The sequence below is a fragment of the Delftia sp. PE138 genome, assembly GCF_018320755.1.
Classification (GTDB): Bacteria; Pseudomonadota; Gammaproteobacteria; order Burkholderiales; family Burkholderiaceae_C; genus Comamonas; species Comamonas tsuruhatensis.
Map to the genome: position 1 here is coordinate 1,350,389 of NZ_JABEPN010000001.1, position 111,346 is coordinate 1,461,734.

Genomic DNA, 111,346 nt, shown 5'->3' on the forward strand with positions numbered 1-111,346 from the left:
GCCAGGCCGTCGAGGGTCAGTTGGGTGTTGGTCTTGTTGACGCCCAGGGGAGCGACGAAGTCGCTGTAGTCCACTGCCGGCAGGGCCTCATCCACGGCGGGGACGAAGGAGCCCGTGAACTCGAACTTCCACTTGGGAATGGCCTTGGCATCGGTGCTGAACTCCACCTCGCCGCGTGCGCCATGCATCTTGTAGAGGGTGCCGTCCACGTTGCCGTAGATGGTCACGCTCTGGATGCCGTCGGTCACGGGAGAGAAGACTGTCTTCACGCCAGTCTCGGTGCTGGCGCTGGCGGCACACGCACGCAACAGGTCGGTCACGCCGGGACGCTCGCCCGCTGCGGCCACACCCGCGAATTCCACGGAGAACGCCACCTTCTGGTATTCGGTGACCAGGGTGCTGCCGCTGGAGCCGAAGAAGGGACGGATGTTGTTGCGCTCGACCACGTCGCCCTCGATGGGGGTGAGGGTCACGTCGCTGACCAGCATGGCATTGGCCGCCAGCGGTACGACGGCCGTGCCGACAACGGTTTCAACCAGGGCCAGGAGGGCCATCTTGCGCATAATCTTTGCTGCCATTTGGAAAATCCTTTGAAGAGATGAGGAAAGGTTTCGCGGCCTTGGGCGCCGTTCTCCAGCGCCGCGGACCACAGGGGTTGCGGGAAAGTTGCGAGGTGTCCGGTCTAGGCCCGGTTCGGTGGTGTGCAGGTCACAGGTAGCTCCAGGTTCTGAGTTGCAGGACAACGGAGTGGCAACGCACTCCCGCGAAATCCACCGGCTCGGCACGCATGACCTGCACGCCATCGGTGCTGTCGTCGCTGCCTGCCAGGGGACCGGGCTGGCACACGCCACCCAGGGTCGGATCGGCTCGCACCAGGGCGCGGAACTGCTCGACCAGGTCGTCCAGCAGCAACTCGCTGGCCTGGGCGTCGGCGATGGCCAGGTAGCCATGCAGCGTCCATTGGTGCACGCTTACCGTGCGGGCCGTGCTGCTGCCGTGCTCGACCGTGCTGCTTCTGCGCAGCCACCAGCCGCGGACATGGGCCGTGCCTGCTGCAGGCGGCGTATACGTGAACAGGGCGGCCAGCTCGGCATCGCTGGCGGCATGGCGTTCGCGGTCCTGTACAACGCCGATCTGCGGCACCGAGGCCAGGACGGACACGATGGCGTTGCGATGCTGGGCCAGTGCATTCATGGGCGCAGCACCGGAAAGGCCGCTGCCACGCTCGCCGCAGCCTCGGCCACGATGGGCCGCAGATGAGCGGCAAAGAGCAGGAACAGTTGTGCGATGGCGTACATGGGTCACTCCGTTGGGGGACGCAGAAAAAGATGCGTCGTTGCGATGGAGTGACTGTGCCGAGGTAGGCAAAAATGAATAAGGCCTGCATATGCAGGCCCGGTTTCAGCGTCCACAGGCGCGCGCCTTCTCAGGCGCAGCGGACCTGGATGCCAGGCACATGTGCCTTGGCCCGGCACATCCCAACGGCCAGGCAAGCGCAAACGTCCTGCCGCTCGGGTAGGCACGGACGCACGAAAGAGGAGGACGAGAAAGGCCGAGAGAAGACGGAAACGCCCAGGTCGCCTCAGGCCTGCGGCAAAGTCTCTGGAGCGGTGCCGAGCGGCACGGCCCGGGGGCTAGAGTTCTCCGCCGTGCCAGAGAACCCGGCCGCAGATGCGCAGCCGGTTGGCCGCTTCGCCTTCCAGAACCTGGGGCGGATAAGCGGGGTTGTAGCTGACGATGCGCACACCGCCCGTGCTGAAGTCGCGCTCCAGCAGCTTGACGTAGTTCTCACCCTCCAGCTCGATCACATAGACACCATCCTGGGTCAGCGTATCGACCGAGGTGTTGACCAGCAGGATGTCGCCGTCGTTGATGCGGTCCGCCATGGATCTTCCACGGGCACGCACGATCTTGGCGTTGTGTCTGCCCAGCCCCTTGGACTGCAGCCAGGACGAACGGAAGGCGAAGCGGCCTATCACCTCGTCAGGGCCGTTGACGGCCCCATGCCCTGCGCTGACGTGCGCATCGAGCATCTCGATCTGCGTGAACTCGTCTTCGGCCGCCCCACCATGCCGAGCGACAGGCTTCGCCGCGCCCGTGCCGTTGAAATACTCCAGCGGCCGGCCCGCTCGCTGCGAGGCCCGCAGCAGTTGCCGTGCTGGCACTTCCCCGCGCTTGCGCCATGTCCGCACCGTTTCAGGCTGAACCTCCATGCCGGCCATCCAGTCGGGTCCCAAGGCTTCAGCCATGCGCGCCAGTACCTCATCAACGTTGGATGTAAGCGCATCAGTCACAGGTTTTGCAGGCATGGCGAATCTTGACAGTGGTTCGTTATGGACCAAGAATATGGTTCAAATTGAACCGTTTCCTTTTGAACCAAGAGCGTACAGCCAAAATGCATTCCGAACACCATCCGGCACCTGTCTTCCAGGGCTTTCGGCCTGCTGCCCTGCCCCCCACCATCGGCATACCCACGCCCGCAGCAGCTGCCATTGACCCGCGCCATGGCACTTGCAGTGATCTGCTCCCACCCCTGCTGCAGGACTTCGAGCGCCTGATCGGACTGCAGCCCACGATGGCCTTGGTGCAGCGCTGGGGTGGGCTGCGCATCTACGTTCCCACGCCGGACAAGGTCACACCCGAGCATCCCTATGCGGCCACCATAGGCGTGAAAGCCTTGCTCCAGCTCGCCCGTGAGTATGGAGGCCTGCCCCACTTCCAGCTGCCCAGGGCAGCGCGCGCACTGCAGGCACTACGCAACCAGCGTATCGCCGCAGACTACGCCACGGACAAGACGGCCCGGCAACTGGCTGCCGAGCATGGGATTACGGAAGGCCAGGTGGGGCGCATCGTTGCGGCGCTGGGCGTGACAGCACCGGCCAGGCGACGGCGCAATCTTGCCGGCTGAGCACTGCCACCGCGAAGAAGCAAGGCCCTGGTCGCAAAAAAGCCACCGGCGCAAGCGGGTGGCTTTGCTGCAAAGCGGACCCTGGGGTCCGCTGGGCCATGTTCAGACCATCAAGGCCAGGCTGGCTTCCAGATGCTCGGTCGGCAGGCGGCGGAAACCCGAGCGCGCGTAGCGCTGCAGGCGGCCCAGCGCGAACGACGTCAGCACGCTGGCGGCGACCTGGGCATCGACCGTCGGGGCGGAGGAGCCCAGCGCACCGGCGGCGGGGCGCAGGCACTGGCGCAGCGTGGATTCGATGCGGTCGAAGAACTGGTTCATGCGGGCCTGCAGGCGCTCGTGCTCGAAGACGATGGCATCGCCCACCATGACGCGCACCATGCCGGGGTTGCGCTCGCCGAACTGCAGCACCAGCGAGATCACGCGGCTGGCCTGGCGCATGCCATCCACTGCGGGCCGCTCTTCCTCCGGCACATCCCGCCCGACGATCTGCTGCACCAGCGTGAAAACGGATTGCTCGATGAACTCGATCAGGCCTTCGAACATCTGTGCCTTGCTGGCGAAGTGGCGGTACAGGGCCGCCTCGCTGACGCCCAGGTGAGCGGCCAGCGCTGCCGTGGTGATGCGTTCTGCGCCGGGCTTTTCCAGCATGGCCGCAAGCGCCTGCAGGATCTGCTCGCGCCGCTCCCCGGGTTTGGGGCGTTTGCGCGCAGGCGTGGGGGCGGAAGCGGAGGCGGCTTCGTCGGAAACGACATCAGCGCCAGGAGCGGATAAAGGCGACAGGACTTCAGACTCGGACATAAGCAGATCAACTATTTGTAAGTAATTCTCTCACAGCCCTCGGCGGCAACTCCGCACAAAGCTGTCCCCATGAGCGCAACCGTCAGGATCGCGTCCCTGTTGGCTGCGCTGCTACTGTTTCCGAGAGCACGGCCGGCATTTGCAATGGAAGCTCCAAGCGTACCAGCAGGCCCTTGCCCTGCGCGCCGGCGCCAAAGGCCAGAGTGCCCTGGTGCAACAGGGCGATTTCATCGGCAATCGCCAATCCCAGCCCCGTTCCATCGCCGGACGCACCCTGGGCGCGGTAAAAGCGCTGCGTGATCTGCGAGCGCTCGGCCTCGGGCACGCCGGGGCCATCGTCCTCGATCTCCAGGAAGGCCCACCCTGGCGGCTCATCCGCGGACTGCCCCGCGCCATGGTACATGCCGCAGCGCAGCGTGACGCTGCCGCCGGGCGGCGTGTACTTGATGGCGTTGTCCACGAGATTGGACACCAGTTCGCGCAGCAGCCAGCTGTGGCCCCAGACACTGGCCGGAGCAACGTCAAGGCCGAAGTCCAGCCCCTTGGCGCTGGCCTGGTCGAAGAACATTTCCAGCATGCTTTCGCACAGGTCCTTGAGGTCCACCTGCTGCAGCGGCTGGACTTCGGCATTGCGGGCGTCGGCACGTGACAGCGCCAGCAGCTGGCGTGCCAGCTGCGAGGTGCGCCGCGTGGCGTCGCGCAATTGCTCGATCTGCGTCACGCTGAGCACCACCTGGGCCTCGGTGCCCTTGCGCCTCGCCTCGGCCTGGGCAGCCTGCGCGCTCAGCGCCCAGGCCTCGACCTGGGCCTGCAAGGCCGCCAGAGGCGTGCGCAATTGATGGGCGGCATCGGCCACAAAGCGCCGCTGGCCTTCGGCCTGGGCGTTGACCAGTGCAAACAATCGGTTGAGCGAGCGCACCAGCGGGCGGACCTCGGCGGGCGAGCTGTGCTCAGAGATGGGACTGAGGTCGCGCGGCGAGCGCCGCTCCACAGCCTGGGTCAGGGTCAGCAGCGGCCGGAAGGCCCGGCTGACCGACCAGTAGATGGCAATGCCAGCGCCCGCGATCAGCAGCACGCTGGGCAGCAGCACATGCAGCAGCAACTGGCGCACCCATTGCTGGCGTACGTCGCCACCGTCGGCCAGCACGAGCACCATTTCACCGGCGCCATAGGTTTCGGCGCGCATGACGGCCACGCGGTAGGTCAGGCCGTCATGCTCCTGGCTGTGGAACTCGGCCAGCGGCGTGGAAGGCACATCGAAGCGGATCCAGGTGTCGCCGGCAACGACATGGCCCTGCAGGTCGCCCACGGCATATCCGACGTCGTTGCCGCGCTGGCGCAAGACTTCCTCGATGGCGGGCGTCAGCGCGACCAGCGGCGGCGTTCCCTCGGCAATCGACGGTGCCAGCACGGAGTCGGCCAGCGCGGGCAGCAGGCGCAAAAGGCGCTGGTCATGCTGGGTGGAGGCCTCGTCTGCCGAGCGGTAGCCGAACCAGCCGCCCATCAGCGCCAGCAGCGTCAGCGGCACCACCAGCAGCACCAGCAGGCGAAGTCGCAGATTGGCTGTCATGGGCGGTCAGCGCCTGGGGCCATGCGCCATGTCCGCATCAGGCAACGGTATGCGAGAGTTCCAGCCGATAGCCGAAGCCCCGGATGGAGCGTAGGGCCACGCCGTGCGGCTCCAGCTTGCTGCGCAGGCGAGAGACATAGACCTCGACCGCATTGGGCGTGATCTCTCGGTCCCAGCCCGTGAGCGCCTGCAGCAGCTTGTCCTTGCTGGCCGGCTTGGGCGCGTGGATCAGCAGGTATTCCAGCACGGTCCATTCGCGCGGGCCCAGGTCGATGGGCAGCAGCTTTCCCTCGCTCTCATCGTCTTGTGCAGGCTGGCGCGCGCCGGCGCGGCGGCCTGCCGTGTCCAGCTCGATGGGACCGAAGCTGAGGACGGCCGATGTGGCTGCCTGTGACCGACGCAGCAGCGCGCGCAGCCGGGCCAGCAGTTCAGGAAGCTCAAAGGGCTTGACCATGTAGTCGTCGGCGCCCTGGTCCAGGCCCTGCACGCGGTCCTGCAGCGCGTCGCGCGCCGTCAGAATCAGCACGGGCATGGCCGAGCTCTCCACCGCGCTGCTGCGCAGGCGGCGCGTGAGCTCCAGCCCGTCGATACCGGGCAGGCCGATGTCGATCACGGCCAGGTCGAAGGCTTCCTGGGCCAGCACCTCCAGGGCGCGCTCGGCACTGCCGACCCAGTCCACGGCATACCCCGCATCGGACAGCCCCAGCTTGATGCCGCTGGCCACCATCACATCGTCTTCCACAAGAAGCAAACGCATATCAAACCTAAAAACAAAAGCCGCCCAAAGGCGGCTTGCAGCAGACCGGCCCAGGCCGTCAGACCACGCCCGGGCCATGCGCGATGGTAACGCGAACCGCAAAGTCCGCGCCATCGGGCCTCAATGGCTGCGGATCATGGTGCCGTAGGCCTGGTCGGTCAGGATTTCCAGCAGCATGGCATGCGGCACGCGGCCATCGATGATGTGCACGGCGTTGACGCCGGCCTTGGCGGCATCCAGGGCGCCGCTGATCTTGGGCAGCATGCCGCCCGAGATGGTGCCGTCTGCGAACAGGGCGTCGATCTCGCGCGCCGTGAGGTCGGTCAGCAGGCTGCCGGCCTTGTCCAGCACGCCGGGGGTGTTGGTCAGCAGCACCAGCTTTTCGGCCTGCAGCACGGTGGCCAGCTTGCTGGCGACCACGTCGGCGTTGATGTTGTAGCTCTCGTTTTCCTCGCCAAAGCCGATGGGGCTGATCACGGGGATGAAGGCGTCATCCTGCAGCGCACGCACCACGCTGGGGTCGATGGAGACGATGTCGCCCACCTGGCCCACGTCGTACTCGATGTTCGGATCCTTGTTGTCGACCATCTTGAGCTTGCGTGCGCGGATCAGGCCGCCATCGCGCCCTGTCAGGCCCACGGCCTTGCCACCGGCCTGGTGGATCAGGCCCACGATGTCCTGCTGCACCTCGCCGGCCAGCACCCATTCCACGACTTCCATGGTCTCCGCATCGGTCACGCGCATGCCCTGGATGAACTCGCCCTTCTTGCCCAGGCGGTTCAGGGCCGTCTCGATCTGCGGCCCGCCGCCATGCACCACCACCGGATTCATGCCCACCAACTTCAGCAGCACCACGTCTTCCGCGAAGTCGGCCTGCAGGGCCGGATCGGTCATGGCGTTGCCGCCATACTTGATGACCATGGTCTTGCCGTGGAACTTGCGGATGTAGGGCAGGGCCTGGGCGAGGATTTCGGCCTTGTCGCGGGGGGCAATCGAGAGGATATCGTTCATGGTGCTAGCCCTGGGGCGTGGAAGTAGTCAACAACAAGGCGGGCATTGTGCCGCAACTGCGCCGCAGTGTTGCATGCCCGGATGACGGAACGCCCATGGCGCCCGGTCATCATCCATTGTTCTGCATCCAGCCCGGCAGCTTGAAGCGCACGATGGCCAGATAGGCCACCACGTAGCTGACCACGAACAGCAGGCAGAAACCCACCAGGACCGGTGTATTGCTCCAGAACAGCAGCGCAGGCACCACGGTCAGCAGCGTGAAGGCCCACAGATAGGGGGAGGTCCGGTTATTGCGGCGAAGCATGCGCCGGGCCAGATCATCGTCGAACACACCGCGCACCATGCGCCGATAGATAAGCTGGTGGAAATGCAGCGCATCCGCCATGCCCGGCGACATGCCGCGCATCAGCTTGCGGTAAATGGAAAACACCGTCTCCCAGACCGGATAGATCAGCAGCAGCATGGGAAACCATGGAGAGACTGCGGAATTGCGCTGCACCAGGGCGATGCTGGCCAGGGCAATCGCCAGGCCCCAGACATAGGCTCCGCCATCGCCGGCAAACATCATGCCGCGCGGGTAGTTCCAGACCAGGAAGCCGCAGGTGGCGGCGGCCAGCGTCACCAGCATGGCGGCCAGCGTGCGGTCGCCCACCTGCAAGGCCACATGGGCCAGCGCCAGGCAGATGATGGTGGCCACCATGCCCGCCAGCCCGTTGTAGCCGTCGATGATATTGAAGGCATGGGGTAGGCCCGTCAGCGCCAGCACCGCAAGGCCCATGCCCAGCCAGGGCATGGCAGGACCCAGCGCCTGTTCCAGCCAGGGCCAGCCGAGCCGGGGCACGGTGAGGCCGCACAGCAAAACAGCCAGCACGGCGCTCAGCAGGGTCAGCACCAGCCGGTAGCGCACGCTCAGGCGCTGCGAGACATCCTCGATGACGCCGCCGACCACGGCCGGCAGCATGGCGGCCAGGCATACGACGACCCACAGCTGCATGCGCAGCGACGAAGGATCTCCGCGCATGCTCAGCCAGGTGCCGACTCCCCAGGAGACAGCCAGCCCGAGGTACATGGGCACGCCCCCCAGCCGGGGCACCTCGCCCATGTGGAAACGCTGAGGCTTGTCGTATCCGTAGGAGGACGTTGCGGACCGCCGGGCCCAGCGCAGCAGCAGCGCACAGCCGATGAAGGAGACCATGAAGGCCAGTACCGACATCCAGATCACGATGGTTCTCCACGCAGGCTGCGCAGCGAGGGCGCTGCCTGCGGCAGGGCCCTGGCCTTGCGGTAGGCCGGCCGGCTCCACAGCCGCAGCAAACTGGCCACGTGCCATGCGCCGTGGCGCAGGCTGCGCCGACTCGCCCTCTGGCCCGCATGGACCACAGGCAAACCGCCGCGCCTGAGTTCTCCGCCCAGCACCCGCAGGCGAAGGCACAGATCCACATCCTCACAATACATATAGAAACCTTCGTCAAACCCACGCAGCCGCAGCCAACTGTCCCGGCCCAGCACCAGGCAGGCCGCATTCACCCATTCCACATGCCGCTCCACGCGCCCGCGCAGCTTGCGCCGCAGCAAATTCCACAGCGATGGCAGCTCCCGTTCGAAATCCTGCAGCGCGCCGTCTTCACCGATCTGGGGGGGATAGGCCAGGGCCAGTCCCGGACGGGCCACCAGCGCCAGAAGGTCTTGCAACGGCTCCTCCTGCTCGCTCCAGAACACATCGGGATTGATCACGCAGACAAACGGCTCCCGTGCGCTCGCCAGCGCCCGGTTGTGGTTGCAGCCGAACCCCAGAGGCTGCGCATTGCGCCGGATCTCCAGAGCAAAGGGCCAGCCGGCCACGGGCGCCTGGGGCTCCGCCTCGGGAATGTTGAGCGTCAACACCACACGGGACACCGGAGCAAGGCGCGCCGAAGCCAGGCACTCAAGCAGCCTCTGGATATGAGCGCCATGTCCGTGGCTCACCACCGACACGACCAACGATGAACCCATCAATGCCGCCCTTCAGATCTTCAAATTCCCGCACGGGAATCACGCGCCGCAGAAACGGCGGCACAGAGTATTCCGCCGACGGCCTTCGTCAAGCGTCAGCGGCCATGCCGTAATGCAAAAAAATGCAACAGCCGCGCAATATGTCATTACCCGGCCATGCCATGCAGTCACTGCAGTGGCCGGCATTATGATGCGCGACAATCTGCCGCCCGGACTTCCGGGATTTTTTGCGCCCTGACGTGGGCGCAGCTTGCTGCCCGCTGCGGACTGGCCAAGGCCGTCTGGCGTGAATGAATATGGCCGCGGCACCTGCTCCCAGCGGAGAGATTGCCCGGCACCCCTTTTCCTATGACCACACCCATTCCCGATCCCCACGTCTACCTGCGCACTGTCGATCTGAACGAGCGCACGTCGCTGTCCGTGCTGGCCGGCCATGTCCGGGCCCAGGCGCACATACTGGATCTGGGTTGCGGCAGCGGTGCACTTGGAGCCTTTCTCGCCGAGCACAAGCAATGCGTCTGCGATGGCGTCACCCTGAGCCAGGAAGAAGCCCGCCATGCAGCGCCCTTCTACCGCCATGTCCATGTGGCCGACCTGGAGGATTGCGATCTGGACCAGCTCTTCGGCGATGCGCGCTATGACTACATCGTCTGCGCCGACGTGCTGGAGCACCTTCGCCAGCCCGAGCGCATCCTGGCTGCATGCCGCAAGCGGCTGACGCCCGAAGGCCGTCTGCTGATCTCCGTGCCCAATGCAGGCTACAGCGGCCTGGTGGCAGAACTGCTGCATGGCGAATTCCGCTACCGCGAAGAAGGCCTGCTGGACCGCACCCACCTGCGTTTTTTCACGCGGCGCTCGCTGTCGCGCTTTCTGGCCGAGCAAGGCTGGCAGGTGGACGACATCGACACCATCGAACGGGCGCTACCCGAATCCGAATTCCGCGTCGCCTACGACAGCCTGCCCCCTGCCGTTGCCCGCCACCTGCTGGCCACACCCGATGCACTGGCCTACCAGTTCATCGCCAGTGCCGCCCCGGTGGCCCAGGCACAGGCCATCGAGCCGCCGGTGAACTATCCACAGGCACATGCCCTATTCACGGCACAGCTCTACATGGCACGCGCTGGCCGCTATGACGAAGAAAGCAAGCTCTCCACCACGGGCATCATTGGCCAGGCACGCCAGACACTTCGCTTTGCGCTGCCCGACCACAACACTTCACTGAGCCATCTGCGTCTGGACCTGGCCGACCGGCCGGGCTTCATACACCTGCACCGGCTGGCCTTGCTCGATGCGCAAGGCGCCGTCGTCTGGCAATGGCTGCCCGAGGATTCGGACGCCGCCCTGCTGGGGCAACGCCCGCATCATCAGCTCGTGTGGAATGGACTTCATCCGGCAGGCGCCTTCTCGCTGATGCTGCTTCTGACCGGCGATGACCCCTGGTTCGAACTGCCCATTCCCGCAGAAACCCTGGCTGCACTGCGTGGCGCCTCGCTGGAGATCGAGATGGGATGGCCCATGTCGGCCGACTATCTGGCGCTGGCGGGCGCCGTGCAGCCGCTTGAACGGCAGATCGCGCAGGAGCGCAGCCGGGCCAATGATCTGCAGGATCAACTGCACACCCAGCAACTGGTGCATGAACAGCAACATGCGGAAACCCTTAGCCGGCTCGCCAATGAGCTTCAAGGACTGAATGTTGAGATTCAGCACAAGAGTGACTCCATCAAGGGCCTTTCGCATCGAAATGCTCTGCTAGAAGAGAGCCACGCGGCACAAAGCAAGGAACGCGCCATCTGGCAGCAGGAGGCCACCCGCGTGCAGCGGGACTTCGCGCGCCTGGAGCAGCACCTGCGCGATATAGAGAACTCCACCGTCTTCCGGGCCACGCGCCCTCTCGTCCACGCCAAGATGCGCATTGACCGCCTGCTGGGCAGCACGCCCGTGCCTGCCCCTGTCCTCCACACACCCGTGCCCCAGCCGATGCCGCAGCAGCCCGTCGATGTGATCGTGCCCGTGTACCGCGGCCTGAACGACACGCGCAACTGCATCGAATCCGTTCTGGCCAGCCCCTGCCGCACGCACTGGCAACTCGTGGTCATCAACGATGCCAGCCCGGAGCCCGAAGTCACGGCCTGGCTGCGCGAGAAGGCTGCGCAGGAGCCCCGCATCACTTTGCTGGAGAACGAGGAGAACCTCGGCTTCGTCGGCACCGTCAACCGCGGCATGGCGCTGAACACCGCCCATGACGTGCTGCTGCTCAACAGCGACACCGTGGTTGCCAATGACTGGCTGGACCGCATCCGCCAGGCTGCCTACGGCGATGCACGCATCGCCTCCGTCACGCCGTTTTCCAACAACGCCACCATCTGCAGCTACCCGCGCTTTTGCGAGGGCAACGACCTGCCGCCCGGCATGGACACGGCCGCCATCGACGCACTGTGCGCGCGCACCAACCCCGGCCAGGTGGTGGACGTGCCGACCGGCGTGGGCTTTTGCATGTACATCCGCCGCGACAGCCTGAACGCCGTCGGCCTGTTCGACACCGAGCACTTCGGCAAGGGCTATGGCGAGGAAAACGACTTCTGCCAGCGTGCCGCAGCCGCTGGCTGGCGCAACCTGCATCTGCTGGACACCTTCGTGCTGCACACAGGCGGCGTGAGCTTCGGAGAAAGCAAGAGCCCGCGTGAACGTGCCGCCATGGAAACCCTGCGCAGGCTGCATCCGCGCTACGAAGCCGATGTCATGGCCTTCGTCCAGGCCGACCCTGCGCGCACGGCACGCCTGGCGCTGGATGTGGCACGCCTGCAGGCGGAGGCAGCGCAGCAGCCCGTGGTGCTGGCCGTGCTCCACGATCGGGCGGGCGGCACCGTGCGCCATGTCTGCGAACTGGCGCAGTTCCTGCAAGGCAAGGCACTGTTCCTCATGTTGTCCCCAGCCGCAGGTGGAGTCGTGGTCCTGCGCCGTGCCGAAGAGAAGGAAGCCTTCGAGCTCGCCTTCCGCATCAACGACCAGATGGAGGAGCTGGTGCAGGCCCTGCGCCAACTGGGCGTAGTGCACGTGCACTACCAGCATCTACTGGGCCACAGCGAAGCCATCCTGGACCTGCCCGCACGCCTGGGAACGGCCCATGACTTCACGGCCCATGATTTCTACACCTACTGCAAGAATATCTCGCTGACCGGCATCGACAACCGCTACATCGTGCCGCCCCGCGCGGGCGAATGCGGCTGCTGCGAACCAACGGACACAGCCCCCTATGCCGGCACCGTGGCCCAGTGGCGCCACCGCAATGCGCTGCTGCTGAACAACGCGCGCCATGTGCTGGCCCCCAGCCAGGACACAGCCAGCCGGATCGCCGGCTTCGTGCCCGGGGCACGCGTCCAGGCCGTTGCCCACACCGACATGCCGGCACAGTTGCCGACCCCAACGGCACGCACATTGGCCGCCACGGCCCCACTCAAGATCGTCGTGCTGGGAGCCATGAGTGCCATCAAGGGGGCCGACGTGCTTGAAGCCGTGGCTATCGAAGCCGCCAAACGCGGAGCTCCTGTGGAATTCCATCTGCTCGGCTATGGCTACCGCAGCCTGCAGACCCAGCCACGCGCACGCCTGACGGTGCATGGTGGCTACAAGGAAGAGGAATTGCCTGCGCTGCTGGAGTGGCTGCAGCCCGACCTGGCCTGGTTCCCCGCCCAATGGCCGGAGACCTACAGCTACACGCTCAGCGCCTGCCTGGCCGCCGGACTGCCCATCGTCGCGCCCGACATAGGGGCCTTCCCCGAAAGGCTGGCAGGCCGCGACTGGTCCTGGGTCATGCCCTGGGACTCCAGCACCGCCCAATGGCTGGACTTCTTCGTCAAGGTGCGCCAGGAGCAATTCATCCCCCAGCAGGCCCCGGATGTTCAACCCGCCGGCGGCACTACCCAGGCGCTGCCTGGGCAGGATTTCTATTCCCGCAGCTACCTGCAAGGCCTGCAGCCCCCGGAACAAGCCCTGCTCCAGCCTCTTCCCCCTGCCTTTCTGTCCACCCACCACGTGCAGCACAAGGCACATGTGGCAAGTTCCCTGGCGCTTACGACCCTCATGAGGCTGCGTTCAATGCCCCTCTTGCGCGGCTTGGCAAGGCGCATCCCCGCGCATTGGCAACGGCGCGTTAAAAACTGGCTGCAGGCCTGAGCCTGACCGGGACAAGCGACAACCAAGTGGGGCTTGCCCTGGGCTACGACCCAATCCACCGATCCAGCCCTGGACCTTGCCAGTTGCCGTGAGGCAAGGTCCAAATCGCGCACAGGTTGACAACGCTGCTCCGGCCATGTATCCCATTCGCCAGTCACTCTACATAACCGTTCATCAGATAGCAGCATTGCTGAGTGCCATGGTGCTCTGCTGCTTTTCATGGCCGGCGGCTGCGGCCGATGCTTTGCTCCACGATCAGGGGGTACTGGAAGAGGTCCATTTCGACGCAGCCAAACAGCAATTGATCGCCAAAGGCTGGAGCGGGTCAGCGCGCAGCCAGGCCTTTCCCACCCAGGCCTCGATCTTCCTGGACGAGCGTCTGGTCTACCAAGGCCGGCTCAACGCACTGTCCTATCCCAGACCAGACGTCGTGGCGGCCACAGGCAACCCGGGCTGGGCCAACTCAGGATTCCACATCCGCGCCCCACTCGACCTGGACATGGCTTCCGGCACCTACGCCGTGCGCATGAAAATCATGACCACGGATGGACAGCACTTTGATCTGTCGGTTCTGGACAAGGCCCGGCAGATCACGCTGCACCAGCCCGCCCGTGCCAGCTCGCCATGCAGAGCCGGCGCACTTGTGGCCTTCGCGCTGCCGGCACTGGTCCTGCTGCTGTCCCTGTCTGGCTGGCAATCCAGGCTACGCATTGACGCAAGGGCCTTTGGCGCAACGACCGCAGCGGCCTTCATCATTCTGGTAGCAGGCGGTTGGACCGGCTCCTCCGTCTCCCTGCTATTTCAGAATGACGAACTTGTCATACATGATGAGAAATCCTGGATTGGCTCCCCCCAGATCATTCGCAGCGACGAATGGCAGGTCATCACCGCCATGGCCATCAGCCAATACCAGGCCGCCGCACCCGGTCTCCTGCTGAAGCGCTTCGAGAACACCAGCACGGCTTTCTCCAGCGCCGGCCACAACATGAACACCGTGGGCATGAGCGGTGTGCCTGTCTCCAATCTTTCTGCGCTCGCCAAGCCAGCCACCTGGGGCTTTTTTGCCCTTGACTTGCGAAGGGCCCTCGCGTGGTACTGGTGGTTCCCTTACTTTGCCGGATTCGCGGCCTGCCTGTGGGCCCTGGTACGCATCGCACAGCTGCGCTGGCAGCCAGCAGCCGTTCTGGCACTCAGCGTGAGTGCATCACCCATGTCCTTGGGGTGGTCGGGTTGGCCTGTTTACATCCTGTTTTTCGCACTGCTCGCCTTCGGCATGTTCCTGACCGCCTGGACGCAGCAGTCCATACGGCAGGTGCTGCCCCGAGCCCTGGTGGCAGGCTGGGCGCTGGCTGGCTTTGCACTCACCCTGTATCCGGCCTGGCTTGTGGTAGTTGCCAGCTTGCTGGGGCCGCTGGCCATTGCCTGGCTGTACATGCGCCGCATGGACTGGCGCTGGAACTGGCATCAGGCATTCCTCGCGGCGGTCATGGCGATTGTGACGGCCCTCCTGCTCTACACATGGTGGCTTCATGCTGCAGACGCCGTTTCGTCGATTGCCGCCACCGTCTACCCGGGCAAGCGCATGGAGACCGGGGGATACATGGACCCCTGGTACCTGGCCCGGGGACTTTTCGGCCCGGACCAGATGTTCCACATCACCGACATGCTAGTCCCCAGCGATGCCGGCTCCTACATCTTCCTGGCCATTCCGCTGGCCTTGCTGTTCGCCTGGCAGCAAGCGCAGGGCATGCGGCAGCGCACGCCACTGCCACTGGATCTCATGGGAGTCATATGCCTGGTTTTCATCTGCTGGACGCTGTACTTTTCATACCATGGCGTGCCTCTCTGGCTGGCTCAGGCGACACAATGGGCCAAGGTCCCGGTCTACCGCACGGATATCGGCCTGCTGCTGGCACAGACCTGGCTGCTGGCCACAGTGCTCGGCAAGCAGTGGCCTGCCCAGCCCGGGATCCTGGAGTCCAGCCAGCCCCTGACAGCAAGGCCGTGGCAGTTGCCGACACTGGCGGCAATGGGTGCCGCAGCCTGCGCCTGGTTGGCAGCCTTCACCTATTCCACGCTGCCTGTGGCGATCTCCGAGACCATCAGTCCCGGCGTAGCCGCCATCACGGCCGCTGCCTTCGCCATCCTGGCCCTGCTGTTGGCAAACCGGCAATTCGTTGCAGCGATGACCATCTACATGGTTTGGATGCTGGGCACGGCTCTGCCCTTCAACCCGCTGCTGCAGGCGCCTGCGCATGTGGAGCCTGGACAGGTCTTGAGACAGCTGGACATCGATGCCACCTCAGGCCAGGCCCGCTGGGTAGTGCTGGACGATCATCGCCAGGCCATGGCACTGGCGGCATCCGGTCTCAGGATCAGCTCCGGCATCTTCTACCACCCACCTCTGGCTTTCTGGGAGAAGCTGGACCCCGGAAAGAAATACTTCGGCACCTACAACCGCTATCAGCACCTGACCATAGAAGGAGCCGAACTGCAAGGCACGGATTTCGAGCCGATCCTTCATAGCCTGGACCATGTGCTGCTACGAGTGAACACACGCAGCTTCGATTTCTCGAAGATTGCCGCGACCCATATCGCGGCGCCGCGGCGTCATGAACAAGGTCTGAATCAGAATCCGCACCTGCGGCGCCTGAAGTCCGAGGGCAACTGGAGCTTCTACCGCACGGTCGATTGACACAGAGGCCCGGAGCCGCAGCCCCTTGCGGCTAGCGTTTGCCCAGCAGCAAAAGGATCTCGTTGTTGCGCAGCCAATCTTCGGGATAGCGGCCCTGCAATGCATCGGGGATGGGCATGTCCACATGGCGCCGTTCCTCGCGCAGCACATCGAAACCGGCCTGCCGGGCGATATCGATCAATTCGTCGGCGGTCAGTCGGTTCAGCGCCTGATATTCCTTGAACACAAAGCGCTTGTAGCCATCCACACCGAAGTCCGCAAAGCCGAAATCCACTTCGGCGGAATCCAGAGGGCCCTCGTGCTTTTCTATGATGCTCCACAGCTCCTCTTCCGAGGCTATCAGATGGTGCCAGGGCACATCGTCATAGCGGCGCAGATGCGAGCCCCAGGGCGAATGGAAAAGGGGCTCGATCTGCAGGAAGAACACGCCACCCGGCCGCAGGCAGGCATGCAGGTCTGCCAGGATAGGCAGTACCTTGTCCCGCTGCACATGCTCGAAAGTCGACCAGCTCAGCAAGCCATCGTAGCTGGCATGCCGGCCAGCCAATGGCGAGTTCGGTTCGATGGTCTCGAAGCTCAGCGCTGCGGGAATGCGCGACATGCCCAGTTGCTCCCGCGCGATGCGAGGCAGCTTGGAATACTCCTGGCGGATATCGATGCCATGGATGGAGGTGGCGCCATGGCGCAGCACCAGCGCCAGATCAGTAATGCCATCACCGCAGCCGAAGTTAAGCAAGCGGACCCTGGACAGGTCCAGCGACCGCCCCAGCCAGTCATGGACCAGATCGGCCGCATAGTTGAAATGCGCACGGAACCATTCATCCGTGATCTTGCTGGCATCCCATGCCGCCAGCCCGAACAACCGCTCCTGCAACCGCAGCATCCAACTCATGCAATCGTCCTCTTTGTTTTCTCAATAGCCCCGATACCGCTCACCGCCGCTGCAACACATAGGCATCCTGGTGGTTCCAGAAATGCACGAGCGAGCGGTGGCGCAGCGCATCGCTGCCCCAGGTCTCGGCGATGCGGTCCAGCACGAAACGCTCGGAGGTGAACGCCGTGCCGTACTCATTGGCATCGATGGCATTCGACTCGCTGGAAGGAGCGAAGAAAAATCCATCATCATCCAGCTTCACGCTATCGAAATCCGCCGCCTTGACGCCATGGGTGCTAAATACCAGCAGACCGCCCGGCGCGACTGCATCGCGCAATACCTGCAGCCAGCGAGTCCAGGTCGAACGCGGCAGATGGCTGAACAGCGAAAGCACAAACACCAGTTCGTACTGCTGGGGCCAGCGTACCTGCTCCGGCACGCTGGCCGATGCAAAGCCCTTCACACCAAAGGTCCGCTGCGAAAAATCCACGGCATCGGCCACGATGTCCGAGACCGTCACACGCTCCGCCCCCAGCGCCTTGACCAAGTGCCGTGTGAAGCGGCCATGGCCGCTTGCGAACTCCAGCACGCTGGAAGTCCGCAGCAAGGGCCTATCCACGGCCTCCAGCAACAGCATGAGCTCGGACAGAGTGCGCCAGCCATCGGAGAAATAGTCGCGCAGTGGATTCACACTGGACGGATGGCCTCGGAAGAAACCAAAAATGTCGTCCTTGGGCGAAATCCTGCAATCCAGACCCATGATGTTCGAGAACGAGCCCACAAGGCCATGGGTTTCGATCAAGGCGTGAGCCTGCAACAGGCTGTCGTCTCTTTCACGAGCCCTGACCAGCACCTGGGCCGCACCTGCGCGGTCTCCCTGCTCCAAAAGTTGCTGCGCTTCCTGCAGCAGTCGCTGGCCTTCACTCGGGGGATTCGAAGAATTGTCGGATGTCATGGGGTGTGGATTATGGAGCCAACGACAGGCAGCCGTGTATCCCGCCGTACGGACTCAGCTCCAGTGGTGGGGCAGCCGCACTAGGCCCGGCAAGGGCTTGGGGAAGATGAAGCGCAGGTGCAGGAACTGGAACCACTCGTCGTAGACGGCCAGACCCGTCTCATCGAACAGGAAGGCGCTGATCACATAGTCTCCGCTGTGCAGCGGCAGTTCCGGGAAGGTCAGAACGGTCTGCCAAGTCCCGTCCGGCAGTTGGCGCGGGACGGCCCCATCCTCGTGTGTGGCCAGGGAAGTGATCCCCACCCCCTTCGACTGCTCGATCATGAAGCCGATATGGGGCCGCTCGTTCCCCCGGCCGCGCGCCGTGATAGTAACGACCAGATCCTGGCTTTGCAAAAGACCAGGCTGATCGCCCACAGGCTCGGCAAGGTCCTTCACATCCACGGAAAGAATGCAGGCCGAGCCGCTGTCCGCAGCAGCCACACGCCCTGCCGGCACATCACAGACAGGCGCAGCCTGAGCCGACTGCGCTGTCTCGCTCTCGGCTGCGCAGTCCCCGCCGCCGGCCAGGGCCTGCTGCTCGCGCTCCTGGCGCTCTCGCGTATGCAGGTCATAGGCCGCCAACACCTGCTCGGTATCGCCGAACTGCGCCACCTGCCCCCCGCGCAGCCACAGCGCGGCATCGCACAGATGGCGGATGTGGTAGGGACTGTGCGAGCAGAACAAAATCGTGCAGCCGCTGTTGCGGAACGCCATGATGCGCTCTATGCACTTCTTCTGGAAATGCTGGTCGCCCACAGCCAGCGCCTCATCGATGATCAGTACATCAGGCTGCACGGCTGTCACCAGCGCAAACGCTAGGCGCACGGTCATTCCTGAGGAATAGGTTTTGACCGGGCGCTCCATTGCTTCGCCCAGTTCGGCGAAGGCCGCGATCTCGGGTTCGAGTTCACGCATGCGCTCAGGGTTGATGCCGATGAGGCTGCCACCGAAATACAGGTTGTCCCGTCCACTGAAATCGGGATGGAATCCCGCACCCAGCTCCAGGATGGCCGTCACCCGGCCCACGCGTTCTATCTGTCCGCAACTGGGTTGCAAGGTCCCCGCCAACAGCTTGAGCAGCGAACTCTTGCCAGCACCGTTGTCGCCGATCACGCCAATGCACTGGCCTCGGTGCAGTTCGAAAGAGACATCGCGCAACGCCCAGTGGCTGCGGTGCGTGGCCGCGCCCGTCAGCAGCGCCTTGAAGCGCGCGCGTGGCGACGGATACAGCTTGTACTCCTTACCCAGGCCCTGCACACGCAGGACCAGGTCGCCGGGCAGCTCCACATGCTTGGCATTCATAGCCAGTCCACCAGTTGATCGCGGCTGCGCCGCACCAGACCATTGAGCAGCACGGCCAGCACCAGTACCCAGGCCCCGATCGCCACCCATACTGCGGCTTGGGGCCACAGCCCTTGCAGCAGCACATTCTGGTAGCCCAGCACCAGCGCGGTCATGGGATTGGCCCAGAGCACCCAACGCCAGCGCTCGGGAAACAGGGCCAGCGGAAACAGGATGGGCGACAGATAAATGCCCACCGACAGCAAAAAGGTCACGAGCTGGCCCACGTCGCGCAATGCCGCCGTCAGGATGGCCAGCGCATAGGCAAGCAGCGCACACAGCAGCAACTGGCCCAACAGCAAGGGCACCAAGGCCAGCAGCGACGAATTCAAACCATGCTGCGGTAAGTAGGCCAGGGCCACCAGCAGCAGCAGCGGACCGAAGATCACGCTGCTGGCCAGCACGGCACGCAGGGGAAAGAGCACCGGTGGCAGCGGATTCTTCTGCAGGATGCCACCGGCCTCCACCAGACTGTTCATGCCCCGTGCCGTGGCATCGCAGAAAGCCATCCAAGGCAAGGCCCCCACCACCAGGAAAGCACCCACGGCATGCGTAGGCGCGTTGTCGCCCAGGCGCATGGAAAAGACCACGTCGAACACGAGGTAGTAGGCGGCCACTGTCAGCAATGGCTGTAGATAAGGCCAGAGCACGCCTGCAGCAGTGCCCGCATGGCGTGCGGCCACCTCGCGCCGGGTCATCACCCATAGCAGCCCACGGGCCCGCCACAGCGCCACGCATTCATCGACTAAAAAGCGCATCAATCCCTGCGATTCTTGAACATGGTGAAACCCCAGGACCTGGGCAGTACAAAGGCCCCGCCCGCACGCATGTGCGGGGCGGGGCCTGTCATTTCAGCAAGCCACACAACAGGCCGTGCCAGCCCAGGAGCCAGTCAAAGCAAGCTGTGGAGTGTACTTAAATCAGGGCTTGGCCGTTGTACTCGCCGATGCGGGCTTGCCCGCAGCATCCAGCTGCTTCTGAAACTCAGCCGCATAGGCTTCGACCGCAGCCTTGTCAATCTTGGCGTCCTTCTGGATCTTTTGCACCATCTCCTGGCGCGCATCGCGCTGTGCCGAGCTGCGCACTTCGCGCAGTAGGGCCGGACGGACTTCCTCAAAGAGTTTGGTCCCAGCGGCACGGTGCTCTTCCAGCTGGATGATATGGAAACCGAACTGGGTAGCCACCACATCGCTAAGCTCACCCTTCTTCTTCAGGCCGAAGGCTGCGGTCTCGAAGGCCGGGACCATCTTCCCCTTACCGAAGAAGCCCAGGTCCCCACCCTTGGCCGCGTTGCTCTTATCGGCCGACTCCTGCTCTGCCAGCTTGGCGAAATCAGCGCCATCGCGCAGTTGCTTGAGCAACTGTTCTGCCTTGGCCTTGGCCGCGTCGTCCTGGCCCGACACCAGGATATGTCGCACGCGAACCTGCTCTTCTGCCTTGAAGCGTTCGGGCTGGGCCGCGTAGATGTTGCGAGCCAGGCGCTCGGCATCCTGCTCCGAGGGCGCATGCTTGCGATCGAATTCGGCCAGCATGGCATCGGACAAAACCTTGTCGCGCATGATCTGAATGGCAGCCTTCACTTCCGGCCGGTCGCCCAGGCCATCCTTGACAGCCTGCTCCGCCATTACGCGGCGCACATGGAGGTTGCCGGCGATCTGCTCTACAGACTGGGGCTTGGAGTAGAGCTCGGCACGAACATGTTCAGGCACGCGCAGTATGCCGTCTGCCTTGATGTCATCGGCTGTTACGGCCACACCATCCCCCTGGACCAGGGGCGCGGCATGTGCCGCCAACATAAACGGGCTGGTCAACACGACCAGAGACACACAGGTCAGATGACGAAATCGGCGAATGGAGTTACTCATGGTCACACTACATCAAAAATAAAAAAGGCGGGAGTTGCCTCCCGCCTTTTTGTGATCACTTACGCGTGATGAAGTTTCCCGCTAATTAGGGAACATTGCGCGTGAAGCGGTGGGGCCAAGTGATACCGTAGGTACCAACGGTGCCGGCAGCAGCTTGGGGGTTCGTCAGCTTGATGAACGAGCTACCCAGGATGGGCAGGCCAGCAGTGCCGTTGGCCGTGGAGACCACAGCCCAGCCGTTTTCGTACGGGCCTTCATCCACGTTCTGACGGGCAACCGCAGCGCCCAGCACCGAGGTGTTGGCGTCCTTGAAGGTCAGCACGCTGACTTCGCCGCAGAAACGGACGACAGCAGCTTCACCGGGGGTGCTAGGCGAGAACACGGGCTCTTCAGCACCAGGTTCCGGAGTGTTTTCCTCACGGTCCCAGAACTGCTGGCCATCAGCCTTCACGCAGATGTTGCCGGCGGTGTCCACCGAAGTGTTGGCACCGTGGAACCAGTTGGTAGCGCCAGGCACAGCGGGAGAAACGATTTGCTTGGCGAACACGCGGTAAGCGTTAGCGTTCGTGGCAGCTTCGTAGTTGGCAGCAACTTGGTAGCGACGTGTGGGCATGGAGAACACCCAGTCAGTCTTGGCCGACACCACGGTGTCCATAGCGTACTGGTTGGTCACCGACGTCACGGCGATGGCCGAAGTCAGGTTGTCAGCCTGAACAGCAGGAACCACAGGGGTAGACGTGCCAGCGCTCACCGTGTAAGGGGTGGACATGTCGGGCAAGTCATAGTTGCGAGCAACAACCGTAGCCGTAGAGGGCTTAGGCGAGTAAGTGCCCGCAGTCGCATCATAGATGAAACCAGCAGCCAGCAGCGGATCGGACGTGTAGTTAGCAATGTTACCGGTGGCAATGACCGAGTTCGCTTGAGGGAAGTGCACGAAGTTGCCGCGGCCATTCACGCCAGCAGGGGTCTTGGCAGCAACAGCGGTGGCAGCACCAGCGAACGTGGTGGTTTGGGCCACGTTCATGATGTACCAGTCACCCATCAGGCCACCGGTAGGCGTATCAAAGCCAGCGGCACGAGCTTCTTGCTCCACCGTGTTGGTGCTGCCTGCGGGCACAACCGAGAAGTCACGCACAGCGATGGAGTTCAGGAGCTTGCGTGCATCCGAGCCGTCCACGGCGCAAGGAGCATTGCCCTTGACGTGCTTGATGGCGTTGTACAGGTCCTTGGTCCCGCTGGCAGTCGCCGGGATGTCAGCCATGTTGAAGATTTCCAGATAGCCTTCGCGGGTCTGGTTGGCCTTCTCACCGGTGCTGAGCCTGCTGTTCAGGCGCTGGGTGTTGAAAGGCGTAGCTGCGCCCTTGGCGATGGCGGGGGCCGTGCAGGTGCCGTCGTTGGTCACCAGTTGGGCCACGCCACTGGCGCCTTCGGACACGGCGCCGGTCCACACGTCGCCAGGCGACAGGAACAGCTGGAAGTCCAGAATATCGTCGGAGTTGCTAGCGCCGCGGAAACGCACCTTCACGGCCTTGCCGTTCTTGGTGTCGGTGTTGACCACGTGGAACACGGTCGTGTTGCCAGCTTGAGCATTGAAGTAAGGCACCAGCAGCATGTGACCCATGTTGGAGGGGTCGACTTGCAGTTCGGTAGCGTCGGTAGCCGTCAGGTTAGCACCGGTACCAGGGATCACGGCAGCCGAAGCGGCGCCAGCGAAGCCCAGGCCACCAACCATGGCGGCAATGCTCAGGGCCAGAACATTTTTCTTCATAAAACTATCTCCAGTAAAGAAAAGAAAGGGGCGTTGTTCATCTAAAGCCGCCACCACGAAAGATCGCCGAGGAATCGTAGCACAGCTTATTCGTCCACCTGCATCGCTTTCCAAGGGACTGCCAAGCATTTTTGAAAAAAAACAACACCCTGCCTGGTTCTGATGCAGGGTGCCGAGTGTACACCTGGACACAGCATGGGGAACTTGGCCAGACGCCAGGAACACAGGGCCTTACTGCGGCATCAGCCACCACTGGCCTTCGTCCTTGATCCAGATCTCCTTGATGATCAGGGGAACCGGTGTGTCCTTCATCAGCGGAATATGGGTCACAAAGTTCTTGCGAACTTCGCAACGCTCCGGCAAGCACTCGATCGTCACCACCTCGCCGCCCTTGAGCACCGGCACGGCTCCATAGGACAGGCGGTACTTCTCGCGGTCGTTGATGGCACGGTAGCCCGGTGAAGTCAGGGCATAGGCCTTGTCCACATCGCCCGACAGGCGTGCCTTCCAGTAGTCGGCAGAACGCTGGGTCACGGCCGCCTCGGGAGCCTGCGCGCCTCCCATGCTGACGCAACCCGCAAGCACCCCAGCAGCGAACAAAACCGCACAAGCGCCACGCAATCTTACATGTATTGATTGTTTCATCTTACTTTTTTCCGTTGGTTGCATCTCAAGGCCTTGAAGCGTCCAGGTCTCAAGGCTTGGTTGACTGACGCGCGGGAGCGTCTGCAAGTTCCCCCGAAGGGGCAGGCGCTGACGACGAAGGAGACTTCAATAATGGAGTGAGCGCCTGCATGTAGTCGCGCAATCCTTCCGTGACCTCGCGCACGTCCACATCGGTGCGCACCACGCGGGGCGTGATGATGACGATCAGTTCGGTACGTGCGCCAGAGTTGTTAGTGGAACCAAATAGATTTCCGATCACTGGCATGTCGTACAGGTAAGGAATACCGGCTCGTCCAGAACTGGAGTTCTCTTGGATCAACCCCCCCATGACAATGGACTCACCCGACCGCACAGCCAAGCGACTTGCTATTTGACGTTGCAAGAATGAGCGCTGGCCAGTGACCTTGTCCTCTGCTCCCACGTCTGTCACCGACTGATTGACCGTCATGGTGACAAGATTTCCAGCATTGACCGATGGTGTGACCTGAAGGTTGACACCCGTATCTTTGAAAGCATAGTTGCTGATGGGAGTACCCGATGTTCCTACGACCGTAGTACCTGACTGGTAGGGCTGCTGTGTACCCACGGAAATCGCGGCTTGGTGATTGTCAAGTACCATCAGAGTGGGGCTGGCAACCACTTTGACCTGGGTCTTACCTGCCAAGGCTGTGAGAACAGCCTTGATATTTCCCAGGGAATTCTTGAGGGTGTAGTTGAAGCCCTGCCCCAGGAGAACGCTGCCAAGCCCACTATCCGTCATTGACGAAGCGCCAGGCCCAGCATTAGTTCCTCCTGCTTCAAGCACCCCCCCGTTGCCCGAGTATCCCTTGTTGCCCACATCGCCACTAAAAGCCCATTGAAGGCCATACCGCAGCGTATCGTTGAGTGTGACCTCTACTATGCTCGCTTCGATCAGCACCTGTGTCGGCGGCAAATCCAGCTTCTTCAGCGCAGCCTCAATGCGCTCGAACTCAGCAGGAGTTCCCCAGACCAGAACCGAATTATTGAGTTCATCGGCCATGACGCGGATACCGCCCACATTGGCCACCGTGGAGCCCGTGCCCTGCGTCTGTCCCGTGACCCCAGTCTGTCCAAAGCCCGTGCCGCCCATGCGAAGGCCGGTGCCCGTGCTGCTGCCGAACCCACTGCTGCCGAACCCACTGCTGCCGAATCCGCTGCTACCGAAGCCACTGTTGCCAAAGCCACTGTTGCCGAAGCCACTGCTGCCGAAGCCGCTGTTGCCGAAGCTGCTGGTCCCAGTGGTCGAGGTACCCAGGCCCGGCGCGACACCGCTGTTGGTTGAACCCGTACCGGCTCCTCCCCCAAAGATACCGGCAAGCACCCCGGCCAGGTGTTTGGCATTGCCGTTGCGCACATGGTAGATGTTGAGCTGGGGAAGCGCGCCGCCGGTCCCCGGCTGGTCCAGTTTGGCGATCCAGCGCCGCGCCTCCTCCAGGTATGCGGCGCGCGGCGTGATGACCAGAATGCTGTTAAGCCGCTCTATGGGCATGATGCGCAGCGCGCCAAACATCGGGTTGCCTTCGCCCAGCCCCGCCGCCGCGGCCGCGTTGGCAGCCGCGCCCTGTGCAGGCCGGCCCGCCACCGAGCCAATGGCTGGGCCTCCTGCACCGGCAGCTGCGGCCGCCGCCCCACCGCTCATAACCTGCAGTGCCGTGTTCACCTCCTGTATGGACACATACTTGAGCGGGAACACGCCCACCGACATGCCCTCGAGCAGGTTCACGTCAAACGTGCGCACCATCTCCAGCCAGCCCTCGGCCTGGGCACGCGAGCCGTTCATGACCAGCATGTTGCGTACCGTGTCCACACGCACGATGGCATCCCCCGGCACCATGGGCCGCAGGATGGCTGCCATCTCGTTGGCCCCTATGTAGTCCAGCGGAATGATGATGGCGCCATAGCCCGGAGCCAGCGGCGCCGAAGCCGAGGCCTGGCGCACCGGAGCGCCCAGGCTCTTGAGCGCGTCGACTCGACCCACATGGTAGGTACCGCGCGCATCACGGGCCATGGCCAGCCCATTGGCCTGCAGGGCTGCTTCCAGCAGGTACAGCGCCTGGTCCCCGGAGATGTTCTTTTGCGTCTGCAGCGTCACGTTTCCGGCAATGGGGGGATGCAGCACATAGTCCAGCCCCAGAATGTCGCCCATCACGGTACGTACCACCTGGGCCAGGGGCGCATCTTCGAAGCTGAGCTTGACCTGGGCCGTCTTGAGTACTGGCGCCGGCTTGGCATCTCCCAGCAGCTTGCCCGTGCCTTTCAGGATGCGGGGCTCGCTGCCGGCGTCCTTGCCCTCGTCGTCCTTATTGCTGCCATCGTCGCCACTGAAGATATAGCTTTCCTGCGGCCCAGTGGAACTGAAATGGCTGACGAAGTTGCTCCTTGGTTGCTGGGCGCACGCAAGCAGCAGTTGGCACACGGCCAGTGCCAAGGCGGTTTGAAGGGGTCTGTTATGCAATTTCATGGTGTTCGTGACCAGTCTTTCATTTCTCGGCGGGTGATGGCTCAGCGTCCGCCAAAGGAAGGCTCGGGATCGGCCTGAGCAGGTGCTCCTGCACCGCCAGGCGATGGCGCCTGCGAAGGCGGGGCGGGTGGTGCCGAAGCCTGCGCCTGGGCCGCTGCCTCACGCAGGGATGCAGGCACTCGCATGCCGGGCGGGATGGTAGGGCCTTTGTCCATGGAAGCCTTCACCAATTGCAACGTACGTGTCTGCCCGCCGCGTGCCAGTACAGCGCTGCGACCCTGCACGCTTTGCAGCTTCCATCCGGACAGGACCTGGTTGAGCAGCAAGCGCTGCTCCTTGCCATCGAGGGAGAAAATGATCCCCGCCACATCCCCCTCGAAGGTACCCGTCAGGCGCGCCTGTTTCCAGACATCCGGGGGCTCTGGAGGCTTTTTCTCTGGTGGCGGAGGAGGTGGCGGAGGAGGAGGTGGTGGCCTGCGGCTGATGGCGAAAAGGGGCCGCTCCTGCATTTCCAACAGCAATTGCTCATCACGACGAGCGTGGTCAACCACCGGCAACGGTGCGGGTACCAGTGCCTGGATGTCGGCCTTTATGGGCTCGGGAGGTATCCAGACGGTATCTTTAAGTTGCATTTGGGGCGTCAGCCAGGTCCACGCGAGCCCCCCCCCTAACAACACCATGGGCACGGCAAGTCCTGCGGTCCAAAGAATGCGCTGGTTCACGGCTTGCTCCGAAGAATGCTGAAGGTAAATTGCGCACTGATCTTGGGCAGGACCTTGGGATTGTTGTTGACCAGATTGCCCACCAGGTTCAGTTGCAACTCGTCAAGCCACACCGTGGGAGATACTTCAGACAGTGACAATATGGCCAGTTGAATGGCTGGCCAATTGCCTTCGGCTGTCATGGCGACGGTGATTCGCTCATAGGGGCCCAGGCTCTGCCCCTGTTCCTCAGACTCCGACGCAGGGCGCATCTGGCTGCTGACTACTGCCAGGCCCGACTTGTCCAGTACCGCACGCAGCCTCTGCTGCAGTGCATTGCCGGTCTGCGTGCTGTCCTGTTCGGCAGGGTAGATATAGGCGGCTTTTGCTTCGGCGATCTGCTCCAGGCCCTGCTGGATTTCATCGACCTGTTCCTGCAAGCCAACCAGGCGTGCATATCGTGGCTCCATGGTGTCCAGTTGTTCCTGCGCCCAGGTGTGCTTGGCATGGACCCAGGACCCCAACATCACAGGAGGCACAACCAGCAAGGCAGCAATCCCCGCGAGCAGCAGCCATTGGCGAGGCGTCAGTTTGCGTGAGCCCGTCATTGCGGCTCCTTCGTCTTGGCATTGGTACCAGCGACAGTGCCGGTTTCAGTTTTCGATCCGTTCACAGGCTTTGCACCAACTGCGGCATCTGTCCTGCTCCCACTCAAAGATTCAGGCTTAGCCGCCGGCTTTGCATCTGCAGCAGTGACAGCTTCAGTTTTCGTTCCGCTCACAGGCTTTGTACCAACGGCGGCATCCGTTTGACTCCCACTGGAAGATTCAGGCTTGGTTGCCGGCTTTGGCTTTGCGCCTACTGCCTCAGCTTGCACACCCGTGCCGCCTTCCTCCTCCGAACCGTCCGCCGGCTTGTCTTCTTCACGCACGTATTGACCCAAAACCTTGGGGTCGATATCGGCCTCCAGCGCGAAGCTTTCCTTACTGGATCCGGGAACGCGCGTGACGGCCGTTGGCAGGCGCACCTCCAGGAATCCCGGAACCTTGGCCAGCATGGCGGCGGTATTGGACGCGTTGCCGGTGAGGCCCTGGATGGTAAGCTTGCTCCCTCGAAGGACGATGCGCTGCGTGGCGGCATCATCGGGCAAGGCCTCCGTCAAGGCTGCCAGTACGCGCAGATGATCCGGCTGCTGCTGCAGGCGCTCCTGCAGCTTGCCCAGTTCCTGCCCTTCCTCCACCAGAAGCTGGCGCTTGGCCACGGTGTCCTTGGACGCCTCGGCCAGCCTGGAAAACTGCTGGCGGGCGTCCAGCGCACGTTGCTGCAGTTGCAGCGTTGGCGTGACAGCCAACGCCACCGCCAGAAGCAGCACACATCCCAGCCCCACCAGAATCCAGTTACGCCGCCGCACCTCGGCGTGACGCCGTCGCGACTCCCCAAAGTTGGGCAATATGACCGTGGTGGTGCTGGCGGGAGCCCAGACCTCCGGAGTGCTGCCGGCAGGCAGCAGCATGGACTGCTGGCGCAGGACCTGCTCGACCTGGCTGCGCGACGCAATGACTATTTCGATTCGCAGGCGCCCCGGCGGCTGTGGGCCAGGGCTTTCCGCGTAGGCCCACAAGGTGTCCTGTGGCGCAAAAGGCGTCATGGTATGCACATCCAGCTCAATGGCACCGCGCAACGACGCCGGAGCCATGACAGGCAATACAACCACGCGTTGCAGCACTTGTTCGGGGTCCAGCAATACGGCCTTATAAGCTGTTTTTTCCAGCGCCTCCCGGGCCGAATCGATCCACTCGATATGAGTCCCGCGCACCTTGGCCCCCACAGGCCCTGAGGCATTTACCCACACGCCCACCAACGATGTGGGAGCCAGCCTGCGCAACCAAGCCGATTGGGAGAGCTTGCGCAAGGCATCTCCCAGCTCAGCCGAAAGTCCGCGCAAATCCAGCCCGAACAGCTTCGCATCGGATGTCATCAACGCCATAGATCCCCATCCCTGATGAACAAATTCGTTTTCACTTTTGCTGAATCCTTCTTGATCCACATCCGCCAAGGACGCGCCGCAACGCGCGCGCATTCCAGGGTTTCGATGCACCTATATCCGTCCGGCCCACGCCTGGGCCGCTGAAAGCACTGTCCATGGCAGCGCTGTCTTGCCAACGCCGCCGGCGATCTCCACGTCGCGCATCACCATGGCGGCACCCTGGCCTTCAAAAACGACCCTGGCAGTCAATCGATAGCGTGTGCTGGAAATGCCCCCTTGACCCGCGCCAACTCCCTCGAGAAGTTGTCTCAGCGCGGGCGGTGCAGCCTTGGCGTTGACTCCCACCCGGCCGTCAACATCCGCCACCACAAAAGGCTTGATCTGCGCATAGATGCCGTAGCTCACGCCGGGCACCTGCAAAAGATCTTCAGGGGCTTCCCAGGCGACCCCTCCTCCAAAGGCTGCGCTGCGCGCTGCCTGCCGCGCCTCCATCAAGGCTTGCGCGAGCGCCTCACCCGAGCCTATACCCAGGCGGGAGAAGACTGCGGCCATCAGCACGGGAGATGCTGCGTTGATGTCCACCAATCCGCTCCATGGCACGATTTCGACCTCTATTATCTGATGCGCCCCAGGCAAGCTCACGACCTGGTATTGCGCAAAATCGGCGGGGTTGATCGCCATTCTCTGTAAAACTTGGTAGATAGCAGCTTCGCCCATGGCTCGCCCCAGGGCCATGTCGCGTGTCACCCCCCCCACCTTGGCCTCCTCGCGCACCACCCCGCCCAAGCTGGATGCAAAAATGGCGAGCGCCGCCACGATCCAGAGGACCAAGACCAACGCCATCCCCCGGGCTTGCGGATGCTTGCGCATCTGAGGATCCTGCACCACTAACGCCCCCCGCCAAATGTCGGTCCACCACCGCCCACACTCGGGTTCGTTGCAGAAGGCGTCAGAAAGGAAACCACCATTAGAGGCCAAGCGCCCGTAGAGGTCTGCAACTGAATCTGCACTGCCGAGGGCAGCTCCTTTTCGTCCTCCCACAGGGGAGTCCACCTGGATGCGCCCAATTTGGCGTTTTGGTAGTTCAATGAAAAGGCCGAGACGGCACGTTCGACTACGTAGGACTGGCTCTGGCCCCAATCAGGCTCCATGTTCGCACCCCTCCAGGCCGTGAATCGCAGCACCAACGCATCCCCCTCAAGGGCCAGCTGGAAATGTGTTCGCCCCCCCAGCCCGAACCGGGCAGGCATGATCCCCAGCCATTGCATGCCGTTGGGTCCCGCCTGAAAGAAGAATGGGCTCTGTCCCTGCATGCGCTGCCCACCCCGGCGCCGCTCCGCAGAGACCTGACCTAGCACCGTACGCAAAAAACCGATGGACACACGCTGGTGGTCCATGCGGTCCAGTCGCGCATCGACACGCTCCTGCGTCTGCGAGACTGTGGACATGGCCGACGCCAGCCCCAGCATGAGCAGGGACAGGAGCACCATGACCACCAGCAACTCCACCAGGGTGAAGCCACGTTGCCCGGAGGACGACAAGCCACGCAGCTTCATCGAGTCACCTCACCTGGCTGCAAGGGCCGCTGGGGGCGCAGGGTCTCGAAGACCCAGTTGCGATCTTCTGTCGAAATAATGATGCGCAAGGCATGCAACTGCACGGCGGTCTCCGGCAGACCGCCCACTGCGAAAGGGGCCGATGTCACCTGCCAGGCATAGATGCCATCCTGCCCCGAAGCCTGGGTGCCACCAGGATCGACCATGGGGAAGGCGTCCATCAGCGAATCGGCCAGCAGGGCCACGCCCTGGTTCTGTTCCAGCTTGGCGACGCCCCGCGCGGAACCACCCACCGCCCGATAGATGAGCGCCAGAGAGATCGCCATGATGGACAGCGCCACCAGCAACTCCAGCAAGGTCATGCCCCGCACCCGGGTGCGGGCTCCAGCGCGCCGACGCACTACAGGGCCTCTTTGGTGACTTGGCCGGACAGCCAGTCCACACGCAGACGCACGCCGCTGCCGCTTTGCGCGCGGGCGAGCGAAATGCTGCCGCCCGTGGCACCGCCCTCGGGCAGGAAGACGATGGTCTGGCTGCCGTCAGGCAGGGCCATGCCGGCTGCCGTGGTCAGTTGCACCGTCAGGCTGTCGGGCAGCTTGGCCGTGGCCTGGCCGGCGATGCCGTACTGCCGACTATTCGTATTGACCGCAAATGCCACGGGCATGCCCTGCAACGTGGCCTGCTGGCGCGCCTTGCGCAGCAGGGCCGTCACGTCCTGCACCGTCTGCCTATAGTCCACGGCATCGCGCAGCTTGCCCATGGCAGGCGGCACGATGCCGATGATCGCGGCAAGGATACCGAAGACCACCAGCAACTCGATCAGCGTGAAACCATGGGCGCGCTTCAAGACATATTCCCGGCACGGAGGCAGCGTTGCACTGAGGCGTCAGACCAGCAACTTACTTGGTGTTGCGGATATCGGAAGCTTCACCTTCTCCGCCGGGTGTGCCATCGGAGCCCAGCGAGAGGATCTCGAGGTCACCATTGGCAGCCGGATAGGTGTAGCGGTAAGGATTGTTCCAGGGATCATTCGGCACGCCACCCTTCAGGTAAGGGCCTGCCCAGCCGGCGACGCCAGCGGGCTGCTTGACCAGCGCGTCCAGGCCCTGCTGCGAGGTGGGATAGCGGCCCACGTCGAGCTTGTACAGCTCCAGCGCCTTTTCGATGTCGGCAATCTGCACGCCGGCCGTCTTGGTCTTGGCTCCGCCTAACTGGTTCAGCACCTTGGGGCCGACCAGGCCGGCCAGCAGGGTCAGGATGGCCAGCACGACCAGCAGTTCGATCAGCGTGAAGCCACGCTTGCGGGCGCGGGAGGACAGTTGCTTTTGCATGCGCATCATCTTCTACATACCTTTCAGACAATTCAGATTCATCAGACGGCCAGATCGTTGACGGACAGGATTCCGAGCAGGATCGACACGATGATGGAGGCGATAAGGATACCGAGGACCAGGATCAGCGCCGGCTCCAGCATGGTCAGGAGGCGTTTGATCGCGTTTTCGACCTCGCGGTTCAATATGTTGGACAGCTCCAGCATCATGTCGCCCAGGCGGCCGGTTTCCTCGCCCACCCGCACCAGATTCAGGGCCAGGGGCTCGAATTCTCCGGTTTTCTGGGCAGCATGGGCCATGCGATGGCCTTCCTTGACCATGGGACCCATTTTTTCCAGGCGCTCGCGGATGGCGACGTTGGAGACCGTGTCGCTGGCAATGCGCAGTGCTGTCAGCAACGTGACGCCGTTGCCCAGCAGCGTGCCCAGCGATCGGCTGAACAAGGTGAGCTGGTACTTGCGCACCACGCCCCCCAGGCCCGGCAGGCCCAGCAGCCACGATTGCCAGGTCTGGCGGCCCTTGGGGCTCTTGGCCCAGCGGGAAAAGGCCCAGCCCAGCGCGCCCAGCACGATGAACACCGCCCAGCCGTAGCTGCGAAACGCATGGCCCAGCCCCATCACGAACTGCGTGGGAAGGGGCAGCGCGTCGCCCATGTCGTTGAAGAGCTGCTCGAACTGCGGGACCACGAAGCCCAGCATGGCCACCAGGGACAGCACGGCCACGCCCAGCAGGATGGCCGGATAGATGGTGGCCGAGACCACGCTGTCGCGCAGGGCACGCTGGCGCGCCATGTGTTCCACCAGCCGGTTGAGCACGCCCGACATCTGGCCGCTGGCCTCGCCCGAGCGCACCATGTTGATATAGAAGTCGCCGAACAGGTCATGGTGCTTGCCCAGCGCCTGGCTCAGCGGCATGCCGGCCTTGACGCTGTCGAGCACGGACTGGAGCATGGCCTGCATCTGCACCTTGTGGCTCATCTCCACCAGGACCTTGAGCGCATTGTCCAGCGACAGGCCGGCACGCATCATGATGGCCAGTTCGGTGGTCATGCCCTGGATGTCGTCGGCCTTGATGCGGCCTTTCTTGAGCGCACGCGCCGCCAGCGGCACATTGCCCAGGCTTGCGGCTTCCTCGACCTTGATGGGCGACAGGCGGCTCTTGCGCAGGTGCACCACCACCTCGGCCACGGCCGCAGCGGAAAAAGTGCCCTTGACCATCTGACCGCGGCTGTCCACGGCCTCCCAGCTGTAATCAGGCATCGCTCTGGTCCTGGGTCACGCGCAGCACTTCGTCCAGCGTGGTGACGCCCGAAGCCACCTTGCGCAGGCCGTCATCATAGAGGCTCAGCATGCCGCTCTTGGCGGCCATGGCATGCAGGGCGTTGGCATCCTGGCCTTCGATGATGGCGCGGCGCAGCGGCTCGTCGATGACCATGAGTTCGTGGATGCCGGTACGTCCCTTGTAGCCCGTGCCGCGGCAGTGCTCGCAGCCGACGGCGCGGTAGATGGGCGAGCCCTCGCGCAGAAAGCGCTTGAGGCCGCTGCCCTCGATGGCGGCCGTCGGCAGTGTGTCGGGCTGCTTGCAGCGCGAGCACAGCGTGCGCACCAGCCGCTGGGCCAGCACGCCGTTGACCGAGGAGGTGATCAGGTAGCTCTCCACCCCCATGTCGCGCATGCGGGTGACTGCGCCTGCGGCGGTGTTGGTGTGCAGCGTGGACAGCACCAGGTGACCTGTCAGGGCGGACTGCACGGCGATCTGCGCGGTTTCTCCGTCACGCATTTCGCCGATCATGATGATGTCCGGGTCCTGGCGCAGGATGGAGCGCAGGGCGTTGGCGAAGGTCAGGTCGATCTGGGGATGGACCTGGATCTGGTTGATGCCGTCGAGCTGGTATTCGACCGGGTCCTCGACGGTGATGATCTTGTTGGAAACCGCGTCGATCTTGGACAGGGCTGCATACAGCGTGGTGGTCTTGCCAGAGCCCGTGGGGCCCGTGACCAGCACAATGCCGTGCGGCTTGGCCAGCAGCGTGTTGAATTTCTCGAGCGTGTCCGCCTCGAAGCCCATGCTTTCCAGGCGCAGCCTCACGCTGGCGCGGTCCAGCACCCGCATGACGATGCTCTCGCCATGCACCGTGGGCGCGGTGGAGACGCGCAGGTCCAGTTCGCGGCCCTTGGCGCGGGTCTTGATGCGGCCGTCCTGCGGCAGGCGGCGCTCGGCAATGTCCAGATGGGCCAGCAGCTTAACGCGCGAGCCGACGGCGGCGCTCAGGCGCGGCGGCACGAGTTCGGCCGCGTGGATCACGCCGTCCATGCGGTAGCGCACCTGCAGGCCGGCTTCAAAGGGCTCGAGGTGGATGTCGGAGGCGTGCAGCTCGATGGCGCGGGAAATGATGCCTGTGACCAGGCGGATGACAGGCGCCTCGCTGGCCAGGTCCTTCAGATGTTCGACGAAGTCGCCACCCGTGGCGTCCGATTCCCAGTCCTGGCCTTCTTCCCCTTCGGGTTCCTGGCCTGCTTCGGACAGTGCCTTGCGGATGTCGGCCTCCAGCGCCAGCACGGGCTTGATCTGCAGCCCCGTGGCCAGGCGCAGCGCCTTGGTGATGAAGGGGTCCTGCGGCACGGACATGGCCACTTCGAGCACGCCGTCCTGCAGCGAAATCGGGCAGACGCACTGCGCATCCAGAAAACTGGCCAGCAGGCCAGGCACGTCGGGCAGCAGGTCGGGAAACTCTTCCGCACGCAGCCAGCGCATCTGCAGCTGCTCGGCCAGCGCCTGGGCCACGTCGGTTTCCGCCACCACACCCAGCTGTACCAGCACCTGGCCCAGGTAGCCGCCCAACTCCTGCTGCGCCTGCAGGGCGTTTTGCAGATCGCGCTCGTTCAGCTTGCCGGCGGAAAGGAGGCGTTCGCCCAGCCGCCCCTTGATCGGGGCTTCGACAGCGGCAATCGGTTCCATGAGGTGATTGGTGGAAGACATTGCCGCGGATTATCCACTGTCGCCGCATCCCCCGCCAAAGGCATAGCATGCGACACCCAGGGGCGCCGCCTTCCCGTCATCAACTGTTACGCGCGCAATCGTGCGGCGCGATGCTGCGCTGCACGATGAAAAGTGGCCTCAGGCGGTTTCAGGCGTTGTCAGGTGGTTCAAGGCGGCTTCAAGCCGCCTTCACCGCCTCCGCGGGCAGGCCGCTGGCATCGCCCCAACGGCGCTGGGCCATGACCAGCAGCCCCTCGAAGATGAGGTTGTCCACCAGTTCGAAAGGCCGCGTCATGCTGGGCACCATCTTCCAGCCGGCGCCGCCGGCCATGACGCAGGCAGGCTCCATGCTGCAGTGCATGTAGAGATGCTGGTACATGCGCTCCACGGCACCGGCGATGGCGTAGGTGCCGCCGCTGGTCAGGGCGTCGCTGGTGTTGGTGGGAAATGGCGTGACCGCGCCCGTGGGCACATGCAGGCCGGCCGTGCCGCTTTCCAGGGCGCGCAGCATGATGCCGTGGCCCGGAAGAATCAGCCCGCCCATGAAGTGGCCATGCTGGTCCAGCGCGTCCACGGTGACGGCCGTGCCGACCATGACCACGATCAGGGGCCGCTCGGGGCCGCGCTGCAGGATGTGCTGGCGCGCACCGATCATGGCCACCCAGCGGTCCGCACCCAGGCGCGACGGAAAATCGTAGCCATTGGTGACGCCGGCCTCGGCTGCGCTGGGCACGGCCCACTGCGGCTCGAAATCCCAGCCCAGCATCATGTCGATCTGGTCGTGCACGCGCCGTCGCGCCGTGTCGCCAGCCACCACGCAGCCCAGCATGCGCGTGGGCGTGGGCAGGTCGCTCCACGGCCCTTCGGCCAGGTGCTCGATGTGCTCAAGGAACTCGGCGCCGTGCGCCAGCAGGGCAGCGCCAGGCCGATGCGCGTCGTACATCGCCCATTTCAAGCGGGTGTTGCCGATGTCTATGGCCAAAAAAGTCATGGGCGGGATTATCGGAGTTTTCCGGAGGATAGCGTCAGCCATGGACGACAACTGAGTGAGGACGTGAACGCAAGAATGGCGCAAATGTCAAAAATCCGGGAGCGCTCCTGCCCGGCAGCGCGCGCTGCCACTGTTAGGCGTTACATTGGCCTTTCCGTTTTTCCACCCACCAACAGGAGTCACCCATGGGACTTTTCAGTTTCATCAAGGAAGCCGGCGAAAAGCTGTTCGGCGGCAGCGCCGCACAGGCAGCCGAGCCTGCGCAAGACCTGAATGCCAAGGCGGCCAAGGCCATCGAGACCTATATCGGCACGCAGAACCTGGGCGTCAGTGACGTGAAGGTGCAGTTCGACGGCTCGCAGGGCAAGGTCACGGTGCTGGGCACGGCACCTACCCAGGCGGCCAAGGAAAAGGTGACGCTGTGCTGCGGCAACGTCTCCAGCGTGCAGTCCGTGGACAACCAGATGACGGTGACCAACCCCGAGCCCGAAGCCCAGTACCACGACGTGGTGCGCGGCGACACGCTGTCGGCCATTGCAAAGAAGTTCTATGGCGATGCCAACAAGTACCCGGTGATCTTCGAGGCCAACAAGCCCATGCTGAGCCACCCCGACAAGATCTACCCCGGCCAGAAGCTGCGCATTCCGGCAATCTAAGCCCCCCTGAGCGGCGTCGCCGCTTCCCCCTGAGGGGGACGACACCCTCGCGGCGGGGCGGCCCTTGCTCGGTGTCTCTGACCTGGCTCATGCCAGTTCTGGATGCCGCGAATTAGACCTACCCCGCTCCGAGAAAGGCCGCAATAGCGGCCTTTCTCAATGAAAGATTCAGTATTTACCGCTCAACAGCGCACCGAACCCCGGAACGGCTGTCGGCAAGCCCAGGCGCTTGAGCATCATGAACGTCGTGGCCACCGAGGAAGACAGTACCGGCAGGCCCACGCGGTCCTCGATGGGCTGCACCGAGGCCAGCGAGGGCATCTGCACGCAGGCCGAGGCGATGACCGCGTCGGCATTGGCCGTGTTCAGGCGCCGCGTGATCTCGATGGGTGCGCGCGCATCCTGGGCGCCCACCTGCAGGTTGTCGGCAATCTCCAGCGAGATGCTGTCCACCACTTCGATGCCTTCGTTCTCTATGTAGTCGATGACCAGCTGCGTCAGCGGCTTCATGTAGGGCGCCAGCAGCGCCACCTTCTTCGCGCCGATGGCGTGCAGGCCATCGACCAGGGCGCCGGCGCTGGTGACCACAGGCGCGGGGCCGCCGTTGTCCACGGTGCGCTGGTGCAGGCGCGTCTCGGAGACACGGTGGTAGCCGCGCCCCATGCTCATGATGGCCACCAGGCAGGCATAGCCGAGCACATCGACACGCGCATCCGACAGTTCCAGCGCGCAGCGGTCGCTGTCGCCGTCCATGGCAGCCAGCTCCTCCTTGGTCACATGCTTCATGCGCATGCGGCTGGAGTGAAAGGTGAAACGCTCGGGCGCCAGGGCCTCGCGGGCCCGCAGGATGGCGGGGATCTCGGTCTCCATCGTGGTGTTGGAGCTGGGCACGATCTGCCCGATACGGAAATGGTTTTTGGCTGTCATGTCAATCCATCGTGATGTGGTTGGCCTTGATGACCTTGCCCCAGTGGTCCGTCTCGCGCTGGACCAGGGCGGCCAGCGCCTGCGGGCCGAGGAATCGCGGCTCCACGCCCTGCAGGGCCGCGCGCTTTTGCACGTCAGGCGACTCCAGGGAGGTCTTGAGCGCGTCCGACAGCCTGGCGATGGCGTCGGGCGGCGTGCCCGCAGGCGCGAACAGGCCGACCCAGGCCTCCAGCTCGAAGCCCGGCAGGCCCGCTTCTGCGGTGGTGGGCACATCGGGCAGCATGGGATGGCGCGTCTTGCTGGTCACGGCCAGGGCCCTGAGCTTGCCCGTCTGCACATGGCCCAGCACCGAAGGCGGCGTGGTGATGAACATCTGCACCTGGCCGCCCAGCACGTCCTGGATGGCCGGGCCGGACCCCTTGTAGGGCACATGCGTGATCTGGGTCTGGGTCACCTGGGCGAACACGGCCGTGCCCACATGGGACAGCGAGCCATTGCCCTGCGACGCATAGTTGACCTTGCCCGGGTTCTTGCGCAGGTAGGCAATGAATTCCTGCAGACTGTTCGCCGGCACCGAAGGATGGACGGCGATCACATTGGTGGCGGCCACGATCAGTCCCACGGGCACCAGCTCGGACTGGGCCCAGGGCAGCTTGGGAAACAGCGCCGGATTGCCCACGTGGTAGGCCGAATACGAAGCCAGCAGCGTGTAGCCGTCCTTGGGTGCCCTGGCCACCATCTGGTAGGCAATGTTGCCGCTGGCCCCGCCCCGGTTGTCCACCACGACCGACTGCCCCAGCAGGCGCGACATCGGATCGGACGCCAGGCGTGCCGCCGTGTCCACCACGCCGCCGGGCGGATTGGGGACCACGAGGGTGATGGACTTGGCTGGAAAGGCCTGGGCCTGGACGGTTCCTGCGCCCAGCAGGGCGGCCGCTGCCAGGCCGGCGGCCTGCAGCACAATGCGTCGATTCATGCTTGTCTCCATGTTCTCTTTGTACCGGCGCATTCTTGCGGGCCTGCTCGCGGTCGAACAGCCGTATCTCGTTGATCCATCCTTCGTCTCTGGTGGAGGATGCGAATGATCAACCTGCACCGATTCGATCTGCTGACGCTGCGCCTGTATGTGGCCGTGGTCGATGCCGGCAGCCTGACGGCGGGCTCGCGCACGCTGGGGCTGTCACTGGCAGCCGCCAGCAAGCGCGTGGCCGAGCTGGAGCAGCACTGCGGCGTGACCCTGCTGGTGCGCAGCAAGCGCGGCGTCACGCCCACGCCCGCCGGCCAGAGCATGTACCACCATGCCGTGGACGTGGTGGCCCGGCTGGAACATCTGGCCCTGGCCATGGACGACTTTCGCAGCGGCGCCACGGGCCAGTTGCGCCTGTGGGCCAACAACTCGGCGTTCGCAGGCTTTCTGCCCCGGCTGCTGGCCGACTTCATGGCGGCCCACCCGGGTGTCTCGGTGGACCTGGAAGACGCGCTGAGCGAGGAGTCCGTGCGCGCCGTGCTCAGCGGCGTGGCCGAGCTGGCCATCATCGGGGAGAACACGCCCCTGGAAGGGCTGAGCACCCAGGTCTGCGATGTGGACGAGCTGGTGCTGGTCATGCCGCGCGGCCATGCGCTGGACACGGACGACGACTCCCCCGTGCCCCTGGCCACCGTGCTGGACCACGACTTCGTGAGCCTGGCCCGCTCCACCTCGCTGATGCGGCGCATTGCGGCCGAGGCCGAATCCATCAACCGGCCGGTGCGGATCCGCATCCAGGTGCGCAGCTTCGATGCCATGTGCCACATGGTCTCGGTGGGCCTGGGCCTGGCCATCCTGCCGCGCGCGGCCACCGCGCCGCACCTGGCCGCGCGGGCACTGCGGCTGCGCCCGCTGGGGGCGCTCAACACCCGGCGCCGGCTGCTGCTGGCCATGCGCTCGCAGGCCACGCTGTCAGGACCGGCCCAGGCCCTGGTGGACATGGTGGCCGCCCGGGCGGCGGCGCTGGGGTTCGCGCAGCCGCAGCGCTGAGCGACGCCAGGTCGGCGCCGGCTTACTGGCGCCAGGGCAGGCCGCGCAGGCGCCAGCCGCCGACATGGCCGCGCTGGCCGTTGGCGTCCACATCGCCCTCGAAGCCTTCGAGGATGTTGTAGGCCTCGATGCCCAGTTGCGCTGCGCGCTGGGCAGCGGCCACCGAGCGCACGCCGCTGCGGCACAGCAGGACCACCTTGCCGCCCTCAGGCACGGCGGCGCGCAGCTGGCTGTCGAAATCGGGGTTCATGGCCATGGACGGCCACTGCTTCCAGGCCACGGCCACGGCGCCGGGTACGCGGCCCACCCACTCGCGCTCGGCATCGGTGCGCACGTCCACCAGCGCGGCTTCGCCGGATTGCAGCCATTGCCAAGCAAGTTCGGGAGGAATGTCGCCGGCATAGCCCTGTGCGGGCTGGACGGTCAGGGGAATGGCTGCGGGAACGGGAGCGTTTGCGGACATGGATGGGCTTTCTTGATAGGACGCGGTTGTGTGCCCGGCAAGAATAACCGTCCAGCCCGACCGGCGCCGCCTCGCCGGTGCCCGAGTCGCCTATTCCCAGGGCGGCAGCAGCCTGTCGCGCAGCACCTGGCGCTGCGCCTCCCAGCCCGGCATCACGCTGGCCACCGTGGCCCAGAAGCGCGGGCTGTGGTCCATGTGGCGCAGGTGGGACAGCTCGTGCACGACTACGTAGTCGATGACCTCGGGCGTGTGCTGCATGAGCCGCCAGTTCAGGCGGATGGCCCCTGCGGTGTTGGCGCTGCCCCAGCGCGTGCGCGCGCTGGTCAGGCGCAGGCTGGTCCATTGCACGCCCAGCAGCGGCGCATGGCGCTGCAGGCTGGCCGTGAACCAGGAGCGGGCCTCGCGCAGCATCCAGGCCTGCACGCAGGCACGCACCTCGGCAGCCGATGCGTCTGGCGCCAGGGGCAGATGCAGGGACTGGCTGCCGTCGGCCGCCTGTTCGCGGTGGACCTGGCGGGTGCGCAGCGGCTGGGCTTCGCCACCGGTGAGAAGCAGTGCCAGGGGACGCCCCAGATAGTCGATCTCGCCGCCGTGCTCCCACCGGATGCGTGCCGACTCCTGGGCCCGCTGGCGCTGCCCGGCCTCCTGGAGCTTGCGCAGTATCCAGCCCGACTTCGCATCCAGTGCCTGCCCGATGGCCGTCATGCTCACCCATGCGGGCGCGCTGACCACCAGCCCCTGCGCGCCGATGGTGAAGCCTATGGTGCGCCGGCGCGACCGCTGCAACCGAAAGTGCAGCACCTGCCCCTGGAGAACCGCCTGCTGGTTGGCTTGCGGATGAACGAAGGAACTGTGCACGGAGCCGGTGGGCGGGGTGGGTGCAGGTGCAGGTGCAGGTGCAGGCAAAGCCTGCGGCGCTTCGGGTTGAGCGGATCGCTCACGGCGCGGCCTCAACCCGCCGTCCTGTCTTTCCACGGCGGGCGGCACCAACCAGTCCCAGGAACGCTGTGCCGTGTCCGCCATGCCGATTCCTGCCTCAGGCGCGGTAGGCCTCGGGGTCGAGGCGCTGCATCTCGGATTCGATCCAGTTTTCGACTTCCACCATCAGCTCCTCGTGCTTGCGGCCCACGGAAGGGATGGGCTTGCCGATGGAGACATCGACCACGCCCGGGGTCTTGATGAAGGCCTTGCGCGGCCAGCACTTGGCCGAGGTGACGGCAATGGGCACCACGGGCACGCCGGTCATGATGGCCAGGCGCGTGGCGCCGGTCTTGTACTCGCCGCGTTCGCCGCGCGGGATGCGCGTGCCTTCGGGAAACATGATCACCCAGGTGCCCTGGCCCAGCAGGCGCTTGCCCTGCTCGACCACCTTGTGGAATGCGCGCGAGCCGTGCTTGCGGTCGATATGGATCATGTCCATGCTGCCGATGGACCAGCCGAAGAAGGGCACCATGAGCAGTTCCTTCTTGAACACATAGGCCAGCGGGCGCGGCATGATCGCCGGCATGAGGAAGGTCTCGTAGGTGGACTGGTGCTTGACCAGCAGTACCACGCCCTGCTTGGGATCGGTGGGCAGGTTCTCCATGCCCTGCACGCGGTGGCGCACGCCCATGATCACGCGGGCGCTGTCCACCGACAGCTTGAGCCAGGCGCGCGCCACGGCATAGACGCGGCGCGGCCCGCCGCCCAGCCAGCGCGTGAGCAGCACGGCCAGGGTGTAGGGGATCACGGTGATGCCCATCCAGAGCATGTGGAGGGTGGAGCGGATCAGGGACATGGCGGCAGTGTGGTGCAGAAAGCGGCGCAGGGGCCGGGCGGCAGGCCCGGGCCTTGCGCCCTCAGGAATCGGAGTTCACAAAGATAGCATTGTGCGCAGGACGGCAGGCCGGCGGCGCATGGGCAAAGCGCCATTCGGACGTTCAGGCGTTCAGGGAGCGGGTGCGGCATCTGCCGGAACCAGCGCATCGGCCAGCGCGGCCAGGCTGGCATGGCGCTGGGTGCCGGGCGGCAGTCCAGGCGGCAGCGCCCCGTCCAGAGACACTCCGGCGCTGGCGCCCGTGCAGACCAGGTGCAGGCGCGCGCCCATGGCGGCGCCGGCCTGCAGGTGGGCCACGCAGGAGCCGACCACCCACAGCTGATGCCCCTCGACGCCGAAGCGCTCGGCAATCTGCTCGAACAGCGCCGTGCCGGGCTTGCGGCAATGGCATTCCTCGTCCGGGGCATGGGGGCAGTAGAAAACCGCATCGACGCGCGCGCCTGCCGCCGCCATTTCGCGATGCATGCGCGCGTGCACGGCATTGAGCTCGGTCACGTCGAACAGGCCCCGGCCCAGGCCTGGCTGGTTGGTGGCGACCACCACATGCCAGCCCGCCCGGTTCAGGCGCGCCACGGCTTCCAGCGCACCGCGCTGGGCCTTCCAGGCCTCGGCCGAGCCGATGAACCCCTCTTCACCGATCTGGTTGAGGGTTCCGTCACGGTCCAGGATCGCAATTTTCATGGTCGGGTCCCAAGAATGTCAGAACTCAATTGCGCGCGTCCCAAGACGAGGGACACCGAGGAAGGGCCTAGGCCGGCCGCGCCGCCCCGCACCGAGGGTGCCGTCCCCCTCCCTTGCGAAGCAAGTAGAGAGGCGCCGTGCCACGGGGGGAAGGCGCGAAGCGCCTCAGGGGGTGCTCCATTCACGCCAGTCGCGAAAGGTCCGCCACGCGGTTCATGGCTTCGTGCAACGTGGCCAGCAGGCCCAGGCGGTTGGCCTTGAGCGCCGGGTCTTCGGCGTTGACCATCACATGCTCGAAGAAGGCATCGACCGGGGCGCGCAGCGCGGCCAGAGTCTGCAGGCTGGCCGTGTAGTCGCCGGCAGCAAACTGCTGCTGCGCCTTGGGCGCCACCGATTGCAGGGCTGCGTACAGGTCCTTCTCTGCCACCTCGGCCAGCACGGCCGCGTCGACCTGGGCCTGCACGGCCTGGTCGGCCTTCTTGAGGATGTTGCCCACGCGCTTGTTGGCGGCGGCCAGGGCCGGTGCCTCGGGCAGCTCGCCGAAGGCGCGCACGGCTTCCAGGCGCTTTTGCACGTCGGACAGGCGCTGCGGGCGCAGGGCCAGCACGGAGTCCACTTCCTGGGCCGAGAAGCCCTGCTCGCGCAGGTTGCCGGCCAGGCGGTCGTAGATGAAGTCGGCCAGCTGGGGCGTGGCGTCCTCGATCTTGTCGCCGAAGGCGGGCAGCACGCTGACCAGCAGGGTTTCCAGATCCAGCGCCAGGTCCTTCTCGACCAGCATGCGGATCACGCCCAGGGCGTGGCGGCGCAGCGCGAAGGGGTCGCGGTCGCCCGTGGGCAGGTTACCGATGCCGAACATGCCGACCAGGGTTTCCAGCTTGTCGGCCAGGGCCACGACCACGCCGGCGTTGCCGCGCGGCAGTTCGTCGCCCGCAAAGCGGGGCTTGTAGTGGTCCTCGATGGCATCGGCCACGGCCACGTCCAGGCCATCGTTGAGCGCGTAGTAGCGGCCCATGGTGCCCTGCAGTTCGGGAAACTCGCCCACCATGTCGGTCACGAGGTCGGTCTTGGCCAGTTGCGCGGCCAGGTCGGCCTGCTGGGCCAGGCCCGTGTCGCCCAGCTGGCGGGCAATGCTCTTGGCGATGGAGCGCACGCGCTCCACGCGCTCGCCCTGGGTGCCGAGCTTGTTGTGGTAGACCACCTTGCCCAGCCCGTCCACGCGCGAGGCCAGGGTCTTCTTGCGGTCCTGGTCGAAGAAGAACTTGGCGTCGGCCAGGCGCGGACGCACCACGCGTTCGTTGCCGCCGATGACGGCGCTGGCATCCTGGGGGCTGATGTTGCTGACCACCAGGAACTGGTGGGTCAGCCGGCCGGCGGCGTCCAGCAGCGGGAAGTACTTCTGGTTGGCCTTCATGGTGAGGATCAGGCATTCCTGCGGCACGTCGAGGAATTCCTTCTCGAACTCGCAGACCAGCACATTGGGGCGCTCGACCAGGGCCGTGACTTCGTCCAGCAGGGCCTCGTCCTCGATGGGACGGACACCGCCGCCCACGCGCTCGGCAGCGGCCTGCAGCTGGCGCGCGATCTCGGCACGGCGCTCGGCGAAGCTGGCGATGACGGCGCCTTCCTCGCGCAGCTGCGCGGCGTAGTCATCGGCGGAGCGGATGACCACGGGATCGACCGCCGCCTCGAAGCGGTGGCCATGCGTGGCCGTGCCGGCCGTCAGGCCCAGGGCCTTGACGCCGATCAGCACCTCGGTGCCGTGCAGCACCACCAGGCCGTGGGCCGGGCGCACGAAATGGACGCTGCTCCAGCCGTCGGCCAGCTGGTAGCGCATGACCTTGGGGATGGGCAGCCTGGCAATGGCTTCGTCCAGCGCCTTTTGCACGCCGTCGGCCAGCATCACGCCGCGCACGGTGGAGGCGTGGAACAGGGCTTCGGCCTTGCCTTCGCCCTGGCGGGTCAGGCTGGCAACGGCTTCTTCGCCGGCGCCCAGGGCGGCCAGCTTCTTGATCAGTGCGGGCGTGGGCTTGCCGTCGGCGTCCAGGCCCACGGAGACGGGCATGAGCTTTTGCGACACGGCCTTGTCCTCGGCCTGGGGCAGCACTTCGGTGATGTGGGCGGCCAGGCGGCGCGGCGAGGCATAGGCCGTCAGGCGCGCTTCGCTCGATGCCAGCAGGCCCTGGGCCTTGAGCTGCTCGAACAGCACGCCGGCAAAGGCGTCGCCCAGCTTTTGCAGCGCCTTCGGGGGCAGCTCTTCGACAAACAGTTCAACAAGAAGATTCGATGCGTTCATGGTCTAGTGTTCTCTCGGTGCAGCGGTGTCCGCCTCAGGCGGCCTTCTTGCCCTGTTGTTCGGCGGCCTTGGCCAGCTCGGCCAGCACTTCGTCGGCATGGGCCTTGGGCGCCATGGGGAAGCCCAGGCGCGCACGGCTGTCCATATAGGCCTTGGCCACGGCGCGGGCCAGGTTGCGGATGCGGCCGATGTAGGCGGCACGCTCCGTCACGCTGATGGCGCCGCGCGCATCGAGCAGGTTGAAGGTGTGGGCGGCCTTGAGCACCTGCTCGTAGGCCGGCAGCGCCAGCTGTTCGCCGATCAGGTGGTTGGCCTGCTTTTCGTGGGCGCTGAAGGCGGTGAACAGGAAATCGGCGTCCGAGTGCTCGAAGTTGTAGGTGGACTGCTCCACCTCGTTCTGGTGGTAGACGTCGCCGTAGCTCAGGCCGTCGGTCCAGGTCAGGTTGTAGACGTTGTCCACGCCCTGCAGGTACATGGCCAGGCGCTCCAGGCCATAGGTGATCTCGCCGGTGGCGGGCTTGCAGTCGATGCCGCCGACCTGCTGGAAGTAGGTGAACTGGGTCACCTCCATGCCGTTGAGCCAGACTTCCCAGCCCAGGCCCCAGGCGCCCAGCGTGGGGTTTTCCCAGTCGTCCTCGACAAAGCGGATGTCGTTCTTCTTGAGATCGAAGCCCAGGGCCTCGAGCGAGCCCAGGTACAGCTCCAGGATATTGTCGGGCGCGGGCTTGAGCACGACCTGGAACTGGTAGTAGTGCTGCAGGCGGTTGGGGTTGTCGCCGTAGCGGCCGTCCTTGGGGCGGCGGCTGGGCTGCACGTAGGCGGCCTTCCAGGGCTCGGGGCCCAGGGCGCGCAGGAAGGTGGCGGTATGCGAGGTGCCCGCGCCCACTTCCATGTCATAGGGCTGGAGCAGCGCGCAGCCCTGGTCGGCCCAGTAGGACTGCAGCTTGAGGATGATTTGTTGGAAAGTGAGCATGACTTGTTTCAGGCGTCGCACGCAGGCCGGGGCCGCGCCGGTGAATGAGAGGCGGCTCGCGCCGCGCAAACGACGATTTTAAGGCGCCGCCCGGCCCTGCGCCGTGGCGCGGGCCTGCGGCCCCACGGCAGACGCTCCACAGGGCGATCTGCATCAAAAAACGGAGCAGGCGACACATGCCGGCAAAGGCCGTGGCGCGCGAAGACCCGAAAGCCCGCCTTGCACGACGCATCCGGATCATTTTTTGACAATTCACCGGGGCAGCGGCCGGTGGCCGTTCTCCCCGCCGCCATGCACGCCGCCTAGAATGGCCCATTGACCTTTTTTGTCGTGGACCACCACCGTTTCGGAGCCTGCCATGAACCTGATGAACATCATCACCAAGCAACTGATAGAGATCATCGAGTGGACCGATGACTCGCGCGACACGCTCTCCTACCGCTGGCCCGACGACGACAAGGAAATCAAGAACGGCGCACAGCTCATCGTGCGCGAGTCGCAGCAGGTGCAGTTCGTCTCGGCCGGCCAGTACGCCGACCTGTTCAGCCCCGGCAAGCACACGCTGACCACGCAGAACATTCCCATCCTGTCCACCATCCAGGGCTGGAAGTACGGCTTCAACTCGCCGTTCAAGTGCGATGTCTACTTCATCAACACGCGGCTGTTCACGGGCAACAAGTGGGGCACCTCCAACCCCGTGATGGTGCGCGACCAGGACTTCGGCGCCGTGCGCCTGCGCGCCTTCGGCACCTATGACTTCCGCATCGTCGAGCCGGCCAAGTTCCTCAAGGAAGTGGCGGGCACGGACCAGAACTTCCGCATCGACGAGTTCGCCGACACCATGCGCTCGCGCATCATCAGCGTGTTCACCGAGTCGCTGGCCAAGGCCCGGGTGCCCGTGCTGGACGTGGCCCAGCGCTATGGCGAGCTGGGCGATGCGCTGCTGCCGCTGATCAACCCGGCCATGACGGACAAGTACGGCCTGGAGATCACCAGCTTCGTGCTGGAGAACGTGTCCGTGCCGCCCGAGGTGGAGCAGGCCATCGACAAGCGCTCCAGCATGACGGCCATCGGCAACCTCAACGACTACGTCAAGTACCAGATGGGCCAGGCCATGACCACGGGCGGCGAAGGCGCTGCCGCAGCCACCCTGCCCGCCACCATGGCCATGGGCTTCGGCATGGCGCAGGAGATGATGAAGAGCATGCAAAACGGCGGCGGCGCCGGTGGCGCACCGGCCGGCCAGGCCTCCGACCCGTTCTCGCCTGCCGCCGCCCAGGCCGCCCAGGCGCCGGCAGCACCCGCCGCCGGTGGCCTGCAGGTGCTGACTCCGGCACAGGCGGCCCAGGTGCTGGGTGTCAGCGAGGCCGATGTGCTGGCCGAGATCCAGGCCGGCAACCTCAAGGCGCGCCAGATCGGCAGCCAGTGGCGCATTGCGCAAGCCGCACTCGATGACTTCCTGCGCGGCTGACATTTCCGTGGTTTGACCCTTTGCGGCGCCAGGCCCTGCCTGGCGCCGCGTCCCGTTTTCCAGGACCGATGCCGTGAGCGCGCCCTCCTCCAGTTCCTCCAGCACCTCGACTTCCCCCGCCTCCGGTTCCTGGGAGGCCGCTGCCGCCGCGCCGGCTATGGTGCGCAAGCACCCCTGCCCCGAATGCGGCGCCAACCTCGAATGGAATGCCCAGGCCCAGGCGCTCAAGTGCCCGTACTGCGGCACCACGGTGCCCTGGAGCGAGGAAACGCGCGAGGAACTGGGCCGCGATGTGGTCGAGCAGGACCTGGCCGAGGCGCTGCGCAACCCAAAGTCCGGCCGGGGCTGGGGCACGGAGGACCGCTACGAGGTCCAGTGCCAGAACTGCCGCGCGATCTCGGTCTTCGTCAACCGCACCGTGGCCCAGCGCTGCGACTTCTGCGGCTCGCCCTCCATCGTGGCCCACGAGGGCCAGGGCGATGCCATCACGCCGCAGAGCATCCTGCCCTTCAAGATCAGCGACGGCCAGATCCGCGACCGCATACGCCAGTGGTACGGCAGCCGCTGGTTCGCGCCCAACCGCCTGAAGTCCGCCGCGCTGACCGACACGCTGCACGGCGTGTACCTGCCGTACTGGACCTTCGACGCCCACGCCAGCGCCGACTGGCAGGCCGAGGCGGGCTTCTACTACTACACCACCGAGTCCTACCGCGACAGCAACGGCAACGTGCAGACGCGCCAGGTGCGCCATGTGCGCTGGGAGCCGGCCTCGGGCAGCCTCGCCCATTTCTTCGACGACGAGCTGGTGCCCGGCACCGTGGGCGTGCACGCCAACCTGCTGCGCCAGGTGGAGCCCTTCCCCACCACCACCGACCTCAAGCCCTACACGCCCGAGTTCGTGCGCGGCTGGACGGTGGAGCGCTACCAGATCGACCTGGGCAAGGCCGCGCAGGTCAACGTGCAGGACATGGACGAGCAGCTGCGCGCCCTGTGCGCGCGCCAGGTGCCCGGCGACACCTACCGCAACCTGCAGATGCAGCGCGAGTACCAGGGCCGCACCTTCAAGCACATCCTCGTGCCGGTCTGGCTGGTGGGCTACACCTACGGCAGCAGGACCTTCCAGATCATCGCCAACGGCTACACGGGCCAGATCGCGGGCGAGCGCCCCTACAGCGCCCTCAAGATCACGCTGGCCGTGCTGGCCACGATCATGGTGCTGGCGCTGCTGTGGGTGATGTTCGGCCAGTAAGTAGGCCGGCTGCCGCTCACCACGCGCTCCAGACCTCCTCGGCCAGACCGAACGCCGTGCTGGCGCCGGACCCACCCGTCACAGCGACCACGCGCGTGGCCTCGTCGGGCGCATGCACCACGCAGGGCGCGTCCTGCGCGCTCGGGTAGACGCCCACCCAGCGCTCCACCACCTGCGCATCGCGCAAGTGCAAGGCCTCGTTCATGTAGCGCAGCATCAGCCGGTCCACGGCTTCGCTGGCAAAGGGCGGGGGCGCTGCGCCGTAGTGGTGGGAGTCGCCCACCACCAGGCTGCCGTCGGCGCTTTGCACGGCGATCAGGTGGATGCCGTGGGCCAGGCTCTCGCCCTCCTCCCGCTCCAGCTCGGCGCGCAGCGCGGCGGCTTCGGGCAGGGCGCTGTAGCCCTCGTATCTGACCATGCTCAGGTCCCCCATGACCGAGCCCTTGAGCTGCAAGCCCGGCTGCGGCCGCACGCGCAGCATCTGCAGCTGGCACAGCTGGATGCGGTGCGGCGCCCACAGGCCGGCGAACAGGCCACCCGGGTCGGCGTTGTTGCAGACCACCACGCGTTCGCCGTGGTAGCTGGCGCGGGCGCTGCGCACCCGGGGTGCCGCCACCTCGAGCACGGCCTCGCCAAAGCGGAAATCCACGCCCATGGCCTGCTCCAGCCACTGCGCCAACCTGGGAATGGCCGTGCGCGACTCCACGCGCAGCTCATGCGGGCTGTAGAGCACGGCGCTGAGGTCTTCGGTGCGCAGTGCCGGGTGGCGTTCGGCGGCCTGGGCCGGCGTGAGCAGCTCGCAGCGCTCGCCCATGGAGGTGCTCAGAAAGGCGTGGAGCACGGCCTCGGCGCTGGCCCGGCGCGCCGTCAGCCACAGGCCGCGGTGCACGACCTCGATGCCGGCCTGCGGCGCGATCTCGGCCCAGGTATCGCGCGAACGCATGGCCCGCTGCCAGTGGGCGCCCGCCTGCTGCCCCGTGACAGTGACAAAGCCGAAATTGCGGATGGAGGCGGAGATGCAGGCCGCGTCGCGCTCGATGACGAGCACGCTGCGGCCACGGCGCGCAGCCGCATAGGCGTGGGCCAGGCCGACAATGCCGGCCCCCACCACGATCAGGTCGTAGTTCTTCATGGGAGAAAACAGAGGAGAGAGAAAGGAAAAAAGTCAGCGCTGGCGCCAGCGCTGCGTGCGCCGCTGCACCCAGGCATCCAGCGCCGCGATCAGCAGCCGGCCCGCAGCGGCCGTGGCAAAGATCAGCGTGGCCATGGCGGCGGCCGGCGCGGTGTCGCCCGCGTCGTCCATGGCCAGCACGGCCACCGAAGCCAGCGTGGTCTCGGGCGAGTACAGGAACACCACGGCCGACACCGTGGTCATGGCGTTGACGAAGAAATAGCCGGCCACCTGCATGACCACGGGCAGGCATACCGGCAGGTGCACGCGCCACAGCAGCGTCCAGAAGGCCACGCCCATGGAATCGGCCACGCGCTCGTACTCGGCATCGAGCTGCTGCAGCGCGGCCAGTTGCGTGATGTGCGCCACCGAGAAGAAATGCGCCACCGAACACAGCACCAGGATGGCCATGCTGCCGTACAGGAAGTGCAGCGGATTGCCCTGGGCATTGAAGAACAGGATGTAGCCCAGGCCCAGCGCCAGCCCCGGCACGGCCATGGGCAGCGTGGCCACGGCATGCAGCCACTGGCGCGTGCGCGCCCAGCGCACGGGCTTGGCCACCAGGTAGGCGGTCACAAAGCTCAGCACCGCGCCCAGCACGGCCGTGGCCAGCGCCATGGACAGCGAGTTGCCATAGCTGGCCCAGCCGCCGCCGTCCATCATGTCGAAGCGGTAGTTCTTGAATGTCAGCGTGAGGTTGTACGGCCAGTAGCTGACCAGGGAGGCCAGCACGGCCGTGCCCATGACGGCCAGCAGCGCCAGCGCCACCAGCGCGCAGTAGGCGAACAGCGCGCGGTCCAGCGGCGCATGGGGCTGGGGCACCAGCGGCACGGAGCGCACGCCCATGGTGGCCGCCTGGCGCACGCGCAGATGGCGCTCTGCCGCAAAGGCCAGGCCGGCCGGCACCAGCAGCAGCATGGCCACCACCGCCCCCATGGACAGGTTTTGCTGGCCGATGACCTGCTTGTAGATGTCGGTGGCCAGCATGGCCGTGTTGCCGCCAATGACCTTGGGCACGCCGAAGTCGGTCACCACGAGCACGAAAACCACGATCCACGAAATCATCAGCCCGTAGCGGCTGGCCGGCAGCGTGACCTGGCGGAAGCTGCGCCAGCGGCTGGCGCCCAGCGTGGCGGCCGCCTCGTACAGGCGCGCATCGCCCGAGGCCAGCGTGGTGCACAGAATCATCAGCGCATGCGGAAAGGTCCAGAGCACCGAGCCCACGATGATGCCGAAGGGCCCGTAGGCCGAGCCCCCCTGCAGCCAGCCCTTGAGCAGGCCCTGGCTGCCGAACAGGTAGATCAGGCTGATGGCCATGAGCAGCGAAGGCGCCAGCAGCGGCACCAGGGCCAGCGCGCGGAACCAGCGCGCCAGCGGCATGCAGCTGCGCACCACGCCATAGGCGTAGGCATAGGCCAGCAGCACGCAGACCGTGCTGCTCACGGCCGACAGCCACAGGCTGTTGAACAGCGATTGCGCCACGCCCGGCATGCGCGCATAGGTGATGAACTGGGCCAGGCCCGTGAAGCGGCCCGTGTCGTCCCAGAAACTCCTGCCCAGCAGGCTGGCCACCGGCAGGGCGATGGTGGCCAGCAGCCAGGCCAGTGCGCCCAGCACCAGGGCGCCCAGCCACCAGCGCTCCCAGCCTGCGCTGCGCCCCTGCGGACGCACGGGTCCTGCAGGCGCGCTGCGGCGGGCGCAAGCGAAGCGGTCCACCGGCACCGGCACGGAAACGGCCGTGTCCATGGGATGCGCGCTCATGCGGCCTTCCTCGCGTCGGGCGCCGCCAACGGCTGCAGCGCAGCGGCGGGCAGCTCCATCAGCACCTCGCCCTGCAGCCAGTCGGGCAGGCCCACGTCGTGGCGCAGGGGCCACTGGGCGTCAACCTGGCATTGCAGCGTGGGGCTGTACAGGCGCACCAGGGCCATCGATCCGAGGAAGGAGGTCTCCACCACGCGGGCGCGCAACAGGTTGGGCAACGCCGTGGGCTGGGCCGGGTGCAGCACCACGCTTTCCGGACGCACGCCGACCAGCAGCGCGTCGCCACGCTCGAAGCCGGCCAGCGCACAGCGCAGGCTGGCTTCGCCGATGCGCACCTGGTCCGCCCCCTCGGCCGTGGCCGGCAGCAGGTTCATGCGGCCCACGAAACCGGCCGCGAACTGGCTCACGGGCTGGGCATAGAGCTGCTCGGGCGAACCCTGCTGCTCGATGCGGCCCTGGTGCATGAGCACCACGCGGTCGGCCATGGACAAGGCCTCTTCCTGGTCGTGCGTGACCATGATGGAGGCGATGCCCAGCTGGCGCTGCAGCTGGCGGATCTCGCTGCGCAGCTCGGTGCGCACCTGGGCATCGAGCGCGGACAGCGGCTCGTCGAGCAGCAGCAGGCGCGGCCGGGGCGCCAGCGCGCGGGCCAGTGCCACGCGCTGCTGCTGGCCGCCCGACAGCTGGGCCGGGTAGCGCTGGGCCTGCGCGCCCAGACCCACCAGGGACAGCATCTCGGCCACGCGCTCGCGCGCCTGCGCCGCAGGCTGCCCGTTCAGCCCGAAGGCCACGTTCTGCGCGGCCGTCAGGTTGGGAAACAGCGCATAGCTCTGGAACACCACGCCGAAGCCACGGCGAGCGGCCGGCCAGGGCGTGATGTCATCGCCCTGGAACAGCACCCTGCCCTCGTCAGGCATGTCGATGCCGCAGACGATGCGCAGCAGCGTGGTCTTGCCGCAGCCCGAAGGGCCGAGCAGGCTGACGAACTCGCCCGCCTCCACGTTCAGGTCAATGCCGCGCAGCACCTGCTGCTCGCGGTAGCGCTTGGCGATATGGTCTATGCGCAGCATGGCGTGGCTCCGGCTTACTTTTTCTCTGCCTTGGCTTCGTAGCGGCGGCTCCACTCGGCCAGGATGCGCTCGCGGTTGGCCGCGGCCCAATCGAAGTCGTTCTTCGCCAGCCGCTTTTCGAGATCGGCAGGAATGAATTCCAGCTTTTCCTGCGCCTCGGGCAAGGCCAGCACGGCGAAGTTGGCGGCGTAGAGCTTGTTGGCCTCGGGCGTGACGGCCCAGTCGGCCAGGGCCTTGGCGGCTTCCTGCTTCTTGCTGGTCTTGAGGATGGCCGTGGCCTCCACATCCCAGCCCAGGCCTTCCCGAGGGAAAACGATGTCGATGGGCGCACCGTCCTTCTTGGTCTTGCTGGCGCGGTACTCGAAGCTCAGGCCCACGGGAAACTCGCCGGCCCCCGCCTGGCGGCAGGGCTTGGAGCCGCTGTGCGTGTACACGCCCATGTTCTGGTGCAGGGCGTCCATGTAGGCCCAGCCCTTGTCCTCGCCCATGATCTGCAGCCAGGCCGCGACCATCAGGTAGCCCGTGCCGCTGGAGGCCGGGTGGGGCATGGTGATCGTGCCCTTGAACTCGGGCCTGACCAGGTCGGCCCAGCTGGCGGGCACCGGCAGCTTGCGCTTGCCGGCCTCCACGGTGTTGAAGCAGATGGCCGAGGACCACAGGTCCATGCCCACCCAGGTCGGCTGGGCGCGCGGATCGCGCATGTTGGCTCGCACCTTGTCCAGGCCCTTGGGCGCGTAGGGCTGGAGCATGCCCTGCTTGTCCAGCAGCATCAGCGAGGTGGCGGCCACGCCCCAGATCACGTCGGCCTGGGGATTGGCCTTTTCGGCCAGCAGGCGGGCCGTGATGATGCCCGTGCTGTCACGCACGAACTTGAGTTCGATCTCGGGATGGGCCTTCTCGAAGCCGCTCTTGTAGGCCTTGATCTGGTCAGCCTCCAGGGCGCTGTAGACCAGCAGCTCGGTCTTGGCCGCATGGGCCAGGGGTGCGAAGGAGGCGACGGTCAGCGCCGCAGAGGCAATGGCAAGGCGGCGGCCCAGGGAGGCAAGGGTGTGGCGCATGGCGTGTCAGTTCCGTTGTGGGTTCGTGGACAGGCGGCAGGGTCGCCACCTCTGACACCCACTGTAGAAAGCGCAGGTGAAACGTCCGTGTCACACAACGGAAATTTGGCGAAGCGGGTATTGGCGGATTTGGGTGCCCTCCGCCCCTCGGCGCCCCCTCGCCCCGCTCCCGCCTTCTTCAGCGGCGCGGCTTTACCCTGCCCGGGCGCTCAGCCTGGGCCGTCTGCGGCTGCAGCGCATCCAGCAGCCGGTCCTGCAGGCGCGCGCGGTGTGCCAAGTTCTCATCCAGCCGCGCGGCCAGCGCGTCGATGTGATCGCGCATCAGCTGCTCGGCGCGCGCCATGTCGCCGGCGGCCAGCGCATCGACGATGGCCTCATGGTCGGCATTGGAGTGCTGGGCCTCGGTCTGCGACTGGTACAGCGCAGACACCAGGGTGGTGCGCGCCGAGAGGTCGGCCATCATGGCCGTGAGAAAGCGGTTGCCCAGTTGCTCGGCCAGGCAGACGTGGAAGTCGGCCAGCAGCACGCTGCGCTGGCCGGCGTTGTCGGCCTCGGCGATGGCGCCGCGCTCCTGGGCCACATGCTCGCGCAGCGTGCGTATGGCCGCCTGCAGCGGCCGGCCCGCGTCGCGCAGCATGCCGGACTCCAGCACGCGGCGCGCGGCATAGGTTTCCTGGGCTTCCTCGAACGAGGGCTCGACCACGTACCAGCCCTGGCGCGAGCGCACCTCGACGAAGCCGCGCGCCTGCAGCTGCATCAGCGCCTCGCGCACCATGGTGCGGCTCACACCGAAGACCTCGGCCAGTTCCTTTTCGCCCAGGCGTTCGCCAGGGCGCAGCTTGCGCTCGACGATGGAGCGCATCACGCGCTCGGCAATCAAGGCCGGCCCGGTGGCCGGCGCATCCTGCGGCTCGGACATGGCGGCCTCCTCAGGCCACGGCCGGAATGCGGCGCGGGCGCAGCGTGGCCATCACCCAGTACACGCCGCCGCCGATCAGCACGCCGAAGAACCAGCCGTAGGTGCCCCACCAGACCGGCAGCAGGCTGGTGAAGTTCGGCAGGATGGTAGAGAACACGCTGCCGATGCCGGTGGCGATGAGCGCGTTGACATTCCAGCCGCCCTCGTAGCGGTACTCGCCATGTTCGTCATACAGCGCCGCCACGTTGATGTTGCCCTTGGCCACCAGGTAATAGTCCACCAGGATGATGCCCAGCAGCGGCCCCATGGTGGCGCCGATGGCGTTCACGAAGTGGGCAGCGCCGCCCTCCCATGGTGCAAAGGGGTAGAGAGCCAGGGCGATCAGTGCGGCGATGTATCCGCCGCGCTTGAAGTCGATGCGCTTGGGAAACACGTTGGAAATATCGAAGGCCGCCGAGACGAAGTTGGCCACCACGTTGATGCCCAGCGTGGCCACGGCAAAGGTGACGGCGGCCAGCAGGGCCAGCACCCAGCTGTCGAACTTGGCCGAGATCTGCTCGGGGTGCAGCAGCACCTCGCCATAGACCTTGAAGGCCGCAATCGTGGTGATGCCGGCCACCAGCGAGAACGCGATCAGGTTCACGGGCAGGCCCCAGAGGTTGCCCTTGGCGACCGCTTCCTTGTTCTTCGCATAGCGCGAGAAATCGCAGAAGTTCAGGTACAGCGCCGCAAAGTAGGTGATCCAGGTCGCGCCCACGGCCATCAGCGCCCAGAAGCTGCCCGGCGCGCCGCTCACCCCCGCATCCTTGGTCTTGTCCAGCAGCACATCCATGGGAATGCCGTGGTCGAAGCTGAAGCCGCCGGCCTTCACGCACAGGCCGATGGCCAGCACCAGCATGGCGATCCACACGGCAGGCCCGGCCCAGTCCTGGAATCGCCGCACGGTCTCCATGCCCCTTTGGATGATCAGCAGCTGCAAGGCCCAGATGACCACGTAGCAGATCACCTCCAGACCCGAATGGCCCAGCCAGTGCGTGGTCTGGTGGAAGGACAGCAACGCCTCATTGCGCACCAGCAGCGCCACCATGGCGCCCGAGGCCGCCGCCGTCTGCGCCCCGTACCAGAAGCAGGCCACGATGGCTCGCACCAGGGCAGCCAGATTCGCGCCCCATACCCCGAAGGACGCACGCGCCAGCACCGGATAGGGCACGCCGGTCTTCTCGCCCGCATAGCCCACCAGGTTCATCAAGAAGAAGATGACCAGGGAGCTGATGCCGATGGCGATCAGAAAATTGACGAAGCTGCCGCACAGCAGAAACAGGCTGGCCGCTAGGTAGTAGCCCCAGAGGCTGTGCACGTCCGAAGTCCAGACGTTGAAAATGCTGAAGGCGCCCCAGCGGCGGTCCTTGGTGGGCGCCAGGTCTTCGTTGTAAAGACCCGGCGAGGGATTGCGAATATCCATTGCTGCGCTCCTTGATCACGAGCAATCACTGACACAAGACCAGCCGAGACCCATGAATCAGCTGGCACACAAACTGGCACGCAAACTGGTATGCAAGAAGTGTGCCTTCAGGCGCAGGAGTTGTTTCCAGGGACATACCCGGCCACGCCGGCCCTGCGCATCACGGCGCCATGTTGAAATGGCGCCAGGCATTCCTGACCCCAACACCCCGCCATGTTCGTCACGCAGCTCAAGTCCTTCTTCTGGGTGGCCCGCCTGGGCAGCATCACGCAGGCGGCACGCCAGCTTTCGCTGAGCCAGCCCACCGTGACCACCCAGATCCGCGCGCTGGAAGAGCACTACGGCGTGGAGCTGTTCCATCGCCAGGGCGGACGGCTGTCCATCACCGATGCCGGCTTGCGCCTGCTGCCCCAGGTCGAGCAACTGCTGCTGCAGACCATCCAGCTGGAGTCGGCGCTGCGCCATTCGGGCGATGCCAGCCAGGGCCAGCTGCGCATCGGTGCGACGGCGCCCTACTACGTGCTGGACATCGTCAAGCGCTACCAGCGGCGCTTCGAGCGGGTGGAAGTGGCCATCGTGGGCGGCAACTCGCGCCAGATGGTGCAGGCGCTGGTGGACTACCAGGTGGACCTGGCGACCTCGTCACACCTGGAAGGTGATCCGCGCCTGCTGCGCGTGGAACTGGGCCAGGACCCGCTGGCCCTGCTGGTGCACCGCAGCCACCGGCTGGCGCAGCGCACCATGGTGCAGGCGTCCGATCTGGTGCAAGACACGCTGATCCTGCGCGAGCGCGGCTCCATGACGCGCCAGCTCACCGAACAGATGCTGGCCGCCGCCGGCCTGGCACCGCGCCACGTCATGGAAATCGCCAGCCGCGAAGCCATCCGCGAGGCCGTGATCCGCGACATGGGCATCAGCGTCTTCGCCCGGCATGAAGCCTCGGCCCACCCCGACATCGTCGTCCTGCCCTTCGCAGGCCCCGTGCCGCGCCTGCCCGAATACCTGTACTGCCTGCGCGAACGCCGCCAGGCCCGGCTGATCGCCGGCTTTCTGGAGGAAGCCGTGCCGGGCGGGGTGCTGCCGGACCAGATGTGAACTGGCTCAGGCCAGCTCGGCATCCGCCAGCAGCGGCTGCTTGAGATCCTTGTCCGACAGCGACAGCTCCACATTGAGCTGCGGCCACTGCACGCCGATGGCCGGGTCGTCCCAGGCAATGCCGCGATCGGCCTGGGGCGCGTAGAAGGCCGTGGCCTTGTAGAGGAAGTCGGCGCTGTCGCTGAGCACCATGAAGCCGTGGGCAAAGCCTGGGGGCACCCACAGCTGGCGGTGGTTGTCTTCCGTCAGCTCGGCGCCCACCCATTGGCCGAAGGTGGACGAGCCCTTGCGGATGTCCACGGCCACATCGAACACGGCGCCGCGCACCACGCGCACCAGCTTGCCCTGGGCATGGGGAGGCAGCTGGTAGTGCAGGCCGCGCAGCACGCCCTTCTTGCTGCGGCTGTGGTTGTCCTGCACGAACTGGTGGTCCGTGCCCGTGGCCTGGTTGAAGGCCTGCTGGTTGAAGCTTTCGAGGAAGAAGCCGCGATCGTCACCAAAGACCTTGGGCTCGATCAGCATCACCTCGGGAATGGCCAGGGGTGTTGCCTTCATGCGTGCACCTTTTCCTTGAGGATCTGCAGCAGGTACTGGCCATAGCCGTTCTTGGCCAGCGCCTGGCCCAGCGTCTCGAGCTGGGCACGGTCTATCCAGCCCTGGCGGAAGGCGATCTCCTCGGGGCATGACACCTTCAGGCCCTGGCGCTGCTGCAGCGTGGCGATGAACTGGCCGGCCTCCAGCAGGCTGTCGTGCGTGCCCGTGTCCAGCCAGGCATAGCCACGGCCCATGAGCTCCACATTGAGCTGGCCCTTGTCCAGGTACAGGCGGTTGAGGTCGGTGATTTCCAGCTCGCCGCGCGCCGACGGCTTGATGGACTTGGCCAGCTCCACCACCTGGCTGTCGTAGAAATACAGGCCCGTGACCGCGTAGTTGCTCCTGGGCTGCCTGGGTTTTTCCTCCAGGGAAAGCACGCGGCCCTGGGCGTCGAACTCGGCCACGCCATAGCGCTCGGGGTCCTGCACGTGGTAGGCAAACACCGTGGCGCCCTCGCTGCGCGCGTCAGCGCGTTCGAGCAGGCGGGGGAAGTCGTGTCCGTAGTAGATGTTGTCACCCAGCACCAAGGCGCTGGGGGCGCCGGCCAGGAAGTCCTCGGCGATCAAAAAGGCCTGGGCCAGTCCATCCGGGCTGGGCTGGACGGCGTACTCCAGCTTCAGGCCCCACTGCGAGCCGTCGCCCAGCAATTGCTCGAAGCGCGGCGTGTCCTGCGGGGTGCTGATCACGAGGATCTCGCGGATGCCCGCGAGCATGAGGGCGCTCAGCGGGTAGTAGATCATGGGCTTGTCGTAGACCGGCAGCAGCTGCTTGCTGATGGCCAGCGTGGCCGGGTGCAGGCGGGTGCCGGAGCCGCCAGCGAGGATGATGCCTTTGCGTTGCGCGTTCATGGGGTGGGTCCTGTCGTTCGTGCTGAGTAGCGAGACCGCGCTCAGATGATTTCCTGCAGCATGCGGTCCACGCCGGCCTGCCAGTGCGGCAGGCGCAGGCCGAAGGTCTGCTGCAGCCGCTCGGTGTTCAGGCGGGAATTGTGCGGACGCTGCGCCGGGGTCGGAAAGGCGCTGGTGGGCACGGCAGCTATGCGCTGCACCTTCCAGGGCCGGTCGGGCGCGAGTTCGCGGGCGCGGGCGATCACATGGCTGGCGTAGGCATGCCAGGTGGTCTCGCCACTGGCCACCAGATGGTGCAGGCCTTCGCCGCCGGACTGGCGCCGCACCTGGCGGATGGCATGGGCCGTCACGTCGGCGATCAGGTCTGCCCCCGTCGGCGCGCCCCATTGGTCGTCGATCACGCTCAGCACCTCGCGCTCCTGGGCCAGGCGCAGCATGGTCTTGGCGAAGTTGCCGCCGCGCGCCGCATAGACCCAGCTGGTGCGAAAGATCAGGTGGCGGCAGCCCGAAGCCTGGATCAGCTGCTCGCCTTCGAGCTTGCTGCCGCCATAGACGGACAGCGGCGCCGTGGCCTCGGTCTCCGTGCGCGCAGCGCTGCCGCTGCCGTCGAAGACGTAGTCCGTGCTGTAGTGCACCAGCAGCGCGCCGGTCTGCGCCGCCTCGCGGGCCAGCACCTGGGGAGCCAGCGCATTGAGCAGCCGCGCCTGTTCCGGCTCGCTTTCGGCCTTGTCCACGGCCGTGTGGGCGGCGGCATTGACGATGACATCGGGACGCAGAGCGCGCACGGTCCGTGCGAGTTCATCGAGGCGAGAGAGATCGCCGCACAGGCCCTGGCCACCGGCGTCGCCCTGGCGCTCCAGCGCAACCAACTCGCCCAGCGGCGCCAGGCTGCGCTGCAGCTCCCAGCCCACCTGTCCATTGCGGCCCAGCAGCAGCAGCTTCATGCGCCGGCTCCCTCCGTGTACTGGCGGCTGACCCATTCGCGGTAGGCGCCGGACTGCACATCGGCCACCCACTCGGGATTGTCCAGGTACCACTGCACGGTCTTGCGGATGCCGGTCTCGAAGGTCTCCGCGGGCTTCCAGCCCAGTTCGCGCTCGAGCTTGCGCGCGTCGATGGCATAGCGCCGGTCGTGACCGGGGCGGTCCTTCACATAGGTGATCTGGGCAGCGTAGCTGGTGCCATCGGCCTTGGGGCGCAGCTCGTCGAGCAGCGCGCAGACGGTGTTCACGATCTCGACGTTGGGCTTTTCGTTCCAGCCGCCCACGTTGTAGGTCTCGCCCAGCTTGCCGGCCTCCAGCACGCGGCGGATGGCGCTGCAATGGTCGCGCACATAGAGCCAGTCGCGCACCTGCATGCCATCGCCATAGATGGGCAAAGGCTTGCCGGCCAGGGCGTTGACGATCATCAGGGGGATCAGCTTCTCGGGGAAATGCAGCGGGCCGTAGTTGTTGCTGCAATTGGTGGTCAGCACGGGCAGGCCGTAGGTGTGATGCCAGGCGCGCACCAGGTGGTCGCTGGCGGCCTTGCTGGCCGAGTACGGGCTGTTGGGCTCGTAGTTATGGTCTTCGGTGAAGGCCGGTGCCGCTGGCGCCAGGCTGCCATAGACCTCGTCGGTGGAGACATGCAGGAAGCGGAAGGCCGCCCTGGCCTCGGCATCCAGCGCGCTCCAGTAGCCGCGCACGGCCTCGAGCAGGCGGAAGGTGCCGACCACATTGGTCTGGATGAAGTCCTCGGGGCCGTGGATGGAACGGTCCACATGGCTTTCGGCCGCGAAGTTGACCACGGCGCGCGGCTGGTGCTCGGCCAGCAGGCGGGCCAGGACTTCGCCATCGCCGATGTCGGCCTGCACGAAGACATGGCGCGCATCGCCCTGCAGGCTCTCCAGGCTCTTGAGGTTGCCCGCGTAGGTGAGCTTGTCCACGTTGAGCACCGGCTCATCGCCGGCAGCCAGCCAGTCCAGCACGAAATTGGCGCCGATGAAGCCGGCGCCGCCTGTGACAAGAATCATGGTTCAACCTTGCAAAATTTCATTGTTCTTGGTTCGGGGTTCAGGCGGCAGCCTGCAGTGCTGCCTCCCGCGCGACCTGGGCATTGTCGGCGTTCACCAGTGAAAAAGCCCGCAGGAGGCGGGCTTTTTCCTTCAGGACACGCCTTTTACACACCAGGGCGTATTCACTGGCCCTGCCAGCGGCGCAGCACCAGCGAGGCGTTCGTGCCACCGAAGCCGAAGCTGTTGGACAGCACGGTGTTCAACTGGGCATCGCGTGTGCGCGTGACCAGGGGCATGTCGTTCAGCGCGGGATCGGGCGTGTCCACGTTGACCGAACCCGCGATGAAGCCCTTGTTCATCATGATCATGCAGTAGATGGCTTCCTGCACGCCGGTGGCGCCCAGCGAGTGGCCGGTCAGCGACTTGGTGGAGGAGAACGGCGGCACCTGGTCGCCGAACAGCGCGCGCATGGCGCGCACTTCCTGCATGTCGCCCACGGGCGTGGAGGTGCCGTGGGTGTTGATGTAGTCCACGCCGCCTTCGAGGCCTTCAAGGGCCTGCTGCATGCAGGCGATGGCGCCGTCGCCCGAGGGCGCGACCATGTCCTCGCCATCGCTGGTGGCGCCAAAGCCCACGACTTCGGCCAGGATGTTCGCACCCCGGGCCTGGGCGTGCTCCAGGCTTTCCAGCACCACCGCGCCGCCGCCACCTGCGATCACGAAACCGTCGCGGTGGGCGTCATAGGCGCGCGAAGCCTTTTCGGGCTGGTCGTTGTACTTGCTGGACATGGCCCCCATGCCGTCGAACAGCAGTGCCATGCCCCAGGACAGCTCTTCGCCGCCGCCGGCAAACATCACGTCCTGCATGCCCCAGGCGATCTGCTGCGCCGCTGCGCCGATGCAGTGCGCCGAGGTGGAGCAGGCCGAGGTGATGGAGTAGTTGATGCCCTTGACCTTGAAGTTGGTCGCCAGGCAGGCGGACACCGTGGAGCTCATGCAGCGCGTGACCTGGTAGGGCCCGACGCGGCGAATGCCCTTTTCGCGCAGCGTGTCGGCCGCCTCGATCTGGTTGGCCGGCGACCCGCCGCCCGAGCCCATGATCAGGCCGGTACGCGGATGGCTGACCTGCTCGGGAGCCAGGCCGGCCTGGGCGATGGCATCTTCCAGCGCGATCTGCGCATAGGCAGCGGCATCGCCCATGAATCGCAGCTGCTTGCGATCGATACGTGCCTCGACGTCGATCTCCGGCACACCGGCCACCTGGCTGCGCATGCCCAGTTCGGTGAACTTCGGCATGGCCTTGATGCCCGTGCGCCCCTCGCGCAGCGAGGTCTCCACGGTATCGAGGTCGTTGCCGATGCACGAGACAATGCCCGCGCCGGTGATGACTACGCGACGTTTGGTCATGCTGCCGTTCCCTGGCCTTCACCCTCGCGCAGGAACAGGCCCACGCGCAGGTCATTGGCGACGTAGATTTCCTTGCCGTCGGCCAGCAGGCGTGCATCGCCGATGGCCATGTTGAGCTTGCGCTTGATCACGCGCTTGATGTCGATTTCGTAGGTCACGAGCTTGACGTCAGGACCCACTTCGCCCGTGAACTTGACTTCGCCGGCGCCCAGCGCACGGCCCCGGCCGGGAAGGCGCAGCCAGGTCAGGTAAAAGCCGATCAGTTGCCACATGGCGTCCAGACCCAGGCAGCCGGGCATGACGGGGTCGCCCCGGAAATGGCAGTCGAAGAACCAGAGATCAGGCTTGATGTCGAGTTCGGCGACGATCTTGCCCAGGCCGTGGGCGCCACCATCCGTGTCGATGTGCGTGATGCGGTCGAACATCAGCATGGGAGGCAGTGGCAGACGCCCGCTGTCTGCGGAAAACAGCTTGCCTTCGCCCGAAGCGATCAGTTGCTCATACGAAAAAGAATCGGCCATTGTCTAACTTGCTCCACGGCGGCACTGACGCCACCTCTATCTCTGAATGGGTGCGGCCCGCAGCGGACCATGCAGCCGCGCATTATCGGGGCTGAACGTTGCCAGACTGCAACAAAACCCCGAGGCCGCATCAAAACTCTGCCACAAAAGCCACGCCGACCCAGGTCGCGGGACTTGGCTACAGCCCCTGAACAGAGGCCCTGCGGCGGCCGATCCAGGCCACCAGCAGCACCGCCGCAGCAGCGGCGCACAGCGGGACCAGGCCTGCTGCATTCACCCAGCGCGCAAACGGTGTCAAGGCCTCGCGGCCCTGCACACTGGCCTCAAGCACCGCGCGCTCGTAAGGCCCCAGCGCGTGCGTCACCACGCCCCGGTGGTCGATGGCCACCGTGGCACCGGTATTGGTGGCGCGCAGCATGGGGCGCTCGAACTCCAGCGCCCGCATGCGGCTGATGGCCAGATGCTGGTCGATCGCCACGCTGTCGCCAAACCAGCCGATGTTGCTGAAATTCACCAGCACCGTGGGCGCCGTCGCTGCATTGCCGAAATGTGCACCCAGCTCTTCGCCAAACAAATCCTCGTAGCAGATGTTGGGTGACAGCCGCTCGCCAGCCCAGGCCATGGAAGGCTGGCCCAGCGCGCCGCGGTTGAAGTCGCCCAGCGGTATGTTCATCATCTGCGTGAACCAGCGAAACAGCGGCGGGATGAACTCCCCGAAGGGCACCAGATGGTGCTTGTCGTATTGGTAGTCCTGGATCTGGCCAGGCTGCCAGCCCACGACCGAGTTCGTGTAGCCGGCCTCTTCCGAGCCCAGCGGAATGCCCAGCAGCGCCGCCTGCCGGCCATCCTTCTTCAGATATGGTTCGCGCAGCAGGTCCAGGTATTCCTCGGGCAACTGCTGGGGCAGCAGGGGCACGGCCGTCTCGGGTGCGACCACCAGCTGCGCCGTGGCCACGCGCAGCTCCCGCCCGTACCAGCCCAGGGCCAGCGGAATGCCGCTGCCGGCCTCGAACTTCTCATCCTGCGGGATATTGCCCTGCAGCATGGCCACGCTCAGCGCCGGCCGTTCGGCCGATGGTGCATTGATGGCGGCATCGCGAAGCCACCACAGCCCGCCCCAGGCCAGAACCAGGGCCGCCACAGTGGCCGCGCACCGTGCAGGCCGAAGGGCTTGTCCGCCCCGCGAACCGGCCGCCAAGGCGGCCAGCCAATATGCCAGCCAGGACGCCACCGCCCCCGTGCCGTAGACGCCGATCCAGCGCGGCAGCACCGACAGGGGCCCTTCGACGTGGGCATAGCCCCCCGCGCCCCAGGGAAAGCCGGTCCACAGCCAGCCACGCGCCAATTCGGCCAGCAGCCAGACGGCGGCGAACAGCAAGGCGCCGCCCGCCGTGCTGGTGGGGCGCAGCTTGTGCCAGCCCCAGGCGGCCACCGCGTAGTAGCTGCCCAGGAAGGCCGCAAGCGCCAGCACGGCGGCAACGGCCAGCGGCGCAGGCAGGCCGCCATAGACATGCATGGAGATGAACAGCCACCAGAAGGTGGCCACCAGCCAGGCGGTGGCATAGAGCATGGCCCGCCCCGCCGCCTGGGCCGGGCGCTGTGCCGTCTGCAGGGCGCGTGCCAGCACGGCCAGCGACAGAATCTGCAGCCACCACAGCGGGCGGCCATAGCCGCCGACCAGGCTCAGCGGCCCGTCGCCCTGGCCGCGCGCCCAGGGCCAGGCCAGCGACAGGGCCTGGGCTGCACCCGCAAGCAGCAGCAGCACGCCCACGGCGAGCCGGCCCATGCGCCGGCCGTCTTGCGAAAAAGCGGAAGAACTGGACAGGGGCATCGGCCAGGTACGGGAGAGATGTCGGTGGGGATAGAAAGGGGCAGCCTCAGCTGCGCAGCAGACTGTCGGCTGCGGGATCGCGCACCACCTTGAACCAGCGCACGGCGCCGCCCTTGGTGTGCAGCACGGTGAATTCCAGGCCGGCCAGATGGATCTGCTCGCCGCGCTTGGGCACATGGCCCATTTCGTGGGCGATCAGGCCTCCGATGGTGTCGAACTCATCTTCGGGATCGCGGGCATGCAGGGCGACCTCGAAGGCTTCGTTCACATGCTCGATGGTGGTGTCGCCCGCCACGCGGTAGCTATTGTCGGCCAGGGCGAAGATGTCGCCCTCGTCCTCGGGGATGTCGAACTCGTCCTCGATCTCGCCGACGATTTCCTCCAGCACATCCTCGATGGTCACCAGGCCTGCCACGCGGCCGAACTCGTCGATGACCACGGCCAGATGGTTGCGGTTGCCCCGGAACTCGCGCAGCAGATCATTCAGGCCCTTGCTCTCCGGCACGAAGGCGGCGGGGCGCAGCAGGGCGCGGATGTTCAGGTCCGGTGAACGCTGCAGCTTGAGCAGGTCCTTGGCCAGAAGGATGCCGATGATGTTCTCGCGCTCGCCCTGGTAGACCGGGAAACGCGAATGTGCAGTGGTGATGACCTGGTGCAGCAGTTCATCGAACGGAGCGTCGATGTTGACCAGGTCCATGCGAGGGGCTGCGACCATGACGTCGCCGGCCGTCATGTCGGCCATGCGTATCACGCGTTCGAGCATGACGCGAGACTCGGGGCCGATGACCTGGTTGTCCTCGGCGTCGGCCAGGGTCTCGATCAGCTCGTCAGGAGAATCAGGGGCCGGGTGGATGAACTCGGCCACCTTTTGCAGGAAGCTTCGCTTGCTTTCCTTCTCGGAAGAGCGCGCAGGATGGGGGTCGGACACTGTCTTGGAGTGCAGGACGTGCGGTAGTGAAACAAGCCGCAAGGATAGCGGATTGCTCCGTCACCCCTGCATGCGCTGCGCCAATTCCCTTTGCGGCGTTTTGCGCCTATTCGCCGGCCTGGTGGCGGCCATCCTGCACGCCACGGCGGATTTCCTGCACGTCGGCCAGGAAATCCCAGAACTGCTTGGCCTGCTTCTTGAGCTGGTAGTCCACCTCGCCGATGTGCTCGGTCATCAGCGACGCCATGTGCGTGTCGATGCCGGCGGGCGGCAGCTGCAGGTAGGCCTCGGACTCGGAGCCATCGCGCTTGATGGTGGCGCCGGCCTTGCGCGCAATCTTGAGCATGGCCGTGTTCTCCGACAGCGCGTGGATGAACATCATGGACACGCCCTTGGTGCGTGCATGGATCACCGCGCGGTTGAACAGGCGCCCGCCGTAGCCGCGGCCGCGTGCCTGCTTGAGCACGGAAACGCCGAATTCGGCGCAGCTCTTGTGCTCGGGATGCGAGGCAAAGGCCAGATGCGCCATGGCGATCAGCTCGAGCCGGCGGTTGTAGATGCCGAAGATGTCGTCGCGCTCGAAATCAAGCTGCATCGCATAGCGGCGAACCTGCTCGTCGCTGGCCGCATAGCCGAAGCGCAGGTAGCGGTCGCCTTCATCGAGCTTGAGCAAATGCGCCACCACGCGTTCGCGGTGGGACGGGCCCAGCGAACGAATGGGCACCATGGACGCGGAGCGCCCATCGGGACGGTGCGGCTGGCCTGCGCTCGCACGCAACATGTCCCGGCCGGCCTGCCAGGACGCCTTCAACCAGTCTTTGGATGCATTCATGGCTCAAATATAGGTAAAAACCCGAGGTCGAGCAACGAAGATATTGCAATGCAACAAAACCGTAAGGTTTTGGCATGCAAACCAATTTCCCCTCCCTGCAACACCCAACGGCCTGGCGCCTGTCGAGCCCGAAGGCTACAAAGGCACGGCCGTGGTCACCTTGACGCGGTCCATCACGAAGCTGGTCTTGCAATCCTGCACGCTGGGATGCTTGAGCAAGGTGTCCATGACGAAGCGCGTGTAGTGCTGCATGTCGGCCACGACCACACGCATCAGATAGTCCATCTCCCCGGTCAGCGACACGCACTCCACCACTTCGGGCCAAGTCTGCACGCTGGCGCGGAACACGTCCATGGGGTTGCGCTTGCTGGTCTCGGTGTACTTCTCCAGGCGCACGTTGAGATAGGCGGTCAGCCCCAGGCCCACGGTCTCCGGCTGGACCAGGGCCACATAGCGGTCGATCACGCCGCTGTCTTCCAGGCGCTTGACCCGGCGCAGCACGGCACTGGGAGACAGGCCGACCTGCTCCCCGATGACGTCATAGGTTTCCCGGCCGTTGGCCTGCAGGCGGCGCAAAATGGCCCGATCCAGTTTGTCGATGGTGTGCGTGGCGCTCATGGCGGTGGACTCGTAAATAAGTACGGATTTCTTCAGGGTTAACCCGAATTAACCAGTTAAATTGCGATAAACAAAAGAATTCCGCAATTTTCATGCATTCCGCATTTTCCCACCAAGGGCAAACGGCAAAAAGCTGAAGCCCCTCCCGCCTACAGTGACAGCACTGATCGCAAGCCCGCAGGCCATGCCTGGGGCGCCCGAAACACTGTCCTGCACAAAAAGGCCGGAGACCCCCATGAAAGCCCCGCTGAACCTGGCCCAGTTCCCCGCCCGCGCACAGACGGCCCGGCGCGCGCAGGACATGGGCGCGTGCGGCCTCAGCGGCAGTCGGCGCTGCCTATACTGCGGGGATCGCCTCCATTTCGCTTCACGCCATGACGCCCCGCCACGACGCCACCCGCGCCATGCCACGCCATGCCCGTGCATCTGCGCCAGTACGTGCACCTGCGGCAGCCGGCCCGCAGCCGTCGGCCCGGATGGCGCGGCGCAGCCTGCTGGCGGCCCTGGCCGCCCTGCCCTGGCTGCCGGCTTCGGCACAGCCCCAGCCGCCCCCGACAGCCTCGACAGCCTTGACAGCCCCGGCGCGCGACGCGAAATCCGACGCCCTGACCCTGATCGTTCCCTATGCAGCCGGCGGCCCCCTGGACCGCACGGCGCGTCCTCTGGTCGAGGCCAGCTCCGCGAAGCTGGGGGCCATCCACATTCTTTACGTGCCGGGCGAAGGCGGCGCCAAGGGCTCGAACATGGTGGCCCAGGCCACGGCCCAGGACCGCTTGCTGCTGATGGGCGCGGCCGCCACGCACGCCGTGCTGCCCTGGCTGCAGCCCCAGCTGGGCTACGACCCGCTGCGCGACTTCCAGCCGCTGGTGCTGGTGGCGCGCATGCCCAATGTGCTGGTGATGCGCAGCGATCTGGCGCGCCAGTGGCGCATACGCACGGCGCTGGACCTGCAGCGCTTTCTTGCCAAGCACCGCCAGCCGCTGCGCTATGCCTCGGGCGGGCCGGGCAGCAGCGGGCACCTGTCGGGCGAGATGTACCAGATGCTCACGCGGCTGCCGCTGCTGCATCTGCCGTTTGGCGGAACGCAGCCGGCGCTGTCGGCCCTGCTCGACGGATCGGCCGATCTGCTGTTCGACAGCCTGGCGTCCTCGCTGCCGCACATCCGTGCAGGCCGGCTGCAGGCCCTGGCCGTGACCACGCTGGAACGCGTGCCGCTGCTGCCCGAGGTGCCCAGCCTCAACGACACGGTACCGGGCTTCAACCTCGCCAACTGGTTCGGCCTGTTCGCGCCTGCCGGCTGGCCCGCCGACCTGGCCCAGCGCCATGCCGCCGTGTTCTCGAAGGCCATGCGCAGCAGTCCGGTGCAGGAAACGCTGACCGCCATGGGCGTGCTGCCCGAAGACCTTCAGCTGCAGGAGTTCGCGCGCTTTGTGCGCTCCGAGCACAGCAAATACGGCCTGCTGGTGCAGGCCGCCCGAATCCGCCAGCTCTGAGCCGCGCAGGTGCCTTGCCTGCCCCCGGCCCGGGGCAGCAATGACAAGATCCCTGGAGAGCACCATGATGAGCACCGCAGCGACCCCCACCTCGTCCCACGCCCCTGCCCACGCCCCCGGTGTGGCACCCGTGGTCTACGGCCAGGCCGACCGCCCCCCGCGCGGCGACTACAGCCGCGCCAGCGACGACTACACCTGCGCGCAGGACTACGACGCCTACACCGAGGCCGACCACGACACCTACCGGCGCCTGTACGAACGCCAGTCCGCCCTGCTGCCGGGACTGGCCAGCCAGCACTTCATCGACGCCCTGCCCTCGCTGGGCGCCAAGGACCGCATTCCGCGCTTCGAGGAAGTCAACGAGCGCCTGCGCCGCGCCACGGGCTGGGAGATCGTCGGCGTGCCGGGCCTGATTCCCGAGGTGCCCTTCTTCTCGCTGCTGGCCAACCGCAAATTCCCGGTCACGGACTGGATCCGCAAGCCCGAGGAGTTCGAGTACATCGTCGAGCCCGATGTCTTCCATGACCTCTTCGGCCATGTGCCGCTGCTGTTCAACCCCGTCATCGCCGACTACATCCAGGCCTATGGCCAGGGCGGGCTCAAGGCCGCCGAGCTGGGCGCCTGCGAGATGCTGTCGCGCCTGTACTGGTACACCATCGAGTTCGGGCTGATCCGCGAGCAGGGCGGCCTGCGCGCCTACGGCGCGGGCATTCTGAGTTCTTCGGGTGAGCTCAACTACTCGGTGCGCAGCCCCGAGCCGCAGCGCCTGCCGCTGTCGCTGGAGCGCGCCATGCGCACGCTCTACAAGATCGACACCTACCAGCACACCTACTTCGTGATCGACGACCTGCAGCAGCTGTTCGACCTCACGGCCGCCGATTTCGAGCCGCTGTACCGCCAGCTGCGCGATCAGCCGACCATCGCGGCCGATGCGCTGCTGCCCGGTGAAGTGGCCCTGCAGACTTCCGCGTCCTGAAGCCGCTCGCGCAGCTCCAGGCAAAAGCGCCAGACGCGCTCGTCGAACACCAGCTGCACATGGGCCACGTCGTCCAGGCGGTGCGCGTGCTGCCCTGGCAGCGTGGCCACGGGGAAGGGAAAGACGATGTTGTCGCAACAGCTCCACCAGCAGCTGAAGGCCACCTCGGGCGGCGGCGGCCCCAGGCGCTGCAGCCAGGGACTGTCCTCGCGCATCTGAAGCGTCGGCAGGCCATGGGCGAAGCGCGCCATCCAGGTGCCGCGGTGCGGCGTGGCCAGGGTCACCACATGGGCAGCCAGTTGCCGGCGCTCCTGCGCGGACAACCGGCCCAGCCAGGCACGCACCACCAGCCCGCCCATGCTGTGCGCCACGATCAGCGGCGCCCGCCCCGTGGCCTGGGCCATGCGGCGTGCGCAGGCATCGAGGTCGGCCACCATGGCGTCGATGGATGCGCCGTGCGCCGGCTCCAGCGTCATGGCCGCGCAGGCAATGCCGCGTTCCTTGAGCCGCCGCAGCCATGGCGCCCAGACCGCGCGATTGCAGAAGAAACCGTGGACCAGCACCATGCCGACCTGGCCTGTGACCGGGCTTGCGTTTTGTCCTGCGGCCGGGTCACCTGGCAAGCCGTCGGCCTCGGCATGGACCCGGAAGGGCAGGCGCCAGCCAAACACCTGCACGGCCAATGCCCACTCGGCGAGCCAGGCTGCCGCCACCGTGCGCCATGCGGGCACGGGTGCGCCGGCCTTGCGCACCACGCGGCGCATCAACACCATCTGCAGGCCCAGATGCAGGCCCGGCCAGCACAGGCCCGGCAGCGCTCCTGCCAGCGCCAGCCCGCGCGATTCCGGCCACCACCATGCCAGCCAGGCCATGGCGCCGGCCAGCGTGCCCAGCGCCACCATTTGCAGAATGCGTGCGTTCACGGCAGCCCGCCCTCCCTGAAAAAAAAGCCAACGTAGCACAGAGCGGCCGCACTTTCGTGGGGGACGGCGGCCCCTGCCTAGGACAACCCCGCGTAGACCGCAAAGCACCCGCCTGACCAGAATCAGCCGCAGCGGTGGCCGGCCGACCGGCGCCTGCCCCTTTGCCGTTCCCCTGTCTCACCAGCAACCCAAGGTACCCTGCATGGACGCTGCGCCCTGGCTCAAGAACTATCCCGCCGATGTGCCCCACGAGGTGCATCCCGAGCAATACCGCTCGCTCACACATCTGCTGGAGGAGGCCTTCACCCAGCATGCGGACCTGCCCTTCTCGGTGTGCATGGACCGCTGGATGAGCTACCGCGAGCTGGACCAGCTGTCCACACGCCTGGGCGCCTGGCTGCAGGGACTGGGGCTGGAGCCCGATGCGCGGGTGGCCATCATGCTGCCCAATGTGCCGCAGTTCGCCGTGAGCATGGCGGCCGTGCTGCGCGCCGGCTACACCTGCGTCAACGTCAATCCGCTGTACACGCCGCGCGAGCTGGAGCACCAGCTCAAGGACTCGGGCGCCACGGCCATCATCATCCTGGAGAACTTCGCCCACACCCTGGCCGACGTGATCGAGCGCAGCGCCATCCGCCATGTCTGCGTCACCGCCATGGGCGATCTGCTGGGCGGCATGTATGGCAGCTGGATCACCTTCGCCGTGCGCCACCTGGCCAAGATGGTGCCGGCCTACAGCCTGCCGCTGGACGGTGAGGGCGGCACGGTGCGCGAGGTCACGACCTTTTCCCAGGCGCTGGCGCGCGGCGCCCAGAAAGAGCTGCGCCCCAGCCAGGCGAGACTGGATTCGGTGGCCTTCCTGCAATACACGGGCGGCACCACCGGGCTGTCCAAGGGTGCCGTGCTCACCCACCGCTGCATCGTGGCCGCCACGCTGCAGGCGCATGCCTGGTTCACGCCGGCCCTGCACGGGCGCGTCAGCGCGCAGGACACGCACATCATCGCGGCGCTGCCGCTGTACCACATCTTCGCCCTCACGGTGAGCCTGTTCGCCATGCGCATGGGGGCCAGCCTGAGCCTGATCCCCAATCCGCGCGACATCCCCAAGTTCGTCAAGGTGCTGCAGAAACGGCCCTTCCACATCCTGCCGGCCGTCAACACCCTGTTCAACGCCCTGCTCAACAACGCCCAGTTCCGCGAGCTGGACTTCTCGCAGCTGCGCGTGTCGCAGGCCGGGGGCATGGCCGCCAGCGAGGGCACGGCGCGCCAGTGGCAGCAGGTCACGGGCAGCGTGATGATCGAGGGCTGGGGCATGAGCGAGACCTGCGCCATCGGCACCAACAACCCCGTCACCGCCACCTCCTTCAGCGGCACCATCGGCCTGCCGCTGCCGGGCATCTCCATCGCCATCAAGGACGACGAAGGCCGCGACCTGCCCATGGGAGAGGCCGGCGAGCTGTGCATCAAGGGCCCCAACGTCATGCGCGGCTACTACAACCAGCCCGACGAAACCGCCAAGGCCTTCACGGCCGACGGCTACATGCGCACCGGCGACATCGGCGTGATGGACCAGGAAGGCTTCACCCGCATCATTGACCGCAAGAAGGACATGATGGTGGTCAGCGGCTTCAACGTCTATCCGAACGAGCTGGAGAACGTGATCTCCATGTGCCCCGGCGTGCTCGAATGCGCAGCCGTGGGCGTGGCCGACGAGCGCCAGGGCGAGGCCATCAAGGTCTACGTGGTGCGCAGCGACCCGGCACTGACCGAGGACCAGGTCATGCGCTTTTGCCATGACCAGCTCACCGGCTACAAGCGCCCGCGGCAGGTGGAGTTCCGCGACGAACTGCCCAAGACCAACGTAGGCAAGATCCTCAGGCGCGCCCTGCGCGATCCCGCCTGAAACCCGCACGGCCGCAGCTGTAGCCCACGCGTCAGCCGTGGCTGCCTGCGGCTGTTAGCCTTGGGAAAGGCTTCTCCCCCCATGACCTCCTTCGCCCCCACAAGCGCCACCGCTGCGCTGCCCTGCGGCATGACCGTGCTGGAGCGCGGCTGGCTGTCGGCCAACAACATCGTCTTCGCGGCCGACCCTGCCGATCCGCAGGACGACGGCGCGGCCGTGGTCGATACCGGCTACGTCAGCCATGCCGATCAGACCGTGCTGCTGATCGAGCAGACGCTGGCTGGCCAGCCGCTGGCGCGCATCCTCAACACCCATCTGCACAGCGACCACTGCGGCGGCAATGCCGCACTGCAGGCGCGCTGGCCGCAGGCCCGGACCTATGTCGCGCCGGGCCAGGCCGAATTCGTGCGCCACTGGAATCCCGAGGCGCTGAGCTACACCCCCACCGGCCAGGAATGCCCGCCATTTGCGCTGACCGGCGTACTGCAGCCCGGCGCCAGCGTGCGGCTGGCCGGGCGCGACTGGCAGATCCATGCCGCGCCGGGGCATGACCCGCACTCCATCATCCTGTTCGAGCCTGCCAGCCGCACACTGATCTCGGCCGATGCGCTCTGGGAAAACGGCTTCGGCGTGGTGTTTCCCGAAATCGAGGGCCTGCAGGCCTTCGAGGAAGTGGCCGCCACGCTGGATGTGATCGAGGCCCTGGCACCGCTCACCATCGTCCCCGGCCACGGCGGCGTTTTCACGGGCGTGGCCGCGGCGCTGGACACGGCGCGCCGCCGCCTGGACGGCTTTGTGCGCGCCCCCGAGCGCCATGCCCTCTACGCGGCCAAGGTGCTGCTCAAGTACCGGCTGCTGGACTGGCAGCGCGTGCGCACCACTGAACTGCTGGCCTGGCTGGACGCCACGCCCTACTTCGGCATGCTGCATGCAGGCTATTTCAGCCACGAGACCGCCGAGCACTGGGGCCGCACGCTGGTGGATGCGCTGGTGCAAGCGGGCGCGGCGCAGCGCGAGGGCGAATGGGTTCACAACGCCTGAACGAAACAGATCCGCGATAGGCGCAAACCACGCCAATCACATCACCGGCCGCAAGCACTGCGCAGCTGCGGCACCACGGGCAGCATCTTCATCGACCGCGTGCGCAACCTGGGCAGCCCGATGCGCGACACCTTCAACATCGAGGACATCGAGATCGTCAAGGGCGCCTCGGGTTCCGAGTACGGGCGCAGGCGCCCTGGCGCCCTGGCGCCCGCCAATCTCTACGATCCCGGCGTCAGCGATGCGATCACGGGCCAGGACATCCGCTATGCCGGCCAGATCAACGAAGGCCACACCAAGACCCTTGCGCTGCACGCCTTCATGGGCTGGGAGCTCAGCGCGAACCTGAGCCTGCAGCTGAACGTCTACAACCTCGCCAACCAGCGTTACATCGCCAGCCTGAACAGCGCGCGGCGCGCGCCACATCCCGGGCGGGGCGCGCTCGGCCAGGCTGGTCGCCACGCTGAAGTTCCGAGACAGGGGTGTTGCTGGGCGGCAACGGCCATCCATTCACTTATCAGATTATTCTTATATTTTTATTAGGAATCATTACCATTCTCAATCCAGGCAAAACTGCCTGATCCAGCCAGCACCGGCAAGCCAAGACAGCTCTCCAGCCGCCCGCGCAACGCCGGCCAGCAAGCCAGCATGTTCACTGCCCATCCCGCTTTCCGTTCAACCATGGCGAACTCCAACTCGTACATCAAAAGCCGCAAACACGACAGCGCTGGCCGCTCGCCGTCGGCCGGCATCATCGCTGCAGCCGCGGCCCTGGCCACCCTGGGCCTGCCGGCCGTGGCCCAGACACAGACGCCCGGCGCCAGGACCGCGCCCAGCCTCAAGGAAGTGACCGTCGAAGGCTCGCGCAGCACCGGCTACGAACCCGCACAGGTCTCCTCCCCCAAGTTCACGCAGCCGCTGGTGGACACGACGCAGACCATCTCCGTCATCAAGGAGCAGGTGCTGCAGGAACAAGGCGCCACCACGCTGACCGAGGCGCTGCGCAACGTGCCCGGCGCCGGCACCTTCTACGCGGGCGAGAACGGCAACACCAGCACGGGTGATGCCATCTACATGCGCGGCTTCGACACCTCCAACAGCATCTATGTGGACGGCGTGCGCGACGTGGGCTCCATCTCGCGCGACGTGTTCAACACCGAGCAGGTGGAAGTCACCAAGGGCCCGGCCAGCACCGACTACGGCCGCAGCGCGCCCACCGGCGCCATCAACATGGTCACCAAGCAGCCCAGCCTGGCCGACAGCTTCGGCGCCTCGCTGGGCGCGGGTTCGGGCAGCTACAAGCGCTCCACCGTGGACTGGAACAAGAGCCTGACCGGGATGGGCGGCGCGGCCTTCCGGCTCAACGCCATGGTGCAGGACGCCGGCGTCGCCGGCCGCGACCGCGTGGCCAATGACCGCTGGGGCATCGCACCGTCGTTCGCCTTCGGACTGAACACCGACACGCGCACCTACCTGAACGCGCTGCACGTCAAGCAAAGCAATGTGCCGGACGGCGGCGTGCCCACCATCGGCCTGCCCGGCTACAGCAACACCGATGCGCGCCTGAACGCGGGCCGCCCCGTGGACCCCAGCCGCTTCTACGGCACCAGCGCCGACCACGACGACGTGACGGCCGACATGGTCACGCTGCGCGTGGAGCACGACTTCACGCCCGACACCACGCTGCGCAACACCACGCGCTGGGGCCGCACCAAGCAGGACTACCTGCTCACGGCCTTCATGGCGCTGTCCAGCAACAACAGCAGCAATCCCGCCGACTGGACCGTGTCACGCAGCCTGCCGACCTTCAAGAACCAGGTCAACGACATCGTCACCAACCAGACCAACCTGACGACCAAGCTGGCGACAGGCAGCGTGCGGCACGAGCTGAGCACCGGGGTGGAGATCACGCGCGAAAAGCAGAGCAACTACGGCACGGGCACCACGGGCGCCTGGCCCAATGCCAGCCTCTATGACCCGCAGGTGCCCAGCTCCGGCCTGAACTGGTCGCGCAACGGCGCCGACAGCAAGGGCTCGACCGACACCTTTGCGCTGTACGCCTTCGACACGCTCAAGTTCAACGAGCAATGGCAGGCCAACGCCGGCCTGCGCCTGGACCGCTACAAGACGCAGTACGACGCACGCGCCGTCTGCGGCGGCCGCAGCGGCCCGGCCTGCGGCAGCAATCCTGCAGGCACCGTGCTGCCCAGCGCCGTGGGCCTGGAGGCCTCCGACACCCTGCTGAGCTGGAAGATCGGCGGCCTCTACAAGCCCGCGCCCAATGGCAGCGTGTACGTGAACTACGCCCTGTCGCAGCAGCCACCGGGCGGTGCCAACTTCACGCTGTCCACGGCCGCCAACAACGCCAACAACCCCAACATGGACCCGCAAAAGGCCAAGACCGCCGAACTGGGAACCAAGTGGGAGCTGATGGACAAGCGCCTGCTGCTGACAGGCGCGCTGTTCCGCACCGAGATCACCAACGAGATCGTCACCAACCCTGACGGCACCGTGGGACAGACCGGCAAGAAGATCGTGCAGGGCCTGGAGCTGGGCGCCACGGGCCAGATCACGCCCGCCTGGGGCGTGACTGCCGGCTACACGCTGCAGGACACCAAGGTGGACACGGGCGCCACCGTGGCGCAGGACGGCTCCAGCGGCCTGACCTATACGCCCAAGAACGCCTTCTCGCTGTGGACCAGCTACCAGTTCCCGTTCGGCCTGACGCTGGCTGGCGGGGCGCGCTACTCGGGCGGACTCAAGCGTGGCACCGACGGAGCCGTGGGCACGCCCAACTTCACCGATGCCTACTGGGTCTTCGACGCCATGGCCAGCTACCGCATCAACAAGAACGCCGACATCCAGCTGAACTTCTACAACCTGTTCGACAAGGAGTATGTGGGCGCCATCAACAAGAGCGGCTACCGCTATTTCCCGGGCACGCCGCGCTCCGTGCGCGTGTCCGCGAACTTCCGCTTCTGAGTGAATGCAAGACGGGCCGCCGCGCCGGCCTTGCCGCGCGCAGAGCGCCGACAATCCCAGTACCGCCCCGGCCCCGCCGGGGCTTTTTCCATGCGAGGAGGACCCGCACCATGATGCTGCACATTCCCGACGTGCTCACGCGCCAGCAGGTCACTGCGATCCGCACAGCCATCGACGCCGCCGACTGGGTGGATGGCCGTGCCACGGCGGGCAGCCAAGGCGCCCGGGTCAAGCGCAACCGCCAGTTGCCCGAAGAGTCGCCCGTGGCACTGGAGCAGGGCCGCACCATCGAGCAGGCGCTGGCGGCCAATGCGCTGTACTTCAGTGCCGCCCTGCCCGCGCGCACCATGTCGCCGCTGTTCAACCGCTACGCGGACAGTGAAACCTATGGCCTGCACGTGGACGGTGCGGCACGGCGCCTGCCAGGCGCGCAGCAGTGGATGCGCACCGATGTGTCCTGCACCCTCTTCCTCTGCGATCCCGAGGACTACGATGGCGGCGAGCTGGTCGTGGTGGACACCTACGGCACGCACGAGGTCAAGCTGCCGGCCGGCGACCTGATCCTCTATCCCTCCACCAGCCTGCACCGCGTGGAGCCCGTCACCCGGGGCGAGCGCGTGTGCGCCTTCTTCTGGGCGCAAAGCATGGTGCGCGACGACACACGCCGCGCCATGCTGTTCGAGATGGACCAGACCATCCAGCGCCTGCGCGAGAAGCTGGGCGAGACCGATGAAACCCTCAGCCTCGCGGGCCAATATCACAACCTGCTGCGCATGTGGGCCGAGACCTGAGGGATCGGATCGCTTCAGGGCTTGTGCTTTTCCGCGCAGCCGATCAGGTGGTTGTAGCTGTTGGACATGCACTGGTACATGGCCTTGGAGCGGCCCGTGGAGGCCTGGCAGTCGGCCACCGTGGCGTGCGTGCGCGCCTCGCGGAACTTGCCCGCGGTTGCATCGAACTGCGCCTGCGTGATGTAGCCGCCCTTGAGGTTCTTCTGGCCGTTCTCGACCATGGTGTCCACCTGGCTGCGGATGTTGTCCACGGCGGCTGCGCAGTTCAGCGGCACCTCCTTGGAATCGACCTTGCTCAGGCCCTTGGCCACGCCGTCCGCCAGCTCGCGCACCTGCTTGGGCAGCTTCTTCGTGCCGTCGGGATTGCGCTCTTCGCCAAACCGGCCCGAGCCTGCGCCCGAGCTGCCATTGGGCGAGACCTTGATCTGGCCGGCATCGGCCTGGTCGACGGGCAGCTGCGAACCGTAGTGCGTGCGCCCTTCGGCATCCACCCATTTGTAGACGGGCTGCGCCGCCGCCGTGCACGCCCATGCAAGACCCAGCGCGACCCAGGCCGCGCGGCTCCCTGTTGTTGTCATTCTTGAAACCCCTGCGGTATCCGGGGCCGCGGCATGCGGCCCGCCAGTCGGTAACCAAGTGTAGCGCCGACAGGCATCGCCGCACCCCGCAGGAATGTCAAGTGCAGCTCAGGGCAGGTCCTTGCTGGGGTCGGGCGTGGCCGCATCACGCGGGCCGATGGTGCCCAGGCGGCTCTTGAGCGACTGGGGCTGGCCCGTGATCAGCGCCGCGTAGTTGGTGGTGTTGGACAGCACCTTCTTCACATAGTCGCGCGTCTCGGTGAAGGGCACGTTCTCGGCCCAGATGGCGGCGTCGAGCACCGGGCCGTTGCGCCAGTTGCGCGGGCGGCCGGGGCCGGCGTTGTAGCCGGCCGCAGCCAGCGCCATGGAGCCGTCGAAATCGTCCAGCGCCAGCTTCAGATAGGCGGTGCCTATGGTGATATTCACATCGCGGTCATTGATCATGGACGGGGAAAAGTCCGTCATGCCGATCTTGCGCGCCGTCCACCGGGCCGTGGCCGGCATGACCTGCATCAGGCCCGAGGCGCCCACGCCCGAGCGCGCATCCATGATGAAGCGGCTTTCCTGGCGGATCAGTCCATAGACATAGGCAGGGTCCAGCCCGATGGAACGCGAGCGCGCCAGCACCGTGTCGTGGAAGGGCATGGGAAAGCGCTGGCTCCAGTCGGCAAAGCTGCGGGTGCGCTCGCTGGTGTTGATGCAGCGGTCCCAGACCTGCTGCTGGCAGGCCAGGTCGGCGGCAGCCAGCAGTTCGCGGTCGTTCATGCCGCCGGCCTGGTGCAGGTTGGTGGCGTAGTTCCATTCACGCACGCCTTCGCTGCGCAGGCCGTTCTGGATGGCGTAGAGGCCGCGCACCAGACTGGGGTTGGCGCGGGCGGCGGCCTTCTCCTGTGCCGTGGGCGGCGCAGGCGGCGGTGGGGCCGTCACGCGCTGGCCGATGTCCTCCAGCGCCAGCTGCTCGTAGAAACTGCCGGGGCCGGCCATGTCCTCCAGCAGCTGGCGCGCCTCGGAACGCTCCTGCTCGCTGGGGCGGCCCGACAGCAGGGCGCGGGCCTTCCAGTAGGTCCATGTGTGTTCGGTGCGCTCAGGACCCATGGCGTCGATGGCGCGGCGCACCGTGCGCCAGTCGCCTGCACGCAACGCGGCACGCACCTTCCAACCCAGCAGTTCGTCGCTGAGATCGCCGTCCTTGCGCACCTTGCCGAAATAGGCCGCAGCCTCGGGCTGCAGCTTGAGCGCGGCCTGCTTGCCGATCACGCCCCAGGCCCAGTTGTTCTCCTCGGCCGTCAGCCGGGCACCCCAGCCGCCTTCCAGCTGGGTGGCCGCCGCCGCCGGGTCGCTGGACGCCATGCGGATCAGCGCCAGCAGCGCCAGTTCCTTGGGCACGGCACCACGCACGCGCGTCTGCCCGGCAAGGTATTTCGCCGGCGAGGCGAATACCTGCGCCACCTGGGGCAGGGCCTCGGGCGCGACGATGGCCACGGCATCGCGCGTGGCCTTCTGGCGATTGGCCTCGGCCGACTGGCGTGCCTTGCGCCAGACTTCGGGCTCGCTGATCTGCTTGGCTGCGTACAGCTCGCCGGCAGCATAGGTGCAGCCGTCGTCGGCGTCGCGCTGGGCCCACCACAGGTCGCGGACCTGCTGGCCGAGATTGGCGGCAGGCTGGCCCTTGAGGTTGTCGATCAGCAGGGCATAGCAGTTGACGGAACGGTCATCGCGCATGCGAAACGCCCCGTGCACCTGGTCGAACATGCCCCAGTCGCGCCGCTGCCCCAGCAGCAGCAGCCAGTCATTGCGCAGCCGGTCTTCCTGGTAGGTGCCGGGCCAGCGCTTGAAAAACCCCAGAATCTCGTCGGCACTGGCTTCTTCCAGCCGGGCCTTGAGTTCCCAATAGGCGGCCCAAGGTTCGAGCACATGGCCACGCGCAGAAGGCAGCAGCTGCGTGAGCTTGGCCTTGTCGCCCTTGCGAAAGGCCTGCTGCATTTCCAGCAGGACGTCGTCGCCACGGTTTTGCGCCAGCGCAGGCGTGGCTGCGGTGGTCCAGAGGGAAGCCGCCAGAAGCGGTGTCAAAATCTTCAGCCAGTGCATGGAGGAAATTATCTGATGGACAAAGCAGCCCTGCGCCGCAGCTTGATAGACCAGCGCCTCAACCTTCCCGACCGATTGCAGCGCGCCGACGCGCTGCAGCAGGTCATGCGCTTTTGGCTGATACAGCGGCCCGACAGCATCATCGGCGCCTATTGGCCGATCAAGGGGGAGTTCGACCCGCTGCCAGCGCTTCACCGGTGGAAGGAAGATGGCGAACTACAGGGTACCCCACAAAGACGCCGCATCGGATTGCCCGTGATCGACAAGCAGCGTAAGACACTCAGCTTTCACGCCTGGTACCCGGGCTGTCCCATGGAAGAGGACGCCTATGGCATCCCCAAGCCCAAGGACACCGAAACCCTGACCCCCACCCTGCTGTTCGTGCCCTGCGTGGGCTACGCGGCCGGTGGCTACCGCCTGGGCTATGGCGGCGGTTTCTACGACCGCACCCTGGCCGAGCTGCAGCCCAGGCCCTTCACCGTGGGTCTGGGCTACGGCTGCGGCTATGTGGACGAGTTCGAGCCCGAGCCGCATGACCTGCCGCTGGACGCCATCTTGAACGACCACGGAGTCGTCTGGCCGGTGTAGAACAAGCACCCCCTGAGGCGCTGCACGCCTTCCCCCTCTCTGCCCGCTTCGCGGGGGAGGGGGACGACACCCTCACTGCGGGGCGGCCCTTGCTCGGTGTCCCTCGCTTTTGGCCGCGCCGGTTTCTAGCGCTGTGCTTCTTTAGTTTGCTGTCTCGCGCTGCGCCTGCCATTGATGCCAGCCGCGGGCTCGCAGGTCGCAGGCGGGGCAGGTTCCGCAGCCGTAGCCCCAGTCGTGCAGCGTCTCGCGCGTGCCCTGGTAGCAGGTGTGGGTGTCGCGCTGGATGAGGTCCACCAGGGTGTCGCCCCCCAGGTCGTGGGCCATTTGCCAGGTCTGGGCCTTGTCTATCCACATGAGCGGGGTTTCGATGCGCAGGCGCCGCTCCAGGCCCAGGTTCAGGGCGAGCTGCATGGCCTTCATGGTGTCGTCACGGCAGTCGGGGTAGCCGGAGTAGTCGGTCTCGCAGACGCCGGTGACGATGACCGACAGGCCGCGACGGTAGGCCAGCGCGCCGGCCAGGGTCAGGAACAGCAGGTTGCGGCCGGGCACGAAGGTGTTGGGCAGGCCGTCGGCCTGCATGGCGAAGGCCACGTCTTCGGTCAGGGAGGAGCCGCCGATCTGCTGCAGCACGTCCAGCGAGAGGACATGGTCGTCACCCAGGCGCGGTGCCCATTCGGGAAAATCCCTGGCCAGCCGCTCGCGCACCTGCTGGCGCACCTGCATTTCCACGCTGTGGCGCTGGCCGTAGTCGAAACCCAGGGTCTCGACGCGCTCGTACAGCGACAGCGCCTGCGCCAGGCAGGTGGTCGAATCCTGGCCGCCGGAAAACAGGACCAGCGCAGCCGTGTGGCGCGCCGCTGGCGCCTGGGGAGAAGAGCTATCGTTTTGCATGGCACGCATTAGAGCGCGCCCAGGCAGCGCCCGGCTCCTACATGGGTTTTCCTGCCATGCTTGCTAAGCTGTAGGGCCTATCGCGGAGGTTGCGGCCATGCTCACGCTCTATATCGGCAACAAGAATTACTCATCCTGGTCCATGCGCCCCTGGGTGCTGATGCGCCAGGCCGGCATTGCTTTCGAAGAAGTCATGCTGCGCTTTGACAGCTTCGACGAGCAGTCCGCCTTCAAGCAGCGCGCCCGCGCGCTGTCTCCCTCGGGCCGCGTGCCCGTGCTCATGGATGAAGGCATGGCCATCTGGGACAGCCTGGCCATCTGCGAGTACCTGGCCGAGAAATTCCCTGGAAAAACACCTGTGGCCGACCCTGGCCCTGAACCGCGCCCGCGCGCGCAGCCTCTGTGCCGAGATGCACAGCGGCTTCGGCGCGCTGCGCTCGCTGTGCCCCATGAACATCGAGGCCCAGTTGCCCGAGGTCGGCGCGCGGCTGTGGGCCGAGCGCGCGGACCTGCGCGACGATGTCCAGCACCTGTCCGAGCTGTGGCAGCCGCTGCTGTCCACGGCCAGCGGCCCCATGCTGTATGACCAGTTCAGCATCGTCGATGCCTTTTTCGCGCCCGTGTGCATGCGCCTGACGACCTACGAGCTGCCGCTGGCCCCGGCCATCGACGCCTACGTGCGCCGCGTGCGCGCCTTGCCGGGCGTGCAGGACTGGGTGCAGGGCGCACTGGCCGAGCACGATTTCCGGCCGTTCGAGGAACCCTACCGCAGCGCGCCTGCGGCCGGCTGAGCGGCGCACCAGCAAAAGTCGGAGCACTGCTGCGCTGGGGTGGGCGCGGCCTGCGCAATGCCGCGGTTGCGGAGCCAGTGCAGCGGCCGTCCGGCTGGCGCTGCTTGAGTTCGTCTCCAGAAAGAATCCGGAAGAAAGCATGCGCTCGGCACTCCATCGGTGCGTGGAGGCACGCCCGCCATCATGTCACCGCCCAGGCCCTACCATTGCGGCATGAGCGAATTTCAGGTGTACATGGTGGGCGGCGCGGTGCGCGACCGTCTTTTGGGGCGGGCCGTGCATGACCGCGACTGGGTGGTGGTCGGCGCCACGCCCGAACAAATGTCCGCGCGCGGCTTTCTGCCAGTGGGGCGGGACTTCCCGGTCTTCCTCCATCCCGAGACGCACGAGGAATACGCGCTGGCGCGTACCGAGCGCAAGAGCGGCCTGGGGTACCGGGGTTTCGTCGTGCAGGCGGCGCCCGATGTCACGCTGGAGCAGGATCTGGCCCGGCGCGACCTGACCATCAATGCCATGGCCGCTCCTGCGGACTGGGATGGTGAAAGCGCCATCACCGATCCCTACCACGGCCAGGCCGATCTTCAGGCCCGGGTGCTGCGCCATGTGACCGGGGCCTTCCGCGAAGACCCGGTGCGCATCCTGCGCGTGGCGCGCTTCGCGGCACGTTTCCACGAATTCACGGTGGCGCCGGAAACCATGGCCCTGATGCGGGAGATGGTGGCCGCCGGCGAGGTGGATGCCCTGGTGCCCGAGCGCGTGTGGCAGGAGATCAGCCGTGGCCTGATGGAGCGCCGTCCCTCGCGCATGTTCGAGCTGCTGCGCGAGTGCGGTGCGCTGGCCGTGCTGCTGCCCGAGCTGGAGCGGCTGTGGGGCGTGCCCCAGCGCGCCGAGTACCACCCCGAGGTCGATACCGGCGTGCACGCCATGATGGTGCTGGACATGGCCGCACAGCTCGACGCCCCCCTGCCCGTGCGATACGCCTGCCTGGTGCACGACCTGGGCAAGGGAACGACGCCGGCCGATGTGCTGCCGCGCCACATAGGCCATGAGCAGCGCAGCGCCCGGCTGGCCGAGAAAGTGGGCGAGCGTCTGCGCGTGCCCACGGACTGCCGCGAACTGGGCGACGTGGTGGCGCGCGAGCACGGCAACATCCACCGCAGCGGCGAACTCAACGGCGCCGCCATCGTCCGCCTGCTGGAGCGCTGCGACGCCATCCGCAAGCCCGCGCGCTTCGAACAGGCCCTTGCGGCCTGTGAATGCGACGCGCGGGGGCGCCTGGGTTTCGAGGACCGGCCCTACCCCCAGCGCGCCCGCCTGCGCGATGCGCTGGCTGCCGCGCTGTCCATCTCCACCTCGGACATCGCGGCCCAGGCCGCCGCGCGCGGCAAACAGGGCAAGGCCATAGGCGAGGCCGTGCAGGCGGCGCGCGCGCAGGCCGTGGCAGATTGGCTGGCGCAGGCGGCCTGAGCGAAAAGGCCGCCACACACGGGAATCAGGCTCGCGCCACGGGCAGGACCAGTCGCAGGCACACGGGCTGCTCGCCTCCTGCCGTCAACAAGGCCACGCTGCCGCCCAGCCGCTCGGCGATGCGCCGCACCAGGTACAGCCCCAGCCCGGCGCCGGGCCGGTGCTGGGCGTTGCGGCCACGGTAATACCTTTCGAACAGCTGGTCCTGGTCCGCCTGGGCAATGGGCTCTGCCGGATTCGAGACCTGGATCTCCAGACCCTCGCCCTGCCTGGTCACGTCCAGGCGGACCGATTCGCCCTCGGGCGTGTGGCGGTCTGCATTGGCCAGCAGATTGCGCAGCGCGATGCGCAGCAGGCCGGCATCGGTGATCAATTGCTGCGTGCCCCCGCCCAGTTGGCAGACGATGCGGCCGGGCGCAAAGTCCAGGCACAAGCCATCCACCAGCGCATGCAGGTCGCACGGCTGCAGGCGCGGCTCGGCATGGGGCTGGGGGTCGGCCATGCGGTCGTCGGCCAGGCAGTCGTCCACCAGGGCCAGCAGGCGCTGGGCGGCTTCGCGGATGTTGCGGCTGCGTGCCAGCGTCTTGTCGGGCGGTGCCGCCAGGTTGCGCGCCAGTTGCTGCGCACTGGTCAGGATGATGGCCAGCGGCGTGCGCAGCTCGTGAGAGACCATGGCGACAAAGTCGCGCTGCTCCTGGCGCACCCTGCGCTCCAGCGCCAGCGCCTCGCTGAGTTCGCTTTCGCGCAACTGTCGCTGCCGCAGTTCCGCCTCCAGCCGGACCTGCTCGCGCTCTCGAATGCGGCGCCTGCGCTCGTATCCGCCGATGATCCAGCCACTGAGCAGCAGCATGTGCGCCATGGTGCCCAGCGCGGACGCATGCGTGGACACCAGCGCGGTCAGCGCGTTCATGGGCAGCCAGCCCAGGTTGCGCAGGAAAGAGATCAGCACGCCGGCATAGAAGATGCCGAACGCCAGCATGAAGAACCGTGCCGGGGCGTGGCCGCGCCGCCACAGCCAAAGGGCGAATGCGAGAAAGCCCACGGTCAGCGGCAGGGTCATGGCCTGCACCGGGACCATGCCCGCCGAGTAGTGCCCCGACACCACCAACAGCATGCAGCACAGGCTGAACAGCCACAGCAGCGGCACGATCTGGCGTACCAGCCGCGGATACAGCGATGCCAGCTCCAACTGCCTGCAGGCCAGTTGCATGGAGATCGCCAGGGCGCCGGCAATGCCGCATCCCAGCAGGCGGTCGCTCCAGAAACCCGGCAGGCCCGTCAACTGCTGCACCAGCCCCAGCGATACCACCTCATTGAGCACGCAGACGCTGAGATAGGCCAGAAACAGGCCGCTCACCGGAGCCCGCGTGCCCAGCCAGAACACCAGTTGCACGCCAATCAACAGCAGGTACAGCCCGAAGTACAGGCCGAACGAGAGGGCCTCGCGCCGCGTATGGTTGTCGAACGCCAGTCGCTGCCACAGATCGATACGGGTGACGAGCGCGTTGCGCGCACGCAGGCGCACCAGCAACTCGTATGACCCGGCGGCAGCAGGTTCGAACTGGAATGCGGGACTGCGGTAGTCCACCGGCCAGGCGTGACGCGAAATCTCTTCGCCACTGCGCCCCAGCAGCTGCCAGGGGTCGCCAGGCCGGCGCACATGGACCTCCACCTCATCGAGCAGGGCATTGCCCAGCAACAGCATCCAGCTGCCGGGCTGCTGCACCTGCAGCGGCATGCGCAACCAGACCGCCGCCTGCGTGAAGCTGGCGTTCAGGTGCCCTGGCATCGCCTTCCACCCGGGCGCCAGGTCGGCCTGCCGGACATCGAGCAGGCCCGAAGCGTCATCGAGCCGCTGCCACTGCCCTGCGGTCTCCTGCATGGGCACATCGGGGTCCAGCAAGAGGGTCCGGGCCTGGAGCAGCAGTGGGCACAGCAGCCAGGCCAGCACGATGAGGGTTGCACGGTAATATCGCATCTGAAGTCCACCACGGGGCCGCCAGCGTACACCAGCTGTCTGCGCTGTCACCCGCCTGCCCTCCTCCCAGTCCATGCTTGATGTGATCCTGCTCGAAGACGAGCCCGTGCTGCGCCATGAACTGGGCGAGTTCCTCGAATCCCTGGGCTATGCACCGCAGTGCGTGGCCAGCCTGCAGGAGTTCGACCGCCATTTCGATGCGCGGCGCCACCGGCTGGCCATCATCGACATCGGCCTGCCCGACGGCAACGGCCTGGCGCTGATCCAGCGCCTGCGCCAGCAGGGCCAGCAACTGGGCATCATCGTCTTCAGCGCGCTCAACAGCAGCGCCAACCGCATCGACGGCCTGGAGATCGGCGCCGACCACTACCTGGGCAAAGGCTGCGATCTCGACGAGCTGGAAGCCACCCTGGCCGCCCTGGTGCGGCGCCTGGGCCTGCAGCAGCGCCAGGCGCCGTGGCTGCTGCAGCTTGGCCCCAGCCGCCTGCAGCCCCCCGCCTCGCCCCCTGTGGCGCTGTCACACCAGGACCTGCTGGTGCTGCACTGCCTGATGGGCAACGCAGGGACCAGCGTCAGCCGCCGCCAGATCGTGCAGGCGCTGGGTGGAGACTATCTGGTCTACGACCAGCGCCGCCTGGACACCCAGATGCGCCGGCTGAGGCGCAAGGTGCAAGAGGCCAGCGGCCAGCAGCTGCCTGTCAAGACGCTGCGCAACAGCGGCTATTGCTTCTATCTGCCGGGTGAAGTGCAGGCCTGAGGAAGGGCCTGACGGCGCCCGGTCCTTGCGGCCCGGCAACCATCAGACGACCGAGCGCACCCAGCGCACGATCTCGCCGGCAGGCAGCGCGCCGGAGACACGGGCGATCTCGCGTCCTTCCTTGAACACCACCATGGTCGGGATGCTGCGGATGTTCCAGGGCGCGGCAGCGTGGGGGTGCGCCTCGGTATCGAGCTTGGCCAGCTGCACGCCGGGCGCCAGCGCCTGAGCCGCCTGCTCGAAGGCAGGCGCCATCATGCGGCAGGGGCCGCACCAGGGGGCCCAGAAATCGACCACCACGGGCACCTGGCTGCGCCCCACATGCCTGGCGAAGCTCTGCGCATCCAGCGCCACGGGCTGGCCGGTGACCAGCGGTTGATGGCAGCTGCCGCAATCAGGCGCGCTACCCAGCTGATCGACCGCAATGCGGTTGGTGGTGTGGCAATGGGGGCAGACGAAATGCAGCTTGTCGGACATGGGCGGCCTCTTGTTGGCGAGTCATGGGGGCAATTGCATGCATATACGGGCGCTGCGCCCATGCTTCAAGCCATGCTCAGACCAGCTTGGCGATCAGGGCGGCAATCACGCTGAGCAACACGGTGCTGGCAATGGGCAGAAAAATCACGCGGCCGAACAGGCGAAAGCGGAAGTCGCCCGGCAGGCGGCCCAGGCCTATGCGTTCCAGCCAGGCGTGCAGGCCATTGAACAGCAGCAGGGCCAGGAAGATGACGAGGAGCCAGCGGATCATGGCGCCGAGTGTACGGCGGCGCGGGACCGGGCCATACAGAGTACACCGCGTCATGCACACGACATATGGACTGCCTACATTGCCGCTGTCCTCCCCCTCTTCATCGCCTCCAGGCCGACCGCCACGAATTCGCCATGCAACGCAACCGCCGCCTTCTTCTTGCCGCAGCCCTGCCCGCCGCCTTGCTGATGACCGCCTGCGCCAGCGCACCTGCGCCGGCAGCCCGACCCGGCGCCATCGACAACAGCGCCCTGCAGCGCAGCGACTTCCGCGCGCACCAGGCCACCTATGGCCTGGTCTACCGCCTGCCGGCCGATGCCACCGCCATCCTGGACAGCCAGGTCGCACCCGTGGTGCACGAGCAGTTGCTGCGCCTGAAGCTGGTGGCCGAGGCCAACACCTTCAATCTGCCCCATGTCACCGTGGTGCATATCCATAGCGCCGACCCCTCCACGCCGCGCAAGATGCTGGCGGCCCTGCCGGCGCTGCCGCCCGTGCTGCAGGACGTTCACCTGAAGAATTTCTACACCACCGAGGCCGCCAAGGGGGCCGGCAAGCCCTGGTGGCTGGACCTGGGCATCGTCAAGTCCGGCCCGGCCTACGAGGCCATGATGGACTTCAACACCCGCGCCACCGCCGCCATGGCGCCGCTGCGCGACGGCCCGCTGCCGCGCGTGACGGGACCCGTCTATGCCCGCATGAACGACTCTGCCAAGGCCATGGTGCAAAGCGTGGGTGTCAGCGGCATCAACCAGGTGCAGGCCGGCAAGGAGGTGCGCAGCCACAACCCGCACAACACCCTGGTCTACAGCGAAGCCACCTTCACGCCCGAGATCGAGCGCGCCATGGGCGAGACCGCCGCGCGCCTGAACCGCATCCTGCCCGGCGGCTTCACGACCACGTTCGAGAACCTGTCCATCGTGGAGCTGGGTTTCTCGGGCAACGTCACGCGCGAGATCTACCGCATCAACCTCAAGGACCAGACGGCCTACGAGGTGAGCAACGGCCGAAGCGTCCAGCGCTGAGGCCGGGGCAGAGCTCTGGCCGGCGGCTACAGGCGGTGCGTGCGGTCGCCGCGCACAAAGCCCATGGCGTCCCAGGGCTCCACGCCCTTGGCCAGGCCGATGACCTTGAACAGCTCGCCCATCTCGTGCTCCATCATCAGCTTGGTGGCCATGGCGCGCGGGCCCTGGGCCAGTGCGTCGAGCTTGGGGCCCAGGCCGCAGTTGATGAGGAAATGGGCCTGCGAGGTATAGCCCAGCACCTCGAAGCCCGCCTCCTGCGCGGCCACGGCCGTGCCCGTGAAGTTCACATGGGCCGTGATGTCCTTGAGGCCGACATCGGCCAGCGGATCATCGTCCACCTTGTGCAGCCGGTGGCACACCAGGGTGCCCATGTGGCGCTGCGGGTGGAAATACTCGGATTCGCCAAAGCCGTAGTCGATGAAAAATGCCGCGCCGCGCGCCATGCGCTCGCCCAGCGTGCGAATGAAGGCCTCGCCCTGCGGGTGGATTTCGGTCAGGTAGTCGTGCTCGCCCTCGATGTCCATCGGCGGGCGCAGTGGCGTGGGCCTGTCTTCCCAGCCCAGGCTGCCGTCCGGCTGCAGCACCACGCCGCGCTCATGCCAGACACCTGCCTTGCGCACCAGCAGCTGCACGGGCATGGCATCCAGCACCTCGTTGCCGATGACCACGCCTTCGAGCCTATCGGGCAGGGCATCGGCCCAGTGCACCAGGCTTTCGTACTTCACCAGCCTGAGCTGCTGTCGCGCACGCAGCGTGCCCGACAGGTCGACGATGGTGTAGCGGTCCGGCCGCACGCCCAGGGCCGCCAGCTCGTCCAGCACCTGCAGCGCCAGCGCGCCCGTGCCGGCGCCAAACTCCCAGACTTCGCGGGTGTGCGTGCGCTGCAGCGCCTCGGCCACCTGGGCGGCCAGCAGTTGGCCGAAGACCGGGGACATCTCGGGCGCGGTCACGAAATCGCTGCCCGACGATGGCATCAGCCCGAACTTGGCGGTGTCATTGGCGTAGTAGCCCAGGCCCGGCTCGTACAGCGCCAGGGCCATGAAACGGTCGAAAGCCAGCCATCCGCCCGAGGACGCAATCTCTTGCGCAATACGGGTTTGCAGGGCGGCCGTTAAAATTGAGGGTTCTGTCGTCACGATCCGTACATTGTCCTCGAATGTCCTCACCTGCCCGAACACGCACAGTTTTGGTGACCGGCGCGGCCCGCCGCCTGGGGCGCGACATCGCGCTCGCGCTTGCCAGCGCCGGTTGGCAGGTGGCCGTGCACTACCGCGACTCCCACGACGAGGCGCTGGAGACGGCCGCCACCTGCGCTGAACTGGCCGGCGACAGCGCCGCCCTGGATGCCGATTTCTTCAACGAGGACTCGGTGCGCTCCCTGGTGCCGCGTGCCGTTGCGCACTTCGGCCACCTGGACGCCGTGGTCAACAACGCCTCTCTGTTCGAGCATGACGACGCCGGCAGCTTCAGCTACGTGGCCCTGGAAGCCCACCTGCGCAGCAACACCGGCGCGCCCATCCTGCTGGCCCAGGCGCTGCATGCCCATATCGAGGACCGCGTGGCGGCCGGCGAGGAGCATGCCAGCGGCGCCGTGATCAACATGCTGGACCAGAAGCTCTGGAACCAGAACCCCGATTTCCTCAGCTACACGCTGTCCAAGGCAGCGCTTGAGGCCGCAGGCACCATGCTGGCGCTGGCCCTGGCGCCGCGCGTGCGCGTGGTCGGCGTGGCCCCGGGCCTGACGCTGACCAGCCACATGCTGAGCCAGGAGCGCTTCGAGGCCCTGCACCGCCTCAGCCCGCTGGGCCGCTCGTCCAGCGCGGCCGACGTGGCCGCCACCGTGTGCTTTGCGCTGGACAACCAGTCCATCACGGGCACCACGCTGCTGGTCGATGGCGGCCAGCACCTGCAGCGCTTCGAGCGCGACTTTTCCATGATGTAGGCGCCTGCCCGCGCCCATCCCCACACTCCACGGCTTTTCCCCATGAACTCCGCCACCGGACAACAGACCCTGACGCTCACGGGTTTGCGTTTCGACGCCAACCTGGGCATCCTCGCCCACGAAAAACAGATGCCCCAGCCCATCCAGGTCGATGCCGAGCTGAGCCTGGGCACCCAACCGCTGGCTCCGCGCGACGACGACATCCTGCATGTGCTGGACTACCGCAAGGTGCGCCAGATCATCATCGATGAATGCACGGCCGAGCATGTGAACTTGCTGGAGAGCCTGATCGGCAAGCTGGCCCAGCGCCTGATGCAGCTGCCCGGCGTGATGGGCGTGCGCGTGAAGATCGCCAAGCTCGAAATTTTTGACGACTGCGAAGTGGCCATTCGCGTCGAGACAGGACAATGGTGAACCCCATGAACGCAGTGACCGACAACCCCTGGCTGGCCGAAGAAGCCGCCGCCGACGCCCCCGCAGACACCGCAGGCGGCAACCGCATCAAGATCGAGCGCGAGCAGATCAAGCTCGAAAAGCGCCTGTGCCGCGAGGTGGGCCGCGCCATCACCGACTTCAACATGATCGAGGAAGGCGACAAGATCATGGTCTGCATGTCGGGCGGCAAGGACAGCTACACGATGCTGGACGTGCTGCGCAAGCTGCAAAAGCGCGCGCCCGTCAAATTCGAGCTGGTGGCGGTGAACCTCGACCAGAAGCAGCCCGGCTTTCCCGATCATGTGCTGCCCGAGTACTTCAAGAGCATCGGCGTGGACTACCACATCGAAACGCAGGACACCTACAGCGTGGTCAAGCGCGTCGTGCCCGAGGGCAAGACCACCTGCGGCCTGTGCTCTCGCCTGCGCCGCGCCATCCTGTACAAGGTGGCCGACGAGCTGGGCTGCACCAAGGTGGCCCTGGGCCACCACCGCGACGACATCGTGCAGACGCTGATGCTCAACATGTTCTACGGCGGCCGCATGAAGGGCATGCCCCCGAAGCTGGTCTCGGACGACGGCAAGCATGTGGTAATCCGCCCGCTGTGCTACGTGCCCGAGAAGGACACCGTGCGCTGGGCCCAGTACCAGAACTTCCCCATCATCCCCTGCAACCTCTGCGGCAGCCAGGACGGCCTGCAGCGCGTGGCCGTGGGCGAGCTGCTGCGCGAATGGGACAAGAAATTCCCGGGCCGCGTGGAAAGCATGTTCCGCGCCATGGGCCACATCGTGACCACGCACATGATGGATCCCGAGCTGCACGACTTCAAGAACGCCAAGGCCACCGGCATTGCCGACCCCAACGGCGACATGGCCTTCGACCATGAAGAGATGCCAGTGTCCGCATCGCTGCCCGGCCTGCAGGTGGTACAACTGTCGTCCTGACGGCTGAACCTATAACAATCGCCCCACTCCAACCAAGGCCCGTGCAAACGGGCCTTTTTTCGACCAAGGAGTACACCATGAAGCTGCGCTGCATCCATGTCCTGGCCATCGTGGCCACGGCCTTGCTTACGGGCTGCGCCAGCGTGCGCGAAGTCCAGAGCACCGTCCAGAGCTATTCCACGCTGGGCGCCCTGCCCGCGCCGCCCACCTACCGCCTGGAGGTCCTGCCCTCGCAACGCGAGGCGCAGACGCATTTCGCTGCCATCGAATCCCAGGCCCAGCAGGCCCTGGGCCGCGTGGGCCTGCAGCGCGACGACTCCCGGGCCAGCCTGATCGTGCAGATCGGCGCCGACGCCCGCTATGCGCGCGACTACGCCGCCTGGCCCTACTACGACCGCTGGGGCGGCCCGCGCTGGGGCTGGGGCCTGGGCTACGGGCGCGGCTGGGGCATGGGCTTTGGCGGCAGCTTCATGTTCGACGGCCCGCCGCTGGAGTACTACCGCGCCGTCAGCATCGTGATGCGCAACGCCACCACGCAGCAGATCGTCTACGAGACCTCGGCCCAGCGCCAGGACGTCTGGACCGACGACCCGGCCATCTTCGGCATCCTGTTCGACGCCGCCCTGACCGGCTTCCCCAACCCGCCCAAGGGCTCGCGCGTGGTGCGCACCACCATCGGTCCGGTGCAGCAGGGTGGCGCGCCGGCGCAGCAGCCGGCCCAGGGGGCGCCTGCGGCACAGGCAGCACCGGCCACGCCACCAGCACCCGCCCGGTAAGCCATCGTGTCCTCAGAAGCAAAGGCCTGCATCCGCAGGCCTTTTTTGCATGGTGATGGCGCTTGAAGCAGTGCCTCAGTGCACATGCTCCATATCCGGCACGGCAGCCATCAGCGCGCGCGTGTACGGATGCTGCGGCGCATCGAGCACGGCGCCAGCCTCGCCGGTCTCGACCAGGCGGCCGCGCTGCATGACGCCGATGTCGTCGCACATGTGGCGGATCACGGCCAGGTTGTGGCTGATCAGCAGGTAGGTCAGGCCGAATTCCTCCTGCAGGTCGCGCATGAGGTTGAGCACCTGGGCCTGGACCGAGACGTCCAGCGCCGAGGTGGGCTCGTCGCAGATGATGAATTCGGGCCGGCTGGCCAGGGCACGCGCGATGGCGATGCGCTGGCGCTGCCCGCCCGAGAACTGGTGCGGATACTTGCGCGCATCGTCGGGCTTCATGCGCACGCGGCGCAGCGCCTCCTGCACGCGCTCGGCCGTCTCGTCCTTGCCGGCCGTGAGGGCCAGCACCTGCAGGGGCTCGGCAATCAGTTCCTGCACGGTCCAGCGCGGGTTCAGGCTGGCATACGGGTCCTGGAAGATCATCTGGAAGCGCCGACGCATGGCCACGGTCTGCGCGGCCGGGCTCCACTTGTCCACGCCGTCGAACAGCACGGTGCCGCTGGTGGGCGGCGTCAGCCCGGCCACCATGCGCGCCACCGTGGATTTGCCCGAACCGGACTCGCCGACCAGGCCGAAGGTGGAGCCCCTGCGGATCGAAAAGCCGACGCCGTCCACGGCCTTGAGGATCTTTTTGTCCTCGCGCGCCAGCAGCCGGGCCAGCCAGCCGCTGGACAGGTCGAACTCCTTGCACAGATCCCTGACCTCCAGCAGGGCAGCCGCGGGCTCCTGCGCACCGGCCCTGGGCTGCCAGGGCACGGCGGGCGCGGCCGGGCCGCCGCCCACCTCGGGCACGGGCAGGCGCTGCACGCGGTGGTGCACGCTGGGAATGGCGCCCATCAGCACCTGGGTGTAGGGCTGCTGCGGCGCGTCCAGCACCTGGCGCACGGGGCCGGTTTCCAGCACGCGGCCCTGGTACATGACCATGACGCGGTCGGCCGTCTCGGCGATGACGCCCATGTCGTGCGTGATCAGCATGGCGGCCGCGCCGCGCTCCTTGCACACACGGCGCAGCAGGGCAATGATCTGCGCCTGCACGGACACGTCCAGCGCCGTGGTGGGCTCGTCGGCAATGATGAGTTCGGGCTCGGCGCACAGCGCCAGGGCGATGGCCACGCGCTGGCGCATGCCGCCCGAGAACTGGTGCGGGTACTGGGCCATGCGCTCGCGCGCCTGCGGGATCTCCACCTCTTCGAGCAGGGCCAGCGCGCGTGCCTCGGCCTCCTTCTCGGAGACGGGCAGGTGCGTGCGGATGGTCTCCACCAGGTGCCGGCCCACGGTATAGACCGGGTTCAGGCTGGTCAGCGGGTCCTGGAAGATGGAGCCTATGCGCCGGCCGCGCATGCGCCGCAGGTCCTCGCCGCGCAGCGTGTCGATGCGCTCGCCGCGCAACTGCACCGTGCCGGCCGAGATGCGGCCCGGCGGCTCGATCAGGCCGATCACGGCGGCGCCCGTCATGGACTTGCCCGCGCCAGACTCGCCGACCACGCCCAGGATCTCGCCGGGCGCAATGTCGAAGGACACATCGTCCAGCACCTGCACGGGGCCCTTGTAGGTGTCGAAGGTGACGGACAGGCCGCGAACGCTCAGCACCGCAGGCTGTGCGGGGGGCTGCCCGGATTCTTGTGTCGTGCTCATTGCAGCTTGGGGTTCAGTGCGTCGCGCAGCCAGTCGCCGACGAGGTTGACGGACAGCGCCAGCGCCAGCAGCACCAGCGAGGGGAACAGCAATATCCACCACTCGCCCGAGAACAGGAAGCCCTGGCCGATGCGGATCAGCGTGCCCAGCGAAGGCTGGGTTGGCGGCAAGCCCACGCCCAGGTAGGACAGCGTGGACTCGGCCACGATGGCATGCGCGAAGCTGATGGTGGCGATCACCAGGATGGGCGCCAGCAGGTTGGGCAGGATGTGGCGCACCAGGATGGCCACGCGGCTGCGGCCTATGAGCTGGGCCGCCAGCACGTAGTCCTTGTGCTTTTCCACCATCACCGCGCCGCGCACGGTGCGCGCGTACTGCACCCAGTCGGACAGGCCGATGGCCACGATGATCACGAAGACCGCCATGTCGTCGCGGTAGCCCTCGGGCAGCAGGCCGCGTGCGATGCCGAAGACCAGCAGCGCCACCAGGATCACGGGAAAGGTCAGCTGCACATCGGCGATGCGCATCATCAGCGTGTCGAACCAGCCGCCCGCATAGCCGCAGACCAGGCCCAGCGGCACGCCGATCAGCAGGGACAGCCCCACGGCCGACACGCCCACCAGCACCGACATGCGCAGCCCGTAGAGGATGGCGCTCCACACATCGCGGCCCTGGTCGTCCGATCCCAGCGCGTACAGCGTGCCGCTGGTGCCCGCCTGGCCCGGCGGCGTGAAGGCATCCATCAGGTCCAGATTGGCCGGATCGAAGGGGTTCTGCCACGCCAGCCAGGGCGACAGCAGCGTGGCCGCCACGATCAGCGCCAGCACCAGCGCCGCCGCCTGCACCAGGCGCGAGCGTGCAAACGCGCGCTTGACCGGCGAGTCGCTGGCGCGCCAGCCCGTGGGAGGGATTGCTTGTTTGGCGGAATCGGTCATCGGTTTCTCAAGCGGGGGTCCACGATCACGTACAGGAAATCGACGAGCAGGTTGATGCCCACGTACAGCAGCGCGATGAACATCAGGTAGGCGGCGATCAGCGGCACGTCCACGCCCTGGATGGAGGAGATGAACAGCAGGCCCACGCCGGGCCACTGGAACACGGTCTCGGTGACGATGGCAAAGGCGATCAGCGAGCCGATCTGCAGGCCCGCGATGGTGATCACGGGAATCAGGGTATTGCGCAGCGCATGGCCGAAGTACAGATCGCGCTCACGCAGCCCGCGCGCACGGCCGAAGCGCATGTAGTCGGCGCGCAGCACCTCCAGCATCTCGGCGCGCACCAGGCGCATGATCAGCGTCATGTTGTAGAAGCCCAGCGTGATGGCCGGCAGGATCAGCGCCGACCAGCCCGAAGCCGTCAGCAGCCCGGTCTCCCAGCCGCCCAGCTTCACCGTCTCGCCGCGCCCGAAGGACGGCAGCCAGCGCAGCTCCACGGCAAACAGGTAGATCAGGGCGATGCCGATCAGGAAGGTGGGCAGGGACACGCCCACCAGCGACACCGTCATGATCGAGCGGCTCAGCCATCCCTCGCGCCGTATGGCCGTGTACACGCCCAGCGCCACGCCGATGACCAGGGCGAACAGCGCCGCCGTCATCGCCAGCTCCAGCGTGGCGGGCAGGCGCTCGGCAATGATCTCGGTCACGGGGCGCTTGAGCCGGTAGGAGATGCCCAGGTCGCCCTGCAGCACCTTGCCCACGTAAGCCAGGTACTGCAGCGGCACGGGCTTGTTGAAGCCCAGGCTTTCCGTCAGCGCCTCGCGCTCGGCAACCGTCGCGTCCTCGCCCAGCAGGCTGATCGTGGGATCGCCGATATGGCGGAACACCATGAACGAGACAAAGGAGACGGCCAGCAGGACCAGGGCGGACTGGCCCAGCCGGCGCAGCAGATGGACCAGCATCGGCGCTTACTTCTTCTCGAACTTGACGAACTTGAAGTGCAGCGCGTTGTCCGGGTGCACGGGCACATTGAGCCGGGGCACGGACGCGAAGTGGATCACCTGGTCATGCAGCGCAATGTAGAAGCGCTCCTTTTGCACAGTCTCCCAGATGCTCTTGATGGTGGCATCGCGCTTTGCCTTGTCGCTCTCCGAGGACAGGGACAGGATCTTGGCATCCACATCGGCATTGCTGTAGTGCGTCGCGTTCTGCGCGCCACGGCTGTCCTTGCCGCGCGTATGCACCAGGAAGTCGAAGATGTAGGCCGAGTCGTAGGTGGGCACGCCCCAGCCGTACAGGTAGAAGTCGCTGTCAGCCTTGGTCAGCGAGACGCTGTGCATGGCGATCGGCCGGGCCGAGACTTCGGTCTTGATGCCGATGCGACCCAGGAAACCGGCCACTGCCGTGGCGATGGCCTCGTCGTTCACATAGCGGTCGTTGGGCGTGTTCAGCGTGATGGTGAAGCCGTTGGGGTAGCCCGCCTCGGCCAGCAGTTGCTTGGCCTTGGCGGCATCCGCCTTGGGATAGGCCGCGAAGGCCTTGTCGTAGCCATTGACGAACGACGGCGCGATCACGCCCGTGGGAATCGACAGGCCGCGCATCACCGAGCGCTTGATCGCATCGCGGTCGATGGCCAGCTCGATGGCCTGGCGCACCTTGGGATCGGCCAGCGGATTCTTGCCCTTGACGTTGCTGCTCTTGAGCTCGGCCGCACCCACGTTCAGGCCCAGGAAGATGGAGCGGTTCTCGGGGCCTTCATTGATGCGCAGGCGCTTGTCCTGCTTCAGGCGCGCCACGTCCTGCGCGGGAATGTCCTGGGCGAAGTCCACCTCGCCCGACAGCAGGGCCGCCACGCGCGTGGCCGGGGACTTGATGGGCAGGTAGACCAGCTCGGTCACCTGCAGCGGGAACTGGCCCTTGCCCCAGTAGTCGGGGTTGAGCTTCATCACCGTCCGGGAATCGACCTCGCGGCTGGCCAGCACATAGGCGCCCGTGCCGTTGGCCGAGCGCGTGGCGCCATTCTCGGACTTGCTGGCCGTGTCCTGCGTGGTCTCGGCGCCGTTGGCCTTGGACCACTTCTCGCTCATGATGAAGAGATTGGTCAGGTTGTCGGGGAAGATCAGGTTCGGGCCCTTGGTCTTCACCTGCACCGTGAGATCGTCCACGGCCTTGGCCTCCTCCATCGAGGACAGCAGGGACTTGACCTGGGCGTTCTCGCCCTTGGCGCGGTTCAGCGAGAAGACCACGTCGCGCGCCGTGAACGGCGTGCCGTCATGGAACTTGACGTTGGGGCGCAGCTTGAACTCCCAGACCGACGGGTCGGAGGTCATCTTCCACGAGGTGGCCAGCGTGGGCACCAGCTTGCCGTCGGCCGAGCGGATGACCAGGGTTTCGTAGATCTGGTGCAGCAGCACGAAATTGGTGCCCACATTGAAGGCATGCGGGTCCAGCGAAGTCGGATCGGAGCCGCGCGCCCAGCGCACGGTCTCGGCCTGGGCCAGCGCGGCCGAGGTCAACAGGCCTGCGGCCAGCAAAGAACTGCCCAGAATCTTCATGATCATTTGTCTGCTCCCCTGTGGATTGATTGGAAAGGCGGCGGCCATGCGACGCAGCAGCCCGGGCGCCGCAAGAAGCGGGCCATATAGGTGCGCCCCACTTTAAATAACTTTTTCAGCTTGTTGAATTGATTTTTATACTTAAAAGCCATTTCCAAATAACAAGACTGCCGCCGCGGCCCGCCAATGGTGTGCGGCCATCATGGACAGGCCAACGGCTTTGACAGCTAGTGAAAACGCGAAAGACCGACACGGCCCGCTCTGGCAAAGGTTTGCAATCGGGCACAGGTCTGCGCCGCACGGCGTGCTAATTTCAGACCCTGTATCGAGCCTGCGGGTTGCCGCGGAAAGGAAGCATCCATGAAGACATCCATTGCCAGCGCACTGCTGTGCGCCATGCTGGGCCTGGGCGCCCTGCCTGCCCAGGCGTCGGGCCTGGGCGACTCGCTGCGCCAGGCCTCGGGCCTTGGCGGTGACAAGGCCGCCGCCAGCAGCGAAGGCGCCGGCTCCGGCCTTGGCGGCATGCTGGGTGCGGGCGCAGGCGGTGCGGGCGCGCTGTCCGCCCTGGGCCTGAGCCCCTCGGCCACGGCCGGCAATGCGGCAGGCGTCATCTCCTACTGCATGAAGAACAACTACCTCAATGCCGACAAGGCGGCCCAGGTCAAGGACCAGTTGCTGGGCAAGCTGGGCATGCAAAAGCAGGAAGAGCCCAAGGACACGGGATTCCAGAACGGCCTGGGCGGCCTGGTCACCGGCTCCAACGGCAAGAGCTTCAGCATCGACAAGCTCAAGGGCGACCTCAAGGAGAAGGCCTGCGACTTCGTGCTGGACAACGCAAAATCGCTGATCTGACCCCCTGAGCGGCTGCGCCGCTTCCCCCTTCTCGCTTCGCGAAGGGGGACGACACCTTCGGCTGGGCGCCCCCGCCGCGAGGCGGCTCTTGCTCGGCGTCCCTGAGTTGGGCCGCGCCAGTTTCAACGGTGGCGCGCGATGCAGGCTTGCCTGGCTTGCGGGACAATGCCTGCTCTTTTTGCAGCACCCCACGCCAGCCCCTCATGCAAGCCACGCGCATCATTGCCATCCGCCACGGAGAAACCGCCTGGAATGTGGACGCCCGCATCCAGGGCCATCTGGACATTCCTCTGAACGACATGGGACTTTGGCAGGCCGCCCAGGCCGGCAAGGCCCTGGCGGGTGAGCCGGTGGCCGCCATCTACAGCAGCGACCTTCTGCGTGCCTATGTCACGGCCGAGGCCGTGGCCGCGACCACGGGCGCATCGCTGACGGCCGACAAGGGCCTGCGCGAGCGCTGCTTCGGCAGCTTCGAGGGCCAGACCTTCAACGATATCGAGGCGTCCCACCCGGAGGACGCGCTGCGCTGGCGCAAGCGCGATCCCGAGTTCGTGCCCGCTGGCGGCGGCGAGTCGCTGCTGATGCTGCGCGACCGCATCTCGGCCACGGTGAACCGGCTGGCCAGTGGCCATCCCGGCGAGCAGATCGTGATCGTGGCGCATGGCGGCGTGATGGATGTGCTCTACCGCCTGGCCACGCACCAGGAAGTGCAGGCGCCGCGCACCTGGGCGCTGGGCAATGCGGCCATCAACCGCCTGCTGTGGACGCCCCAGGGCCTGGGCCTGGTTGGCTGGGGCGATGTGCAGCACCTGGAAGGCGGTGCGCGCGACGAGGTTTTCAGCTGAACTCCCGCACTGCAGCGCAGTCCCTCATTCCACCTGGATATTGGCGGACTTGACGATCTGCGTGTAGCTCGCCTTTTCCTTTTTCAGGAATTGGGCGAACGTGGCCGGCGTGCCCGAGCCGGGCGTGGCGCCGCTGTCCTGCAGGCGCTTGCGGACCTCGGGCAGCTTCAGCACCTCGGCCAGTTCGGCGGCCAGGCGGCTGACCACGGGTTCGGGCGTGCGGGCGGGGGCGAACAGGCCGGTCCAGGCTTCCAGCTCGAAGCCCTTCAAATCAGGAGCCTCCGCAAAGCTCATCACCTCGGGAATCGCGTCGATGCGCTGTGCCGAGGTCACGCCCACGCCTTCCAGCTTTTTCTGCTGCACCAGCGGCGTGGCGCCGGTGGTCATCAGAATGCCCAGATCGACCTGGCCGCCCATGACCTCGCTGGTGACCTGTGCCACGCCACGATAGGGCACATGGACCAGGCGGATGCGGGCACGCTCCTGCAGCCGCTCCATGGCCAGGTGCAGCACCGTGCCCACGCCCGGCGTGGCATAGGTCAGCGCGCCGGGCCGGGCGCGGGCCATGCTGATCAGCTCGTTGAGGTTGTGCACGGGCAGGCCAGGGCGGGCCACGATCACCATGGGCGCCACCGAAGTCAGGCCCACGGGAGCCAGATCGCGCTCGGCGTCATAGCGCACGGAGGAGTTCACCAGTTGCGCAATGCTCACCGGCCCGTCAAAGCCCAGCAGCAGCGTGTAGCCATCGGCATGCGAGCGCGCCACCTTGCTCACGCCCAGCACGCCGCCGGAGGCCGGCACGTTGTCCACCACCACCGACTGGCGCAGCCGCGCACCCAGCTTTTCGGCGATCAGCCGCGCCGTGGCGTCCACATCGCTGCCCGCGCCAAAGGGCACGATCAGCGTGATGGGCCCGGCTGCCGGCCAGGGCTTGCCCGCGCCCGGCGCGGCATGGGCGGCGGGTGCAGTAGCAAGGGCCGCAGCCACTGAGGCTGCAGCCGATAGCAGGGAGCGTCGGGACAGGTGCATGGAGCGTGGGCATGCGCGGCGCATGCCGGCGAAGGCGGTGCGGGCTGGCAATGGCCTGCAGGGCAGGGACGGCCAGCGCGTGGAAAGCGGGCGATTCTGCCATAGGGTGCAATTTTCCTGCCACACGCTTGCCACGAAGCCCTATTTATTGCAATCCGTTTCAACCCTTGTGATTCCGTGTCCTAGGGTTCTCGCCTAAGGCGCTGCCCCGCCGCCATGCCCAGAATCGGCTGACCATGCTCTCACCCAGCCAAGTCATTGTCTTCGCCACGCCTGCCTTTTTGCTGCTGATCGCGCTGGAATGGGGCGTGAGCCTGTGGCGCGGGCGCAATGCCTACCGGCTGGCCGACGCCATCAGCTCCATCAGCCTGGGTATGCTCAGCCAGACCAGCGCCGTCTTCACCACGCTGCTGCGCGTGGGCCTGTACACGCTGGCCTTCGAGCACCTGGCGCTGTGGCGCAACGATGCCTTCTGGACCAGCATTCCCGGCTGGCTGCTGGCCCTGCTGTTCTACGACTTCTGCTACTACTGGCTTCACCGCATGGGCCACGAGGTGGCCGTGCTGTGGGCAGCCCACGCCGTGCACCACCAGAGCCAGGACTACAACCTGTCGACGGCGCTGCGCCAGACCAGCTCGGGCGCGCTGCTGGGCTGGCTGTTCTACCTTCCCATGGCGCTGGCCGGCGTGCCGCCGCTGGTGTTTGCCATCGTGGGCCTGATCGATCTGCTCTACCAGTTCTGGGTCCATACCGAGCAGGTGCGGCGCCTGGGCTGGTTCGACCGCTGGTTCTGCGCGCCCAGCAACCACCGCGTGCACCACGCCGTCAATGACTGCTACCTGGACAGGAACTACGGCGGCATCCTCATCGTCTGGGACCGCCTGTTCGGCACCTTCAAGCCCGAGGACGACAGCGAGCCCTGCGTCTACGGCACGCGCGGCCTGCTGCAAAGCTGGGACCCGCTGTGGGCCAACGCCGTGGTGTACCGGCAACTCATCCATGACAACTGGTATGCGCGGCGCTGGGGCGACAAGCTGCGCGTCTGGCTCAAGCCGCCCGGGTGGCGCCCTGCCGACGTGGCGCAGCGCTTTCCCAGGCCGGCCTTCGACCTGGACGCGCACCGCGTGCTCTACGCACCCGACATGCAGCGCAGCCTGCGCTGGTTTGCGGGCCTGCAGTTCGTGGCGCTGATCGCAGGGGTGTCGCTGTTCCTGTGGCATGCCGACCAGTCCTCGACGGCGCGCAATGCGCTGTGGTTTGGCGTGCTGCTGGCCTGCCAGTGGGCACTGGGCGCGGCCATGCAGGGGCGCATCAGCCTGTGGGTGGCCCTGGCCATCGAGGCCGGCGCGCTGGCCACCGCCACCAGCGTGCTGGACATGCTGCACTGGCACTGGCTGTTCAAGCCGCTGGCCATGGTCTTTGCGCTGATCGCTGTCATGCAGCTGTGGCGCGGCAGCGCGGCGTTCTCGGCGCTGGCGAAACCCGCGCGCGGCGCCTGCTGGCTGGCCGCGGCGTTGGCGGCCTCGATGGCGGGCGACGTGTTCCTGATGCTGCCCGATCTGTTCATCCCGGGCCTGGCCAGCTTTCTGCTCGCCCACCTGGCCTATATCGTGCTGTTGCGCCAGGATGCGCCCTGGTTTGCGCACCGGCCCTCGCTGGCCGCCACGCTGGCCCTGGGCGTTGCCATGTATGCCGTGCTCTGGCAGGGCGGGCTGCCCGCCGCGCTGCGCCTGCCCGTGGCCGCCTATGTGCTGGTCATTGCGCTGATGGCGGCGCAGGCCCTGGGCCGCGCCAGGCACCTGGGCGGCCAGCCCGCCTGGACCGTGGCCATCGGCGCCTGCTTCTTCATGGTCAGCGACTCGCTGCTGGCCATCAACCGCTTCGTGCAGCCTTTCGACGGGGCGCAAGCCGCCGTGCTGTCCACCTACTACGCGGCGCAGTTGCTGATCGTGCAGGGCTGGCTGGCCCGTGGCGCATCGACATCAGGGTTGACCCGAGGCAGCTCGCAAGGCACAATCGCGGGATCGCATTTTCAGGAGTCCTTCCGTGGACAGTGCCAGTTCAACCAGTGACAAACAGCGCGCCGCAATGGCTACGCTGCTGGCTGACTGACCGACTCCTGTGAAGGGAGCGGCCATGTCGGCCGGCTTCCTTCCATTGCTGCGTTTCCCCTTGGATCTTCGCGCCCGCCCGGCGCTGCAGTTGCGCTTGGCATGCATCAGGTACGCCGCTCCTGCACCGAAGATTCCAATGGCTGTTGATCACTGACCGCGTGCCCGTGTGGCTGCCATCGAGCAGCGCGCGGCCCACGCTGCTTGACGGCCCTGCCCGCGGCAGTCTTCCTGGTTCGCCAAGGAGAAAGCCATGTCCACACCGTTCGCTCGCCCCGCAATGCAACGCCTGCAGCCTGCCACTGCCGCGCCCTGCCCCGGCGCCACCGGCACGCGCGTGGCTGCCTCCCAGGCAGCAATGCAGGCCAAGGCACAGCCACAGATGCAAGCCCAGGCCCCATCGGCCATGGAGCACGCCATGCACCTGGACCTGCAGACCCACTGGCCCACGCACCGCATCCGCAGCTTTCTGAGCCTGCAGCCGCGCTGAGCGCGCGCCGCAGCCTTGTCCGCCCCATCGTCAGAAAGGAGTTCCCCCATGGACCCCGATCCGAGTCGATCTTGCCCTGACCCCTCCGATACGGTCCGGCCGCACATGCCTGCGGCCCTTCCGCCCCTTCCCAAGGCCCCGGCCGGAAGACCCGCGCACGTCCATTGACGGATAGGTGCCGGGCTTCTTTCGGCCGCAACGAAAGAAGCCCGCCATGCAACACGTCATCACCGCGCTGCGGACCACGCCGGCAACCACGCCCGCCACAGCACCCGTCTCCACGCGCGCCAGCCGCACCTCCCACACCACCCGCGCCAGCACCTTGCAGCTGGCCCTGCAAGCCGCCATTGCGGCACGCCATACCGGGCAACTGCACGCCCTGCTGCAGCAACACGGCCCCGATCTCTTCGCCCACGCACTCGTGGCGCTCACGCAGCGCCAGCAGGCCGACGTTCTGTCCCTGCTGGCGGCGCAGGAGCGCGCCGAGGTCTACCGCCACCTGCCCGCCCACGCGCGGCGCCAATGGCTGCAGTCGGCCACCGTGGCCCGCCCGCCGCTGCGCCGCCGCCTGCTGTGCGCCTGCCAGCGCAACTGGCACTGGCTGCGCGCCACCCTTCGCTCGAGCCAGGCCTGAGCCACCGGGGAGGTCGCCATGAAAAACCTCAAGCACCTGTTCCAGGCCTTTTTGCGCAGCCGCCACGCCCTGGGGCTGTTCCGGCGCAATGCCCTGCCCTCGGGCACGGCCGTGCACCACTCGCGCCCGGTATCGCCGACCCTCACGCGCGAGCTGCTGCGCGCCTCGCGCGATGACATTGCCGCCGTGCTGGCGCGCACCGGCTCCAGCGAGGACGGCCTGACCCGCGAGCAGGCCCGCGGCGCGCTCGCACGTCTCGGCCCCAACGAGGTCGAGCACGAAAGGCCGCTGCCCGGCTGGCTGCACCTGTGGTACTGCTACCGCAATCCCTTCAACCTGCTGCTGACGCTGCTGGCCGTGGTCTCCTACGCCACCGAGGACATGAAGGCCACGGTCGTCATCGCCTCCATGGTGCTGCTGTCCACGCTGCTGCGCTTTGTGCAGGAAGGCCGCTCCAACCGCGCCGCCGCGCGGCTCAAGGCCATGGTCAGCAGCACGGCCACGGTGCTGCGCCGCAATGGCGGCCCACCGGCCCCTGCAGGTGCCGACTCCGCAGACGCCCCGCACAGCGGCTTCGGCCAGCAGGCGCGCCGCTACGAGGTGCCACTGCGCGAGGTCGTGCCCGGCGATTTCGTGGTGCTGTCGGCCGGGGACATGATTCCTGCCGACTGCCGCGTGCTCAGCGCCAAGGACCTGTTCGTGAGCCAGTCCGCCATGACCGGCGAATCCCTGCCCGTGGAAAAGCGCGCCGACGCCAGTGCATCGAATGGCACCGGTGTGCTGGATGCCAGCAACCTGCTGTTCATGGGCACCAACGTGGTCTCGGGCACGGCGCTGGCCGTGGTGCTGGCCACGGGCAACCGCAGCTATTTCGGCACCATTGCCACGCGGGTGACCTCCAACGACCGCGCGCCCACGGCCTTCGAGACCGGGGTCAACAGCGTCAGCTGGCTGCTGATCCGCTTCGCGGCCGTGATGGTGCCCGTGGTGCTGTTCATCAACGGCTACACCAAGGGCGACTGGGCCGAGGCCTTCCTGTTCGCGCTGTCCGTGGCCGTGGGCCTGACGCCCGAGATGCTGCCCATGATCGTGACCTCCACCCTGGCCAAGGGTGCCGTGGTGCTCTCGCGGCGCAAGGTCGTGGTCAAGCGGCTGGACGCCATCCAGAACTTCGGCGCCATGGACGTGCTGTGCACCGACAAGACCGGCACGCTGACCCAGGACCGCATCGTGCTGGAGCGGCACACCGACGCCTTCGGCCAGCCCTGCGACGAGACGCTGCGCTTCGCCTACCTCAACAGCCACTACCAGACCGGCCTGAAGAATCTGCTCGACCATGCCGTGCTGGAACACGTGGAGCTGCACACCCAGATGCGCCTAGCCGAGGACTACCGCAAGGTCGATGAGATCCCCTTCGACTTCGAGCGCCGCCGCATGTCCGTGGTGGTGGCCGAGCGCGGCCACCACCACGAGCTGATCTGCAAGGGCGCGGTCGAGGAAATCCTGGGCGCCTGCACCCGGCTGCGCGAGGGCGACGGCACGCGCCCGCTGGACGAGGAGCAGCTGGCCCGCGTGCGCCGCGTGACGCGCGAACTCAACCGCGAGGGCCTGCGCGTGGTCGCCGTGGCCATGAAGGAAGTGCCGCCGCACAAGAGCGACTACGGCGTGGCCGACGAGTCGGAGCTGACCCTGATCGGCTACATCGCCTTCCTGGACCCACCGAAGGAAACCACGGCCGAGGCGTTGGCCGCCCTGGCCGCGCACGGCGTGGCCGTCAAGCTGCTGACCGGCGACAACGAACTGGTGGCCGCCAAGGTCTGCCGCGATGTGGGGCTGCCCGCAGACCACATCGTCCTGGGCACGCAGATCGAGCACATGAACGACGAGATGCTGCGCCAGACGGTGGAGCGGCACCAGCTGTTCGCACGGCTCACACCGCTGCACAAGGAGCGCATCGTGCATGCGCTGCGCGCCAACGGCCACATCACCGGCTTCATGGGCGACGGCATCAACGACGCCCCGGCCCTGCGCGCGGCCGACATCGGCATCAGCGTGGACAGCGCCGTGGACATCGCAAAGGAAGCGGCCGACATCATCCTGCTGGAAAAAAGCCTGATGGTGCTGGAGCAGGGCGTGATCGAGGGCCGGCGCACCTTCAGCAACATGCTGAAGTACATCCGCATGACGGCCAGCTCCAACTTCGGCAACGTGTTCTCGGTGATGGTGGCCTCGGCCTTCATCCCCTTCCTGCCCATGCTGCCGCTGCACCTGCTGGTGCAGAACCTGCTGTACGACCTCTCGCAGATCGCCATCCCCTTTGACAACGTGGACGACGAACTGGTGCGCCAGCCGCTGCGCTGGAACCCGGCCGACCTGGGCCGCTTCATGGTGTTCTTCGGGCCCATCAGCTCGCTGTTCGACATCCTGACCTTCGCGCTGATGTGGTTCGTCTTCGCCGCCAACACGCCCGGGCAGCAGACGTTGTTCCAGTCGGGCTGGTTCGTCATCGGGCTGCTCACACAGACGCTGATCGTGCACATGATCCGCACGCCCAGGATCCCCTTCCTGCAAAGCCGCCCGTCCTGGCCGCTGCTGCTGGCCACGGCGGCCGTGATGGCGGCCGGCATCTTCCTGCCGATGGGGCCGCTGGCCGGCTACTTCAAGCTGCAGGCGCTGCCGGCGGCCTACTTCCCGTGGATGATTGCCATATTGCTGGGCTACGCTTGCCTGGCCACGCTGCTCAAGCGCGTCTACATCCGCCGCTACGGCTGGCAGTGACGCACCCTTCAACCCATTCACCAGGAAAGTCCGGAACCCCATGCAGGCCCTGCAGAACCTCAACCCCGGCGCCATGCTGGACACCTTCGTCAGCCTGACCACGGCCTTCGTGTTCGGCGCCCTCATCGGCCTGGAGCGCCAGGTGCGCCAGCGCACGGCGGGGCTGCGCACCAACACCCTGGTCGCCGTGGGCGCGGCCGTCTTCGTGGACTTGGCCGTGCGCCTGGGCGGGGCCGAGGGCGCCACGCGCGTGGTGGCCTACGTGGTCTCGGGCGTGGGTTTCCTGGGTGCGGGCGCCATCATGAAGGAAGGGGCCAACATCACCGGGCTGAACACGGCGGCCACGCTGTGGGGCTCGGCCGCCGTGGGCGCCTGCGCGGGCGCCAGCCTGGTGGCCGAGGCCGGCCTGGCCACGCTGTTCGTGCTGGCCAGCAACACCTTGCTGCGCCCCGTGGTCAACCGCATCAACCGCCGCCCGGTGGATGACGAATCCACGGAATCGACCTACTACGTCTACGCCATCTGCCACCGCGGCGCCCAGGGCGATGTGCGCGAGCAGATGCTGGAGCTGCTGGAGAACGCCAGCTACCCCGTGCGCGGCGTGGAAACCCATGCCTTCGGCCCGCAGGACACCGAGATCGAGGCCATGCTCTACGCCACCTCGGTGGACTCAGACGAGCTGGACCGCGTGATCGCCGCCATCGAGGCCCTGCCCGGCGTGCTGCAGGCCTTCTGGAACGCCGGCACGGAAGAGTGAGCCCGCGTCAGCTGGCGTCGTCGCCCGGCACGGGAAGGCCCAGGTGGCGGTACGCCGCCTGGGTCGCCATGCGCCCGCGCGGCGTGCGCTGCAAAAAGCCCTGCTGGATCAGGTAGGGCTCGATCACGTCCTCGATGGTGCCCGCTTCCTCGCCAATGCTGGCCGCGATGTTGTCCAGGCCCACGGGGCCGCCGTCGAAGCGGTGCACCACGGCCTCCAGCAACTTGCGGTCCATGATGTCGAAGCCCTGGGGATCGACATCGAGCATGGCCAGCGCACGGTCGGCCAGCTCGCGCGTGATGCTGCCGTCGCCGCGCACATCGGCATAGTCGCGCACGCGGCGCAGCAGGCGGTTGGCAATACGCGGCGTGCCGCGCGAGCGGCGCGCGATCTCGAAGGCGCCCTCGTCGTCAATCGGCGCGTTCAACAGGCCTGCACTGCGCCGCACGATGCGCGCCAGCTCCTCGGCCGTATAGAACTCCAGCCGCGCCACGATGCCGAAGCGGTCGCGCAGCGGGTTGGTCAGCATGCCCGCGCGCGTGGTCGCGCCCACCAGCGTGAACGGCTGCAGGTCCAGCTTGATGGAGCGCGCCGCCGGCCCCTCGCCGATCATGATGTCGATCTGGTAGTCCTCCAGCGCCGGGTAGAGGATTTCCTCGACCACGGGCGACAGGCGGTGGATCTCGTCGATGAACAGCACATCGTTGGCTTCGAGGTTGGTCAGCAGCGCCGCCAGGTCCTTGGGCTTTTCCAGCACGGGGCCGCTGGTCTGGCGCAGGTTCACGCCCAGCTCGGCCGCGATGATGTGCGACAGCGTGGTCTTGCCCAGGCCCGGCGGGCCGAACAGCAGCACATGGTCCAGCGCCTCGCTGCGCTTTCGGGCCGCGCCGATGAAGATCTCCAGCTGCTCGCGCGCCTTGGCCTGGCCCACGTACTCCTGCAGCAGCTTGGGGCGCAGCGCGCGCTCCATGGCCTCTTCCCCGCGCGAGACCGGCGCTGCCGAAATCATGCGCGGCTTGTCCGGTGCCTTGTCTGGCGGGAAGCCGCCCTGCGCAAAGCCGCCCTGCCCGAAATCGTCGGTATGGATGCTCATGCGCCGCTCACTTGGCCAGCGCCTTCAGCGCCAGCTTGATGCCTTCGGTCACGCCCACGTCGGGCGGCAGCTTCTTGAGCGCGGCGGCCGCATCCTTGTCGGAATAGCCCAGCGCCATCAGCGCCTGCACGATGTCGTTCTGGTCGTTGTTCACGAACAGCGACTGCGCGCCCGTATCGGCGCCGATCTTGCCCTTGAGCTCCAGCAGCAGGCGCTCGGCCGTCTTCTTGCCGATGCCCGGCACCTTGACCAGGCGGCCCACCTCCTGCAGCGTCACGGCCTGGGCCAGGTCCTCCACGCTCATGCCGCTGAGCACCGACAGCGCCATGCGCGGGCCGATGCCGGTGATCTTGATCAGCTCGCGGAACGCCTGGCGCTCGCTGTGCGTGCCAAAGCCGTACAGAAGCTGCGCATCCTCGCGCACCACGAAGTGCGTCAGCAGGCTGACCCTGGCCCCGCTGGCCGGCAGGTTGTAGAAGGTGCTCATGGGCACCTGCACCTCGTAGCCCACGCCGCCGCAGTCCACCAGCACCTCGGGCGGGTTTTTTTCCAGCAGCGTTCCTGTCAATTTGCCTATCATTGGTGTCCTTTGCCGCCCCAGGGGCGGCTTTTCATGCCCGTCCGCAACCGAACGCCGGCCCATTCACAGGGTATGGCACCACGCCCTCGCGCTGGCCGCCGCCCGGAATCTCTGGAATTATCCGCGTGATCCTGCGCCACACATTCACACCCCACGACAACAACCGGTTGAGCCATCTGTGCGGCCCGGCCGACGCGCACCTGCGCACCATCGAGATCGCACTGGGCGTCAAGATCGCCCACCGCCACGAGCAATTCAAGATCGACGGCCCCAAGGCCAAGGCCAACGACGCACTGGAGCTGCTGCAGGCCCTCTACGAGATGGCCGACGACCCCATCCTGGACGATTCGCTGCAGCTCATGCTGGCCGGCGACACCGAACTCATCGAGCAGCCCCTGGACGCCATCCAGCTGTCCACGCGCCGCCCCGACCTGCGCGCGCGCACGGCCAACCAGTCGGCCTACCTGGAGAACATCGCCCGCCACGACATCACCTTCGGCATCGGCCCGGCCGGCACCGGCAAGACCTACCTGGCCGTGGCCTGCGCCGTGGACGCGCTGGAGCGCAGCGCCGTGCAGCGCATCGTGCTCACGCGCCCGGCCGTGGAGGCGGGCGAGCGCCTGGGCTTTCTGCCCGGCGACCTCACGCAGAAGGTCGACCCCTACCTGCGCCCGCTGTACGACGCGCTCTACGACCTCATGGGCTACGAGAAAGTGCAAAAGGCCTTCGAGCGCAATGTGCTGGAGATCGCGCCGCTGGCCTTCATGCGCGGTCGCACGCTGAACAACGCCTTCGTCATCCTGGACGAGGCGCAGAACACCACGCCCGAGCAGATGAAGATGTTCCTCACGCGCATCGGCTTCGGCGCCCGCGCCGTGGTCACGGGCGACGTCAGCCAGATCGACCTGCCCAAGGGCGCCCTGAGCGGCCTGATCGATGCCGAGCGCGTCTTGAAGCGCGTCAAGGGCATCGCCATCAACCACTTCACCAGCGCCGACGTGGTGCGCCACCCGCTGGTGGCACGCATCGTGGACGCCTACGACGCACGCGGCCAGGCCCCGGCGCGCCGTGCCGCACCGCGCCTTGCAGCGCCTTGATCCCGACAGCCACAGCAGACGCCCGCCCACGGGCGCCGCAAAGCACACGCCCAAGCTCACGCCCACGCCTCCTCCCATGTCCCTGAACCAACTGCAACTGTCCCTGCAATTCGCGCGCTTTGCCGAGGCACCCGCCCACCGCGCCGTGCTGTCCCGCAGCAAGGTCACACGCTGGATACGCCATGCCCTGGCCGTCGATGCCGAAATCACCGTGCGCATCGTCGATGCCGAGGAAGGCCAGCAGCTCAACCGCGAGTACCGGCAAAAGGACTACGCCACCAACGTCCTGACCTTCGACTACCAGCAGGAGCCCACCGCCATGGCCGACCTGGTGCTGTGCGCCCCCGTGGTCGAGCGCGAGGCGCGCGAGCAGAACAAGACGCTGGAGGAGCACTACGCCCACCTGCTGGTGCACGGCACGCTGCATGCCCAGGGCTGGGACCATGAAACCAGCGAGCAGGACGCCGAGGAAATGGAAGCCTACGAGACCGAGATCATGGTCGAGCTGGGCTTTGCCGACCCCTACGCCAAGTAGGGCCTGTTCACACTAATGTGGGGTCGCGAAGCTGCCTGCCAGCCCGCCAATCAAGGCGCGCGACGCCGTGCGTGTGCTCACACGCACAAGGAGCGCAACGCTGAGTGGCGGGCTGGCAGGCAGCTTCCCTTCGGGTTGCCCGGCTGCGGGGCCGTCTGCGGCGTTGCACGCGCTTGCAAGGCACCAGCCTTGTTGCGCGCGTGCGCCTTGCATACGCCCCCGCAGCCGGGCAACGCGATCCCCGCATTAGTGTGAACAGGCCCTAGGCAGCACCAGGCCCCGCGCGGGCCTCAGCGCGCCGTATCGATGACGACCCGGCCGCGCACCTGGCCGGCAAGCAGCCGGGGCGCCAGCGCAACCGCATCGGCCAGGCCCGCCTCTTCGGTATTGCGCTCCAGCACCTCGCGCGGCAGTTCGGCGGCCAGCCGCGCCCAGGCTTGCTCGCGCCGCGCCTGCGGCGCATAGACGCTGTCGATGCCCAGCAGCGACACGCCGCGCAGAATGAACGGTGCCACGGAAGCCGGCAGGTCCAGCCCCTGGGCCAGCCCGCAGGCCGCCACGCAGCCGCCGTAGCGCAGGCTGGCGCACACATTGGCCAGCGTATGGCTGCCCACGCTGTCCACGGCCGCCGCCCAGACCTCCTTTTGCAGCGGCTTGCCGGGCGCATCCAGGCTGCTGCGCTCCACGATCCGCGCCGCGCCCAGCGCCTTCAGGTGCTCGGCCTGTTCGGGCCGCCCGGTGCCGGCGTGCACCTCGAAACCCAGGCGCGACAGCAGGGCCACGGCAATGCTGCCCACGCCGCCATTGGCCCCCGTCACCAGCACCGGGCCGCTGGAGGGCGCGATGCCATGCGCCTGCAGCGCCATCACGCACAGCATGGCCGTATAGCCGGCCGTGCCTATGGCCATGGCATCCCGTGCGCTGAAGGCCTCGGGCCGGCGGATCAGCCAGTCGCCGTTCACGCGCGCCTGCTGGGCGAGCCCGCCCCAGTGGGTCTCGCCCACGCCCCAGCCGTTGAGCAGCACGGCATCGCCGGGCTGGAAACGCGCGTCCTCGCTGTCCAGCACCGTGCCGGCCAGGTCGATGCCCGGCACCATGGGGAACTGGCGCACCACGGGCGAGCGCCCCGTGATGGCCAGTGCATCCTTGTAGTTGAGCGTGGAATGCGAGACGGCCACGCGCACCGCGCCGGCGGGCAGGCTGGCTTCGTCCAGCTCCACACACTCGGCACGGGTTTCACGCGGTACGGGTTGGGTCAGCAGCAAGGCTTTGAACATGGGGTCTCCAGCAAGGCAGTGGCAAAGGAATCCAAAGGCAATCAGGACTGCGGCGCGCCCAACACGCCGCTGCGGCACAGGCGGGTGATGGCCTGGTCCGCCATCCCCAGCTCCCGCAGCAGCGCAAGGTTGCCATCGCCCAGGGCGGGGGCCGGCGCACCCGGCAGGGGCGCGGCATCCATCCACCGGAACCCCAGTCCCGGAGTGTCCACCGCAGCGCCGCCGGCGCCATAGCTCACAGGTGACACGGTGCCGGCAGCGCGGGCCTCGCCCAGGAACTCACCCAGGCGCCGCACCCTGGCGGCAGGCACGCCCACGGCGTTGAGCCGGGCTTCCATGTCCCGTGCGTTGCGTGCGGCGAAGGCCTCGGCCAGACATGCCTGCAGCCGCTGCAGCGCGGACGCATCGCGCGCGGCCACAAAGCCGCCCTCGGGCGCGTTGAAGGCATCGAGGTCCAGCAGCGTGGGGGCCTCGCACAGGACATCGAGCCCCAGCACGCTGGCGAGCCTGCGGAACTGCTGCGGCGTGTTGGCGGCCGTGGACAGCCAGCCGTCGGCGCACCGGTAGGTGTCGGCCGCCGGGCTCCCCGTATAGCCCCGGTTGCCCGCGCGCAGCTCCATGCTGCGCCGCATGATGGAAGAGGTGTTCCGCCGCGAAGGCGTGATCGCGCCCACGCCCGTCATCGAATCCACCAGCCCCTTCACCAACCTGCAACTGGTCCGGGCCGGCCTGGGGCTCAGCGCCGTGCCCGACTCCACGCTGC

Annotated in this window: 102 protein-coding genes and 1 pseudogene (2 of these 103 cut by a window edge); 34 read left to right on the forward strand and 69 right to left on the reverse strand. The window is 66.5% G+C overall.

The window, feature by feature from the left end:
* The 3 genes from HFGMBDPB_RS06065 to HFGMBDPB_RS06075 all read right to left on the reverse strand — a co-directional run.
* Positions 1-578, reverse strand: the 5' portion of a protein-coding gene (locus HFGMBDPB_RS06065; RefSeq protein ID WP_012203258.1) for a phage tail tube protein. Its footprint begins 349 nt before the window's first position; the window shows 578 of its 927 coding nt (coding positions 1-578); the start codon lies at positions 576-578; the stop codon falls past the left edge of the window.
* Between the two features lie 130 nt (positions 579-708).
* A complete protein-coding gene (locus tag HFGMBDPB_RS06070; protein ID WP_017405922.1) occupies positions 709-1,194 on the reverse strand; it encodes a hypothetical protein in 486 nt (161 codons plus the stop codon).
* Positions 1,195-1,634: 440 nt separating this feature from the next.
* Positions 1,635-2,249: a S24 family peptidase gene (locus HFGMBDPB_RS06075; RefSeq protein WP_026062523.1), complete on the reverse strand. Its 615-nt coding sequence runs from the start codon at positions 2,247-2,249 to the stop codon at positions 1,635-1,637.
* A gap of 146 nt (positions 2,250-2,395) precedes the next feature.
* Between HFGMBDPB_RS06075 and HFGMBDPB_RS06080 the strand changes: the two genes are divergently transcribed.
* Positions 2,396-2,908, forward strand: coding sequence for a Mor transcription activator family protein (locus HFGMBDPB_RS06080; protein ID WP_074920493.1), 513 nt, complete (start codon positions 2,396-2,398; stop codon positions 2,906-2,908).
* Between the two features lie 102 nt (positions 2,909-3,010).
* Here the strand turns inward: HFGMBDPB_RS06080 and slmA are convergent, their stop codons facing one another.
* The 6 genes from slmA to HFGMBDPB_RS06110 form a co-directional block, all read right to left on the reverse strand.
* Positions 3,011-3,706: a nucleoid occlusion factor SlmA gene (gene slmA / locus HFGMBDPB_RS06085; protein ID WP_012203254.1), complete on the reverse strand. Its 696-nt coding sequence runs from the start codon at positions 3,704-3,706 to the stop codon at positions 3,011-3,013.
* A gap of 82 nt (positions 3,707-3,788) precedes the next feature.
* Positions 3,789-5,276 carry an ATP-binding protein gene (locus tag HFGMBDPB_RS06090; protein ID WP_016451814.1) on the reverse strand — a complete coding sequence of 496 codons (1,488 nt, stop codon included), beginning with the start codon at positions 5,274-5,276 and terminating at the stop codon, positions 3,789-3,791.
* Between the two features lie 37 nt (positions 5,277-5,313).
* Entirely contained in the window at positions 5,314-6,033 is a 720-nt protein-coding gene (locus tag HFGMBDPB_RS06095; protein ID WP_016446445.1) for a response regulator transcription factor, read from the reverse strand.
* A 120-nt stretch (positions 6,034-6,153) separates the two neighbouring features.
* Positions 6,154-7,044: an acetylglutamate kinase gene (gene argB, locus HFGMBDPB_RS06100; RefSeq protein ID WP_012203251.1), complete on the reverse strand. Its 891-nt coding sequence runs from the start codon at positions 7,042-7,044 to the stop codon at positions 6,154-6,156.
* Positions 7,045-7,153: 109 nt separating this feature from the next.
* Positions 7,154-8,257: a glycosyltransferase family 4 protein gene (locus tag HFGMBDPB_RS06105; protein WP_016446446.1), complete on the reverse strand. Its 1,104-nt coding sequence runs from the start codon at positions 8,255-8,257 to the stop codon at positions 7,154-7,156.
* A gap of 5 nt (positions 8,258-8,262) precedes the next feature.
* A complete protein-coding gene (locus HFGMBDPB_RS06110) occupies positions 8,263-9,036 on the reverse strand; it encodes a glycosyltransferase family 2 protein (protein WP_016446447.1) in 774 nt (257 codons plus the stop codon).
* Between the two features lie 348 nt (positions 9,037-9,384).
* On the opposite strand from HFGMBDPB_RS06110, the gene HFGMBDPB_RS06115 reads away from it, so the two are divergent.
* Complete coding sequence (locus HFGMBDPB_RS06115; RefSeq protein ID WP_212645067.1) at positions 9,385-13,209, forward strand: methyltransferase domain-containing protein; 3,825 nt, start codon at positions 9,385-9,387, stop codon at positions 13,207-13,209.
* 136 nt (positions 13,210-13,345) lie between these two features.
* Positions 13,346-15,904, forward strand: coding sequence for a DUF7657 domain-containing protein (locus HFGMBDPB_RS06120; protein WP_212645068.1), 2,559 nt, complete (start codon positions 13,346-13,348; stop codon positions 15,902-15,904).
* A 31-nt stretch (positions 15,905-15,935) separates the two neighbouring features.
* Here the strand turns inward: HFGMBDPB_RS06120 and HFGMBDPB_RS06125 are convergent, their stop codons facing one another.
* From HFGMBDPB_RS06125 to HFGMBDPB_RS06215, 19 genes are all read right to left on the reverse strand, one after another.
* Positions 15,936-16,796, reverse strand: coding sequence for a class I SAM-dependent methyltransferase (locus HFGMBDPB_RS06125; protein WP_212645069.1), 861 nt, complete (start codon positions 16,794-16,796; stop codon positions 15,936-15,938).
* A 40-nt stretch (positions 16,797-16,836) separates the two neighbouring features.
* The gene (locus HFGMBDPB_RS06130) at positions 16,837-17,733 is read right to left on the reverse strand and encodes a class I SAM-dependent methyltransferase (protein WP_212645070.1); all 897 of its coding nucleotides are present in this window, start codon (positions 17,731-17,733) and stop codon (positions 16,837-16,839) included.
* A 54-nt stretch (positions 17,734-17,787) separates the two neighbouring features.
* Positions 17,788-19,077 (reverse strand): ABC transporter ATP-binding protein, encoded by a 1,290-nt coding sequence (locus tag HFGMBDPB_RS06135; RefSeq protein WP_160852916.1) that lies wholly within the window; start codon positions 19,075-19,077, stop codon positions 17,788-17,790.
* Entirely contained in the window at positions 19,074-19,874 is an 801-nt protein-coding gene (locus HFGMBDPB_RS06140) for an ABC transporter permease (protein WP_160852980.1), read from the reverse strand. Before HFGMBDPB_RS06140 ends, HFGMBDPB_RS06135 begins: the two co-directional genes overlap by 4 nt.
* A 162-nt stretch (positions 19,875-20,036) precedes the next feature.
* Positions 20,037-20,981: a peptidylprolyl isomerase gene (locus HFGMBDPB_RS06145; protein ID WP_237426667.1), complete on the reverse strand. Its 945-nt coding sequence runs from the start codon at positions 20,979-20,981 to the stop codon at positions 20,037-20,039.
* A gap of 85 nt (positions 20,982-21,066) precedes the next feature.
* Entirely contained in the window at positions 21,067-22,749 is a 1,683-nt protein-coding gene (locus tag HFGMBDPB_RS06150; RefSeq protein ID WP_212645071.1) for a cell surface protein, read from the reverse strand.
* 231 nt (positions 22,750-22,980) lie between these two features.
* On the reverse strand, positions 22,981-23,283 hold the full coding sequence (locus HFGMBDPB_RS06155; protein WP_160852912.1) for a hypothetical protein: 303 nt from the start codon (positions 23,281-23,283) through the stop codon (positions 22,981-22,983).
* Between the two features lie 160 nt (positions 23,284-23,443).
* Complete coding sequence (gspD, locus tag HFGMBDPB_RS06160) at positions 23,444-25,897, reverse strand: type II secretion system secretin GspD (RefSeq protein ID WP_160852910.1); 2,454 nt, start codon at positions 25,895-25,897, stop codon at positions 23,444-23,446.
* A gap of 41 nt (positions 25,898-25,938) precedes the next feature.
* The gene (locus tag HFGMBDPB_RS06165) at positions 25,939-26,619 is read right to left on the reverse strand and encodes a hypothetical protein (protein WP_160852908.1); all 681 of its coding nucleotides are present in this window, start codon (positions 26,617-26,619) and stop codon (positions 25,939-25,941) included.
* A complete protein-coding gene (gene gspM, locus HFGMBDPB_RS06170) occupies positions 26,616-27,206 on the reverse strand; it encodes a type II secretion system protein GspM (RefSeq protein WP_160852906.1) in 591 nt (196 codons plus the stop codon). Before gspM ends, HFGMBDPB_RS06165 begins: the two co-directional genes overlap by 4 nt.
* Positions 27,203-28,645, reverse strand: a complete 1,443-nt coding sequence (locus HFGMBDPB_RS06175) for a PilN domain-containing protein (RefSeq protein ID WP_337193897.1) — start codon at positions 28,643-28,645, stop codon at positions 27,203-27,205. The genes gspM and HFGMBDPB_RS06175 overlap by 4 nt, the downstream gene beginning before the upstream one ends.
* A gap of 51 nt (positions 28,646-28,696) precedes the next feature.
* A complete protein-coding gene (locus HFGMBDPB_RS06180) occupies positions 28,697-29,455 on the reverse strand; it encodes a helix-hairpin-helix domain-containing protein (protein WP_160852902.1) in 759 nt (252 codons plus the stop codon).
* A gap of 17 nt (positions 29,456-29,472) precedes the next feature.
* Complete coding sequence (locus HFGMBDPB_RS06185; protein WP_212645072.1) at positions 29,473-30,141, reverse strand: prepilin-type N-terminal cleavage/methylation domain-containing protein; 669 nt, start codon at positions 30,139-30,141, stop codon at positions 29,473-29,475.
* Positions 30,138-30,542, reverse strand: coding sequence for a type II secretion system protein (locus HFGMBDPB_RS06190; RefSeq protein WP_349305359.1), 405 nt, complete (start codon positions 30,540-30,542; stop codon positions 30,138-30,140). The genes HFGMBDPB_RS06185 and HFGMBDPB_RS06190 overlap by 4 nt, the downstream gene beginning before the upstream one ends.
* Positions 30,542-30,988, reverse strand: coding sequence for a GspH/FimT family pseudopilin (locus HFGMBDPB_RS06195; RefSeq protein ID WP_046240069.1), 447 nt, complete (start codon positions 30,986-30,988; stop codon positions 30,542-30,544). Before HFGMBDPB_RS06195 ends, HFGMBDPB_RS06190 begins: the two co-directional genes overlap by 1 nt.
* A 52-nt stretch (positions 30,989-31,040) precedes the next feature.
* The gene (gene gspG / locus HFGMBDPB_RS06200; protein WP_017405949.1) at positions 31,041-31,481 is read right to left on the reverse strand and encodes a type II secretion system major pseudopilin GspG; all 441 of its coding nucleotides are present in this window, start codon (positions 31,479-31,481) and stop codon (positions 31,041-31,043) included.
* A gap of 32 nt (positions 31,482-31,513) precedes the next feature.
* Positions 31,514-32,731, reverse strand: a complete 1,218-nt coding sequence (locus tag HFGMBDPB_RS06205; RefSeq protein WP_016446466.1) for a type II secretion system F family protein — start codon at positions 32,729-32,731, stop codon at positions 31,514-31,516.
* Entirely contained in the window at positions 32,724-34,430 is a 1,707-nt protein-coding gene (gspE, locus tag HFGMBDPB_RS06210) for a type II secretion system ATPase GspE (RefSeq protein ID WP_016446467.1), read from the reverse strand. Before gspE ends, HFGMBDPB_RS06205 begins: the two co-directional genes overlap by 8 nt.
* 199 nt (positions 34,431-34,629) lie before the next feature.
* The gene (locus tag HFGMBDPB_RS06215) at positions 34,630-35,442 is read right to left on the reverse strand and encodes a type III pantothenate kinase (protein ID WP_016446468.1); all 813 of its coding nucleotides are present in this window, start codon (positions 35,440-35,442) and stop codon (positions 34,630-34,632) included.
* Positions 35,443-35,627: 185 nt separating this feature from the next.
* On the opposite strand from HFGMBDPB_RS06215, the gene lysM reads away from it, so the two are divergent.
* Positions 35,628-36,098 carry a peptidoglycan-binding protein LysM gene (gene lysM / locus HFGMBDPB_RS06220; protein WP_016446469.1) on the forward strand — a complete coding sequence of 157 codons (471 nt, stop codon included), beginning with the start codon at positions 35,628-35,630 and terminating at the stop codon, positions 36,096-36,098.
* A 168-nt stretch (positions 36,099-36,266) separates the two neighbouring features.
* On the opposite strand, the gene HFGMBDPB_RS06225 is transcribed toward lysM, so the two are convergent.
* Both HFGMBDPB_RS06225 and HFGMBDPB_RS06230 read right to left on the reverse strand, forming a co-directional pair.
* A complete protein-coding gene (locus HFGMBDPB_RS06225) occupies positions 36,267-37,025 on the reverse strand; it encodes a maleate cis-trans isomerase family protein (protein WP_016451831.1) in 759 nt (252 codons plus the stop codon).
* Position 37,026: 1 nt separating this feature from the next.
* Complete coding sequence (locus HFGMBDPB_RS06230) at positions 37,027-38,001, reverse strand: Bug family tripartite tricarboxylate transporter substrate binding protein (protein ID WP_016446471.1); 975 nt, start codon at positions 37,999-38,001, stop codon at positions 37,027-37,029.
* Positions 38,002-38,106: 105 nt separating this feature from the next.
* Between HFGMBDPB_RS06230 and HFGMBDPB_RS06235 the strand changes: the two genes are divergently transcribed.
* On the forward strand, positions 38,107-39,042 hold the full coding sequence (locus HFGMBDPB_RS06235) for a LysR family transcriptional regulator (RefSeq protein ID WP_012203224.1): 936 nt from the start codon (positions 38,107-38,109) through the stop codon (positions 39,040-39,042).
* Positions 39,043-39,064: 22 nt separating this feature from the next.
* Here HFGMBDPB_RS06235 and HFGMBDPB_RS06240 read toward each other — a convergent pair whose 3' ends face one another.
* The 6 genes from HFGMBDPB_RS06240 to glyQ all read right to left on the reverse strand — a co-directional run bounded on the left by HFGMBDPB_RS06240 (position 39,065) and on the right by glyQ (position 45,268).
* Positions 39,065-39,505 (reverse strand): rhodanese-like domain-containing protein, encoded by a 441-nt coding sequence (locus HFGMBDPB_RS06240; RefSeq protein WP_017405953.1) that lies wholly within the window; start codon positions 39,503-39,505, stop codon positions 39,065-39,067.
* Between the two features lie 90 nt (positions 39,506-39,595).
* On the reverse strand, positions 39,596-40,528 hold the full coding sequence (locus HFGMBDPB_RS06245; RefSeq protein WP_212645074.1) for a M48 family metallopeptidase: 933 nt from the start codon (positions 40,526-40,528) through the stop codon (positions 39,596-39,598).
* 13 nt (positions 40,529-40,541) lie between these two features.
* The gene (locus HFGMBDPB_RS06250) at positions 40,542-41,282 is read right to left on the reverse strand and encodes a lysophospholipid acyltransferase family protein (RefSeq protein ID WP_160852894.1); all 741 of its coding nucleotides are present in this window, start codon (positions 41,280-41,282) and stop codon (positions 40,542-40,544) included.
* Between the two features lie 150 nt (positions 41,283-41,432).
* Positions 41,433-42,002, reverse strand: a complete 570-nt coding sequence (locus HFGMBDPB_RS06255) for a D-glycero-alpha-D-manno-heptose-1,7-bisphosphate 7-phosphatase (RefSeq protein ID WP_013804243.1) — start codon at positions 42,000-42,002, stop codon at positions 41,433-41,435.
* Positions 42,003-42,183: 181 nt separating this feature from the next.
* Positions 42,184-44,295: a glycine--tRNA ligase subunit beta gene (gene glyS / locus HFGMBDPB_RS06260; RefSeq protein ID WP_047473163.1), complete on the reverse strand. Its 2,112-nt coding sequence runs from the start codon at positions 44,293-44,295 to the stop codon at positions 42,184-42,186.
* A gap of 34 nt (positions 44,296-44,329) precedes the next feature.
* Complete coding sequence (gene glyQ, locus HFGMBDPB_RS06265; protein WP_016446477.1) at positions 44,330-45,268, reverse strand: glycine--tRNA ligase subunit alpha; 939 nt, start codon at positions 45,266-45,268, stop codon at positions 44,330-44,332.
* A 358-nt stretch (positions 45,269-45,626) separates the two neighbouring features.
* Here glyQ and HFGMBDPB_RS06270 point away from each other — a divergent pair, with 358 nt between their 5' ends.
* Both HFGMBDPB_RS06270 and HFGMBDPB_RS06275 read left to right on the forward strand, forming a co-directional pair.
* Positions 45,627-46,739 (forward strand): SPFH and helix-turn-helix domain-containing protein, encoded by a 1,113-nt coding sequence (locus HFGMBDPB_RS06270; RefSeq protein ID WP_016446478.1) that lies wholly within the window; start codon positions 45,627-45,629, stop codon positions 46,737-46,739.
* Positions 46,740-46,812: 73 nt separating this feature from the next.
* Positions 46,813-47,988, forward strand: a complete 1,176-nt coding sequence (locus tag HFGMBDPB_RS06275; protein ID WP_034365104.1) for a TFIIB-type zinc ribbon-containing protein — start codon at positions 46,813-46,815, stop codon at positions 47,986-47,988.
* A gap of 16 nt (positions 47,989-48,004) precedes the next feature.
* Here HFGMBDPB_RS06275 and HFGMBDPB_RS06280 read toward each other — a convergent pair whose 3' ends face one another.
* The 6 genes from HFGMBDPB_RS06280 to HFGMBDPB_RS06305 form a co-directional block, all read right to left on the reverse strand.
* On the reverse strand, positions 48,005-49,120 hold the full coding sequence (locus HFGMBDPB_RS06280) for a TIGR03364 family FAD-dependent oxidoreductase (RefSeq protein WP_212645075.1): 1,116 nt from the start codon (positions 49,118-49,120) through the stop codon (positions 48,005-48,007).
* Positions 49,121-49,153: 33 nt separating this feature from the next.
* Complete coding sequence (locus tag HFGMBDPB_RS06285; RefSeq protein ID WP_212645076.1) at positions 49,154-50,920, reverse strand: putative 2-aminoethylphosphonate ABC transporter permease subunit; 1,767 nt, start codon at positions 50,918-50,920, stop codon at positions 49,154-49,156.
* Positions 50,917-51,990, reverse strand: a complete 1,074-nt coding sequence (locus HFGMBDPB_RS06290; RefSeq protein ID WP_212645077.1) for an ABC transporter ATP-binding protein — start codon at positions 51,988-51,990, stop codon at positions 50,917-50,919. The genes HFGMBDPB_RS06285 and HFGMBDPB_RS06290 overlap by 4 nt, the downstream gene beginning before the upstream one ends.
* 14 nt (positions 51,991-52,004) lie before the next feature.
* Positions 52,005-53,048 (reverse strand): putative 2-aminoethylphosphonate ABC transporter substrate-binding protein, encoded by a 1,044-nt coding sequence (locus HFGMBDPB_RS06295; protein WP_212645078.1) that lies wholly within the window; start codon positions 53,046-53,048, stop codon positions 52,005-52,007.
* 178 nt (positions 53,049-53,226) lie between these two features.
* Positions 53,227-53,967, reverse strand: a complete 741-nt coding sequence (locus HFGMBDPB_RS06300) for a GntR family transcriptional regulator (RefSeq protein WP_203399996.1) — start codon at positions 53,965-53,967, stop codon at positions 53,227-53,229.
* Between the two features lie 10 nt (positions 53,968-53,977).
* A complete protein-coding gene (locus HFGMBDPB_RS06305) occupies positions 53,978-55,429 on the reverse strand; it encodes an NCS1 family nucleobase:cation symporter-1 (protein ID WP_203399997.1) in 1,452 nt (483 codons plus the stop codon).
* Positions 55,430-55,642: 213 nt separating this feature from the next.
* Here HFGMBDPB_RS06305 and HFGMBDPB_RS06310 point away from each other — a divergent pair, with 213 nt between their 5' ends.
* Positions 55,643-56,524 carry a LysR substrate-binding domain-containing protein gene (locus tag HFGMBDPB_RS06310; RefSeq protein ID WP_016451843.1) on the forward strand — a complete coding sequence of 294 codons (882 nt, stop codon included), beginning with the start codon at positions 55,643-55,645 and terminating at the stop codon, positions 56,522-56,524.
* Positions 56,525-56,530: 6 nt separating this feature from the next.
* Here the strand turns inward: HFGMBDPB_RS06310 and rfbC are convergent, their stop codons facing one another.
* The 10 genes from rfbC to HFGMBDPB_RS06360 all read right to left on the reverse strand — a co-directional run bounded on the left by rfbC (position 56,531) and on the right by HFGMBDPB_RS06360 (position 66,095).
* Positions 56,531-57,079 carry a dTDP-4-dehydrorhamnose 3,5-epimerase gene (rfbC, locus tag HFGMBDPB_RS06315; protein WP_034365106.1) on the reverse strand — a complete coding sequence of 183 codons (549 nt, stop codon included), beginning with the start codon at positions 57,077-57,079 and terminating at the stop codon, positions 56,531-56,533.
* Positions 57,076-57,966, reverse strand: a complete 891-nt coding sequence (gene rfbA, locus HFGMBDPB_RS06320; RefSeq protein WP_126311297.1) for a glucose-1-phosphate thymidylyltransferase RfbA — start codon at positions 57,964-57,966, stop codon at positions 57,076-57,078. The genes rfbC and rfbA overlap by 4 nt, the downstream gene beginning before the upstream one ends.
* Positions 57,967-58,007: 41 nt before the next feature.
* Positions 58,008-58,910: a dTDP-4-dehydrorhamnose reductase gene (gene rfbD, locus HFGMBDPB_RS06325; RefSeq protein WP_212645079.1), complete on the reverse strand. Its 903-nt coding sequence runs from the start codon at positions 58,908-58,910 to the stop codon at positions 58,008-58,010.
* Complete coding sequence (gene rfbB, locus HFGMBDPB_RS06330; protein ID WP_016446490.1) at positions 58,907-59,977, reverse strand: dTDP-glucose 4,6-dehydratase; 1,071 nt, start codon at positions 59,975-59,977, stop codon at positions 58,907-58,909. The genes rfbD and rfbB overlap by 4 nt, the downstream gene beginning before the upstream one ends.
* Before the next feature lie 164 nt (positions 59,978-60,141).
* Positions 60,142-61,365: a beta-ketoacyl-ACP synthase I gene (gene fabB / locus HFGMBDPB_RS06335; protein ID WP_016446491.1), complete on the reverse strand. Its 1,224-nt coding sequence runs from the start codon at positions 61,363-61,365 to the stop codon at positions 60,142-60,144.
* Positions 61,362-61,886, reverse strand: a complete 525-nt coding sequence (gene fabA, locus HFGMBDPB_RS06340) for a bifunctional 3-hydroxydecanoyl-ACP dehydratase/trans-2-decenoyl-ACP isomerase (RefSeq protein WP_016446492.1) — start codon at positions 61,884-61,886, stop codon at positions 61,362-61,364. Before fabA ends, fabB begins: the two co-directional genes overlap by 4 nt.
* 178 nt (positions 61,887-62,064) lie before the next feature.
* Entirely contained in the window at positions 62,065-63,672 is a 1,608-nt protein-coding gene (gene lnt / locus HFGMBDPB_RS06345; RefSeq protein WP_502757457.1) for an apolipoprotein N-acyltransferase, read from the reverse strand.
* Between the two features lie 91 nt (positions 63,673-63,763).
* The gene (locus tag HFGMBDPB_RS06350; protein ID WP_016446494.1) at positions 63,764-64,645 is read right to left on the reverse strand and encodes a CorC family transporter; all 882 of its coding nucleotides are present in this window, start codon (positions 64,643-64,645) and stop codon (positions 63,764-63,766) included.
* Positions 64,646-64,751: 106 nt separating this feature from the next.
* Entirely contained in the window at positions 64,752-65,477 is a 726-nt protein-coding gene (locus tag HFGMBDPB_RS06355) for a GNAT family N-acetyltransferase (RefSeq protein WP_016446495.1), read from the reverse strand.
* Between the two features lie 135 nt (positions 65,478-65,612).
* Positions 65,613-66,095, reverse strand: coding sequence for an Lrp/AsnC family transcriptional regulator (locus tag HFGMBDPB_RS06360; RefSeq protein ID WP_016446496.1), 483 nt, complete (start codon positions 66,093-66,095; stop codon positions 65,613-65,615).
* Positions 66,096-66,469: 374 nt separating this feature from the next.
* On the opposite strand from HFGMBDPB_RS06360, the gene HFGMBDPB_RS06365 reads away from it, so the two are divergent.
* The gene (locus HFGMBDPB_RS06365) at positions 66,470-67,588 is read left to right on the forward strand and encodes a Bug family tripartite tricarboxylate transporter substrate binding protein (RefSeq protein WP_223275136.1); all 1,119 of its coding nucleotides are present in this window, start codon (positions 66,470-66,472) and stop codon (positions 67,586-67,588) included.
* A gap of 64 nt (positions 67,589-67,652) precedes the next feature.
* Complete coding sequence (gene phhA / locus HFGMBDPB_RS06370) at positions 67,653-68,564, forward strand: phenylalanine 4-monooxygenase (RefSeq protein WP_016446498.1); 912 nt, start codon at positions 67,653-67,655, stop codon at positions 68,562-68,564.
* Here the strand turns inward: phhA and HFGMBDPB_RS06375 are convergent.
* Positions 68,498-69,487, reverse strand: coding sequence for an esterase/lipase family protein (locus HFGMBDPB_RS06375; protein WP_212645081.1), 990 nt, complete (start codon positions 69,485-69,487; stop codon positions 68,498-68,500). The two genes, phhA and HFGMBDPB_RS06375, sit on opposite strands and share 67 nt — an antisense overlap.
* Positions 69,488-69,689: 202 nt before the next feature.
* On the opposite strand from HFGMBDPB_RS06375, the gene HFGMBDPB_RS06380 reads away from it, so the two are divergent.
* The 5 genes from HFGMBDPB_RS06380 (at position 69,690) to HFGMBDPB_RS06400 (ending at position 76,204) form a co-directional block, all read left to right on the forward strand.
* On the forward strand, positions 69,690-71,390 hold the full coding sequence (locus tag HFGMBDPB_RS06380) for an AMP-binding protein (RefSeq protein ID WP_212645082.1): 1,701 nt from the start codon (positions 69,690-69,692) through the stop codon (positions 71,388-71,390).
* Between the two features lie 81 nt (positions 71,391-71,471).
* Positions 71,472-72,431 (forward strand): MBL fold metallo-hydrolase, encoded by a 960-nt coding sequence (locus HFGMBDPB_RS06385; RefSeq protein ID WP_212645083.1) that lies wholly within the window; start codon positions 71,472-71,474, stop codon positions 72,429-72,431.
* 120 nt (positions 72,432-72,551) lie between these two features.
* Positions 72,552-72,974, forward strand: coding sequence for a hypothetical protein (locus tag HFGMBDPB_RS06390; protein WP_212645084.1), 423 nt, complete (start codon positions 72,552-72,554; stop codon positions 72,972-72,974).
* Between the two features lie 138 nt (positions 72,975-73,112).
* Positions 73,113-75,413, forward strand: coding sequence for a catecholate siderophore receptor Fiu (locus HFGMBDPB_RS06395; protein WP_212645085.1), 2,301 nt, complete (start codon positions 73,113-73,115; stop codon positions 75,411-75,413).
* A 110-nt stretch (positions 75,414-75,523) separates the two neighbouring features.
* Positions 75,524-76,204, forward strand: a complete 681-nt coding sequence (locus HFGMBDPB_RS06400) for a Fe2+-dependent dioxygenase (protein WP_212645086.1) — start codon at positions 75,524-75,526, stop codon at positions 76,202-76,204.
* A gap of 14 nt (positions 76,205-76,218) precedes the next feature.
* Here the strand turns inward: HFGMBDPB_RS06400 and HFGMBDPB_RS06405 are convergent, their stop codons facing one another.
* Together HFGMBDPB_RS06405 and HFGMBDPB_RS06410 are read right to left on the reverse strand one after the other, a co-directional pair.
* Positions 76,219-76,782, reverse strand: a complete 564-nt coding sequence (locus HFGMBDPB_RS06405; RefSeq protein ID WP_047217751.1) for a DUF4124 domain-containing protein — start codon at positions 76,780-76,782, stop codon at positions 76,219-76,221.
* Positions 76,783-76,890: 108 nt separating this feature from the next.
* A complete protein-coding gene (locus HFGMBDPB_RS06410) occupies positions 76,891-78,870 on the reverse strand; it encodes a lytic transglycosylase domain-containing protein (protein WP_016446505.1) in 1,980 nt (659 codons plus the stop codon).
* A 15-nt stretch (positions 78,871-78,885) separates the two neighbouring features.
* Here HFGMBDPB_RS06410 and HFGMBDPB_RS06415 point away from each other — a divergent pair, with 15 nt between their 5' ends.
* Positions 78,886-79,458 (forward strand): 5-formyltetrahydrofolate cyclo-ligase, encoded by a 573-nt coding sequence (locus tag HFGMBDPB_RS06415; protein WP_016446506.1) that lies wholly within the window; start codon positions 78,886-78,888, stop codon positions 79,456-79,458.
* Positions 79,459-79,599: 141 nt separating this feature from the next.
* Here HFGMBDPB_RS06415 and queC read toward each other — a convergent pair whose 3' ends face one another.
* Positions 79,600-80,349 (reverse strand): 7-cyano-7-deazaguanine synthase QueC, encoded by a 750-nt coding sequence (gene queC / locus HFGMBDPB_RS06420; protein ID WP_203400001.1) that lies wholly within the window; start codon positions 80,347-80,349, stop codon positions 79,600-79,602.
* A 97-nt stretch (positions 80,350-80,446) separates the two neighbouring features.
* Here queC and HFGMBDPB_RS06425 point away from each other — a divergent pair.
* Together HFGMBDPB_RS06425 and HFGMBDPB_RS06430 are read left to right on the forward strand one after the other, a co-directional pair.
* Positions 80,447-81,140: pseudogene (locus HFGMBDPB_RS06425) on the forward strand (glutathione S-transferase family protein).
* 213 nt (positions 81,141-81,353) lie between these two features.
* Positions 81,354-82,607 carry a multifunctional CCA addition/repair protein gene (locus HFGMBDPB_RS06430; RefSeq protein WP_043789898.1) on the forward strand — a complete coding sequence of 418 codons (1,254 nt, stop codon included), beginning with the start codon at positions 81,354-81,356 and terminating at the stop codon, positions 82,605-82,607.
* A gap of 25 nt (positions 82,608-82,632) precedes the next feature.
* Here HFGMBDPB_RS06430 and HFGMBDPB_RS06435 read toward each other — a convergent pair whose 3' ends face one another.
* Positions 82,633-84,585 carry a sensor histidine kinase gene (locus HFGMBDPB_RS06435; RefSeq protein WP_160851741.1) on the reverse strand — a complete coding sequence of 651 codons (1,953 nt, stop codon included), beginning with the start codon at positions 84,583-84,585 and terminating at the stop codon, positions 82,633-82,635.
* Between the two features lie 73 nt (positions 84,586-84,658).
* Between HFGMBDPB_RS06435 and HFGMBDPB_RS06440 the strand changes: the two genes are divergently transcribed.
* Complete coding sequence (locus HFGMBDPB_RS06440; protein ID WP_212645087.1) at positions 84,659-85,342, forward strand: response regulator transcription factor; 684 nt, start codon at positions 84,659-84,661, stop codon at positions 85,340-85,342.
* A gap of 42 nt (positions 85,343-85,384) precedes the next feature.
* Here the strand turns inward: HFGMBDPB_RS06440 and trxC are convergent, their stop codons facing one another.
* Both trxC and HFGMBDPB_RS06450 read right to left on the reverse strand, forming a co-directional pair.
* The gene (gene trxC / locus HFGMBDPB_RS06445) at positions 85,385-85,819 is read right to left on the reverse strand and encodes a thioredoxin TrxC (protein ID WP_016451857.1); all 435 of its coding nucleotides are present in this window, start codon (positions 85,817-85,819) and stop codon (positions 85,385-85,387) included.
* A 76-nt stretch (positions 85,820-85,895) separates the two neighbouring features.
* Entirely contained in the window at positions 85,896-86,090 is a 195-nt protein-coding gene (locus HFGMBDPB_RS06450) for a DUF2905 domain-containing protein (protein ID WP_012203183.1), read from the reverse strand.
* Positions 86,091-86,224: 134 nt separating this feature from the next.
* On the opposite strand from HFGMBDPB_RS06450, the gene HFGMBDPB_RS06455 reads away from it, so the two are divergent.
* Complete coding sequence (locus tag HFGMBDPB_RS06455) at positions 86,225-87,115, forward strand: hypothetical protein (protein WP_017406438.1); 891 nt, start codon at positions 86,225-86,227, stop codon at positions 87,113-87,115.
* Between the two features lie 26 nt (positions 87,116-87,141).
* Here the strand turns inward: HFGMBDPB_RS06455 and HFGMBDPB_RS06460 are convergent, their stop codons facing one another.
* Positions 87,142-88,155, reverse strand: coding sequence for a class I SAM-dependent methyltransferase (locus HFGMBDPB_RS06460; RefSeq protein WP_016446514.1), 1,014 nt, complete (start codon positions 88,153-88,155; stop codon positions 87,142-87,144).
* Positions 88,156-88,271: 116 nt separating this feature from the next.
* Between HFGMBDPB_RS06460 and HFGMBDPB_RS06465 the strand changes: the two genes are divergently transcribed.
* The 4 genes from HFGMBDPB_RS06465 (at position 88,272) to HFGMBDPB_RS06480 (ending at position 91,212) form a co-directional block, all read left to right on the forward strand.
* Complete coding sequence (locus HFGMBDPB_RS06465) at positions 88,272-89,057, forward strand: SDR family oxidoreductase (RefSeq protein ID WP_016446515.1); 786 nt, start codon at positions 88,272-88,274, stop codon at positions 89,055-89,057.
* Positions 89,058-89,099: 42 nt separating this feature from the next.
* On the forward strand, positions 89,100-89,471 hold the full coding sequence (locus HFGMBDPB_RS06470; protein WP_016451860.1) for a dihydroneopterin aldolase: 372 nt from the start codon (positions 89,100-89,102) through the stop codon (positions 89,469-89,471).
* Entirely contained in the window at positions 89,465-90,436 is a 972-nt protein-coding gene (gene ttcA, locus HFGMBDPB_RS06475) for a tRNA 2-thiocytidine(32) synthetase TtcA (RefSeq protein ID WP_016446517.1), read from the forward strand. Before HFGMBDPB_RS06470 ends, ttcA begins: the two co-directional genes overlap by 7 nt.
* 77 nt (positions 90,437-90,513) lie before the next feature.
* Positions 90,514-91,212 (forward strand): DUF4136 domain-containing protein, encoded by a 699-nt coding sequence (locus tag HFGMBDPB_RS06480; protein WP_016451861.1) that lies wholly within the window; start codon positions 90,514-90,516, stop codon positions 91,210-91,212.
* A gap of 75 nt (positions 91,213-91,287) precedes the next feature.
* Here HFGMBDPB_RS06480 and HFGMBDPB_RS06485 read toward each other — a convergent pair whose 3' ends face one another.
* Genes HFGMBDPB_RS06485 through HFGMBDPB_RS06500 form a run of 4 tightly spaced genes read right to left on the reverse strand, consistent with a single transcriptional unit; the run spans position 91,288 to position 96,511 of the window.
* Positions 91,288-93,015, reverse strand: a complete 1,728-nt coding sequence (locus tag HFGMBDPB_RS06485; RefSeq protein ID WP_212645088.1) for an ABC transporter ATP-binding protein — start codon at positions 93,013-93,015, stop codon at positions 91,288-91,290.
* The gene (locus tag HFGMBDPB_RS06490) at positions 93,012-93,950 is read right to left on the reverse strand and encodes an ABC transporter permease (RefSeq protein WP_012203172.1); all 939 of its coding nucleotides are present in this window, start codon (positions 93,948-93,950) and stop codon (positions 93,012-93,014) included. The genes HFGMBDPB_RS06485 and HFGMBDPB_RS06490 overlap by 4 nt, the downstream gene beginning before the upstream one ends.
* On the reverse strand, positions 93,947-94,912 hold the full coding sequence (locus HFGMBDPB_RS06495) for an ABC transporter permease (protein WP_016446522.1): 966 nt from the start codon (positions 94,910-94,912) through the stop codon (positions 93,947-93,949). The genes HFGMBDPB_RS06490 and HFGMBDPB_RS06495 overlap by 4 nt, the downstream gene beginning before the upstream one ends.
* 6 nt (positions 94,913-94,918) lie before the next feature.
* Positions 94,919-96,511 (reverse strand): ABC transporter substrate-binding protein, encoded by a 1,593-nt coding sequence (locus tag HFGMBDPB_RS06500; RefSeq protein WP_212645089.1) that lies wholly within the window; start codon positions 96,509-96,511, stop codon positions 94,919-94,921.
* Between the two features lie 354 nt (positions 96,512-96,865).
* Between HFGMBDPB_RS06500 and HFGMBDPB_RS06505 the strand changes: the two genes are divergently transcribed.
* Both HFGMBDPB_RS06505 and HFGMBDPB_RS06510 read left to right on the forward strand, forming a co-directional pair.
* On the forward strand, positions 96,866-97,357 hold the full coding sequence (locus tag HFGMBDPB_RS06505) for a YjjA family protein (protein WP_016446524.1): 492 nt from the start codon (positions 96,866-96,868) through the stop codon (positions 97,355-97,357).
* 203 nt (positions 97,358-97,560) lie between these two features.
* Positions 97,561-98,202, forward strand: a complete 642-nt coding sequence (locus tag HFGMBDPB_RS06510) for a histidine phosphatase family protein (RefSeq protein ID WP_046988196.1) — start codon at positions 97,561-97,563, stop codon at positions 98,200-98,202.
* 24 nt (positions 98,203-98,226) lie between these two features.
* On the opposite strand, the gene HFGMBDPB_RS06515 is transcribed toward HFGMBDPB_RS06510, so the two are convergent.
* Positions 98,227-99,231: a Bug family tripartite tricarboxylate transporter substrate binding protein gene (locus tag HFGMBDPB_RS06515; protein WP_212645090.1), complete on the reverse strand. Its 1,005-nt coding sequence runs from the start codon at positions 99,229-99,231 to the stop codon at positions 98,227-98,229.
* A 236-nt stretch (positions 99,232-99,467) separates the two neighbouring features.
* On the opposite strand from HFGMBDPB_RS06515, the gene HFGMBDPB_RS06520 reads away from it, so the two are divergent.
* The 5 genes from HFGMBDPB_RS06520 (at position 99,468) to HFGMBDPB_RS06540 (ending at position 106,001) form a co-directional block, all read left to right on the forward strand.
* Positions 99,468-101,303, forward strand: coding sequence for a lysoplasmalogenase family protein (locus HFGMBDPB_RS06520; RefSeq protein ID WP_212645091.1), 1,836 nt, complete (start codon positions 99,468-99,470; stop codon positions 101,301-101,303).
* Between the two features lie 292 nt (positions 101,304-101,595).
* Positions 101,596-101,832, forward strand: coding sequence for a hypothetical protein (locus tag HFGMBDPB_RS06525; protein ID WP_047217762.1), 237 nt, complete (start codon positions 101,596-101,598; stop codon positions 101,830-101,832).
* Between the two features lie 214 nt (positions 101,833-102,046).
* Positions 102,047-102,466, forward strand: a complete 420-nt coding sequence (locus HFGMBDPB_RS06530; protein ID WP_016446529.1) for a hypothetical protein — start codon at positions 102,047-102,049, stop codon at positions 102,464-102,466.
* An 18-nt stretch (positions 102,467-102,484) separates the two neighbouring features.
* Positions 102,485-105,244, forward strand: a complete 2,760-nt coding sequence (gene mgtA / locus HFGMBDPB_RS06535; RefSeq protein WP_212645092.1) for a magnesium-translocating P-type ATPase — start codon at positions 102,485-102,487, stop codon at positions 105,242-105,244.
* 40 nt (positions 105,245-105,284) lie between these two features.
* Entirely contained in the window at positions 105,285-106,001 is a 717-nt protein-coding gene (locus HFGMBDPB_RS06540) for an MgtC/SapB family protein (RefSeq protein WP_012203158.1), read from the forward strand.
* A 7-nt stretch (positions 106,002-106,008) separates the two neighbouring features.
* Here the strand turns inward: HFGMBDPB_RS06540 and ruvB are convergent, their stop codons facing one another.
* Positions 106,009-107,094 (reverse strand): Holliday junction branch migration DNA helicase RuvB, encoded by a 1,086-nt coding sequence (gene ruvB, locus HFGMBDPB_RS06545; RefSeq protein ID WP_212645093.1) that lies wholly within the window; start codon positions 107,092-107,094, stop codon positions 106,009-106,011.
* 7 nt (positions 107,095-107,101) lie between these two features.
* Positions 107,102-107,674 carry a Holliday junction branch migration protein RuvA gene (gene ruvA, locus HFGMBDPB_RS06550; RefSeq protein ID WP_016446532.1) on the reverse strand — a complete coding sequence of 191 codons (573 nt, stop codon included), beginning with the start codon at positions 107,672-107,674 and terminating at the stop codon, positions 107,102-107,104.
* A gap of 125 nt (positions 107,675-107,799) precedes the next feature.
* On the opposite strand from ruvA, the gene HFGMBDPB_RS06555 reads away from it, so the two are divergent.
* On the forward strand, positions 107,800-108,771 hold the full coding sequence (locus HFGMBDPB_RS06555; protein ID WP_016446533.1) for a PhoH family protein: 972 nt from the start codon (positions 107,800-107,802) through the stop codon (positions 108,769-108,771).
* Positions 108,772-108,847: 76 nt separating this feature from the next.
* Positions 108,848-109,306 carry an rRNA maturation RNase YbeY gene (gene ybeY, locus HFGMBDPB_RS06560; RefSeq protein WP_016446534.1) on the forward strand — a complete coding sequence of 153 codons (459 nt, stop codon included), beginning with the start codon at positions 108,848-108,850 and terminating at the stop codon, positions 109,304-109,306.
* A 290-nt stretch (positions 109,307-109,596) separates the two neighbouring features.
* Here the strand turns inward: ybeY and acuI are convergent, their stop codons facing one another.
* Positions 109,597-110,583, reverse strand: coding sequence for an acrylyl-CoA reductase (NADPH) (gene acuI, locus HFGMBDPB_RS06565; protein ID WP_016451875.1), 987 nt, complete (start codon positions 110,581-110,583; stop codon positions 109,597-109,599).
* 41 nt (positions 110,584-110,624) lie between these two features.
* Complete coding sequence (locus HFGMBDPB_RS06570; protein ID WP_249343352.1) at positions 110,625-111,203, reverse strand: CoA transferase; 579 nt, start codon at positions 111,201-111,203, stop codon at positions 110,625-110,627.
* On the opposite strand from HFGMBDPB_RS06570, the gene HFGMBDPB_RS06575 reads away from it, so the two are divergent.
* Positions 111,202-111,346, forward strand: the start of a protein-coding gene (locus tag HFGMBDPB_RS06575) for a LysR substrate-binding domain-containing protein (protein WP_212645094.1). Its footprint extends 161 nt past the window's final position; the window shows 145 of its 306 coding nt (coding positions 1-145); its start codon is at positions 111,202-111,204; its stop codon lies off the right edge, out of view. The genes HFGMBDPB_RS06570 and HFGMBDPB_RS06575 overlap by 2 nt on opposite strands.

What these genes read in the sequence shown, in the direction of transcription:
- HFGMBDPB_RS06300 (WP_203399996.1), bottom strand. Translation starts at nt 53,967, where the DNA reads ATGTCCGAGCCGCAGGATGCGCCGGCCACCGGGCCGGCCTTGATTGCC.
- mgtA (WP_212645092.1), top strand. Translation starts at nt 102,485, where the DNA reads ATGAAAAACCTCAAGCACCTGTTCCAGGCCTTTTTGCGCAGCCGCCAC.
- HFGMBDPB_RS06285 (WP_212645076.1), bottom strand. Translation starts at nt 50,920, where the DNA reads ATGAGCGCGCATCCCATGGACACGGCCGTTTCCGTGCCGGTGCCGGTG.
- HFGMBDPB_RS06180 (WP_160852902.1), bottom strand. Translation starts at nt 29,455, where the DNA reads ATGCGCAAGCATCCGCAAGCCCGGGGGATGGCGTTGGTCTTGGTCCTC.
- HFGMBDPB_RS06515 (WP_212645090.1), bottom strand. Translation starts at nt 99,231, where the DNA reads ATGCACCTGTCCCGACGCTCCCTGCTATCGGCTGCAGCCTCAGTGGCT.
- HFGMBDPB_RS06525 (WP_047217762.1), top strand. Translation starts at nt 101,596, where the DNA reads ATGTCCACACCGTTCGCTCGCCCCGCAATGCAACGCCTGCAGCCTGCC.
- HFGMBDPB_RS06130 (WP_212645070.1), bottom strand. Translation starts at nt 17,733, where the DNA reads ATGACATCCGACAATTCTTCGAATCCCCCGAGTGAAGGCCAGCGACTG.
- HFGMBDPB_RS06410 (WP_016446505.1), bottom strand. Translation starts at nt 78,870, where the DNA reads ATGCACTGGCTGAAGATTTTGACACCGCTTCTGGCGGCTTCCCTCTGG.
- rfbC (WP_034365106.1), bottom strand. Translation starts at nt 57,079, where the DNA reads ATGAAGGCAACACCCCTGGCCATTCCCGAGGTGATGCTGATCGAGCCC.
- HFGMBDPB_RS06230 (WP_016446471.1), bottom strand. Translation starts at nt 38,001, where the DNA reads ATGAATCGACGCATTGTGCTGCAGGCCGCCGGCCTGGCAGCGGCCGCC.
- rfbA (WP_126311297.1), bottom strand. Translation starts at nt 57,966, where the DNA reads ATGAACGCGCAACGCAAAGGCATCATCCTCGCTGGCGGCTCCGGCACC.
- HFGMBDPB_RS06080 (WP_074920493.1), top strand. Translation starts at nt 2,396, where the DNA reads ATGCATTCCGAACACCATCCGGCACCTGTCTTCCAGGGCTTTCGGCCT.
- trxC (WP_016451857.1), bottom strand. Translation starts at nt 85,819, where the DNA reads ATGTCCGACAAGCTGCATTTCGTCTGCCCCCATTGCCACACCACCAAC.
- HFGMBDPB_RS06120 (WP_212645068.1), top strand. Translation starts at nt 13,346, where the DNA reads ATGTATCCCATTCGCCAGTCACTCTACATAACCGTTCATCAGATAGCA.
- HFGMBDPB_RS06470 (WP_016451860.1), top strand. Translation starts at nt 89,100, where the DNA reads ATGAACTCCGCCACCGGACAACAGACCCTGACGCTCACGGGTTTGCGT.
- argB (WP_012203251.1), bottom strand. Translation starts at nt 7,044, where the DNA reads ATGAACGATATCCTCTCGATTGCCCCCCGCGACAAGGCCGAAATCCTC.
- HFGMBDPB_RS06365 (WP_223275136.1), top strand. Translation starts at nt 66,470, where the DNA reads ATGACGCCCCGCCACGACGCCACCCGCGCCATGCCACGCCATGCCCGT.
- HFGMBDPB_RS06295 (WP_212645078.1), bottom strand. Translation starts at nt 53,048, where the DNA reads ATGCGCCACACCCTTGCCTCCCTGGGCCGCCGCCTTGCCATTGCCTCT.
- gspG (WP_017405949.1), bottom strand. Translation starts at nt 31,481, where the DNA reads ATGATGCGCATGCAAAAGCAACTGTCCTCCCGCGCCCGCAAGCGTGGC.
- HFGMBDPB_RS06570 (WP_249343352.1), bottom strand. Translation starts at nt 111,203, where the DNA reads ATGGAGCTGCGCGCGGGCAACCGGGGCTATACGGGGAGCCCGGCGGCC.
- HFGMBDPB_RS06440 (WP_212645087.1), top strand. Translation starts at nt 84,659, where the DNA reads ATGCTTGATGTGATCCTGCTCGAAGACGAGCCCGTGCTGCGCCATGAA.
- HFGMBDPB_RS06520 (WP_212645091.1), top strand. Translation starts at nt 99,468, where the DNA reads ATGCTCTCACCCAGCCAAGTCATTGTCTTCGCCACGCCTGCCTTTTTG.
- HFGMBDPB_RS06205 (WP_016446466.1), bottom strand. Translation starts at nt 32,731, where the DNA reads ATGCCTGATTACAGCTGGGAGGCCGTGGACAGCCGCGGTCAGATGGTC.
- ruvB (WP_212645093.1), bottom strand. Translation starts at nt 107,094, where the DNA reads ATGAGCATCCATACCGACGATTTCGGGCAGGGCGGCTTTGCGCAGGGC.
- HFGMBDPB_RS06125 (WP_212645069.1), bottom strand. Translation starts at nt 16,796, where the DNA reads ATGAGTTGGATGCTGCGGTTGCAGGAGCGGTTGTTCGGGCTGGCGGCA.
- HFGMBDPB_RS06095 (WP_016446445.1), bottom strand. Translation starts at nt 6,033, where the DNA reads ATGCGTTTGCTTCTTGTGGAAGACGATGTGATGGTGGCCAGCGGCATC.
- acuI (WP_016451875.1), bottom strand. Translation starts at nt 110,583, where the DNA reads ATGTTCAAAGCCTTGCTGCTGACCCAACCCGTACCGCGTGAAACCCGT.
- gspD (WP_160852910.1), bottom strand. Translation starts at nt 25,897, where the DNA reads ATGAAATTGCATAACAGACCCCTTCAAACCGCCTTGGCACTGGCCGTG.
- ttcA (WP_016446517.1), top strand. Translation starts at nt 89,465, where the DNA reads ATGGTGAACCCCATGAACGCAGTGACCGACAACCCCTGGCTGGCCGAA.
- HFGMBDPB_RS06450 (WP_012203183.1), bottom strand. Translation starts at nt 86,090, where the DNA reads ATGATCCGCTGGCTCCTCGTCATCTTCCTGGCCCTGCTGCTGTTCAAT.
- HFGMBDPB_RS06435 (WP_160851741.1), bottom strand. Translation starts at nt 84,585, where the DNA reads ATGCGATATTACCGTGCAACCCTCATCGTGCTGGCCTGGCTGCTGTGC.
- HFGMBDPB_RS06110 (WP_016446447.1), bottom strand. Translation starts at nt 9,036, where the DNA reads ATGGGTTCATCGTTGGTCGTGTCGGTGGTGAGCCACGGACATGGCGCT.
- HFGMBDPB_RS06105 (WP_016446446.1), bottom strand. Translation starts at nt 8,257, where the DNA reads ATGTCGGTACTGGCCTTCATGGTCTCCTTCATCGGCTGTGCGCTGCTG.
- HFGMBDPB_RS06360 (WP_016446496.1), bottom strand. Translation starts at nt 66,095, where the DNA reads ATGAGCGCCACGCACACCATCGACAAACTGGATCGGGCCATTTTGCGC.
- HFGMBDPB_RS06090 (WP_016451814.1), bottom strand. Translation starts at nt 5,276, where the DNA reads ATGACAGCCAATCTGCGACTTCGCCTGCTGGTGCTGCTGGTGGTGCCG.
- HFGMBDPB_RS06280 (WP_212645075.1), bottom strand. Translation starts at nt 49,120, where the DNA reads ATGAAGAACTACGACCTGATCGTGGTGGGGGCCGGCATTGTCGGCCTG.
- HFGMBDPB_RS06480 (WP_016451861.1), top strand. Translation starts at nt 90,514, where the DNA reads ATGAAGCTGCGCTGCATCCATGTCCTGGCCATCGTGGCCACGGCCTTG.
- HFGMBDPB_RS06145 (WP_237426667.1), bottom strand. Translation starts at nt 20,981, where the DNA reads ATGAGTAACTCCATTCGCCGATTTCGTCATCTGACCTGTGTGTCTCTG.
- HFGMBDPB_RS06495 (WP_016446522.1), bottom strand. Translation starts at nt 94,912, where the DNA reads ATGCTGGTCCATCTGCTGCGCCGGCTGGGCCAGTCCGCCCTGGTCCTG.
- glyQ (WP_016446477.1), bottom strand. Translation starts at nt 45,268, where the DNA reads ATGCTCACTTTCCAACAAATCATCCTCAAGCTGCAGTCCTACTGGGCC.
- HFGMBDPB_RS06485 (WP_212645088.1), bottom strand. Translation starts at nt 93,015, where the DNA reads ATGAGCACGACACAAGAATCCGGGCAGCCCCCCGCACAGCCTGCGGTG.
- HFGMBDPB_RS06135 (WP_160852916.1), bottom strand. Translation starts at nt 19,077, where the DNA reads ATGAATGCCAAGCATGTGGAGCTGCCCGGCGACCTGGTCCTGCGTGTG.
- HFGMBDPB_RS06270 (WP_016446478.1), top strand. Translation starts at nt 45,627, where the DNA reads ATGAACCTGATGAACATCATCACCAAGCAACTGATAGAGATCATCGAG.
- HFGMBDPB_RS06250 (WP_160852894.1), bottom strand. Translation starts at nt 41,282, where the DNA reads ATGTCCCTGATCCGCTCCACCCTCCACATGCTCTGGATGGGCATCACC.
- HFGMBDPB_RS06245 (WP_212645074.1), bottom strand. Translation starts at nt 40,528, where the DNA reads ATGGCGGACACGGCACAGCGTTCCTGGGACTGGTTGGTGCCGCCCGCC.
- HFGMBDPB_RS06390 (WP_212645084.1), top strand. Translation starts at nt 72,552, where the DNA reads ATGCGCGACACCTTCAACATCGAGGACATCGAGATCGTCAAGGGCGCC.
- HFGMBDPB_RS06310 (WP_016451843.1), top strand. Translation starts at nt 55,643, where the DNA reads ATGTTCGTCACGCAGCTCAAGTCCTTCTTCTGGGTGGCCCGCCTGGGC.
- HFGMBDPB_RS06510 (WP_046988196.1), top strand. Translation starts at nt 97,561, where the DNA reads ATGCAAGCCACGCGCATCATTGCCATCCGCCACGGAGAAACCGCCTGG.
- ybeY (WP_016446534.1), top strand. Translation starts at nt 108,848, where the DNA reads ATGTCCCTGAACCAACTGCAACTGTCCCTGCAATTCGCGCGCTTTGCC.
- lysM (WP_016446469.1), top strand. Translation starts at nt 35,628, where the DNA reads ATGGGACTTTTCAGTTTCATCAAGGAAGCCGGCGAAAAGCTGTTCGGC.
- HFGMBDPB_RS06460 (WP_016446514.1), bottom strand. Translation starts at nt 88,155, where the DNA reads ATGGCCCTGGCGCTGTACGAGCCGGGCCTGGGCTACTACGCCAATGAC.
- HFGMBDPB_RS06430 (WP_043789898.1), top strand. Translation starts at nt 81,354, where the DNA reads ATGAGCGAATTTCAGGTGTACATGGTGGGCGGCGCGGTGCGCGACCGT.
- HFGMBDPB_RS06215 (WP_016446468.1), bottom strand. Translation starts at nt 35,442, where the DNA reads ATGACTTTTTTGGCCATAGACATCGGCAACACCCGCTTGAAATGGGCG.
- HFGMBDPB_RS06185 (WP_212645072.1), bottom strand. Translation starts at nt 30,141, where the DNA reads ATGAAGCTGCGTGGCTTGTCGTCCTCCGGGCAACGTGGCTTCACCCTG.
- rfbD (WP_212645079.1), bottom strand. Translation starts at nt 58,910, where the DNA reads ATGAAGCTGCTGCTGCTGGGCCGCAATGGACAGGTGGGCTGGGAGCTG.
- HFGMBDPB_RS06395 (WP_212645085.1), top strand. Translation starts at nt 73,113, where the DNA reads ATGGCGAACTCCAACTCGTACATCAAAAGCCGCAAACACGACAGCGCT.
- HFGMBDPB_RS06255 (WP_013804243.1), bottom strand. Translation starts at nt 42,002, where the DNA reads ATGAAAATTGCGATCCTGGACCGTGACGGAACCCTCAACCAGATCGGT.
- gspM (WP_160852906.1), bottom strand. Translation starts at nt 27,206, where the DNA reads ATGACGGGCTCACGCAAACTGACGCCTCGCCAATGGCTGCTGCTCGCG.
- HFGMBDPB_RS06380 (WP_212645082.1), top strand. Translation starts at nt 69,690, where the DNA reads ATGGACGCTGCGCCCTGGCTCAAGAACTATCCCGCCGATGTGCCCCAC.
- slmA (WP_012203254.1), bottom strand. Translation starts at nt 3,706, where the DNA reads ATGTCCGAGTCTGAAGTCCTGTCGCCTTTATCCGCTCCTGGCGCTGAT.
- HFGMBDPB_RS06140 (WP_160852980.1), bottom strand. Translation starts at nt 19,874, where the DNA reads ATGCGCTTTTTAGTCGATGAATGCGTGGCGCTGTGGCGGGCCCGTGGG.
- HFGMBDPB_RS06235 (WP_012203224.1), top strand. Translation starts at nt 38,107, where the DNA reads ATGATCAACCTGCACCGATTCGATCTGCTGACGCTGCGCCTGTATGTG.
- HFGMBDPB_RS06500 (WP_212645089.1), bottom strand. Translation starts at nt 96,511, where the DNA reads ATGATCATGAAGATTCTGGGCAGTTCTTTGCTGGCCGCAGGCCTGTTG.
- HFGMBDPB_RS06150 (WP_212645071.1), bottom strand. Translation starts at nt 22,749, where the DNA reads ATGAAGAAAAATGTTCTGGCCCTGAGCATTGCCGCCATGGTTGGTGGC.
- fabA (WP_016446492.1), bottom strand. Translation starts at nt 61,886, where the DNA reads ATGGCCGATTCTTTTTCGTATGAGCAACTGATCGCTTCGGGCGAAGGC.
- queC (WP_203400001.1), bottom strand. Translation starts at nt 80,349, where the DNA reads ATGCAAAACGATAGCTCTTCTCCCCAGGCGCCAGCGGCGCGCCACACG.
- HFGMBDPB_RS06455 (WP_017406438.1), top strand. Translation starts at nt 86,225, where the DNA reads ATGCAACGCAACCGCCGCCTTCTTCTTGCCGCAGCCCTGCCCGCCGCC.
- HFGMBDPB_RS06400 (WP_212645086.1), top strand. Translation starts at nt 75,524, where the DNA reads ATGATGCTGCACATTCCCGACGTGCTCACGCGCCAGCAGGTCACTGCG.
- HFGMBDPB_RS06490 (WP_012203172.1), bottom strand. Translation starts at nt 93,950, where the DNA reads ATGACCGATTCCGCCAAACAAGCAATCCCTCCCACGGGCTGGCGCGCC.
- fabB (WP_016446491.1), bottom strand. Translation starts at nt 61,365, where the DNA reads ATGACCAAACGTCGCGTAGTCATCACCGGCGCGGGCATTGTCTCGTGC.
- HFGMBDPB_RS06415 (WP_016446506.1), top strand. Translation starts at nt 78,886, where the DNA reads ATGGACAAAGCAGCCCTGCGCCGCAGCTTGATAGACCAGCGCCTCAAC.
- phhA (WP_016446498.1), top strand. Translation starts at nt 67,653, where the DNA reads ATGATGAGCACCGCAGCGACCCCCACCTCGTCCCACGCCCCTGCCCAC.
- HFGMBDPB_RS06305 (WP_203399997.1), bottom strand. Translation starts at nt 55,429, where the DNA reads ATGGATATTCGCAATCCCTCGCCGGGTCTTTACAACGAAGACCTGGCG.
- rfbB (WP_016446490.1), bottom strand. Translation starts at nt 59,977, where the DNA reads ATGATTCTTGTCACAGGCGGCGCCGGCTTCATCGGCGCCAATTTCGTG.
- HFGMBDPB_RS06540 (WP_012203158.1), top strand. Translation starts at nt 105,285, where the DNA reads ATGCAGGCCCTGCAGAACCTCAACCCCGGCGCCATGCTGGACACCTTC.
- HFGMBDPB_RS06505 (WP_016446524.1), top strand. Translation starts at nt 96,866, where the DNA reads ATGAAGACATCCATTGCCAGCGCACTGCTGTGCGCCATGCTGGGCCTG.
- glyS (WP_047473163.1), bottom strand. Translation starts at nt 44,295, where the DNA reads ATGAACGCATCGAATCTTCTTGTTGAACTGTTTGTCGAAGAGCTGCCC.
- HFGMBDPB_RS06225 (WP_016451831.1), bottom strand. Translation starts at nt 37,025, where the DNA reads ATGACAGCCAAAAACCATTTCCGTATCGGGCAGATCGTGCCCAGCTCC.
- HFGMBDPB_RS06465 (WP_016446515.1), top strand. Translation starts at nt 88,272, where the DNA reads ATGTCCTCACCTGCCCGAACACGCACAGTTTTGGTGACCGGCGCGGCC.
- HFGMBDPB_RS06115 (WP_212645067.1), top strand. Translation starts at nt 9,385, where the DNA reads ATGACCACACCCATTCCCGATCCCCACGTCTACCTGCGCACTGTCGAT.
- HFGMBDPB_RS06355 (WP_016446495.1), bottom strand. Translation starts at nt 65,477, where the DNA reads ATGAATGCATCCAAAGACTGGTTGAAGGCGTCCTGGCAGGCCGGCCGG.
- HFGMBDPB_RS06075 (WP_026062523.1), bottom strand. Translation starts at nt 2,249, where the DNA reads ATGGCTGAAGCCTTGGGACCCGACTGGATGGCCGGCATGGAGGTTCAG.
- HFGMBDPB_RS06070 (WP_017405922.1), bottom strand. Translation starts at nt 1,194, where the DNA reads ATGAATGCACTGGCCCAGCATCGCAACGCCATCGTGTCCGTCCTGGCC.
- HFGMBDPB_RS06385 (WP_212645083.1), top strand. Translation starts at nt 71,472, where the DNA reads ATGACCTCCTTCGCCCCCACAAGCGCCACCGCTGCGCTGCCCTGCGGC.
- gspE (WP_016446467.1), bottom strand. Translation starts at nt 34,430, where the DNA reads ATGGAACCGATTGCCGCTGTCGAAGCCCCGATCAAGGGGCGGCTGGGC.
- HFGMBDPB_RS06290 (WP_212645077.1), bottom strand. Translation starts at nt 51,990, where the DNA reads ATGCTGCGCATAGACCATATCGCCAAGCGCTACCGCGAGCAGCAGGTG.
- HFGMBDPB_RS06240 (WP_017405953.1), bottom strand. Translation starts at nt 39,505, where the DNA reads ATGTCCGCAAACGCTCCCGTTCCCGCAGCCATTCCCCTGACCGTCCAG.
- ruvA (WP_016446532.1), bottom strand. Translation starts at nt 107,674, where the DNA reads ATGATAGGCAAATTGACAGGAACGCTGCTGGAAAAAAACCCGCCCGAG.
- HFGMBDPB_RS06530 (WP_016446529.1), top strand. Translation starts at nt 102,047, where the DNA reads ATGCAACACGTCATCACCGCGCTGCGGACCACGCCGGCAACCACGCCC.
- lnt (WP_502757457.1), bottom strand. Translation starts at nt 63,672, where the DNA reads ATGGGCCGGCTCGCCGTGGGCGTGCTGCTGCTGCTTGCGGGTGCAGCC.
- HFGMBDPB_RS06405 (WP_047217751.1), bottom strand. Translation starts at nt 76,782, where the DNA reads ATGACAACAACAGGGAGCCGCGCGGCCTGGGTCGCGCTGGGTCTTGCA.